The 112005-nt window shown below is 60.7% G+C and carries 122 protein-coding genes, 1 tRNA gene and 1 pseudogene (1 of these 124 only partly in view); 63 read left to right on the forward strand and 61 right to left on the reverse strand.

Going from position 1 to position 112005, the window contains the following annotated elements:
• The 12 genes and pseudogenes from tuf to rplA all read left to right on the forward strand — a co-directional run.
• Window positions 1-273: pseudogene (gene tuf / locus KUV51_RS12380) on the forward strand (elongation factor Tu); the annotation flags it as partial.
• 226 nt (window positions 274-499) lie between these two features.
• Window positions 500-1174 (forward strand): tetratricopeptide repeat protein, encoded by a 675-nt coding sequence (locus KUV51_RS12385; protein ID WP_222521965.1) that lies wholly within the window; start codon window positions 500-502, stop codon window positions 1172-1174.
• Window positions 1175-1263: 89 nt separating this feature from the next.
• On the forward strand, window positions 1264-1812 hold the full coding sequence (locus KUV51_RS12390) for a hypothetical protein (RefSeq protein ID WP_222521966.1): 549 nt from the start codon (window positions 1264-1266) through the stop codon (window positions 1810-1812).
• A gap of 282 nt (window positions 1813-2094) precedes the next feature.
• Complete coding sequence (locus tag KUV51_RS12395) at window positions 2095-2934, forward strand: MaoC family dehydratase N-terminal domain-containing protein (RefSeq protein WP_261385834.1); 840 nt, start codon at window positions 2095-2097, stop codon at window positions 2932-2934.
• Window positions 2931-4169 (forward strand): CoA transferase, encoded by a 1239-nt coding sequence (locus KUV51_RS12400; RefSeq protein ID WP_261385835.1) that lies wholly within the window; start codon window positions 2931-2933, stop codon window positions 4167-4169. The genes KUV51_RS12395 and KUV51_RS12400 overlap by 4 nt, the downstream gene beginning before the upstream one ends.
• Window positions 4170-4218: 49 nt before the next feature.
• A tRNA-Trp gene (locus KUV51_RS12405) sits at window positions 4219-4294 on the forward strand.
• Between the two features lie 712 nt (window positions 4295-5006).
• The gene (locus tag KUV51_RS12410) at window positions 5007-5690 is read left to right on the forward strand and encodes a hypothetical protein (protein WP_222521967.1); all 684 of its coding nucleotides are present in this window, start codon (window positions 5007-5009) and stop codon (window positions 5688-5690) included.
• 100 nt (window positions 5691-5790) lie between these two features.
• Window positions 5791-5988 (forward strand): preprotein translocase subunit SecE, encoded by a 198-nt coding sequence (secE, locus tag KUV51_RS12415; RefSeq protein ID WP_039689783.1) that lies wholly within the window; start codon window positions 5791-5793, stop codon window positions 5986-5988.
• 171 nt (window positions 5989-6159) lie between these two features.
• Window positions 6160-6693: a transcription termination/antitermination protein NusG gene (gene nusG, locus KUV51_RS12420; protein ID WP_039689781.1), complete on the forward strand. Its 534-nt coding sequence runs from the start codon at window positions 6160-6162 to the stop codon at window positions 6691-6693.
• A 1021-nt stretch (window positions 6694-7714) separates the two neighbouring features.
• A complete protein-coding gene (locus KUV51_RS12425; RefSeq protein ID WP_222521968.1) occupies window positions 7715-8893 on the forward strand; it encodes an OmpA family protein in 1179 nt (392 codons plus the stop codon).
• 180 nt (window positions 8894-9073) lie between these two features.
• Complete coding sequence (gene rplK, locus KUV51_RS12430) at window positions 9074-9499, forward strand: 50S ribosomal protein L11 (protein ID WP_039689777.1); 426 nt, start codon at window positions 9074-9076, stop codon at window positions 9497-9499.
• A gap of 1 nt (window position 9500) precedes the next feature.
• The gene (gene rplA, locus KUV51_RS12435) at window positions 9501-10199 is read left to right on the forward strand and encodes a 50S ribosomal protein L1 (RefSeq protein WP_222521969.1); all 699 of its coding nucleotides are present in this window, start codon (window positions 9501-9503) and stop codon (window positions 10197-10199) included.
• 333 nt (window positions 10200-10532) lie between these two features.
• Here the strand turns inward: rplA and KUV51_RS12440 are convergent, their stop codons facing one another.
• The 11 genes from KUV51_RS12440 to KUV51_RS12490 all read right to left on the reverse strand — a co-directional run bounded on the left by KUV51_RS12440 (window position 10533) and on the right by KUV51_RS12490 (window position 19737).
• On the reverse strand, window positions 10533-11315 hold the full coding sequence (locus tag KUV51_RS12440; protein ID WP_222521970.1) for a creatininase family protein: 783 nt from the start codon (window positions 11313-11315) through the stop codon (window positions 10533-10535).
• Complete coding sequence (locus tag KUV51_RS12445) at window positions 11312-12232, reverse strand: isopenicillin N synthase family dioxygenase (protein WP_222521971.1); 921 nt, start codon at window positions 12230-12232, stop codon at window positions 11312-11314. The genes KUV51_RS12440 and KUV51_RS12445 overlap by 4 nt, the downstream gene beginning before the upstream one ends.
• Window positions 12229-12825: an NAD(P)H-dependent oxidoreductase gene (locus tag KUV51_RS12450; RefSeq protein WP_222521972.1), complete on the reverse strand. Its 597-nt coding sequence runs from the start codon at window positions 12823-12825 to the stop codon at window positions 12229-12231. Before KUV51_RS12450 ends, KUV51_RS12445 begins: the two co-directional genes overlap by 4 nt.
• Complete coding sequence (locus tag KUV51_RS12455) at window positions 12825-13436, reverse strand: NAD(P)H-dependent oxidoreductase (RefSeq protein WP_222521973.1); 612 nt, start codon at window positions 13434-13436, stop codon at window positions 12825-12827. The genes KUV51_RS12450 and KUV51_RS12455 overlap by 1 nt, the downstream gene beginning before the upstream one ends.
• Window positions 13433-14827: an FAD-binding oxidoreductase gene (locus KUV51_RS12460; RefSeq protein ID WP_222521974.1), complete on the reverse strand. Its 1395-nt coding sequence runs from the start codon at window positions 14825-14827 to the stop codon at window positions 13433-13435. The genes KUV51_RS12455 and KUV51_RS12460 overlap by 4 nt, the downstream gene beginning before the upstream one ends.
• Window positions 14824-16095 carry a cytosine deaminase gene (locus KUV51_RS12465; RefSeq protein WP_222521975.1) on the reverse strand — a complete coding sequence of 424 codons (1272 nt, stop codon included), beginning with the start codon at window positions 16093-16095 and terminating at the stop codon, window positions 14824-14826. Before KUV51_RS12465 ends, KUV51_RS12460 begins: the two co-directional genes overlap by 4 nt.
• Window positions 16095-16955 carry an ABC transporter permease gene (locus KUV51_RS12470; protein ID WP_222521976.1) on the reverse strand — a complete coding sequence of 287 codons (861 nt, stop codon included), beginning with the start codon at window positions 16953-16955 and terminating at the stop codon, window positions 16095-16097. Before KUV51_RS12470 ends, KUV51_RS12465 begins: the two co-directional genes overlap by 1 nt.
• A complete protein-coding gene (locus tag KUV51_RS12475) occupies window positions 16952-17734 on the reverse strand; it encodes an ABC transporter ATP-binding protein (protein WP_222521977.1) in 783 nt (260 codons plus the stop codon). The genes KUV51_RS12470 and KUV51_RS12475 overlap by 4 nt, the downstream gene beginning before the upstream one ends.
• 61 nt (window positions 17735-17795) lie before the next feature.
• Entirely contained in the window at window positions 17796-18782 is a 987-nt protein-coding gene (locus tag KUV51_RS12480; RefSeq protein ID WP_222521978.1) for an ABC transporter substrate-binding protein, read from the reverse strand.
• A 179-nt stretch (window positions 18783-18961) separates the two neighbouring features.
• A complete protein-coding gene (locus KUV51_RS12485) occupies window positions 18962-19441 on the reverse strand; it encodes a protein tyrosine phosphatase family protein (RefSeq protein ID WP_222521979.1) in 480 nt (159 codons plus the stop codon).
• Window positions 19438-19737, reverse strand: coding sequence for a DUF1272 domain-containing protein (locus KUV51_RS12490; protein WP_315898828.1), 300 nt, complete (start codon window positions 19735-19737; stop codon window positions 19438-19440). Before KUV51_RS12490 ends, KUV51_RS12485 begins: the two co-directional genes overlap by 4 nt.
• A 35-nt stretch (window positions 19738-19772) precedes the next feature.
• Here KUV51_RS12490 and KUV51_RS12495 point away from each other — a divergent pair, with 35 nt between their 5' ends.
• From KUV51_RS12495 to KUV51_RS12505, 3 genes are all read left to right on the forward strand, one after another.
• Window positions 19773-20777, forward strand: a complete 1005-nt coding sequence (locus KUV51_RS12495) for a GlxA family transcriptional regulator (protein WP_261385836.1) — start codon at window positions 19773-19775, stop codon at window positions 20775-20777.
• 144 nt (window positions 20778-20921) lie between these two features.
• Window positions 20922-21839 (forward strand): lipid A-modifier LpxR family protein, encoded by a 918-nt coding sequence (locus KUV51_RS12500; RefSeq protein WP_222521980.1) that lies wholly within the window; start codon window positions 20922-20924, stop codon window positions 21837-21839.
• A gap of 154 nt (window positions 21840-21993) precedes the next feature.
• Complete coding sequence (locus KUV51_RS12505) at window positions 21994-23058, forward strand: Hint domain-containing protein (RefSeq protein ID WP_222521981.1); 1065 nt, start codon at window positions 21994-21996, stop codon at window positions 23056-23058.
• Window positions 23059-23162: 104 nt separating this feature from the next.
• Here KUV51_RS12505 and KUV51_RS12510 read toward each other — a convergent pair whose 3' ends face one another.
• Window positions 23163-23729, reverse strand: coding sequence for a TlpA disulfide reductase family protein (locus KUV51_RS12510; protein ID WP_222521982.1), 567 nt, complete (start codon window positions 23727-23729; stop codon window positions 23163-23165).
• A 24-nt stretch (window positions 23730-23753) separates the two neighbouring features.
• Between KUV51_RS12510 and argH the strand changes: the two genes are divergently transcribed.
• The 6 genes from argH (at window position 23754) to KUV51_RS12540 (ending at window position 30910) form a co-directional block, all read left to right on the forward strand.
• The gene (gene argH, locus KUV51_RS12515; RefSeq protein ID WP_222521983.1) at window positions 23754-25145 is read left to right on the forward strand and encodes an argininosuccinate lyase; all 1392 of its coding nucleotides are present in this window, start codon (window positions 23754-23756) and stop codon (window positions 25143-25145) included.
• Window positions 25142-25318 (forward strand): hypothetical protein, encoded by a 177-nt coding sequence (locus tag KUV51_RS12520; protein ID WP_222521984.1) that lies wholly within the window; start codon window positions 25142-25144, stop codon window positions 25316-25318. The genes argH and KUV51_RS12520 overlap by 4 nt, the downstream gene beginning before the upstream one ends.
• A gap of 3 nt (window positions 25319-25321) precedes the next feature.
• Window positions 25322-25639, forward strand: coding sequence for a DUF2834 domain-containing protein (locus tag KUV51_RS12525; RefSeq protein WP_222521985.1), 318 nt, complete (start codon window positions 25322-25324; stop codon window positions 25637-25639).
• A 90-nt stretch (window positions 25640-25729) separates the two neighbouring features.
• Window positions 25730-26917, forward strand: a complete 1188-nt coding sequence (locus KUV51_RS12530; RefSeq protein WP_222521986.1) for a sugar-transfer associated ATP-grasp domain-containing protein — start codon at window positions 25730-25732, stop codon at window positions 26915-26917.
• A gap of 40 nt (window positions 26918-26957) precedes the next feature.
• Entirely contained in the window at window positions 26958-28223 is a 1266-nt protein-coding gene (gene lysA, locus KUV51_RS12535) for a diaminopimelate decarboxylase (RefSeq protein ID WP_222521987.1), read from the forward strand.
• 71 nt (window positions 28224-28294) lie between these two features.
• Entirely contained in the window at window positions 28295-30910 is a 2616-nt protein-coding gene (locus tag KUV51_RS12540) for a TIGR02302 family protein (protein WP_222521988.1), read from the forward strand.
• A 3-nt stretch (window positions 30911-30913) separates the two neighbouring features.
• Here KUV51_RS12540 and KUV51_RS12545 read toward each other — a convergent pair whose 3' ends face one another.
• Window positions 30914-31723: a zinc-ribbon domain-containing protein gene (locus KUV51_RS12545; RefSeq protein WP_222521989.1), complete on the reverse strand. Its 810-nt coding sequence runs from the start codon at window positions 31721-31723 to the stop codon at window positions 30914-30916.
• Between the two features lie 146 nt (window positions 31724-31869).
• Between KUV51_RS12545 and KUV51_RS12550 the strand changes: the two genes are divergently transcribed.
• From KUV51_RS12550 to KUV51_RS12565, 4 genes are read left to right on the forward strand one after another with little or no spacing between them, the layout of a single operon-like run.
• Window positions 31870-32547, forward strand: a complete 678-nt coding sequence (locus tag KUV51_RS12550) for a cell division ATP-binding protein FtsE (protein ID WP_222521990.1) — start codon at window positions 31870-31872, stop codon at window positions 32545-32547.
• The gene (locus KUV51_RS12555) at window positions 32544-33449 is read left to right on the forward strand and encodes a cell division protein FtsX (RefSeq protein WP_222521991.1); all 906 of its coding nucleotides are present in this window, start codon (window positions 32544-32546) and stop codon (window positions 33447-33449) included. The genes KUV51_RS12550 and KUV51_RS12555 overlap by 4 nt, the downstream gene beginning before the upstream one ends.
• Complete coding sequence (locus KUV51_RS12560) at window positions 33449-34177, forward strand: lysophospholipid acyltransferase family protein (protein ID WP_222521992.1); 729 nt, start codon at window positions 33449-33451, stop codon at window positions 34175-34177. Before KUV51_RS12555 ends, KUV51_RS12560 begins: the two co-directional genes overlap by 1 nt.
• Entirely contained in the window at window positions 34164-34766 is a 603-nt protein-coding gene (locus tag KUV51_RS12565; RefSeq protein ID WP_222521993.1) for a pyridoxamine 5'-phosphate oxidase family protein, read from the forward strand. Before KUV51_RS12560 ends, KUV51_RS12565 begins: the two co-directional genes overlap by 14 nt.
• A 39-nt stretch (window positions 34767-34805) precedes the next feature.
• Here the strand turns inward: KUV51_RS12565 and KUV51_RS12570 are convergent, their stop codons facing one another.
• The 12 genes from KUV51_RS12570 to sucC all read right to left on the reverse strand — a co-directional run bounded on the left by KUV51_RS12570 (window position 34806) and on the right by sucC (window position 47384).
• On the reverse strand, window positions 34806-35306 hold the full coding sequence (locus tag KUV51_RS12570) for a fasciclin domain-containing protein (RefSeq protein ID WP_222521994.1): 501 nt from the start codon (window positions 35304-35306) through the stop codon (window positions 34806-34808).
• A 406-nt stretch (window positions 35307-35712) separates the two neighbouring features.
• Entirely contained in the window at window positions 35713-37101 is a 1389-nt protein-coding gene (gene lpdA, locus KUV51_RS12575) for a dihydrolipoyl dehydrogenase (protein WP_222521995.1), read from the reverse strand.
• A 75-nt stretch (window positions 37102-37176) separates the two neighbouring features.
• Window positions 37177-37587, reverse strand: coding sequence for an MAPEG family protein (locus tag KUV51_RS12580; protein WP_222521996.1), 411 nt, complete (start codon window positions 37585-37587; stop codon window positions 37177-37179).
• Window positions 37584-38129: a hypothetical protein gene (locus KUV51_RS12585; RefSeq protein ID WP_222521997.1), complete on the reverse strand. Its 546-nt coding sequence runs from the start codon at window positions 38127-38129 to the stop codon at window positions 37584-37586. The genes KUV51_RS12580 and KUV51_RS12585 overlap by 4 nt, the downstream gene beginning before the upstream one ends.
• The gene (locus tag KUV51_RS12590) at window positions 38126-38554 is read right to left on the reverse strand and encodes an MAPEG family protein (protein ID WP_222521998.1); all 429 of its coding nucleotides are present in this window, start codon (window positions 38552-38554) and stop codon (window positions 38126-38128) included. The genes KUV51_RS12585 and KUV51_RS12590 overlap by 4 nt, the downstream gene beginning before the upstream one ends.
• Window positions 38555-38642: 88 nt before the next feature.
• Window positions 38643-40205 (reverse strand): 2-oxoglutarate dehydrogenase complex dihydrolipoyllysine-residue succinyltransferase, encoded by a 1563-nt coding sequence (gene odhB / locus KUV51_RS12595; protein ID WP_222521999.1) that lies wholly within the window; start codon window positions 40203-40205, stop codon window positions 38643-38645.
• 4 nt (window positions 40206-40209) lie between these two features.
• Window positions 40210-43167 carry a 2-oxoglutarate dehydrogenase E1 component gene (locus tag KUV51_RS12600; protein ID WP_222522000.1) on the reverse strand — a complete coding sequence of 986 codons (2958 nt, stop codon included), beginning with the start codon at window positions 43165-43167 and terminating at the stop codon, window positions 40210-40212.
• Window positions 43168-43230: 63 nt separating this feature from the next.
• Window positions 43231-44115, reverse strand: a complete 885-nt coding sequence (sucD, locus tag KUV51_RS12605) for a succinate--CoA ligase subunit alpha (RefSeq protein ID WP_222522001.1) — start codon at window positions 44113-44115, stop codon at window positions 43231-43233.
• A 43-nt stretch (window positions 44116-44158) separates the two neighbouring features.
• The gene (locus KUV51_RS12610) at window positions 44159-44953 is read right to left on the reverse strand and encodes a class I SAM-dependent methyltransferase (RefSeq protein ID WP_222522002.1); all 795 of its coding nucleotides are present in this window, start codon (window positions 44951-44953) and stop codon (window positions 44159-44161) included.
• A complete protein-coding gene (locus KUV51_RS12615; RefSeq protein ID WP_222522003.1) occupies window positions 44950-45435 on the reverse strand; it encodes a hypothetical protein in 486 nt (161 codons plus the stop codon). The genes KUV51_RS12610 and KUV51_RS12615 overlap by 4 nt, the downstream gene beginning before the upstream one ends.
• Entirely contained in the window at window positions 45435-45680 is a 246-nt protein-coding gene (locus tag KUV51_RS12620; RefSeq protein WP_222522004.1) for a hypothetical protein, read from the reverse strand. The genes KUV51_RS12615 and KUV51_RS12620 overlap by 1 nt, the downstream gene beginning before the upstream one ends.
• A gap of 510 nt (window positions 45681-46190) precedes the next feature.
• Window positions 46191-47384, reverse strand: coding sequence for an ADP-forming succinate--CoA ligase subunit beta (sucC, locus tag KUV51_RS12625; protein ID WP_147107900.1), 1194 nt, complete (start codon window positions 47382-47384; stop codon window positions 46191-46193).
• Between the two features lie 177 nt (window positions 47385-47561).
• On the opposite strand from sucC, the gene KUV51_RS12630 reads away from it, so the two are divergent.
• Window positions 47562-48596: a glycosyltransferase family 2 protein gene (locus KUV51_RS12630; protein WP_222522005.1), complete on the forward strand. Its 1035-nt coding sequence runs from the start codon at window positions 47562-47564 to the stop codon at window positions 48594-48596.
• Here the strand turns inward: KUV51_RS12630 and KUV51_RS12635 are convergent.
• Window positions 48593-49408: an adenylate/guanylate cyclase domain-containing protein gene (locus KUV51_RS12635; RefSeq protein WP_222522006.1), complete on the reverse strand. Its 816-nt coding sequence runs from the start codon at window positions 49406-49408 to the stop codon at window positions 48593-48595. The genes KUV51_RS12630 and KUV51_RS12635 overlap by 4 nt on opposite strands.
• Before the next feature lie 72 nt (window positions 49409-49480).
• Window positions 49481-50443, reverse strand: a complete 963-nt coding sequence (gene mdh / locus KUV51_RS12640) for a malate dehydrogenase (RefSeq protein ID WP_222522007.1) — start codon at window positions 50441-50443, stop codon at window positions 49481-49483.
• A gap of 168 nt (window positions 50444-50611) precedes the next feature.
• Here mdh and KUV51_RS12645 point away from each other — a divergent pair, with 168 nt between their 5' ends.
• Both KUV51_RS12645 and KUV51_RS12650 read left to right on the forward strand, forming a co-directional pair.
• On the forward strand, window positions 50612-51364 hold the full coding sequence (locus KUV51_RS12645) for a sulfite exporter TauE/SafE family protein (protein ID WP_315898829.1): 753 nt from the start codon (window positions 50612-50614) through the stop codon (window positions 51362-51364).
• Window positions 51361-51798, forward strand: coding sequence for a GNAT family N-acetyltransferase (locus KUV51_RS12650; RefSeq protein ID WP_222522009.1), 438 nt, complete (start codon window positions 51361-51363; stop codon window positions 51796-51798). Before KUV51_RS12645 ends, KUV51_RS12650 begins: the two co-directional genes overlap by 4 nt.
• Before the next feature lie 120 nt (window positions 51799-51918).
• On the opposite strand, the gene KUV51_RS12655 is transcribed toward KUV51_RS12650, so the two are convergent.
• Window positions 51919-52239 (reverse strand): hypothetical protein, encoded by a 321-nt coding sequence (locus KUV51_RS12655; protein WP_410001076.1) that lies wholly within the window; start codon window positions 52237-52239, stop codon window positions 51919-51921.
• Between the two features lie 353 nt (window positions 52240-52592).
• On the opposite strand from KUV51_RS12655, the gene KUV51_RS12660 reads away from it, so the two are divergent.
• The 15 genes from KUV51_RS12660 (at window position 52593) to KUV51_RS12730 (ending at window position 63835) form a co-directional block, all read left to right on the forward strand.
• The gene (locus tag KUV51_RS12660; protein WP_222522010.1) at window positions 52593-53447 is read left to right on the forward strand and encodes an HpcH/HpaI aldolase/citrate lyase family protein; all 855 of its coding nucleotides are present in this window, start codon (window positions 52593-52595) and stop codon (window positions 53445-53447) included.
• A gap of 3 nt (window positions 53448-53450) precedes the next feature.
• Window positions 53451-54005, forward strand: coding sequence for an NnrU family protein (locus KUV51_RS12665; RefSeq protein ID WP_222522011.1), 555 nt, complete (start codon window positions 53451-53453; stop codon window positions 54003-54005).
• Between the two features lie 4 nt (window positions 54006-54009).
• Window positions 54010-54213, forward strand: a complete 204-nt coding sequence (locus tag KUV51_RS12670) for a DUF1737 domain-containing protein (RefSeq protein WP_222522012.1) — start codon at window positions 54010-54012, stop codon at window positions 54211-54213.
• On the forward strand, window positions 54213-55244 hold the full coding sequence (locus tag KUV51_RS12675) for a MaoC family dehydratase (protein WP_222522013.1): 1032 nt from the start codon (window positions 54213-54215) through the stop codon (window positions 55242-55244). The genes KUV51_RS12670 and KUV51_RS12675 overlap by 1 nt, the downstream gene beginning before the upstream one ends.
• A 70-nt stretch (window positions 55245-55314) precedes the next feature.
• Entirely contained in the window at window positions 55315-56025 is a 711-nt protein-coding gene (locus KUV51_RS12680; protein WP_222522014.1) for a DUF4344 domain-containing metallopeptidase, read from the forward strand.
• A gap of 80 nt (window positions 56026-56105) precedes the next feature.
• Complete coding sequence (locus KUV51_RS12685) at window positions 56106-56735, forward strand: DUF1194 domain-containing protein (RefSeq protein ID WP_261385837.1); 630 nt, start codon at window positions 56106-56108, stop codon at window positions 56733-56735.
• Between the two features lie 151 nt (window positions 56736-56886).
• A complete protein-coding gene (gene sdhC, locus KUV51_RS12690; protein WP_222522016.1) occupies window positions 56887-57270 on the forward strand; it encodes a succinate dehydrogenase, cytochrome b556 subunit in 384 nt (127 codons plus the stop codon).
• A gap of 12 nt (window positions 57271-57282) precedes the next feature.
• Window positions 57283-57654: a succinate dehydrogenase, hydrophobic membrane anchor protein gene (sdhD, locus tag KUV51_RS12695; protein ID WP_222522017.1), complete on the forward strand. Its 372-nt coding sequence runs from the start codon at window positions 57283-57285 to the stop codon at window positions 57652-57654.
• Window positions 57655-57696: 42 nt separating this feature from the next.
• Window positions 57697-59502 (forward strand): succinate dehydrogenase flavoprotein subunit, encoded by a 1806-nt coding sequence (gene sdhA, locus KUV51_RS12700; RefSeq protein WP_222522018.1) that lies wholly within the window; start codon window positions 57697-57699, stop codon window positions 59500-59502.
• Window positions 59503-59508: 6 nt separating this feature from the next.
• Window positions 59509-60339: a hypothetical protein gene (locus tag KUV51_RS12705; protein ID WP_222522019.1), complete on the forward strand. Its 831-nt coding sequence runs from the start codon at window positions 59509-59511 to the stop codon at window positions 60337-60339.
• A complete protein-coding gene (locus tag KUV51_RS12710) occupies window positions 60336-60665 on the forward strand; it encodes a hypothetical protein (protein WP_222522020.1) in 330 nt (109 codons plus the stop codon). The genes KUV51_RS12705 and KUV51_RS12710 overlap by 4 nt, the downstream gene beginning before the upstream one ends.
• A gap of 100 nt (window positions 60666-60765) precedes the next feature.
• Window positions 60766-61212 carry a hypothetical protein gene (locus KUV51_RS12715; protein ID WP_222522021.1) on the forward strand — a complete coding sequence of 149 codons (447 nt, stop codon included), beginning with the start codon at window positions 60766-60768 and terminating at the stop codon, window positions 61210-61212.
• A 145-nt stretch (window positions 61213-61357) separates the two neighbouring features.
• Window positions 61358-62137 carry a succinate dehydrogenase iron-sulfur subunit gene (locus tag KUV51_RS12720; protein ID WP_222522022.1) on the forward strand — a complete coding sequence of 260 codons (780 nt, stop codon included), beginning with the start codon at window positions 61358-61360 and terminating at the stop codon, window positions 62135-62137.
• Window positions 62138-62198: 61 nt separating this feature from the next.
• Complete coding sequence (locus tag KUV51_RS12725; protein ID WP_222522023.1) at window positions 62199-62915, forward strand: hypothetical protein; 717 nt, start codon at window positions 62199-62201, stop codon at window positions 62913-62915.
• A 74-nt stretch (window positions 62916-62989) separates the two neighbouring features.
• Window positions 62990-63835 carry an urea carboxylase-associated family protein gene (locus KUV51_RS12730; RefSeq protein ID WP_222522024.1) on the forward strand — a complete coding sequence of 282 codons (846 nt, stop codon included), beginning with the start codon at window positions 62990-62992 and terminating at the stop codon, window positions 63833-63835.
• A 164-nt stretch (window positions 63836-63999) separates the two neighbouring features.
• On the opposite strand, the gene deoD is transcribed toward KUV51_RS12730, so the two are convergent.
• The 4 genes from deoD to KUV51_RS12750 form a co-directional block, all read right to left on the reverse strand.
• A complete protein-coding gene (deoD, locus tag KUV51_RS12735; RefSeq protein WP_222522025.1) occupies window positions 64000-64704 on the reverse strand; it encodes a purine-nucleoside phosphorylase in 705 nt (234 codons plus the stop codon).
• Window positions 64705-65075: 371 nt separating this feature from the next.
• Window positions 65076-65399, reverse strand: a complete 324-nt coding sequence (locus tag KUV51_RS12740) for an H-NS family nucleoid-associated regulatory protein (protein WP_222522026.1) — start codon at window positions 65397-65399, stop codon at window positions 65076-65078.
• 299 nt (window positions 65400-65698) lie between these two features.
• Window positions 65699-67669 carry a protein meaA gene (locus KUV51_RS12745; RefSeq protein ID WP_222522027.1) on the reverse strand — a complete coding sequence of 657 codons (1971 nt, stop codon included), beginning with the start codon at window positions 67667-67669 and terminating at the stop codon, window positions 65699-65701.
• Window positions 67670-67742: 73 nt separating this feature from the next.
• On the reverse strand, window positions 67743-68162 hold the full coding sequence (locus KUV51_RS12750; RefSeq protein ID WP_222522028.1) for a hypothetical protein: 420 nt from the start codon (window positions 68160-68162) through the stop codon (window positions 67743-67745).
• 58 nt (window positions 68163-68220) lie between these two features.
• Between KUV51_RS12750 and KUV51_RS12755 the strand changes: the two genes are divergently transcribed.
• From KUV51_RS12755 to KUV51_RS12780, 6 genes are all read left to right on the forward strand, one after another.
• Complete coding sequence (locus KUV51_RS12755; protein WP_222522029.1) at window positions 68221-69609, forward strand: 1-acyl-sn-glycerol-3-phosphate acyltransferase; 1389 nt, start codon at window positions 68221-68223, stop codon at window positions 69607-69609.
• Between the two features lie 111 nt (window positions 69610-69720).
• Window positions 69721-71001, forward strand: coding sequence for a crotonyl-CoA carboxylase/reductase (ccrA, locus tag KUV51_RS12760; protein WP_222522030.1), 1281 nt, complete (start codon window positions 69721-69723; stop codon window positions 70999-71001).
• A gap of 215 nt (window positions 71002-71216) precedes the next feature.
• Window positions 71217-71423, forward strand: coding sequence for a hypothetical protein (locus KUV51_RS12765; RefSeq protein WP_222522031.1), 207 nt, complete (start codon window positions 71217-71219; stop codon window positions 71421-71423).
• The gene (locus tag KUV51_RS12770) at window positions 71359-72090 is read left to right on the forward strand and encodes a helix-turn-helix transcriptional regulator (protein ID WP_222522032.1); all 732 of its coding nucleotides are present in this window, start codon (window positions 71359-71361) and stop codon (window positions 72088-72090) included. Before KUV51_RS12765 ends, KUV51_RS12770 begins: the two co-directional genes overlap by 65 nt.
• A gap of 115 nt (window positions 72091-72205) precedes the next feature.
• A complete protein-coding gene (locus KUV51_RS12775; RefSeq protein WP_222522033.1) occupies window positions 72206-72841 on the forward strand; it encodes an acyl-homoserine-lactone synthase in 636 nt (211 codons plus the stop codon).
• A 41-nt stretch (window positions 72842-72882) separates the two neighbouring features.
• Window positions 72883-74412 (forward strand): ATP-dependent RecD-like DNA helicase, encoded by a 1530-nt coding sequence (locus tag KUV51_RS12780; protein ID WP_222522034.1) that lies wholly within the window; start codon window positions 72883-72885, stop codon window positions 74410-74412.
• A 26-nt stretch (window positions 74413-74438) separates the two neighbouring features.
• Here the strand turns inward: KUV51_RS12780 and KUV51_RS12785 are convergent, their stop codons facing one another.
• From KUV51_RS12785 to KUV51_RS12830, 10 genes are all read right to left on the reverse strand, one after another.
• Window positions 74439-75191 (reverse strand): TIGR02186 family protein, encoded by a 753-nt coding sequence (locus KUV51_RS12785; RefSeq protein WP_222522035.1) that lies wholly within the window; start codon window positions 75189-75191, stop codon window positions 74439-74441.
• Window positions 75191-76108 (reverse strand): sulfite exporter TauE/SafE family protein, encoded by a 918-nt coding sequence (locus KUV51_RS12790; protein ID WP_222522036.1) that lies wholly within the window; start codon window positions 76106-76108, stop codon window positions 75191-75193. Before KUV51_RS12790 ends, KUV51_RS12785 begins: the two co-directional genes overlap by 1 nt.
• A gap of 124 nt (window positions 76109-76232) precedes the next feature.
• Window positions 76233-77207 carry an ABC transporter permease gene (locus tag KUV51_RS12795; RefSeq protein ID WP_222522037.1) on the reverse strand — a complete coding sequence of 325 codons (975 nt, stop codon included), beginning with the start codon at window positions 77205-77207 and terminating at the stop codon, window positions 76233-76235.
• A gap of 5 nt (window positions 77208-77212) precedes the next feature.
• Window positions 77213-78331, reverse strand: a complete 1119-nt coding sequence (locus KUV51_RS12800; protein WP_222522038.1) for an ABC transporter permease — start codon at window positions 78329-78331, stop codon at window positions 77213-77215.
• Between the two features lie 3 nt (window positions 78332-78334).
• On the reverse strand, window positions 78335-79930 hold the full coding sequence (locus KUV51_RS12805) for an ABC transporter ATP-binding protein (protein WP_222522039.1): 1596 nt from the start codon (window positions 79928-79930) through the stop codon (window positions 78335-78337).
• Between the two features lie 74 nt (window positions 79931-80004).
• Entirely contained in the window at window positions 80005-81000 is a 996-nt protein-coding gene (locus KUV51_RS12810) for a BMP family protein (RefSeq protein ID WP_222522040.1), read from the reverse strand.
• A gap of 199 nt (window positions 81001-81199) precedes the next feature.
• Complete coding sequence (locus KUV51_RS12815; protein ID WP_222522041.1) at window positions 81200-81646, reverse strand: GNAT family N-acetyltransferase; 447 nt, start codon at window positions 81644-81646, stop codon at window positions 81200-81202.
• Window positions 81643-82215 (reverse strand): tRNA (adenosine(37)-N6)-threonylcarbamoyltransferase complex dimerization subunit type 1 TsaB, encoded by a 573-nt coding sequence (gene tsaB / locus KUV51_RS12820; protein ID WP_222522042.1) that lies wholly within the window; start codon window positions 82213-82215, stop codon window positions 81643-81645. The genes KUV51_RS12815 and tsaB overlap by 4 nt, the downstream gene beginning before the upstream one ends.
• Window positions 82212-82580 (reverse strand): GFA family protein, encoded by a 369-nt coding sequence (locus KUV51_RS12825; protein ID WP_261385839.1) that lies wholly within the window; start codon window positions 82578-82580, stop codon window positions 82212-82214. Before KUV51_RS12825 ends, tsaB begins: the two co-directional genes overlap by 4 nt.
• Before the next feature lie 43 nt (window positions 82581-82623).
• Window positions 82624-83187: a NifU family protein gene (locus KUV51_RS12830; protein WP_222522044.1), complete on the reverse strand. Its 564-nt coding sequence runs from the start codon at window positions 83185-83187 to the stop codon at window positions 82624-82626.
• Between the two features lie 186 nt (window positions 83188-83373).
• Here KUV51_RS12830 and KUV51_RS12835 point away from each other — a divergent pair, with 186 nt between their 5' ends.
• Entirely contained in the window at window positions 83374-85200 is a 1827-nt protein-coding gene (locus tag KUV51_RS12835) for a Hint domain-containing protein (protein WP_222522045.1), read from the forward strand.
• Here the strand turns inward: KUV51_RS12835 and KUV51_RS12840 are convergent.
• The 4 genes from KUV51_RS12840 to KUV51_RS12855 all read right to left on the reverse strand — a co-directional run bounded on the left by KUV51_RS12840 (window position 85197) and on the right by KUV51_RS12855 (window position 87469).
• Window positions 85197-85652 (reverse strand): universal stress protein, encoded by a 456-nt coding sequence (locus KUV51_RS12840; protein WP_222522046.1) that lies wholly within the window; start codon window positions 85650-85652, stop codon window positions 85197-85199. The genes KUV51_RS12835 and KUV51_RS12840 overlap by 4 nt on opposite strands.
• Before the next feature lie 64 nt (window positions 85653-85716).
• Window positions 85717-86313 (reverse strand): 2-hydroxychromene-2-carboxylate isomerase, encoded by a 597-nt coding sequence (locus KUV51_RS12845; protein ID WP_222522047.1) that lies wholly within the window; start codon window positions 86311-86313, stop codon window positions 85717-85719.
• Window positions 86306-87169 (reverse strand): branched-chain amino acid aminotransferase, encoded by an 864-nt coding sequence (locus tag KUV51_RS12850; protein WP_222522048.1) that lies wholly within the window; start codon window positions 87167-87169, stop codon window positions 86306-86308. Before KUV51_RS12850 ends, KUV51_RS12845 begins: the two co-directional genes overlap by 8 nt.
• Window positions 87170-87229: 60 nt before the next feature.
• Entirely contained in the window at window positions 87230-87469 is a 240-nt protein-coding gene (locus KUV51_RS12855; protein ID WP_222522049.1) for a hypothetical protein, read from the reverse strand.
• A 120-nt stretch (window positions 87470-87589) separates the two neighbouring features.
• Here KUV51_RS12855 and KUV51_RS12860 point away from each other — a divergent pair, with 120 nt between their 5' ends.
• Entirely contained in the window at window positions 87590-88315 is a 726-nt protein-coding gene (locus KUV51_RS12860; RefSeq protein WP_261385840.1) for a M48 family metallopeptidase, read from the forward strand.
• On the opposite strand, the gene KUV51_RS12865 is transcribed toward KUV51_RS12860, so the two are convergent.
• Complete coding sequence (locus KUV51_RS12865; protein WP_222522050.1) at window positions 88312-88593, reverse strand: CBU_0592 family membrane protein; 282 nt, start codon at window positions 88591-88593, stop codon at window positions 88312-88314. The genes KUV51_RS12860 and KUV51_RS12865 overlap by 4 nt on opposite strands.
• A gap of 56 nt (window positions 88594-88649) precedes the next feature.
• Between KUV51_RS12865 and KUV51_RS12870 the strand changes: the two genes are divergently transcribed.
• A complete protein-coding gene (locus tag KUV51_RS12870; RefSeq protein WP_222522051.1) occupies window positions 88650-89036 on the forward strand; it encodes a YigZ family protein in 387 nt (128 codons plus the stop codon).
• Window positions 89037-89110: 74 nt separating this feature from the next.
• Window positions 89111-89371: a DUF6455 family protein gene (locus tag KUV51_RS12875; protein ID WP_222522052.1), complete on the forward strand. Its 261-nt coding sequence runs from the start codon at window positions 89111-89113 to the stop codon at window positions 89369-89371.
• Here the strand turns inward: KUV51_RS12875 and trhA are convergent.
• From trhA to rimO, 4 genes are all read right to left on the reverse strand, one after another.
• On the reverse strand, window positions 89363-89995 hold the full coding sequence (gene trhA, locus KUV51_RS12880) for a PAQR family membrane homeostasis protein TrhA (RefSeq protein WP_222522053.1): 633 nt from the start codon (window positions 89993-89995) through the stop codon (window positions 89363-89365). The genes KUV51_RS12875 and trhA overlap by 9 nt on opposite strands.
• Before the next feature lie 46 nt (window positions 89996-90041).
• A complete protein-coding gene (locus KUV51_RS12885; RefSeq protein WP_222522054.1) occupies window positions 90042-90425 on the reverse strand; it encodes a thiol-disulfide oxidoreductase DCC family protein in 384 nt (127 codons plus the stop codon).
• 52 nt (window positions 90426-90477) lie between these two features.
• Window positions 90478-90825: a hypothetical protein gene (locus KUV51_RS12890; RefSeq protein WP_261385841.1), complete on the reverse strand. Its 348-nt coding sequence runs from the start codon at window positions 90823-90825 to the stop codon at window positions 90478-90480.
• A 121-nt stretch (window positions 90826-90946) separates the two neighbouring features.
• Window positions 90947-92338: a 30S ribosomal protein S12 methylthiotransferase RimO gene (rimO, locus tag KUV51_RS12895; protein WP_222522055.1), complete on the reverse strand. Its 1392-nt coding sequence runs from the start codon at window positions 92336-92338 to the stop codon at window positions 90947-90949.
• A 104-nt stretch (window positions 92339-92442) separates the two neighbouring features.
• Between rimO and KUV51_RS12900 the strand changes: the two genes are divergently transcribed.
• Window positions 92443-94419, forward strand: a complete 1977-nt coding sequence (locus KUV51_RS12900) for an AsmA family protein (RefSeq protein WP_222522056.1) — start codon at window positions 92443-92445, stop codon at window positions 94417-94419.
• 107 nt (window positions 94420-94526) lie between these two features.
• Here KUV51_RS12900 and KUV51_RS12905 read toward each other — a convergent pair whose 3' ends face one another.
• From KUV51_RS12905 to KUV51_RS12920, 4 genes are all read right to left on the reverse strand, one after another.
• The gene (locus KUV51_RS12905) at window positions 94527-95441 is read right to left on the reverse strand and encodes a GntR family transcriptional regulator (protein WP_222522057.1); all 915 of its coding nucleotides are present in this window, start codon (window positions 95439-95441) and stop codon (window positions 94527-94529) included.
• Window positions 95442-95583: 142 nt separating this feature from the next.
• Window positions 95584-97113 (reverse strand): tripartite tricarboxylate transporter permease, encoded by a 1530-nt coding sequence (locus KUV51_RS12910; protein ID WP_222522058.1) that lies wholly within the window; start codon window positions 97111-97113, stop codon window positions 95584-95586.
• Window positions 97114-97147: 34 nt separating this feature from the next.
• Entirely contained in the window at window positions 97148-97675 is a 528-nt protein-coding gene (locus KUV51_RS12915) for a tripartite tricarboxylate transporter TctB family protein (protein ID WP_222522059.1), read from the reverse strand.
• 63 nt (window positions 97676-97738) lie between these two features.
• Entirely contained in the window at window positions 97739-98704 is a 966-nt protein-coding gene (locus KUV51_RS12920) for a Bug family tripartite tricarboxylate transporter substrate binding protein (protein ID WP_222522060.1), read from the reverse strand.
• A gap of 267 nt (window positions 98705-98971) precedes the next feature.
• Here KUV51_RS12920 and KUV51_RS12925 point away from each other — a divergent pair, with 267 nt between their 5' ends.
• The 5 genes from KUV51_RS12925 to rraA all read left to right on the forward strand — a co-directional run bounded on the left by KUV51_RS12925 (window position 98972) and on the right by rraA (window position 103207).
• Window positions 98972-100057, forward strand: coding sequence for an isocitrate/isopropylmalate dehydrogenase family protein (locus KUV51_RS12925; RefSeq protein ID WP_222522061.1), 1086 nt, complete (start codon window positions 98972-98974; stop codon window positions 100055-100057).
• Window positions 100058-100142: 85 nt separating this feature from the next.
• Window positions 100143-100817 carry an aspartate/glutamate racemase family protein gene (locus tag KUV51_RS12930; RefSeq protein ID WP_222522062.1) on the forward strand — a complete coding sequence of 225 codons (675 nt, stop codon included), beginning with the start codon at window positions 100143-100145 and terminating at the stop codon, window positions 100815-100817.
• Window positions 100811-102088, forward strand: a complete 1278-nt coding sequence (otnK, locus tag KUV51_RS12935; protein WP_222522063.1) for a 3-oxo-tetronate kinase — start codon at window positions 100811-100813, stop codon at window positions 102086-102088. The genes KUV51_RS12930 and otnK overlap by 7 nt, the downstream gene beginning before the upstream one ends.
• Entirely contained in the window at window positions 102085-102726 is a 642-nt protein-coding gene (gene otnC, locus KUV51_RS12940) for a 3-oxo-tetronate 4-phosphate decarboxylase (RefSeq protein ID WP_222522064.1), read from the forward strand. The genes otnK and otnC overlap by 4 nt, the downstream gene beginning before the upstream one ends.
• Window positions 102727-102730: 4 nt before the next feature.
• Window positions 102731-103207, forward strand: a complete 477-nt coding sequence (gene rraA, locus KUV51_RS12945) for a ribonuclease E activity regulator RraA (RefSeq protein WP_222522065.1) — start codon at window positions 102731-102733, stop codon at window positions 103205-103207.
• Window positions 103208-103235: 28 nt separating this feature from the next.
• Here the strand turns inward: rraA and KUV51_RS12950 are convergent, their stop codons facing one another.
• The 6 genes from KUV51_RS12950 to KUV51_RS12975 form a co-directional block, all read right to left on the reverse strand.
• Window positions 103236-104732, reverse strand: a complete 1497-nt coding sequence (locus tag KUV51_RS12950) for a phosphomannomutase/phosphoglucomutase (protein WP_222522066.1) — start codon at window positions 104730-104732, stop codon at window positions 103236-103238.
• Between the two features lie 8 nt (window positions 104733-104740).
• Entirely contained in the window at window positions 104741-105574 is an 834-nt protein-coding gene (gene kdsA / locus KUV51_RS12955; RefSeq protein ID WP_222522067.1) for a 3-deoxy-8-phosphooctulonate synthase, read from the reverse strand.
• Window position 105575: 1 nt separating this feature from the next.
• Window positions 105576-107261, reverse strand: a complete 1686-nt coding sequence (locus KUV51_RS12960) for a capsule biosynthesis protein (RefSeq protein ID WP_222522068.1) — start codon at window positions 107259-107261, stop codon at window positions 105576-105578.
• Window positions 107239-107898, reverse strand: a complete 660-nt coding sequence (locus KUV51_RS12965) for an ABC transporter ATP-binding protein (protein WP_222522069.1) — start codon at window positions 107896-107898, stop codon at window positions 107239-107241. The genes KUV51_RS12960 and KUV51_RS12965 overlap by 23 nt, the downstream gene beginning before the upstream one ends.
• Before the next feature lie 496 nt (window positions 107899-108394).
• Window positions 108395-109423: a permease gene (locus KUV51_RS12970; RefSeq protein WP_222522070.1), complete on the reverse strand. Its 1029-nt coding sequence runs from the start codon at window positions 109421-109423 to the stop codon at window positions 108395-108397.
• Window positions 109416-109754 (reverse strand): ArsR/SmtB family transcription factor, encoded by a 339-nt coding sequence (locus KUV51_RS12975; RefSeq protein WP_222522071.1) that lies wholly within the window; start codon window positions 109752-109754, stop codon window positions 109416-109418. Before KUV51_RS12975 ends, KUV51_RS12970 begins: the two co-directional genes overlap by 8 nt.
• 97 nt (window positions 109755-109851) lie before the next feature.
• On the opposite strand from KUV51_RS12975, the gene KUV51_RS12980 reads away from it, so the two are divergent.
• From KUV51_RS12980 to KUV51_RS12995, 4 genes are all read left to right on the forward strand, one after another.
• Window positions 109852-110433 (forward strand): uracil-DNA glycosylase family protein, encoded by a 582-nt coding sequence (locus tag KUV51_RS12980; RefSeq protein WP_222522072.1) that lies wholly within the window; start codon window positions 109852-109854, stop codon window positions 110431-110433.
• A complete protein-coding gene (locus KUV51_RS12985; protein ID WP_222522073.1) occupies window positions 110430-111218 on the forward strand; it encodes an SseB family protein in 789 nt (262 codons plus the stop codon). Before KUV51_RS12980 ends, KUV51_RS12985 begins: the two co-directional genes overlap by 4 nt.
• A gap of 143 nt (window positions 111219-111361) precedes the next feature.
• Window positions 111362-111886, forward strand: a complete 525-nt coding sequence (locus KUV51_RS12990; RefSeq protein ID WP_222522407.1) for a YHS domain-containing (seleno)protein — start codon at window positions 111362-111364, stop codon at window positions 111884-111886.
• A gap of 52 nt (window positions 111887-111938) precedes the next feature.
• Window positions 111939-112005, forward strand: the 5' portion of a protein-coding gene (locus KUV51_RS12995; protein WP_315898830.1) for a rhodanese-like domain-containing protein. It continues 401 nt past the right edge of the window; the window shows 67 of its 468 coding nt (coding positions 1-67); it begins with the start codon at window positions 111939-111941; the stop codon falls past the right edge of the window.

Below are 112005 nucleotides of genomic sequence, written 5' to 3' on the forward strand. Positions count from 1 at the left end.
TTCGAGGCCGAAGCCTACATCCTGACCAAGGAAGAGGGTGGCCGTCACACGCCGTTCTTCGCGAACTACCGTCCGCAGTTCTACTTCCGTACGACGGACGTGACGGGCACGGTTCAGCTGAACGAAGGCACCGAGATGGTGATGCCGGGCGACAACGTGTCGTTTGGCGTCGAGCTGATCGCGCCGATCGCGATGGAAAACGGCCTGCGGTTTGCGATCCGTGAGGGTGGCCGGACCGTTGGTGCCGGCGTGGTGTCCAAGATCACTGAGTAACAGTTCGCGCTTACCGCGACCTGTGGACGGCATCTGTGGCAGTGCCTTTGCGCAGCAAAGGACACGAGATCAGAGCCGCAGCACCACGGTCGCAGATTGAGCACCCATCGTAAGACGGATCTCGATCCGAAACACGTTTCATTTAAAAGGCCGCGCCAATTGCGCGGCCTTTTTATTTGTTTGCGGATCTATCCTTGTTAGAATGAACCAAACCGGAGCGCAAAATTTGAAATCTCTTTTTCTTGGGACATTACTGGCCAATTTATTTCTGTTTCAAACGGCACTTGCGCGTCCAATTCTGTCGGACAGCCAAAAAAGTTACGCGGCCGTCTGCCTCGAGGAAGACGAATCCCCCGACCGTCTGATTGCGATCTGTGAAACGGCGCTTGCACGCGCGTCTGTGCTGAACGCGGATACGCGGGACATGCAGGTGTCGCTCGCGCGGGCCTATGACAATGACGGACAGCCGCAAACCGCGATCACCATCGTGGCGGATGTTCTTGAACATGATCCGAACCATGGCGCTGCGCTTAATGTGCTTGGTTGGGCACATTGGGGTTTGTCCGACTACGACGCGGCAATTGATGCGTTTGAACGTGCTCTGAACACGGGCGCGTCAGCGCAATCTTTTGCCGGTCTCGCCTCGTCCGGACGTTACATGGGCACGATTGAGGAAGACGAGTATGTCACTCTAATTGACACCGCGCTCGCAATATCACCCGATTACCTGTGGGCCCATCGTGAGAAAGCGTGGTTTTATATCGAAAGTGGTCGTCCGAATGAGGGCGAACAGATCCTGAAAGCGGCCCTGCAATACGATGATAAAGACCCCTGGACGCTCTATGCCCTTGGCGTGGCCTGTACGATCAGGGTGAATCAGGTGCTGCTCTTGCCCGGCTGAACCGAGCCATCGAAAGCGGGTATGCCCCGACCGAGGCTTATCTTTACCGGGCCAAGGCCAATCTCGACCTTGAAAACTATCGCCGCGCAATGGTCGATGCCGAACGCGTCGTGCAAGACTGGCCGGACACGTCTCACGGGTACGTCTGGAAAGCGCGCGCGCTGTCTGCGCTTGGATTGCGCTATGCGGGCCAGACCGTCTTGCGTGAGTTTCTGGCCAAGGGTCATGATGACGTTGCTGTCTACTGGCTGGCGGATTTGTTGTTTTATGGCGACGAGGACGAGGAAGCGGTTCGCGTTCTGCAGGCGAATTTCGAAAATGGGGACGCTGACTACTACGATCATGAATTCATGGCGATGATGATGTTGGACGCCGATGATTTTGCCACTGCACACACACATATCGACGCAGCACTGGCACTGGATCCCGAAGCCGTTTACCCGATATTCTACCGGTCGCTGATACTCGTGGCCGAGGGGGAATACGACACTGCGGAGGGCAAGTTTCTTGACGCGCTTCGCGGTGGCTTGCCCAGACATCGTATCGCCTTTTTCATCGGGGCGCTCACTGAACAGCGACAGATGGAACGCGCTGTTGAATTCCGAACCAAAGCCAACCTGGTCTCTGCCGGAGACTAACCCGACTGTGGAAGCGCTTTTGCGTTGCGCTGTGTCGTCGTAGGCCAGTCGACAGCAACGAAGTTGCGCCAAATGGCACGCGCGGCGAAACTTTTTCGCTTTTTCTTTCTCTCTTTCTGCATCTGCAAAGCCATCGCCAAAGTGGCTGAATTCCAAGGCTTCTCTTGGTGCTGCAGCTGCGAAATGGGCCGCAATGTATACGACGGTATTCAGCTAAGTTATTAAAATATATTGATTTTTTCTCGCGCTTGCGCACCTTAGGTTGCAGCGGGAGGACACGCGATGGATCAGATCAACACAGCGGCTTGGGTTGGAAAAAGCGCGTCAGACGTGGGTGGCATCGACATCTCAATGGCGGCCAAGCTTCACGCCACCATCGGTCGCTCGGACGAGACAGCGCCGCGCGGACGGGCACTGCTGCCACCTCTCTGGCACTGGGCGGCCTTCCCTCCGATCAGCCATGTCGATCATCTTGGCGTCGACGGTCATCCTGCGCCGGGCGCGCTTTTGCCGCCGCTTGGCTTGCCTCGCCGCATGTGGGCCGGCGGCGCGCTCAGCTTTCACGCGCCAATCCGCGTGGGTGACACACTCCATCGCCACACCGCCGTTCGGTCGGTTGAAACCAAGACCACTGGCACAGGACCCATGGCACTTGTGACGCTGGATCATACCGTGATCGGACCCCAGGGGCTCGCCATCGAGGAACGCCAGGACATTGTGTACCTGCCAATGCCCGAGCAATTCACGCCGCCCAAGAAACGCGCAATGCCGGCCGACACAGGCGAGCGCGTAGATGTATCTGCGGCAATGCTGTTCCGCTACTCATCCGTGACCTTCAATGCCCACCGCATCCATTACGATCTCGATTATGCGCGAAAGGTCGAGAAATATCCGGGCCTTGTCGTTCATGGTCCGCTCCAAGCCGCGCTGCTCATGCGTCACGCGGCAGAGCAAACCGGCCAAACCCCGATCTTTTTCGATTTCCGCGCGGTCCACCCGCTCTTTGCCGGAACACCAATCGACATCTGCACAACGGAAGATGACGGCGTGCTGTCGCTCTTTACCGGCCAGGATGGCTACCAGGGCATGCAGGCCACAGCAATGTTCGGAGGAACCCAATGACCGTACTCTCAGGAATGCGCGTGATCGAACACGCCGCCTTTGTCGCTGTCCCCCTTGCGGGCATGACCTTGGCTCAAATGGGTGCCACCGTTATCCGCGTCGACCGGTTGGGCGGCGGGCTGGATGCAGGGCGCTGGCCGCTCGCGCCGTCGGGCCAAAGTCTGTTTTGGGCGGGCATGAACAAGGGCAAGAAGTCAGTCGCGGTCGACACCCGCCATCCCGAAGGCCAGGCACTTGTGCAGCATCTGGTGGCTGCGCCCGGCGACGATGCGGGGCTGTTCCTGACAAACCTGCCTGCACGCGGCTGGCTCGACCATGAAACACTGCGTATCCTGCGCGACGATGTGGTCAGCGTTACCCTTATGGGCGACCGCCACGGGCGTCCGCAGGTGGATTACACCGTGAACCCTGCCCTCGGTATGCCGCATATGACAGGCCCCGAAGGATTCCGCGAGCCGGTTGCCCACGCGTTGCCCGCCTGGGATCTTATCGCGGGCAATATGTGCGTCTCCGCCCTGCTGGCCGCCGAGCGGCACAGGCTGCGCACAGGGCAAGGGCAAAACGTGCAACTGGCGCTCAAGGATGTCGCGGCAGCCACCATGGGTCACCTTGGGATGCTGGGCGACGCGACCTTGAACACTACGGACAGGACAAAGGCGGGCAACGCGCTCTACGGTGCGTACGGGCAGGACTTTGTTTGCGCCGACGGGCGGCGCATCATGGTTATCGGCCTGACTGACCGGCAGTGGCGGGGCCTGATCAAAGCAACCAGAACCGAAGATGCGATGCGCGCGATGGAACGCCGTTACGGTATCTCACTCGCGGATGAGGGCGAGCGTTGGCGCCGCCGGACCGAGATCACAGACATTCTGCGCCCATGGTTTGCCGCGCGCCGTGTGTCGGAATTCAGGACCGAATTTGATGCGGTGGGGCTGACTTGGTCCGAATTTCGCACTGTGCGCGAAGCGCTGGCCGACGACGCGGACCTAAGCAGCGACAACCCGATGTTCGATGTCCTGCACCAACCGGGGCTGGGCACATATCCGACGCCACGCCATCCTGCAACCTTCGGTGCGGTGGACCGGACCGCAGCGCAGGTGGCGCCGTCGCTGGGTGCTCATACCGAAGAGGTGCTAGGCGACGTCGCACGCCTGACAGACACTGAAATCGCGCATCTGTTTGATACGGGCATTGTGCAATCGGACACCTACAGCGCGACCCGCAGTGCAGCCTGATTTCGCCCTTGCAAAGCGTGGGGCTGGCGCGTAATTCATTCCGGCGTGAAGGGGTATAGCTCAGCTGGTAGAGCGACGGTCTCCAAAACCGTAGGTCGCGGGTTCGAACCCTGCTGCCCCTGCCACGCAGATCCTTGCAAACGCTTTGAATGTGAAACCCCAGAGGGATTGCAACGGGTGTTCCTGGTTCGAGGGCGGTTCCGTTTTCAGCACACTTTCCGCGTATCGTTGGCCCACTTCTGCAATTGCTTGCCTCATCCTTCCGCGTCAGTGCGGCTCATGCCGACTCGCTGAAACGCCGATTTGCCAAAGTGTTCATAGTGGTTCGAAGATACGTTCAGTCCTAATTCTGCGGGTCAGGCGATGTGCGCCGGTCCGCTCAGGATGTCGAACGCGCCTTGCGTGATGCGCGACACAAGAGCGGCCTTCGTCTACGCCAAGGCCCAGTGTATTATTGCAGCCATTGACCTCTGGCTGCGTCTCAATGGCGTCACGGCGTTCGCCTATCAGTAAAGCCGATGGAAAAGCATAAGCGACACTGTTCATTTGGTCAGATCTGATCATCTGTAGTGATTCATCAGATATTGCCGGTCGAGGCTGTACTTGGGAAATTCTCTTCGGCCAAGGTTCCGCATTGGGAAACAGTCCCACATTGCGATCGGTGACTGTCGTCTGATCTTACACAGTGCCATGTTTTCGCCACATCTCTGACACGGGTCGCTCTCATTCCGGCCGTAGCTTTGCCTCATCCGCATAGTGCGACCCGTATCAAACGCCCGATCTGCCCGGGCCCGGTAAAGACAGCCTCGAATTGTGACGGGGCAAGGAAGCTGCCAGATGAACTATACATTGATCCCCGGTCAGTCTCATGCCGCAAGTGAGGAAGAGACGATGTCGATGATCCGCTCGGTCTTGGCCGACGACGTCGATACGCCGGTCAAGCAACCCAGACCAGCGCCCGTCGTTCCAGCCCAAGCCTTTGTCGAAAGGACAAACGAAGCTGCCCCGCGCCGCCGCGCTGAGGATCTGCCGGAACTCGCGGACGCAGAGGATGTGCCCGCCGCCCCTCGCGCTCGCCTGATATCCCGCATGTCACTGCCCCGTCTGCGATCCGTGTCGACTCTTGCCGCACGCATCCGCAACTTCCAACCGACAACCCGCCATGTTGCCCTTGCTCTTTCGGCTCTGCTGATCGTTCTGCGCCCGCATTGGTTTGTCATCGGCGCGGTGCTCGGCCTTGTGATCGTGGCCGGGGCATTCCTTATGCTTGGATCCGACCGTATCTGGCGCGGCATACTTGCCTGGCTTGACCGGGTAGAGACACGCGATTCCGCCCGCGCCGCCGAACTGCGCGGCAAACTCGACAGATTTGCCTGTCTCTGGGACGGTGTGCTCGACATCTTTCCCGACGGGATGGTCGATAGCCTCTACATGCCCGATTTCCAGGCCATGCAGCAGGCGGACATCGACCACGAGCGGGTGGTCAACGATCGGCTGGACCGCATGGTGCAGGAAAGCTGAACACCATCCCCGACACGTGAACAAGGCGGGTGCAATCCCGCCTTGAATTCGTCCCGGCCTGCCGTTAAATGCGGTCCATCCGCAGTAAAGGACATGATCCATGGCCACCACCAACCCACTTCAGTTCATCCAGCAGGTCCGCTCGGAAGTCTCAAAAGTGGTGTGGCCAACCCGGCGCGAGGTTTTCCTGACCACGGTCATGGTGTTTATCCTGTCGGCGCTGACAGCTGTGTTCTTCGCCTTGGTCGACATCATCATCCGCTGGGGGCTTGAGACGGTTCTGACCACTTTCGGCTAAGGCTGGGCAGTGGGCCGGCCCCCTTGCACTTTGAAATGGTGCAGAGTATTTCACACACCTGATCTGACACAGGCGCGCGGCGATTCGAGCCCCGCGCCACTTTTTATTCCGGGCAGCGATTCACGCGGGTCGCGCCCAGACGAACCAAACGGGCGAGGGGCCAGAAAAGACATGGCAAAACGGTGGTATTCGGTCAGCGTTCTTTCGAACTTCGAAAAGAAAATCGCAGAGCAGATCCGCACCTCGGTCGAGGAAAACGGGCTTGAGGACCAGATCGACGAAGTGCTGGTCCCGACCGAAGAAGTGATCGAAGTCCGTCGCGGCAAGAAGGTCACGACCGAACGCCGTTTCATGCCGGGCTACGTACTGGTGCACATGGAAATGTCCGACCAGGGCTACCACCTGATCAACTCGATCAACCGCGTCACCGGTTTCCTGGGCCCGCAAGGACGCCCCATGCCCATGCGCGACGCCGAAGTGAACCAGATCCTGAACCGCGTTCAGGAAGGCGAAGAAGCACCCAAGCTGATGATCAGCTTCGAGGTCGGCGAAAAGGTCAAAGTCAACGACGGCCCTTTCGAAGACTTCGACGGCATGGTCGAGGAAGTCGACGAAGACAACCAGCGCCTCAAGGTGACCGTGTCCATCTTCGGCCGCGAAACGCCGGTCGAGCTGGAATACACACAGGTCACGAAACAGATCTGATATGGGTCAGGTTTCTTGACGAGAAAGGCGCACATTGGTGCGCTTTTTTGTTGCGCAATGCGGATCAGCTCTGTCGCGGCGTGATACAGCCACCATCTACACTCATCACTCAATTCGACTTTAGATTGAAAAAACCTGGCATCGGCTGTGGCATGGAAAACCTGCAAATCGGATCTGTCGCCGACCCTAGAGTGCGCGGCATCGGCGGCAGCCCTGAGCTGAAACCTCGATCCGGCGGAAATCGACCGATACGACTCTGGGTTGTTGAGCGCGGCCCATCTGGCTGCTATCCATCGAAATTGGAAACCCCAATCCAGGACGTGTCAACTATGATCACATGCCAGACCCCAATGCTTCACGCCTCAGGCGCAGTAGCCCGTTAAAGCGGTCTGACAGGTTTCCAATCTGAAGGCCGCCTCGTGAGCGGCCTTTTTTGTGTTTTCCTCATGCGGCGGCTTTCCATTTTCAATGGAGAGAACAATGCCAACCTTATCCCTTTACATCCCCCTCAGCCGGTCGCGTGGCGTAGTGCTGCGGCTTGCGGCCATCTTGGCTTCGCGCCCCGACCCAGCGCGTCCCGTTCCGCGCGGGCACGTGGATCTGCCCGCTTATCTGAAAAAGGACGTTGGTCTCCCGGCAGAGGTTGAACGCCCACCGCCTTTTCACCACGGGCTGTATTTTTAACTGCTCCGCGCCAGCGGGTCTGCTACCATTTTAAGAAATGGTGTTCCTTCTGTTTCGGGTGGGCACGGCAATGCTCACCCGAAATCCGTGAACGATCACCGGTCGCGGAGGCAAGTTTGATGCGGTAACGGTAAAATCCGCGCGAAGTGCAGCATGCGGTACTGTGGCGGGACCGGTCATGCCGCGCATCCCACTCGCCAAGCAAATCCCCAACTTATCCACAGAAACATCCACAACACCTGTTGACGAATGTGGCGGATTATCGCCTACTGGTTGATACAAGCACACCATGTAGATGTGCGCGCATAGGCCGAGCAGCGTATCTGGGGGATATTCTATGGCATTGAAGTATTTGAGGGACAGCCTTCCATGGCTGGTTCCATCCGCAGCAATTGTGTTCGCAGCATCCGGTTTTCTCGAGCTCGGAGGCACCGAAGAGGCGGCGGAACCGCAGCCTGTCGCCGCCGCCGTGCCGCAACCCGCACCTGTTGCGCCGCAGCCTGTATCGGCGCAGATCGTGGATACTGCTCTGCCAGCTGATCAAGAGGTCGTCGCCCGCCAGGTCTCGCCCGAAACATCCCTGACCGCCGTCGCACCGGTCGCGCCGCAAGCGCAGCCCGTAACAGCCGCAGCGCCGGCACCTGCGCCAAAGCCAGTGGCAACGCCTGCGCCACAGCGCACGGCGTCGCTCGCCGCCACACCCGTCGCGCCGTTCTTTGATACCAACACGTTTGGAGCAGGCGCGCAGCAGCAGTGCATCGACGATCTGCGCACCATGGCCGATCAGGCGCGCGTCTACTTTCCCAGTGGCGGTTTGACCGCGGACCAGGGCGGTATCGAACAGGGCCGCCTGCTGGGTCTGATTGCGCAGAACTGCCAGGGCGTTCAGATCCGGGTCGAGGGGCATTCGGACCCGTCGGGTGATCCGGCTGCCAACCTGCGTCTCAGCCAGGCCCGGGCCGAAGAGGTCATCAAACGCATCGGCGCCTCGGGCATCGACACGCGCATGTTCGTTGCGCAAGGCATGGGCGACCGGCAGCCGTCGGGCATCGTGGGCCCGGAACCTGCATCTTACTATGATCGCCGTGTCGAGTTCTCACTTGTGGAAGAGGTGACACGCGTCGCCGTCCGCGTTCCCACTGCGACACCCAAGCCATGGGCCAACGCCACATGCGTGACAGCGCTTCAGCAGGCCGTCGACAGTACCATGCTGTTCTATGCGCCGCGCTCGGTCTCTCTCGGCTCCAGCGACGTCGATACGGCGATGACCCTTGCCATGATGGCGATGGAATGCCCCCACGCGCGTCTGCGCGTGATCGGCCACCATGCCGGTGACGTCGGTTCGGGCGAGGGCGTGTCGACCGGGCTCCTGCGGGCCAAGGCGTTGATGGCGATGCTGGTGGGTAGAGGGGTAAATGCTGAAGAAATCATTATCGCAGCGCCCTCTCGTCCCCTGAACGACGCAGGCCTGCCAGGCAGCCGCGTCCGCTTCGACGTGATCCTCGAAGAGGGCTGACGATACGTCCCCGCGGGGACATTCCCCCTTGTGTTTTTGGCAGGAGCGCTGTAACCGGCGCTCCTGTTGCTTTTGCAACATTCCCCGTGGGAGGCGAGGGCATCGCGATGCCCAGACCACGACCACGTCAACATAGGCTTTGGAACGCGTTCCAAAGCTGTTTGAAAAGGAGATTGGCACATGGCCAAGAAACTTGCCGGCACCATGAAATTGCAGGTGCCCGCCGGTCAAGCAAACCCATCCCCGCCGGTTGGTCCGGCTCTGGGTCAGCGCGGCATCAATATCATGGAATTCTGCAAGGCGTTCAACGCCAAGACCGCAGACATGGAGCCCGGCGCGCCGTGCCCGACCGTGATCACCTACTACCAGGACAAATCCTTCGCCATGGATATCAAGACGCCGCCTGCGTCTTACTATCTGAAGAAAGCGGCCAAGGTGAAATCCGGCGCCAACAACCCCTCGCGTGAGACGGTTGGTACGGTGACGGCCGCGCAGGTGCGCGAGATTGCCGAAGCGAAGATGAAGGATCTGAACGCCAACGACATCGACGGCGCGATGCAGATCATCCTGGGCTCTGCCCGCTCCATGGGCATCGAGGTGAAGTAAGATGGCAAAGCTTGGAAAACGCACAAAAGCAGCCCGCGAAGCCTTCGCCGGGAAAGAGAACCTGACCGTCGAAGACGCGGTGAGCCTGATCAAGGCGAACGCCTCGGCCAAGTTCGACGAGACGGTTGAAATCTCGATGAACCTGGGCGTTGACCCTCGCCACGCGGACCAGATGGTGCGCGGCGTGGTTGGCCTGCCCAACGGCACCGGCAAGGACGTGCGCGTCGCCGTGTTTGCCCGCGGCCCCAAGGCCGAGGAAGCGCAAGCGGCGGGTGCGGACATCGTGGGCGCCGAGGACCTGATGGAAACCGTCCAGGGCGGCACCATCGAGTTCGACCGCTGCATCGCCACCCCCGACATGATGCCCATCGTGGGCCGTCTGGGTAAGGTGCTGGGCCCCCGCAACCTGATGCCGAACCCCAAGGTCGGCACCGTGACCATGGACGTCGCTGACGCCGTGAAAGCGGCCAAGGGCGGTGAAGTTCAGTTCAAGGCGGAGAAGGCCGGTGTGGTCCACGCAGGCGTGGGCAAGGCATCGTTCGACGAGGCCAAGCTGGTCGAAAACATCCGTGCATTCGTGGGTGCCGTGGCCAAGGCCAAGCCCGCAGGCGCGAAAGGCACCTATATGAAAAAGGTGTCGCTGAGCTCGACCATGGGTCCGGGCGTGAGCGTCGATGTGGAGAACGCCGTCACCGAATAATCAGGAACAAGTTCGAGAGAGTTTGGATGGCGCGTGCCCGAAGGGGTGCGCGCCATTTTCTGTTCCCGCGTAGACAGACCGTTTGGCACCGTCATCGTCTGGCCGAACGTCATCTGACAGCCAGTCAATGTAAGGTGCACTTTTGCGTTCGGATATCTGCGTTTCGCGCAGCGTCGAAACTCCGGCAACTTTGCATTCGCTTATCGCATCTCCGCAGGAGAAAAGCCTACGGCGAGGCTTAATTGGTGTGGGACGCGGACAACCGAGCTTGCGAGTTACTCCAACTCCGTCATCGGTGCTCCCGATGCGAGAGCGTTTGGGTCCGAGGCATCACTAGCGCATCGACGGCGCGTCGGGCACATGGGTATCCACCATACGGCGTGCGAGTTCGAGGCAGCCCCCTGCCTGATGCACCGCCAATGCGCGTCCTTTCTCGGCAGTCGCAAGATGCGCTTCGCCTACCACGCCGGTTTCGGACAGATCCGATGCGATCCAGCCATAGGATATGGGACCGATTGGCGGGATAGCCGACGTTTCCGCGCTGGATCGAAAGTCACGGGCGGCTGCCATATCAACTGTCTCGGGTCTGAAAGCCAGCATAAGCGACGTTTCCCTATCGCCGCCGTGAATCCCAAACATGTCCTCTTGTTCGCTGAATAGCCCCTCGGGTGCGCCGAACGATCCCCATTGGGCCTTGACCGCAAGCATCCCTGCCTGCACCCGCAACTCGCGGCTGAGAATCGAGATGAGGTCGAGGTTGCCGCCATGAGAATTGACGATCATCAGCTTTGTCAGACCGGCTCGCGCTACGGATAGGCCGATCTCGGTCCAGGCGCGCAGTGCCGTTTCTGCGGTCAACGTACAGGTTCCTGCGGCCCATAGGTGTTCGTTGGACTTGCCAACCGCTTGCACCGGTAGGATCAGCAGATCGAGGTCATCGGGGCAAGCTGCGCGAACGGCATCCAGCATCCCTTCGGCGATCAGGGTGTCCGTGCCGACGGGCAGGTGGGGGCCATGTTGTTCGATGGCTGCGGTGGGCAGAAGAACAATGGTTCGATCAGGGTTCCGCGCCTCGAATTCCGGCATTCGCAGGTCCGCCCAGTTGCGCGCGCTCATGCTTCTTCCTTCGGGGCGTAGGTTGCCGCAAGACGCGAGGCCAGATAGTCCGCCGCGCGGATCGGCGGGTACTTGGCTTCGCCCGTGCCTGGCAGCGCTTCGACCAGCGCATCGGGGTTGGCTTCGCAGAAGAATGCGACCGACCGACGTTGACGTTTTGGGGGCAGTACGCGATGCGGGGTAGAGACATAGATGTCGTTGGTCCAGCGCATCAGACAATCGCCGATATTGACGACATAAGCTCCCGGCACATGCGGCACATCCGTCCAGTCGCCCCCGCGCGGCTGCACCTGCAATCCGGGCTCGCCATCCGTCATCAACAGCGTGATTGCGCCATAATCCGTGTGCGCGCCCGCGCCAATCTCGTTGGCGGCACCACTGGCAGGCGGGTAGTGGAGCAGCCGCATGGCCGAAAGTGGCTCCGTGAACAGATCAGCAAAGTGGGTGGAGGGGAGCGCCAGATCCTCGGCCATGACACTCAGCAGCGCCGATGCCTGGACCTGACAGGCATCGTAGTAGGCCAGCATGGTGTCTGCGAAACCGGGAATATCGGGCCAGCGATTGACACCACGAAACGGCTCGTTCGCAAGCACGCGGGGATCATCAGGTGCCAGGTCATAGCCGATATTGAAGGTTTCCTTGCTGTCGACTTCGGGCCGGGTTTCGTCCAGCGACTCGTCCCCCGGCTTGGCCCAGCCGCGAAAGTGCGGGGTGTCGAGGATCGACAGCTTCGCCTTTTCCGCCCGTGGCTGGTTGAAGAACATGTCCGCCAGTCGGAAAACCTCGTCCCGCAGGTCTTGCGGCACTTGCGGGTTGGAGAGAAGAAAGAAACCGCTTTCGCGCACTGCTTGGCCCAGTTGTGCGGCAAAAGCAGCGCGATCGCTTTGCGCCTCCGACCAGTCGAGAACGGGGATCATGCTGTCAGCCTTTCCATACGTTCCGCCACCTTCCTCAGATAGCTTGCCCGCGATGTGTCTGTCGAGCTGTCCATCAGATAGTGCGCGGCAAAGACCGTGCGGCACCGTTTGGCGCAGATTGCGCGGAGGCCGCGCGTCAGCATCTTGCGTCCGGGTGCGCCGATCAGGGTGGTAAGCCACCATGATGCGCCGCAGGTCGTAAAGACACCCAACCGTTTGATATGCGTGAGGCCCGGCTGGATGTTGTCACCTTCGCCCTTGGGCATGATGAACGCGACACCGGGCAACAGCACCCGGTCAAGCCAGCCCTTGAGCATCGCTGGCAGACCGTACCACCATGTCGGATAGACGAAGATGAGCGCATCGGCCCATTGCACATCTGCCACGTCCTGCGCCACGGGGGCCGCGTTACAGGTTTCATCAAGGTAGCAGTCCAGCTCATGAGCCGTCAGCACGGGCATGAAATTCGACCGATATAGATCGCGGACCCGGTATTCGATTCCGACCTTGTCTAAATGGGTTGTCACCGTCTCCAGCACGGCGGCGTTGAAACTGTCCTCCTTGGGGTGGCAAAAAATGATGAGCGCACGCATCAGAATGTCCTTAACTGTTCTCCGACATGCTCCAGAAAACTGCGCCTTTTCGCATCCGTTGCCCGGTTCATGTCGTAAAGGGCAAGGTATTTGGTCGTCCTCGGCCTGCACACATGCCAGACCGCTCTGGTCACGCATTTGCGCGGCGGGTCACCGCACAGCATGGCCCTGACCCGCGTGCCGCCATAGGTGGTGACAGCCGCCAGCCGCCGGATGCGTGTCAGGTTCGGGACGACCTTGCCATCGTCCAACCGGAAAGACACGCCCGGTAAAAACACCCGGTCGAGAAAGCCCTTGAGCATCGCCGGGTAGCCAAAATTCCACACCGGAAAGACCATGATCAGCGCGTCCGCCGCACGCAGGCGGTCCACGTAGTCTTTCACGGGTTCGATGTTTTCCGGCACGTCGTGATAACCGCGCCGGTCCGCCTCCGACATGATCGGGTCAAAGCCTTCGGCATAAAGATCGCAATCATCCACGTCCCACCCGCGTCCCGTCAGTGTCTCGACCACTTGGTGATGCAGGGCAGCGTTGAAGCTGTCCGGCACCGGGTGGGCTGCCAACACCAGCGCGCGCTGCGGTTCGGCCGGGACTGTGGGTGCCGGTGTCATTCCGCCGCCTGTATCTTGGGGTAACTGTACATGCGGCTGAAATCCCACTCGGGATCGTCCCACGCGATCATCTTGCCGGGGTTCAAGAGGCCCTTGGGGTCCGCCTCCTGCTTGAACTTGAGTTGTCGGTCGTCGACCGTCTGTCGCCCGCCTTCCTCCAGCGTGTAGCGGTGCGGGTTGAAGACCATGGCGCCTGCGTCTTCGTGGATCTGTATGATCTCATCCAGCCGTTCCTCGGTCGTAAATTTGACAAGGGACAGCCCCGCAAACATCACCTTGCCGCCCTCTTTCAACACTTCAAGGTGGTGCAAAACCTCGGGCGACAGCGCATCGCGCATCTTTTCGATCAGGTGCAGTTGGTCAGGATAGCCAAAACGCACCTGCAAGTAGGTGATGGACGGGTCGACCTTGAGCGCGCGCAGCGTGGTGTGGTTCCAGCCGTATTCAAAGACTGTACCGGGCGCGCGGTCCCAGTCGTGGTCATCGCTGCGATAGATCAGGGTCAGGTCTGGGTTGCGGCCCAAAAGTGTCTGGAACCCGTCCATCGAATGTGGCGCGACCATCAGCCCGATCAGGGTATCGTCGGCCTCCACATGCGGGGCCACGCGCTGGAAATAGTCCTTGGCCACGGGCGCTTCGAACACGGTGGCAAGCTTGATCAGGATGCCGTCCTCGTTTGCAAGATCCTGGGCAAAGCGGGTGGCCGCCATGAAGTCCTTGGATGTCACGAACATCTCGACCCAGTCATAGGCCGGGGCGAGAGGCATCTCGATCTCGGTAATGATGCCGTTGGTGCCATAGGCGTGGCTGACGCGGGCCAGTTCCTCGCCCCTAAACTCAAGTATGCGCGGCTCTTCTTCCATCGTGACCACCCGCAGGCGGATGATGTTGCCCAGATCGCGCAAGCTGCCCCAGGTGCATGAGCCGACACCACCCGACCCACCAGCGATGAACCCACCAATGGTGGCCGTGGCCCACGTGGATGAGAACATGCGGATTTCCTGGCCTGAATGCTCTTTGCAGGCAGCGTCCAGGTCCTTGAGTAGACATCCTGGTTCGACAATCACGCGCCCCGGATGCACTTCCTTGACCTTGTCCATCCAGCGCAAGTGCATGACGCAGCCGCCCTCAAGCGGCATGGCCTGTCCATAGTTGCCGGTGCCAGCGCCTCGCGTGGTGACAGGGACATCGTGCTGATAGCAGACCTTCAGCACTTCAATCACTTCGGCCTCGTTCCGGGGGCGCACGACAAAATCGGCAACGACGTGATCCAGCCGCTCCTTCAGCACAGGAGAGTACCAAAAGAAATCACGCGAGGATGCGCGGATGCTTGTCTCTTTTTCTTCAATGTCGAGATGGGCCAGAGCGGCCTTGGCAGCGTCGAGGTTCATGATGTCTCCCACAGATGATCGAGGGTGGCGTAGTCGGGCTGGGTGCGGTCGATGGCGATACCGTTCCGCAGCACGATGCGGTCGGATTGGGGGCGGGCGTAAAGCTCGGTCCACTCCCGTGCATTGTAGATAACAAGGTCAGCAGGGTCGCCCGCATTCATCCCTTGTGCGGCAAAGCCGCAGGTGGCAACGGGCTGAGAGGTGAAGGACGTCACCCAGTCGGTTTCAGAATGGTCCAGATGTGCGATGCGCGTCGCCTGCCGCATCACCTCAAGCATATCCAGATCGCCATAGGCATAGAACGGATCCCGCGTGTTGTCCGAGGCGAAGCTGACAGGGATGCCGCGTGCCTTCATCTCATGCACCAACGTCACACCACGCCCGCGCGGGGTGCGGGCCGTGCCAGCGGGCGTGCGGTCCTGAAGGTAAAGGTTGCACATCGGCAGGCTGACCACATGCAACCCGGCCTTCGCGACCAGATCCAGCGTGTCCATCGCGCGTGTTTCGTTCTGTGTGGACAGCGAACAGCAATGGCCGACAACGATGCGCCCTTCGAAGCCGACCTCCAGCGCGACCTCGGCGATCAGGCGCAAGGTTTCCGACGACGCATCCATAGTCTCGTCCACATGGAAATCCGCATCCAGCCCGCGCGCTGTGGCGAGGCGAAAGAAGCCCTCCAACCGCGCGCGCAGGTCCGGTACGGGATAAGTCACCATGCCAAGCGTCCCACCATGTTCCGCCACCAGATCTGCAGTCACCTTGAAATCGCCGTCTTCTGAAAACCCGTCGCAGCCGATCAGGCAGACACCCTGTAAATCAATCCTGCCAGCCCACGTCTCACGCAACTCGGAAAACACGGGCCACGTGATCTGTGGCTGCGGAGGGATACTGTCGAGATGGGTGCGTACTGCCCGCGTGCCGTGGGCGTAGGCGCATTTCAGGCCGAACTCCATCCGCGCGCGTAAATCATCAGCGGTCCAGTGGGCATGATCCTCGCGCACCATGGTCAGCGCGCCCATGAACGAGCCGTCAGGGTTCGACGCCCGCGGCCAGATGTGCCCCTTGTCCAGATGCGCGTGCATGTCGGTGAAACAGGGAAGAACCATCGCCCGCGCCATATCCACGCGCTGGCCTGGGGCATCGGCAATCTTTCCGTCCGCAATGTGCAGTTCAGTGGTGGTGAGGTCTCCGTCCTGCCCGACGAGGCAGGCCGGAACAGTGACATTGGCAAGGGTTATGTGTCCGCTGGGCAGAGCGCGAAAGTCCATCAAGTCTCCCGTTTGATGGCGCTTTCGTGCCACTTGCGCAGCAACATATGCGACAGAAGCGACAGGGCCGCAAAGATGAAAACCCCCATGGCCGCAACGATGGCAAGGGCCGCAAACATCCGCGCGATGTTCAGTCGGTAGCCTGCCTCCTGAATGCGGAAGGCCAAACCGGTGCCCACGCCACCCGTTCCGGCAACCAGTTCGGCGACCACCGCCCCGATCAGCGACAGCCCACCGGCAATCTTGAGACCGCCAAGGAAGTAAGGCAGGGCGGAGGGCAATTGCAGCATCCACAGGCGCTGCCAACGGGTGGCGCCATAGATGCGGAACAGATCGCGCAGGTTGTGGTCGACAGAGTTGAGACCAAGGGTCGTAGAGCTTAGCACCGGAAAGAACGCGACGATCCAGGCACACATCAGCATGCCCACTGTTTTGCTTTCCACATAGATGAAGATCAGCGGCGCAATGGCCACGACCGGGGTTACCTGCAGGATCACCGCATAGGGGTACAGTGACAGCTCAACCATCCGGTTCTGATTAAACAGGATGGCGAGGCCCGCACCGCCGACAACAGCAATGGCAAGCGCCATCAAGGTGATGCGCCCGGTGAGCAGGGCACTGTCCCACAGGATCTCCCAGTCTCCTGTCAGGCTGCCCCAGACGCGCGCCGGGCTAGGTAGGATGAAATGGGGGATGTCGTTCCACACGACGATGCGATCCCAGATCCAGATCATCAGTGCCATGACCAGAAGCGGCAGCAGCCAGCGCGCGGTCTTTTCGATCCGCCGCGCACGGGCACGGCGCGCTTCCTCGGCATCAACGGTTGGGGCTGCGGGTTGGTTCAGTTCGGTCACGCTCATGCCGCGGCCTCCATCGCCTGTTCAAGCGCTTGAGACGCGGCGCGGCAGTGCGCGACATATTCGGAGGAGGTTCGGAACACCTCTCCACGCGGATAGGGCTCGTCGACGTGCAATTCCTCGATCACACGGCCGGGGCGGGCGGCCATAACGACAATGCGGTCCGACAGGAACACGCTTTCAAAAACAGAGTGCGTCACAAAGATCACGGTGCAGCCGATGCGGGCCTGCATATCCAGCAGATCGTTGTTCAGCTTGAAGCGCGTGATCTCGTCCAGCGCCGCAAAGGGTTCGTCCATCAGGATGAGCTTGGGCTGCGTGACCATGGCGCGGGCAATCGACACGCGCATCTTCATGCCGCCAGATAATTCACGGGGGTAGGCGCTCTGAAACTTCTCCAGCCCCACCAGCTTCAACGCCTCCAGGATCTCATCTTTGACGGAGGCGTATGTTTTGCTTTCCAGCCGGAAGGGCAAGTACACGTTCTGCGCAACAGTCGCCCATGGCATGAGGGTCGGTTCCTGAAACACCACTCCCAGATCCCCTTGCGCGCGAGGCTGGGACCATTCGATGCGGCCCGAGGTCGGCTCAGACAAGCCCGCAATCAAGCGCAGAGCCGTGGACTTGCCGCAGCCGGACGGGCCCAGAAGTGAAATGAAATCACCCTCGCGCACGGTCAGTGACATGGCGCGCAACGCCTGCACGTTGCCTGGAAACACCTTGTCCACGGTGTCCACGCGCATCAATTCCGGCCGCATGTCAAAAGGGGCGATCAGTGCCATCCGCTACTCCTGCCAAAAACCGGGCGGAACCGCCCGGCTTTCCCTCATACTGTCAGCCAGTTCAGGGCTTGATGTCGATACCGACCTTCTTGTTGGTAAAGTCGAGCGTATAGGCCGCCTTCCAATCCAGATCGTCGGAGATCACGCCAGCATCGACCATTTTCTGGTAGAAATCACCAATCACCTCGTCCGACATGGCACCGATGCCCAGCTCAAGCGTCTTGCCGCTGTCCACGATACCCTCGTCGCGCATCATGTTCTTGGCAAATTCGATCTTGTCCTGGGTCATGTCGGCATTGGCCTCAAGGATCAGCGCATCGGCAGCCGCGCTGTCGCCGTAGAGGTAGTTGTACCAGCCGGTCAGGGACGCATCGACAAAGCATTCCACCTGGTCCGGGTTCTCGTCGATCGTCGCCTGCATCACTTCGATGGTCGTGGCGTAAGAGGAATAGCCGTTGTCGGCGATCAGGAAGACGTTGGGTTTGAAGCCTGCCTCTTTCTCAACCAGGTAGGGCTCGGACGAGAGATACCCCTGCATGGCCGTGTCCGTGTTGGCGATGAAGGGCGCCGGGTTAAAGGTGTAGGGTTGGCGCTGATCTGCGGTGAAACCATGCTCGGCAATCATCCACTGGTAATAGCTGGTGTAGCCATTGTCCCCGATCAGCAGGGTCTTGTCCTTCAGGTCCTCCCAGCTTTCGACATCTGGGTGTGCCACGATCACCTGCGGGTGTTTCTGGAAGATGGCGGCCACTGCAACGACCGGAATGTCTTCGGCCACGGCGTTGAACGCCTGCAGCATGTCACCACCCATGTGGTACTGGATGCGATCCGCCAGCAGCAGGGCGCGGTTGTTCACTTGCGGGCCGCCTGACACGATGGTCACGTCCAAACCACATGCGGCATATGTGCCGTCGGCTACCGATTGATAAAACCCGCCATGCTCTGCCTGAGCTAGCCAGTTCGTTCCGAACGTGACGGGTGTCAGCTCCTGTGCCATCCCGGACATCGGTGTCGCGGCAAGCGTTGCGGCAATTGCAAATCTGTACATCAAAGACATCTCCCCTGTGTTTTTTAACATCACATGACGCTGGAGAATGACTTTCGATTGTTCGAAAGAAAGCCGTGATCGCAAAAGTCGGGCCATGCTGCTGCGCAATCGGTGGGATATCGCCTAAAAATGTGGCAAATCTGCTCGAAGGCGGTCAATTTGGGCTTCGTTCGTTCCCGTCAGTAGTCTTCGCCCGCGTAGCGATTGGGTTGTCCACATGCCGCAGGGTCGTCGATAAATGCCGCCCAATCACTGCCTGGACGCCAGATGCTCTCCATATTCTTAAATGCGGCTTCCCTGGACAGCCCGGACTCCGCGGCCGCGTAGCGATAAAAGAACGCGCTGACCCGTGCATTGTAGATGCAGTGCACATGCATCAATGTGTTTCTGTTGGCATCAATGGCGTGGCGGAAGGCTTCGAAGTCAGCGTCAGTCGGGGCATCGAACTCTACGGGGATATAGATGTACTTCATGCCCAAGCCGCCCACTGTGCCCGCCTCGTCTTCCAGTGCGCCAGCATTATGGTGCGGGCCCAGATTGACAATGTGGGTGACGCCAAGTGCTCGGATGTCGGCAAGTTGCCCTTCGGTTGGTTGTCCGGAGGTTGTCAGGCGCGCATTCAGACGACGCCAATTCAGGATATGGGTCAGCTCGCTCATTGGTTTCTATGTCCGTGACCGGTGGTGGGCGCGCACGCCGTGTGAGATTTGATCACGCGCTCAGTCGATGCGGGATGCTTTGCGAGGCAGGCCATGGGCCGGATGGGGCGCGGTACGAAATTGCCGCCGCAATTGGGGCAGATGCCGTTCAATCTGGTCTCGACGCAATTGGCGCAAAACGTACATTCATAACTGCATATCCGTGCCTCCGAGGTATCAGGCGGAAGGTCCTTGTTGCAGCACTCACAATTCGGTTTCAGGGCCAACATCGGGGTCGTCTCCATGTTCGTAGGCATAGACTACCTCATCTGCGGGTGGCAGAAATGACAATATGACCTCAAAATCTGCCAAGTCCTGTATTACATCCGAAATGCCACGTGTCGTTGTTTTTGTCGTTTATGATGGCATTGTTCTGCTGGATCTTGCGGGCCCCTTGCAGGTTTTTTCCCGCGCGGTCGACCCGTCGACCGGCGCGTTTGGCTATGAATGCCTTGTGGCTTCGGTCACCGGTGAGTCAATCGAAACGAATACGGTTCTCTCGATACCGACTGTAACAATAGCAAGCCTCGAAGAACACAATATAGACACGTTGATCATTGTCGGCGGAGACGGTGCAATTCGCGGTATGCGCGATGCTGAATTGGTCGGCGCGTTTGGAAGGCTGGCCAGCCGGGCGCGGCGCGTTTGTTCCGTTTGCTCGGGCGCGTTGATCCTCGCGGCGACCGGCCTTCTGGATGGGCGGCGTGCTGTCACGCATTGGGACGACTGTGCAATGCTGGCGGCTGAGTTTCCGGCTGTGAACGTAGAAATGGATCCGATTTTCATCAAGGACGGTCACATATGGACATCCGCAGGGATCACGGCTGGCATCGATATGTCGCTTGCCATCGCTGCCGAAGACTTTGGACGGGCAGCCGCCTTTTCCGTCGCGCGCGCGATGGTCGCTCAAATGGTGCGCTCGGGAGGGCAATCGCAGTTCAGTCCCGCCCTCAGCCGTCAGTTGCGAGACGGGGCAGGGCAGTTCGAAAAACTGCATGATTGGATTGCCAACAATTTGCGCCGGGACCTGACCGTCGAAGTGCTTGCCGCCCAAGCGAACATGAGCGCGCGCAACTTTGCCCGTGTTTATGCCAAGGTCATGGGTGTAACGCCAGCCAGAGCCGTTGCAGCGATGCGGGTCGAAAAGGCGCAAGGTCTACTGGAATCCAGCCAACAAAGCGTCAAACAGATCGCTGTTTCCTGCGGGTTTGGGGATGAGGATCGGATGCGACGTGCGTTCGTTGGGACATTGGGTGTGTCACCATCCGCGTATCGCGCGAATTTCAACGTACCCTGACGCCAGGGCAGTTGCGACGTCCGCAGAAAGTTGGCTCAGTAGCGTGTCAAGTTTCTCGACTGTGGCGGATCAGCACTAGGCAAATCACCGCCGATTAGGGTATTCGAAATTTGCCCGGGGGGGCACTTTTGTCGGGATGCCCTGATGATCAAATATTTGACCGCCGCGCTTTGCGCGACGATCGTCCTCTCGGGTGTTGCGGATGCGCAGGACCGTAAGCGCCTCGGCTACGGTCGTCTGATCACCAACGACTTCTTTGGCGATGGTGAAGATCGTTGGCGCACGGGCGGTTTCCAATCCTCTCGCATTTGGGGTCCCACCTGGCAGGGAAGAGCACCGGAAGGATTTGGCCAACTGCTTGAACTCCGCCTGGCGGCTGAAATCCTTGCGCCAGATGATATTCGTACCCCCGCACCAGGCGATCGCCCCTATGCAGGTGCCTTGTCTGCCGGGTTGCACACGCATTTCGTGCGTGGACTGATGGAATACTCGGTTGGCGGCGATATTGTCTTTCTCGGGCCTCAGACCAAGCTGGACGAATTTCAGGACGCTTTTCACGACACGTTCAACATCGTGCGCCCCTCGGATGCCGTGCGCAATGCACAGATTGGCAACGATATTGTCCCGAATGTCGTATTGGAAGCCGGGCGCAGCATTGCCGTAGGTGGAGCCTCGACGTTGCGGCCGTTTGTCGAAGCCCGCGCGGGGGTCGAGACAATGGTACGCGCAGGTGTTGATTTCACCTATGGCAGTCTCGGCCACGGTGACCTGTTGATCCGGGACAGTGTGAGCGGTCAGCGGTACCGTGCGGTTGAAGGCGAGTGGAGCGGCTACAGCTTTGTTCTTGGCGCCGATATCGCGCGCGTCTCGGACAGCAAACTACTGCCATCCGATCGCGGCGTGACGGCCGAAGACGTTCGTGAACGTGTACGCGCTGGTGTTATGTGGCGGAGCGAGACAGGGATAACCGGTTTCTACGGGCTGACCTACTTGGGCGAAGAGTTCGAAGGCCAGGACGAGGGACAAATCGTAGGCGCAGTCCGTTGGCGTGTGCCGTTCTAGCTTACGTTGAGTGTGTCTACGTCAAGTGGATATTTGACTTACCTGATGTTCAGCACGCAACACACTGGAATCTGACACAAAACCGGGCTTCACAGACGGAAATTCCGCTGTTAACGTACGGTTAATAAAAAAAGACAAGGCAGGCATACAGGCAATGGAAACGGGCTTTCGTGGCACGTTTGTCATCTCCTGGTCGCAAACAGAAGTGGACGGTCTCGAGGCCGCACCATTGCCGTCATTGGCGGTTGGGGCAGCATGGGCATGGCGTGGGGACGCTGTGCGTGTGGATGGTCCGCAAGATGTATTGCGCTTGGACAGGGCGAACGGAGAAGACGTCATCCGGCGGCGTGCGGCACGGATGGTGCACAGGCTGGTTGGAGCGGCACTGGACAATACCCCACTCAAATCCGAGGCTGCGGAGCCGGACGCGTTGATGTCCGATAGCAATTTCGTCGTGACCGATGGGGCCAAAAGCTACACTGTGACGGTTATCGAAGTTGGGCGCGGCGCCCCGCCGCTTTTGATGTTTTTGGATGACATTCCGCCACGCAAGACGGACTTGTGGGTGGTCCATCATACCATCAACACAGCGCAGGGTGATCCCTCTCCGGACGGATCGGGCGGTGTGATCTGCTTTACCCCTGGGACGTGGATAGATACGCCGGACGGGCCGCGGCTCATTGAGGAGCTGCGCGAGGGTGACAAAGTCCAGACACAGGATAACGGAGCACAGGAAATTCTGTGGGTAGGCAGCCGTCGTATGACGGGCGCGCGGCTCTTTGCCCTGCCACGTTTGCGGCCTATTCGGATCGCAACCGGTGCGTTGGGCGTGGAGCGGCCGGATCAAGAATTGCTCGTCTCACCCGAGCACCGGATGTTGGTGAAGGGTGACATCGCTCGCGATCTGTTCAATACGCCAGAGGTACTGGTGGCCGCCAAGGATCTGGTCAATGGCTCCACCATTTCCGTCGATCTCAAGGCCCGTTCCGTAACATATGTGCATCTGCTGTTACCACGCCATGAGGTCTTGCGGGCCAACGGTGTCGAGACGGAGAGCTTCCATCCTGCAAACACGGCGCTGTCGATGCTGAATGACGGTGATCGGGCGCGGTTGGTGTCGGCGATGCCAAATCTTGAATATGATCCGCATACCTATGGCAGCTATGCGCGACGAAACCTGAGCGCAAGCGAGGCCGCGATCCTGAATCACGCAGCCTGAGCGAACGAACACGTTGTCCGGCACCATCTTCCATGGAGGTGGCTCCGGGTGCGGTGTCTCCCAAACTGGTCGAATGAACTTGGGTTAAGTGAGCCGGGCTCTCTTCAGCTACTTTCCGCCCCGATCAGGGTCGCAATGATGGCTTTCGCGCTGTCCGAGGACCAGTCTGCATCGCCACGCAGGCGGGCAATCTCGCGGCCTTCCGGATCGATGATTACGGTGATGGGTAGGCCGAACACGCCCATTTGCGCTGCCAGCTTCTGTTTCGGATCTTGATGGCGCGGCAGGTTTGTGGCGTTGATCTCGTTCAGGAACTTCACGATGGCCGCAGGGTTGTTGCGGCCAGTCGCAATTGTCACCACTTCAAAGTCATCGCCACCAAACTCGGTCTGCAATTCGGACAGCATCGGCATCTCGTGCCGACACGGCGCGCACCAAGTGGCCCAGAAGTTCACGAGGATGTGCTTGCCTTCGTAGTCGGCCAGCGACCCCTGACCTGCACCATCGGCCAGATCGAAGGATTGGTTCGAAACAGCCTCGGGCGTGCTGTGGAAGATCAATTTCTTCATGTCGCCCTCGCGCAGCGCCTCTGCCGCCGATGTGTCGGCCAGGGCGGGAATTGCGCCCACGCTCAGGGCCATGTAGAGGGCTGCGGTAACAAGCTTTTTCATCATCTTCCTCAAGGTGGCACGTTCATGTCCGACAAGACCGCAAATCAGATGTGGGGGGGCCGTTTTGCAGCAGGTCCCGATGCGATCATGGAGGCAATTAATGCCTCGATCGGGTTTGACCAGCGCATGGCGTCCCAGGACATCGCGGGCTCGCGGGCCCATGCCGCCATGTTGGGCGCCACCGGCATTCTGAGTGATAAGGATGTCGAAGCGATCCGGGAAGGGCTGCTCACGGTCTTGTCAGAAATCGACGCAGGCACGTTCCAGTTTTCGACAGCACTTGAAGACATCCACATGAATGTGGAGGCGCGGCTGAAAGAGGTCATTGGCGAGCCTGCGGGGCGGCTGCACACAGGTCGATCCCGGAACGACCAGGTGGCGACCGATTTCAAGCTGTGGGTGCGTGACCAATTTGATGCCGCCGAAGGTGCCCTGTTGTCGCTGATCGCTGCCCTGCTGGATCAGGCAGAGGCGGGGGCCGATTGGGTCATGCCAGGCTTTACCCATTTGCAGACCGCGCAACCGGTGACATGGGGCCATCACATGATGGCCTATGTTGAGATGTTCGGGCGCGATTTGTCCCGAGTGCGCGATGCGCGGGCACGGATGAACGAAAGCCCGCTTGGGGCGGCCGCACTGGCGGGCACGTCCTTCCCGATTGATCGGCAGATGACGGCAGAGGCGTTGGGCTTTGATCGGCCTGCCGCCAATTCGCTGGATGCGGTGAGCGACCGCGACTTTGCACTGGAGTTTCTGAGCACGGCGAGCATATGTGCCATGCACCTCAGCCGCTTTGCAGAAGAGCTGGTGATCTGGTCTTCAGCGCAGTTCCGTTTTGTCACGCTGTCCGACCGCTTCTCGACCGGCTCGTCCATCATGCCGCAGAAAAAGAACCCCGATGCGGCGGAACTGATCCGGGCCAAGGTCGGCCGCATCTTTGGCGCGAACGCGGGCCTGATGATGGTGATGAAGGGGCTGCCGCTGACTTATTCCAAGGATATGCAGGAAGACAAAGAACAGGTCTTTGATGCGGCCGACAACTGGATGTTGGCGCTGGCTGCGATGGACGGGATGGTGCGGGACATGACCGCTAACCGTGAAAGCCTCGCTGCAGCGGCAGGGTCTGGGTTCTCGACCGCGACGGATCTCGCCGACTGGCTGGTGCGGGTGTTGGGCTTGCCGTTCCGCGACGCTCATCATATCACCGGTAGCCTCGTTGCGCTTGCCGAAGCCGAGGGCTGCGACTTGCCCGACCTGACGCTGGATCAGATGAAAACCGCCCACAAGGGCATCACCGAAGATGTCTTTACCGTTTTGTCCGTGGAAAATTCCGTCGCATCGCGTACAAGTTACGGGGGCACCGCGCCCACACAGGTGCGTGCGCAGGTGACCCGGTGGAGAGAGGTGATCGCATGATCCGCATCCTTTGTGTGCTGTCATTGCTGTTTGTTGCCGCCTGTGGGGCGGACGGAGAGCCCGTGCAACCACATGGCGGTGTGAGCATTGGGGTCGGTTCAAACGGCTTGAGCGCTGGCGGCACAGTGGGCGTGCGGCGCGGGCCACTGTCCGTCGGCGTGAGCCTGTTCTGATCCATGGCCCCGGTGCGAATGATCTATCTCGCCTTGGCCATATGGGGTGCGGTGCACCCAATGTACTATTTCATTGCGTGGTTCCAAGCGAACACCTGGGACATCATGGCCATGGTCGATGCATGGCACGTCAATGCCGCCACAAGTGGCCTGGTCTGGGATCTGACCATTGCGGCTCTTGCCCTGACTGTCTGGATCGTTTCCGAGGTCGCGGTGCGGCGCAATTGGTTGGCGTTGATCGCCATTCCAGCCACTTTTTGCATTGGCGTCAGTTGCGGATTGCCACTCTACCTGTTTCTGCGATCCCGGCCCGTTCGATAAAATCTGATCTTTTCCGGCCCTAATTTCGCCCAAATCCTCGGTATTGTTTCGTTTGCAGGTACAATGCGTTCGAGCAGAGGAACAGATTTTATGGAGCAGACAGCCCCCAAGGCCCTTTTGGCGGCCCCGGCGAACCCCATTCCACCCGCCCCACAGATGATTGTTGATGTGGCCCGCACCCACGGTGTCAGCCCGTTCCGTCAAATGCGTGAAATGTGGACGCTGCGCCGCGGCCAAAGCCGGATGCGCGCGGATGAATATCACACGTCAGGCGTATATGATCCTGAGCTGTCGATGGACGAAAAGAAGGCATTCGTAGGCGAGTTGGGCAGCTTCAATTTGAACAACCGCCTGTCGCCGCTGGACCTGACGCCGATGCGCGCGTTCATCCGCGACAAGGCAATGTATGCTGCACTTCTGGAACGGCTTGGAGCGCGAACCACGCATACTCAGGCTGTCGTGCATCCAAATCGGGCGTGCGGCAATATCCCCGTGTTGCGTGACCCTCAGTCGGTCGTGGCCTTCTTGCAGAACGATGCGAACTACCCGCTTTTTGGTAAGCCATGCGAAGGCTCAAAAAGTGTAGGTTCCGCTCTGATCACGGGGCTTGAAGGTGACATGCTGCGCCTGGGCAACGGCCGTGAGGTTGATCTGGAAGGCTTCGCGCATGAGCTGGTCGAGGACTATCCCGAAGGATTCATCCTGCAATCCGCCGTGCAGCAGCATCCCGATATGACGGCTATTACTGGCCCTGCGGTCGGTACCTTGCGCGTGGTCACGCTGCGCGATGAAAACGGACCAAAAGTGCTGTATTCGCTCTGGAAGCTGCCCTCGCCCTCGGCCATGTCCGACAATTTCTGGCAAGCGGGGTCCATGGTGGCTCAGGTCGGCGACGACGGCATTGTCAGCCGCTGCAAACGCGGCACTGGTCTGGCCGCCGAATGGATCGACACGCACCCGGTCAGCGGGCAACCCATCGTCGGCGCGCAGATCCCGCACTGGGACGCCGTGCAGAAGCTGGCCATGGACAACCACATGCTGTTCCCGGATTTCGGCGTGTTCGGTTGGGACATCGCAATCGATGCGGATGGCCCGCTGGTCATTGAGTGCAACGCCAACCCGTTCCACATGCTTTATCAGCTGGCGACGGGCGAAGGCGTATTGAACGCACGCCATATGCCGGAGTTCGATGCTGCCATCGCATGTTCCGAAGCGATCAAATCCAAGCGCATCGAAACGGAAAAAGCGCGCAAAAAGGCGGGCGATCTGCCGCGCTAAGCAATTGAAGCCGGGCGCCTGCTGAATTAGGCAGGCGCTCATGGATCATTTTCTTTACCAGAATGGCGTTTTGCACGCCGAGGATGTGCCCGTGGCCGAGATTGCCGCCGCGGTAGGCACGCCGTTCTATGTGTACTCGACAGCGACGTTGCTGCGCCACTTTACCCTGTTCGACGACGCACTTGATGGCATGGACCACCTGGTCTGCTATGCGATGAAGGCGGCCAGCAACCAGGCGATCCTCAAGACGCTGGCCCAAGCCGGCGCAGGCATGGACGTGGTGTCGGGCGGCGAGTACGCGCGCGCCAAGGCTGCGGGCGTGCCGGGTGAGAAGATCGTGTTTTCAGGCGTCGGCAAGACCGCCGACGAAATCCGCATGGCGCTGACTGGAGGCATCCGCCAGTTCAACGTGGAATCCGAGCCCGAGATGGAGGTCCTCAACCGCGTCGCGGGCGAGGTGGGCGCCATTGCCCCGATCACCATACGTGTGAATCCGGACGTAGATGCCAAAACCCACGCCAAGATCGCGACTGGCAAATCCGAAAATAAGTTCGGCATTCCCATTGCGCGGGCGCGTGAGGTTTATGCAATGGCCGGTGCGATGGAAAACCTCGATGTCATAGGCATCGACGTCCACATTGGCTCTCAACTTACCGAGTTGGCACCGTTTGAGCTCGCCTACCAAAAGGTCGCTGAACTCACGGTCCAATTGCGTGAAGACGGTCACAACATCCGCCGCCTCGATCTGGGGGGCGGTCTTGGCATTCCCTACGCCCGCTCGAACGAAGCACCGCCGTTGCCCACCGACTATGGCGCGCTGATCAAGCGGACCGTCGGGCACCTGGGCTGCGAGGTCGAGATCGAGCCGGGCCGCCTGATTTCGGGCAATGCCGGGCTGATGGTGTCCGAGGTCATCTATGTCAAATCGGGGGAAGGGCGCGACTTCCTGATCCTTGATGGGGCGATGAACGACCTGATCCGGCCCGCGATGTACGAAGCCTATCACGACATCGTGCCGGTCATCGAACCGAAACCGGGAACGGAACAGGCGCCCTATGACATCGTCGGTCCAGTCTGCGAATCCGGGGATACCTTCGCCAAGCAGCGCATGATGCCGCCGCTATCTGCCGGTGACCTCGTCGCCTTCAGATCCGCGGGTGCATATGGCGCGGTAATGAGCAGCGAGTACAATACGCGACCACTTATCCCGGAAGTTCTGGTTCATGGCGATCAATACGCGGTGATCCGCGCACGCCCGACCTTTGACGAAATGATAAATCGCGATACCATCCCTGGGTGGCTCTGACCTGATCAGTGCCTATATCGAGGCTTAGGGCGCTATAACGTGGCCCGCGCCACCGACAAGGGACGCGACGCATGGCCAGTTTTTCCAAACACGACGCGCGGCGTGGGCTGAAAGCCCTGCGCTGGCCGCTTGCGTTCACACGCGCGGGCATGTTTGCGGAAGCGTTCTGGCAAGCGACATGGCCGCTTGCGACCGTGGTGCTGGCGGTCTTGGCTGTTCTGATGCTGGGCCTGCAAGACACCGTGATGGTGGAACTCGTTTGGTTCTTTGCCGTTGTCGCGACCGTTGCGGCCATTGGGGCGCTGATCTATGCGCTGCGCAAGTTCCGTATCCCCACCCGCGAAGCGGCGCTTGTCCGTTTGGACGAAACGCTACCGGGCCGTCCCATTCAAGCGCTGCTCGATGAGCAAGCGGTTGGTGATGGTGATGCGGCATCGACCGCGGTGTGGCGCGCGCACCAGGCCCGCATGGCTGAACGGGCGGCGCGCGCGCAGCCCGTACCGGCCGATCTGCGCATCGCACGCCGGGATCCCTATGCCCTGCGATATGTCGCCGTCCTGATCTTTGCCGTTGCGCTGATTTTTGGCTCCATCTGGCGCGTGGGGTCCGTGGCGGACATGACGCCCGGCGCGGGCGATGGTCTGGCCACAGGACCGGTGTGGGAAGGCTGGGCCGAAAGCCCGCGCTACACCGGACGGCCAACGATCTACCTCAACGATATTCCCGAAGGCGTCCTGGAAGTGCCTGCAGGGTCGCTCATCACCTTGCGCCTCTACGGCGAGGTCGGTGCGCTCACCTTGGCCGAAACAGTATCGGGCCGGTCCGGAGAGGTCCCGCCGGCCTCTGCTCCCGAGCAGGATTTCATCGTCAACCAGTCGGGTGAGATTGCAATCAACGGTCCAGGCGGTCGCACATGGTCCGTTGCGGTGCTGCCGGACGAGGCGCCGAACATCGAAGTGCTCGATGGGCCGGAAACCACTGCGCTGGGCGAGATGACACTGCCCTTCGCCGCCTCTGACGATTACGGAGTAGAAGCGGGCGAGGCGCGCTTTGCTCTCGATCTGCCCGAGGTGGACCGCAGGCATGGACTGGCCATCGCACCCGAACAACGCCCCGAAATCACCGCATCCTTGCCTATGCCGTTCACCGGTGATCGCACAGGCTTCCAAGAGGCGCTGGTCGAGGACTTTTCGGAACACCCATGGGCCAATCTTCCTGTCACCGTGGTGATGACGGCGCTTGATGCCGCCGAACAGCAGTCCGAGACAGAGCCATTCCAGATGATCCTGCCGGGTCGCCGGTTCTTCGACCCGGTCGCGGCTTCCATCATCGAACAACGGCGTGACCTGCTCTGGTCCAGGGACAACAGCACCCGCGTGGCACAGATCCTGCGCGCGGTCGCCCACCGCCCCGACGACGTGTTCCGCCGCGAAGTGGATCAGTTGCGCCTGCGCCGGGTCATCACCAAGCTGGAAACCTTTGCCAGCTATGGTCTGACAGACGAAAAGCAGGAAGAGATTTCACGCGATATGTGGGACCTCGCCCTTGGGATCGAAGAGGGTGATCTCGCCGACGCGCTGGAGCGGCTGCGCCGCGCACGTGAGCGGCTGGAGCAGGCCATGCGCGACGGTGCCAGCCCGGCCGAGATCGAAGAGCTGATGCGCGAGCTGCGCCGTGCGACCGACGACTACATGCAGCAGCTGTCACGGCAGGCAGAGCTGGATCGCCAGAACAACGAAGAAAACCCGCGCAACCAGCAAAACCAGAACCAGATGCAAATGACGCAGGATGACATCCAGCGCATGATGGATCGCATCCAGGAATTGATGGAACAGGGCCGCATGGCCGAAGCCGAACAGGCCCTACGCGAGTTGCAGGAAATGCTCGAAAACATGCAGGTCACCCAAGGGCAGGGCGGCGAGGGCCAAAGCCCCGGTGAACAGGCGATGGAAGGGCTGGCGGAAACGCTGCGCGAACAACAGGGTCTGAGCGACCAAGCCTTCCGTGATCTGCAAGAGCAGTTCAACCCTAATGCGCAAGCCGGCGAAAGCCAGGGCAATGAAGGGCGCGACGGCGGCGCGGGCCGCGGTCAGGAGCATACCGAGGGCGGCCAAGGCGAGGGCCAACAGGGCGATCAACAGCAAGGCGGCCAAGGCAACCAGCAGGCGGAGGACGGCCAGAGCCAGGGTCAGGAAGGCTCTCTCGCCGACCGCCAGCAGGCACTGCGCGACGAGTTGCGCCGCCAGCAGGGCAGCCTGCCCGGCAGCGGGACCCCCGAAGGCGATGCTGCCCGCGACGCGCTGGATCGGGCGGGGCGCGCCATGGACAATGCCGAGGATGCGCTACGCCAACGCGACTTTGCCGATGCCATCGACAACCAGAGCCAGGCCATGGAGGCACTGCGCGAAGGAATGCGTGCGCTGGGCGAAGCGATGCAGCAGGAACAACAAGACGCACAGCAGGGTCAGGGCACGTCCGAGAGCGACCGGCGCGCCGAAGCGCGTGATCCCTTGGGCCGCGAGCCGGGCTCAAACGGGTCCGTTGGCACCGAAGAGGGTCTGCTGCAGGGAGAAGACGTTTATCGCCGGGCCCGCGACCTGCTTGACGAAATCCGCCGCCGCTCCGGTGAAGGAGAGCGTCCGGATGTCGAGCTGGACTATCTCAAGCGTCTCCTGGACAGGTTCTAGCGCCTATTCGCCTTCACTGGCTGTTAAGTTGTCCAGCCATGTCAGACCTGAGGAGACTTGTCCGTCCAACCACAGGCGCGCACCATCAACCTGGGCAACGTATGAACTGAGGAACGGATCGACCCCGGGCACCGCCTGGGCAATGTCTGGTGCGAAGACATATATCAGCAAAAGAACGACCGCGAGCAGGATCATCAACATGAACCCGCGCCGGAATCCGGATCGGGCTTGTTCCATTTCCGCCGGATCGGGGGCCATTTCTGCCGCGGGCGGCGACTGGCGGTCGCCTGTCGACCTCAGCGTCGAGTTTATTTCCTCGATATCTGGCAACAAGTCTCGCCGAGAGCCTATGGCGGCGGCTGTGGCAGCAGCCTCAGACACCTGCTCTGGCGTCGGGTCTTCTCCGCGCATCCGGGCCATGCGCTCGCGCGCTTCGCGGGCACGACGGTCTGCATCGGTTTCTGCATTGCTAAGACCAAGCTCGGGCTGGCTTTCCAACGCTTCGGCTTCGGAGGCGCGAGCCTGGCTTTCGATCTCGGCCTCTTCCCGCAGGATGTCCGCGACCTCGGGATCCAGTTCACGCCGTTTCGGTTCCGGGGCTGCCGCGCGCTCTTCATCCTCGGTCGGGCTGTCATCGGGTGCTGCCAGATCAGCCGGAGCGTCCTCGGCCTCTGGCTCCTCAGGCATGTGATCGGGATGATGTTGAAACCACGTCTGTCCGCAGTTCGAACACTGCACATCGCGCCCTTCGGCGGGGATCACGTCATCCACCACCTCGTATTGCGCATCGCAATTGGGACATATCAGCCGCATTTCGGATCCTGCCTCGTTTTTACGGGTTACCATATGTTGTAGGCCGTGTTCAGAAAAGACATAACTGCGCGGCCCGCACGCATGCATTCACATTGAATCCGGCATGGTGCTGAGGCACAACAGGTCTCAAAGGGGCGGGGACGCACGTGATCGAGCTGGAAAATGTTGCCTACAGCTATGGCGGGGGTGAGCTTTTGTCCGATATTTCGGTCAAGCTGGCGCCCGGTTCGTTTCATTTTCTGACGGGTCCGTCTGGGGCTGGCAAGACCACGCTTCTCAAGCTTTGCTACGGCGCGCTGTTGCCGACAGCAGGCCATGTGCGTCTGTTCGACCGCGATGTGCGCAGCCTCCAGCGCGATGACATTGCCAAGGTGCGGCGGCGGGTCGGTGTCGTGCATCAGGATGTTCAGTTCCTCGACCACCTGCCAGTCTCCGACAATGTTGCCCTGCCGCTGACCGTCTCGGGGCGTCAGGCGGAAACGGCGAACGGTGATCTGACCGAGCTGCTGGCATGGGTGGGTCTCACCAACCGCTCCGACGCCATGCCACCCGAACTGTCCGGCGGTGAGCGGCAACGCGCGGCGCTTGCGCGTGCCGTCATCATGTCACCGGATGTGGTGCTGGCCGACGAACCGACCGGCAACGTCGATTGGGACATGTCGCAGCGTCTTCTGACCTTGTTGGTCGAGCTGAACAAGATGGGCAAGACGGTGCTGATCGCCACCCACGACCTGTCCCTGATCCGGGCGGCCAAAGCGCAGGTGCAGGCGCGAGTTCTGCGCATCTCGAACCGGCGCGTGCAGCTTGCGGGGGCGGACCTGTGAAATTCGACCTCAAGACCCTGCGCGCCCTTGTGGCCGGTGATCGCTATGCCGACCGTGTCGTTCCGCCCACGGGCTTTACCGCGCAGCTGACCCTCTTTGTGTCGGGCGCGATGGCGTTTCTGGCTGTCTTTGCTCTAGCGCTCTCGCTTGCCTCTGGCCGCTTGGCCGACCGCTGGGGGGATGAGTTGGCGCGCACGGCCACCATCCGCATCGTGGCACCCGAAGACCAGCGCGCGATCCAGACCAACGCCGCATTGCAGGTGCTGTCGACAACTCCTGGTATCGCCGACGCCCGCGCGCTGACGGATGAAGAGCAACAGGCCCTGCTGGCACCCTGGTTCGGTCAGGACCTGCCGCTGGATACACTCCCCGTGCCCCGGCTGATCGAGATCGAGGCGACCGACCAGGGCTTTGACGTCACGGGTCTGCGCCTGCGTCTGGCCGCCGAAGTGCCGGGTGCCGTGCTGGACGACCACGGGCGCTGGCGCGCGCCGCTCGTGTCTGCCGCCCAACGCCTGCGTCTGCTGGGCTGGACGGTGGCGTTGCTCATCGTCGGTGCCGTTGCGGCCATGGTCACCCTAGCCGCCAACGCGGCACTTGCGGCCAACGCGCAGGTCATCGCCGTTCTGCGCCTTGTCGGTGCGACCGACAGCTACATCGCCAATGCTTTTGTGCGCCGCTTCACCCTGCGCGCGCTTGTGGGATCGGCGGTAGGTGTCGTCGTTGGAGTGCTGGCCGTGTGGCTCATGCCGTCTGGCGGGGATACGCCCGGCTTTCTGACCGGCCTTGGTTTTCAGGGCGTGGGCTGGTTGGTGCCCCTGCTCTTGCCGCCCGTCTGCGGCGGTGTTGCCCTCTTTGCCACAGCCTATGCTGCCAGCCGCGCCCTAAGGACCCTCACGTAATGCAAATGATCCGTTCCGCCCTGTTTGTGGGCCAGATTTACGTCGCCATGCTGGTGCTCGGCATCGTCTTTGCCCCCTATGCCATCGTCAGCCGCAACGGCGCCTATGCGGCCTGCAAGACCTATTGCAAATGGGTGTTCTGGACCATGGGCTGGATGGTCGGGATCAAGGGCGAGGTGCGGGGTGACGTACCGCAGGGCGAGGTACTGATCGCCTCCAAGCACCAGTCCTTCCTCGACATCATGCTGATCTTTCATGCGTTGCCTGCAGCCAAGTTCATCATGAAACGCGAGCTGCTCTATGCGCCGATCATCGGAATCTACGCCAAGCGGTTGGGCTGTGTGCCGGTCGCGCGTGGCAAGCGCGGTGCGGCCATTGCCAAGATGGTGGCGGATGTTGAAGCCGGGCGGGCGCATCCCGGCCAATTGATCATTTATTCCCAGGGCACGCGCGTGGCCCCAGGGGCCAAGGTGCCTTACAAGGTGGGCACGGCGGTTCTGTACCAACAGCTTGGTCAGCCCTGCGTGCCCGTGGCCACCAATGTGGGCCTGTTCTGGCCGCGCAAGGGGATCTCTCGTCGCCCCGGCACAGCCGTGGTCGAGTTCCTGCCAGAAATGCTGGAAGGCATGTCCAAAGACGAATTCATGGCGCAGCTGGAAAGCACGGTGGAGGCGCGGTCGGATGCGCTGATGCGCGAAGGAGGGTTTGAACCCAATGGAGTTCATTGAAGACATTCCGTCGCTCGAGGCGCTCTACGGGACACCCGGTCAGCCGTCGCTCCGCAAGGTCGCGGACCATCTGACACCGCTCTACGCCAAATGGATCGCGGCCTCGCGCTTCGTGGTGCTGACAACGGTCGGTCCGGGCGGGACCGACGGCAGCCCGCGCGGGGACGATGGCCCTGTTGTGCTGCAACTTGATCCGAAAACGCTCGCGCTGCCCGATTGGCGCGGCAACCAGCGCCTCGACAGTCTGCGCAACATCGTGGCGGACGGGCGTGTGTCGCTGATGTTCATGGTGCCGGGATCAAACACGGTTGTACGGGTCAATGGTGAGGCCAGGTTGACGGCGGATCAGGATCTGCGTCAGCGGTTCGAGCAAAAGGGCCGTCACCCGGCAACAGTCATCGTGATCAAGGTTGGCGAGGTCTATACCCAATGCGCACGTGCCTTGATCCGGGCTGGGCTGTGGTCGCGCAACGATGCGGAAGGTTTGCCAACTCCCGGTGAGATTCTGGCGGAGGTGTCGCAAGGCGAAGAGGGCGGCCAGCCCTATGACGAAGCATGGCCCGAGCGGGCGGCCCGGACCATGTGGTAATTTAACATAATCTGTCCCCGCGGGGACAAATTATGTGAATTACGGCAACAGCACCTGATCAATGGCGTGAATCACGCCATTCGATGCAAAGATGTCAGGCTGGATGACATTGGCGCCATTCACGGTCACACCCGAGCCGAACTTGCCCACGATCCCGTTCACGTCGAGCGTGCCACCTTGCACGGTTGTGACGTTCTGCCGTGTGCCGAGCACATCGCCTGCGGTGATCTGGCCGGGCACCACATGATAGGTCAGGATGTTGACCAGTTGGTCGCGGTTTTCAGGCAGAAGCAGACTGTCGACCGTTCCGGCGGGCAGGGCAGCAAATGCGTCGTTCGTTGGTGCGAAGACGGTGAAGGGGCCAGGACCCTTGAGCGTATCCACCAGACCGGCGGCCGACACTGCGGCGACCAGGGTCGAGAAATTCGGATCGCCCGAGGCGACGTCCACGATATCGGGGTCTTGCGGCTGTGCACAGGCGGCCAGGGTGACAAGGGCGGCGCCGCCCCCGATCAGTTTCAAAGTGCTGCGACGGTCCATGGTCATGTCCTTTTGTTCTTCAGAATTGGTCAATCGCGCCCAACGGGCTGCAATATGAAGGGGGGCACGGACGTGAAAAGGAAATGTCGCACACCCCGCCATATGGGCGTGAACGTGCCACGTGGCGGATTTGTTCCGAGCAGGGCAACGTGCGGCGGCGGATGGCTGCCTGTTTTTTAGTGCGCGCGGCTTATGATGGACAGGCGACCCGTCGATGCGCCGCCGATTCCGCTCAGAACTCGAAAACGCCAGCCCGTAAGCGACGGGCCAGATTCGATGTTACACTGCGTTTTTGACCCAGCTGTGGGTGGGTCCTAAGGCACATGTCAGGGAGCGCGCGGCTGGCTGTAGCCGATGAAAGGCTCGGCGGGCTCTCACTCAGTGCAAGTGGAGAGCCCCACCTGACTTAACTGTGTATCGGCCCCAATCCGCAGGCCAGCGCCGCTTCGCGAACGGCCTCGGAATAGGTCGGGTGCGCATGACAGGTCAGTGCCAGATCCTCGGCGGACGCACCGAATTCCATCGCGACGCAAACCTCGTGGATCAGATCGCCCGCGCTTGGCCCGATGATATGGGCGCCAAGGATGCGGTCGGTTTCCGCATCCGCGAGGATCTTGACGAAGCCGTCAGCGGCAAAGTTCGCCTTGGCGCGCCCATTGCCCATGAAGCTGAACTTGCCCGCCTTGTACTTGTGGCCCGCGTCCTTCAGCTCTTCCTCGGTCTTGCCGACATTGGCCACCTCGGGGTGGGTGTAGATCACGCCCGGGATCACGCCGTAATTCACATGCCCATGCTTGCCCGCAACCTGTTCGGCGGCGGCCATGCCCTCATCTTCGGCCTTGTGCGCGAGCATCGGCCCTTCGATCACATCGCCGATGGCGTAGATGCCGGGGATATTGGTCTGCCAATGCGCGTCCACCGCAATCTGCCCGCGCTCTGTCATCTTGATGCCAAGCGCGTCGAGGCCAAGCCCCTCGGTATAGGGCTTGCGGCCCGTGGCGACGAGCACGACATCGGCGTCGACCTCATGCGCGCTGTCGTCCTTGCGCAGTTTGTAGTGCACCTTGGCCTTGTTCTTGGAGGTTTCGACCGACTGCACGGCCGCACCCATGGTGAAGCTGAGGCCCTGTTTGGTCATGATCTTCTGGAACTGGCGCTGCACTTCGGCGTCCATGCCCGGCGTCACGGCGTCAAGGAATTCGATCACCTGCACCTCGGTTCCGAGACGGCTATAGACTGACCCCAGCTCCAGCCCGATGACGCCCGCGCCGATCACCACCATCTTTTTGGGGATCTTGCCCAGTTCCAGCGCGCCAGTGGAGGAGACAACGATCTTCTCATCGATCTCGACGCCCGGGAGGGTAGCGACGTCCGAGCCGGAGGCGATGATGATGTTCTTGGCCTCATGGACTTCGTCACCGACCTTGACCTTGCCCGCTTCGGGGATGGAGCCCCAGCCCTTGAGCCAGTCGATCTTGTTCTTCTTGAACAGAAACTCGACGCCCTTGGTGTTCTGGCCGATCGTGTCGGTCTTGTATTGCAGCATCTGCTTCCAGTCGACCGACGGGCTTTTGCCCTTGAGCCCCATGGCGGCGAAGTTGTGCTCGGCCTCGTGCAGCATGTGGCTGGCGTGCAGTAGTGCTTTCGAGGGGATGCAGCCCACGTTCAGGCAGGTGCCACCGAGGGTTTCTCGCCCTTCGACACAGGCGACCTTCAGGCCCAGCTGTGCGCAGCGGATGGCGCAGACATAGCCGCCGGGGCCGGAGCCGATGATGATTACGTCATAAGAAGCCATTTGTGCGGTCCTTTTGTTTTGCGGTCGGACCGGGGCGCTGCCCCGGACCCCGTGGTATTTTGGGTCAGAAGAAGATCAGGTGAGCGTTGCGATGAGCATGAGAGGGGCGGCGAGAAAGCCCACGAACCAGATCAGCGACCGCCATGGGGTCAGGCCGAAGTAGTAGGCGGGGATGTAGAGGACGCGCGCGATCAGGTAGGTCCAGGCGCAGGTGGCGGTGAAGCCAGTGTTCGCGTCGGCGAGTGACACGACCACGACTGCGATGGTGAAGAGTGCGAGGCTTTCGAAGTGGTTCTCCCAGGCGCGGATCAGGCGGGCGGTTTTTTCCGATACCTGGTCCTGGATGTCGCCGCCCAGGCGTTTGCGGTCGCGGGGTGAGAGTGTCTTGCCCGGGGGGAGTTCGACATTCGTGGGGACCGCCATCAGCAGGAACTGCACGAATTGCAGCAGGGCGGCGAGCGCGAGGGCGGTGAGTTCGGGGGTCATGCGGCCTGCACCGCCTGTGCGATCTGTTCGGCGCGCATGTCGTAGCTGCCTATGCGGGCGGAGGGGTGGGGGGCTGTGACGTGGGCGATGCCGAAATGTGCGAGCACTTGCGCGCTGTCAGTGCCGAGTGCAACGGGGCGGCGGCCCATCAACTCGTGTCTGCCGATAGCGTCGAAGCTGGCGCGGGCGTGGGCGACCGGGATTGTGCTCGACCGTTTGGGGGTGAGCAGGTGGAATATCGGCGTGATGTAAATGTCGGCACGGGTGAGGTTCAGGAGATTGAGCACCCGATCGATCACCTTGTTGTAGGGGATGTTAGGCAGGTAGCCGGTACGCTTGAGTTGCGCCTTGTGGGTCTGGGCCGAGGGGGCGTCGAGCCAGTCCTTGGACATCAGAAGCGGGCCGGTGAGGTTGCCGGAGGTCATCTGGATGGGCGAGACGTAGTCACCATCGAACCCGGCCTCGGCCAGTGTCGGGTAGCCCGGCAGGCGGAACGCGCGGCGTGCAGCGATGGCGCGGTGATATGCGGCTGTCAGGTTCATCCGTCGGCGGGTTGGAGAAGGATGGGATCGGGCGGTGTACCGAACATGCCGAGGACCATCATCACGAGGCCGACCATCGACACGATCCATGCGACGGAGCGGACCAGTGGGATGCCGGAGGCGTAGGTCGGGACGTATGCCACACGGGCCCAGAACCAGATTGCGGCGCCGAGGGCGGTGGTTTCTGTGTTCAGGTTGGTGATCGTCAGGGCGAGGGCCATGGCGGCGAAGGCCGGGAAGTAGGTGACATAATTCCAGAGCGCCCGTTCGACGCGGGCGGCGACGACATTGGGTTCGCGCTTTTCATCCTGAGGGCCGAGAGCCCAGCCGATGCCTTTGGACAGGTCCGAGAGGGTGGCCTGGATCAGGACGTGGGCGATCAAGAGGATCACGGCGTAGGTGAGGTAGAGGAGTTCTGGGGTCATGGGCTTGCACCTTGGTCAGTTGGTGGGCTGAAGCTCACCCTACACATTACTTGGTCAAATGTAGGGTTGGCTTCGGCCTGCTGCACCGTCACAAATCCATCAACAACCGCCGCGGATCCTCCAGCGCTTCCTTGACCCGCACAAGGAACGTCACCGCGCCTTTGCCGTCCACGATGCGGTGGTCGTAGCTGAGGGCGAGGTACATCATCGGGCGGATCTTGATCTCGCCTTTGATCACCATGGGCCGGTCCTGGATCTTGTGCATGCCCAAAATCCCCGATTGCGGGGGGTTCAGGATGGGCGAGGACATCAGCGAGCCGTAGACGCCGCCGTTCGAGATCGTGAACGTGCCGCCCTGCATTTCGGCCATCGACAGTTTGCCGTCGCGGGCGCGGGCACCCTTTTCGGCGATCTGCTTTTCGATGTCGGCGAAGGACAGGCTGTCGGCTTCGCGGATCACCGGCACGACAAGACCCGTGGGCGTGCCTGCGGCGATGCCCATGTGGACGAAGTTCTTGTAGACGATGTCGGTGCCGTCGATCTCGGCATTGACCTCGGGCACTTCCTTCAGCGCGTGGCAACACGCCTTGGTGAAGAAGGACATGAAGCCCAGCTTGACCCCGTGTTTCTTCAGGAACAGGTCCTTGTATTCGTTGCGCAGTGCCATAACCTCGGTCATGTCCACCTCGTTATAGGTGGTGAGCATGGCAGCGGTGTTTTGGCTGTCCTTGAGCCGCTTGGCGATGGTCTGGCGCAGGCGTGTCATCTTGACCCGTTCTTCGCGTGCGGCATCGTCAGCAGCGACAGGGGCGCGGGGTGCCGCTGCAGGGGCAGACGGAGCAGGGGCGCTCGCGGCGGCGACGACGGCCTTGGCGACGTCCTCTTTCATCACGCGGCCATCGCGGCCCGTACCGGTGACCTGATCGGCGCTGATCCCCGCCTCGGCCATGGCCTTTTGCGCCGAGGGGGCGTTTTCCACATCCGAACGGCCCGCGCCGTCACCGGCGGCTGGAGTCTGGTAATTGCTGGTGGGTTCGGGGCTACCTTCGGTCGCGGCAGGCACTGCACCGGAGGCGGAGATGACGGCCAATTTCGCCGACGCATCGACGGTTGTGCCTTCTGGCGCCGTGATCTCGGCCAGCACACCGGCCGCCGGTGCCGGCACTTCCACGCTCACCTTGTCGGTTTCCAGCTCGCAGAGCATTTCGTCTTGCGCCACGCTGTCGCCCACGGCCTTGAACCAGGTTGATACGGTGGCTTCGGTCACGCTTTCACCCAAGGTCGGGACCATGACATCGACGCTGTCGCCGCCACCGCTGGCGGGGGTATCTTCGGACGCAGTGCGCGCGGCGGCAGAGGGTGCGTCGTCCTGCGCGGCTTCCTTTGCCTTGGGGGCCGCATCCGACCCGGAATCGCCTTCGGAGATGTTGGCCAGCAGGGCGTCAACGCCCACGGTTTCGCCTTCGGCAGCGACGATGTCGGCAAGGGTGCCTGCGGCGGGGCTGGGCACCTCGACCGTTACTTTATCGGTTTCCAATTCGCACAGCATTTCGTCCACCGCGACCGTATCGCCGGGTTTTTTGAACCAGGTTGCGACAGTCGCTTCGGTGACGCTTTCGCCCAGTGTGGGCACGCGGACTTCTGTGGTCATGGTCTTATCCTTCGATGGTCAGCGCTTCGTTCACGAGGGCTGCTTGTTGTGCTTTGTGCTGGCTGGCGAGCCCCGTGGCGGGGCTGGCAGAGGTGGCGCGGCCCACATAGAGGGGCCGTGTGTGCTTGGCCTTGATCCGGCTCAGGACCCATTCGATGTTGGGCTCGATAAAGGTCCATGCGCCCTGGTTCTTGGGCTCTTCCTGGCACCAGACCATTTCCGCCCCTTTGAACCGCTCCAGTTCCTTGACCAGAGAGATCGCCGGGAACGGATAGAACTGTTCGATCCGCATCAGGTAGATGTCGTCGATGCCGCGGGCGTCACGCTCTTCGAGCAGGTCGTAATAGACCTTGCCCGAGCACATGACGACGCGCTTGATCTTGTCATCCTTGGCCAGCTTGGCGTCCGAATTGCCCTGCTCGGCATCGTCCCACAGCACGCGGTGGAAGGACGAACCGGTGGTGAATTCCTCGGCCTTGGACACGGCCAGCTTGTGGCGGAGGAGCGACTTGGGCGTCATCAGGATCAACGGTTTGCGGAAGTCACGGTGGATCTGGCGGCGCAGGATGTGGAAGTAGTTCGCTGGCGTTGTGCAGTTGGCGACGATCCAGTTGTCCTGTCCGCACATCTGCAGGAAACGTTCGAGGCGGGCCGAGGAGTGCTCAGGCCCCTGGCCCTCAAAGCCATGGGGCAGGAGGACGACGAGGCCGGACATGCGCAGCCATTTGGATTCGCCCGACGAGATGAACTGGTCGAACATGATCTGCGCGCCGTTGGCGAAGTCGCCGAACTGCGCTTCCCAAAGCGTAAGCGCATTGGGTTCGGCCATGGAGTAGCCATACTCAAAGCCCAACACCGCGTATTCCGACAGCATCGAGTCGATGACTTCGTAATGGGCCTGGCCCGCGCGGATGTTGTTGAGGGGGTAGAACCGTTCCTCGGTCTCCTGGTTCACGAAGCCGGAGTGCCGTTGGCTGAACGTGCCGCGGGTCGAATCCTGACCCGCCAGACGCACCGGGAACCCCTCGGTCAGAAGCGAGCCGAAGGCCAGCGCCTCACCCGTTGCCCAATCGAACCCTTCGCCGCTGTCGAACATCTTTTTCTTGGCGTCGATCAGGCGGCCGACGGTCTTGTGCATGGGAAAGCCATCCGGGGCAAAGGTCAGCGCCTTGCCCACATCGGTCAGGGTTTCGGGCGCGATGGCCGTCTTGCCGCGCTGGTAATCCTCCTTGTTCTTGTCGAGATGGGACCACTTGCCGTCAAGCCAATCGGCCTTGTTCGGTTTGTAATCCTTGCCGGCTTCGAACTCATCATTCATGCGCGCCTGGAAGGCGGCCTTCATGTCCTCGATTTCGCCCTCGGGGATCAGGCCGTCTTTCACCAGCCGTTCGGTGTAAAGCGTGAGCGTTGTTTTGTGCTTCTTGATCCGCTTGTACATCACCGGGTTGGTGAACATGGGCTCGTCGCCCTCGTTGTGCCCGAACCGGCGGTAGCAGAAGATGTCGATGACAACGTCCTTGCGGAACTTTTGGCGGAACTCGGTGGCGACCTTGGCGGCGTGGACCACGGCCTCCGGGTCGTCACCGTTCACGTGAAAGATCGGCGCCTCGACCACCAGTGCGTTGTCGGTGGGATAGGGGGAGGAGCGAGAGAAGTGCGGCGCGGTGGTGAAGCCGATCTGGTTGTTCACCACAATGTGCATGGTGCCGCCGGTGCGGTGACCGCGCAGGCCCGACAAGGCGAAGCATTCGGCCACGACGCCCTGACCGGCAAAGGCCGCGTCGCCGTGCAGAAGGATGGGCATGACGGCGGTGCGGTCGTGGTCGTTCAGTTGGTCCTGTTTCGCCCGCGCCTTGCCCAGCACCACCGGGTTCACGGCTTCGAGGTGCGAGGGGTTTGCGGTGAGCGAAAGGTGGACTTCATTGCCGTCAAACTCGCGATCGGAGGACGCGCCGAGGTGGTATTTCACGTCGCCAGAGCCATCGACATCCTCGGGTTTGAAGCTGCCGCCCTGGAATTCGTTGAAGATCGCCTTGTAGGGTTTCGCCATCACGTTGGCGAGGACCGACAGACGCCCCCGGTGGGGCATGCCGATGACAATCTCTTTCACACCCAGCGCGCCGCCGCGCTTGATGATCTGCTCCATCGCCGGGATTAGGCTTTCACCACCATCGAGGCCGAAGCGTTTTGTACCCATGTATTTGACGTGCAGGAATTTTTCGAACCCCTCGGCCTCGACCATCTTGTTCAGGATGGCCTTGCGCCCCTCGCGGGTGAACTGGATTTCCTTGCCGAAGCCTTCGATCCTTTCCTTGAGCCAGCCGGCTTCTTCGGGGTTCGAGATGTGCATGTATTGCAGCGCAAACGTGCCGCAATAGGTGCGCTTCACGATGGCCACGATCTCGCGCATCGTGGCGACCTGCAGGCCCAGCACATTGTCGATAAAGATCGGGCGGTCCATGTCGGCCTCGGTGAAGCCGTAGGATTTCGGATCTAGCTCGGGGTGCGGGGTCTGATCGCGCATGCCCAGCGGGTCGAGGTCGGCCACAAGGTGTCCCCGGATGCGGTAGGCGCGGATGATCATCAGGGCACGGATACTGTCGAGCACGGCGCGCTTGATCTGGTCATCGCTGACCTCCACGCCCTTCTCGGCGGCCTTCGCCTTGATCTTGTCGCCCGCGCCCTTGACCTCTGCCGGGGCGACCCATTCGCCGGTCAGCGCCTGGGTCAGGTCATCGCCCGGCTGGGGCGGCCAGTCGGTGCGCGCCCAGGACGGCCCCTCGGCCTCGCGTTTGACGCTGACCTCGTCATCGCCCATCGCCTTGAAGAACGCTTGCCAGCTTTCATCGACCGCCGCGGGGTCGTTGGCGTAGCGGGCATACATCTGTTCGAGGTATTCCGCGTTGTGCCCCTGCATGAAGGACGAGGCATGGAACTGGTCGTTGGGGGATTGTTCGGTCATGTTGGCACCTATCTGGCAGGCGGTTTGAAGTAAGGTGCGCAGTGAATGCGCACCCTACGGGCGTTATCCTTTGATGGCTTCCATCACGGCCTCGCCCAGCGTCGCGGGGCTGTCGGCCACCACGATGCCAGCCGAGCGCATGGCTTCGATCTTGTCCTCGGCGCCGCCCTTGCCACCGGCGACAATCGCGCCCGCGTGGCCCATGCGGCGGCCCGGAGGGGCGGTGCGGCCTGCGATGAAACCGGCGGTGGGTTTCCAGCGGCCTTTTTTCTTCTCGTCGGCGAGGAACTGGGCGGCGTCTTCTTCGGCAGAACCGCCGATCTCACCGATCATGATGATGCTTTCGGTCTCGTCATCGGCCAGGAACATCTCGAGCACGTCGATATGCTCGGTCCCCTTGATCGGGTCGCCGCCGATGCCAACGGCCGACGACTGGCCCAGGCCCATATCCGTTGTCTGTTTCACGGCCTCGTAGGTCAGCGTGCCTGAGCGGCTCACGACACCCACGCTGCCGCGCTTGTGAATGTGGCCGGGCATGATGCCGATCTTGCAGGCGTCGGGGGTGATGACACCGGGGCAGTTGGGGCCGATCAGGCGGCTGGACGAGTTTTCCAGCGCTCGCTGTACCTTCATCATGTCGAGAACCGGGATCCCTTCGGTGATGCAGACAATCAAAGGCATTTCGGCGTCGATGGCTTCAAGGATCGAATCCGCCGCGAATGGCGGGGGAACGTAGATGACGGAGGCGTTGGCTTCGGTCTTTTCCATGGCCTCGTGCACCGAGTTGAACACGGGCAGGTCCAGGTGTGTCTGGCCGCCTTTGCCGGGGGTCACACCGCCCACCATCTTGGTGCCGTATGCAATGGCCTGTTCAGTGTGGAACGTGCCCTGCGAGCCGGTCAGGCCCTGGCAGATCACCTTGGTGTTTTCGTCAATCAATACGGCCATTGTGGTCGTCTCCTTCGGGGGTGTCTTGGGTGTACGGGGCGTGTCATGCGGGGGCGGGGCCCTTGCGTAGCAACGCTTTGATATTGTCGTCGACCGGCAGGCCGACACGGTTGATCAGCTCGACGGTAAAGCCTGCGCGGCGGGCGACATCGCGCAAGCTGTCGAGGGTGAAATAGGTGACGTGATCGGGGTAGCGGAAGCCGCACCATTTGGGCCCAACCACGCGGCGGTTGACCGAGCCGAAATTGGGCACGCGGACGTAGGCAGCGCCGCCCGGCTTCAACGCGCGCCAGACGCCCTTGAGCACGCCCATCAGGTCGACCTCGTGTTCGAGATAGCTGTGCATGACCACGCCATCGAACATCTCGGGCTTGAAATCCCAGATCGCCTCGGCACCAGCGCCATGGACGCAATAGCCACCACGCTTGCGCATCCAGTCGTCGGCATAGGCGTGCAACGCCTTGCTAAGCTCGATGCCATAGGGCGTCATCGGTTCCGGCACGTTCATCAGGTTGCCGCAGCCGATGTCGAGCACCTTGCCGTTGTTGAACCACTCCCCCATGCGGTGCTGGTTCGACTTGTGGGTCAGCTTCAGCTTCTTGCGGAGCGACCGTATGGCCGGGCTGAGAGAGGTCGACCCCTTGGTCGCAACCTTCTTCTCTTCATAGGTCTTTTCCCAGGCGAAGTCCTCTTCCAGCGCGGCGTAGTCGACGGGGTTGCGCAGGTAGGTCAGGTCACACGTGCCGCAGCGTGCCACGACATAGGGATCGGGGGAGTATGCTGGCCAGGGCGTCGCCTCAGTCGCGTCGCAGCTTGGGCAAGGGCGCATGGAGGTCATTCGGACACCCCCATGCCTGCGGGCAAGCGGTCAACGCCGATAAAGGTTTGCGCGCCGCGGATGCCGATATGAACAACCGCCACGCGACCGCGCAGCAACTTGCGACCCTCGATAAAGGCGGTACCGGGTTCTGCTGCATATGGGGCGGGCAGAGGAATGGGCGTGCCGAAGACAGGGGGCATTGCCATTTTCGCCTGCACTGCTGTGACGGCTGCGTCCGCATGATCACCCGAAAAGGCAACCTCGCACCGGCGTTCGGCATGTGCGGGTGCTTGCGGCGTCGGCTCAAGCGACGTGTCCCAGAAGGTCAGCGCGAAAAGCAGCGGCGCGCCGGCCGTGCCTTCCATGTTGGACCTTGCGCGCTCCTGTGTCTGCCCGGCCTTGAAGCACCAGGCATTGAACGCCTCGATTGCGGGATGAGCATGTGCCATCCCGCTGCCAAGCGCCACTGCAAGGGCCGATATGCGCGCCGTGCGTTTCACTATTGCGCGGCGCTCGCGAAAGACAGGCAGTCATCGACGATGTCGCACAAGTCCTCGGTCGGGATGTCTGCGGCGCGGGGGCGTTGCGCCACGGTGACCTGACGGTTGTCCAGCCAGGCGGCGCTGGCCGCCAGACCAACGGGCGGGAAGTTCTCCTGCGACGGGATGTCTGGGCGACGTTCGCTGCTGCAGGAGGCGATGACGACCGATGCCAAGGCAATTAAAGACGCGTTGCGGAAAGTCACTTTAGCACCCTGAACTTGATAACGAATGGACTGTTCGAAAAGGTGTATCCCAAAGACAGCGTGATCCCACCCTTTTGAAGCACTGTTGTCGATAGGATGCCGTTCGATTGCGGAATTTGTCCCTTTCGGTAGCCCGCCTTTGCCATGACGGACAATGCGTGCTCAGCGTGGCTGCGCGCTTTGGCTTGCTTTTCTATCGACTTTCGCGGGAATGGTTCGATGCCATAGACCGAGACCGAACATTCATCACGCTTTGCGCTGGCGACTACATTCGCGCGGCGCCCGGTGTTCGGGTTTTGGACTCGGATCCGATACTCCCTACCACGCTTTTGAAACCCCTGGGTCTCCAATTCGGCCAAACCGCTTTCCGAGCTGAAATAGGCCGCGCATGCGCGAAGCGCAGCATCTGACGCTTGGCCGACCGCACCCGGAAAGTTCGCCGCGTACGCCACAGTGCTTGTGCATACTACGGCCGCGGCAAGCGCCATTCTTCGAACGCAGCTCACAATTTTACCCCTTGACCGCCTTCACGATCTTCTGCGCACCATCCTTCAGGTCGTCGGCAGCAATCACGTCGAGGCCGGAGTTGTTGATGATGTCCTTGCCCTGCTGCACATTCGTGCCTTCCAGACGCACCACCAGCGGCACTTGCAGGCCGACCTCTTTCACAGCAGCGACCACACCTTCTGCGATCACGTCGCAACGCATGATGCCGCCGAAGATATTCACCAGGATGCCTTTGACATTGGGATCAGAGGTGATGATCTTGAACGCTTCGGTCACCTTCTCCTTGGTCGCACCGCCGCCCACGTCGAGGAAGTTGGCAGGCTCGGCGCCGTAGAGCTTGATGATGTCCATCGTCGCCATGGCGAGGCCCGCGCCGTTCACCATGCAGCCGATTTCACCATCCAAGGCGATATAGTTCAGGTCGTATTTCGATGCAGCGAGTTCCTTGGGGTCTTCCTCGGTCTCGTCGCGCAGCTCGTTGATGTCGGCGTGCCGGTAGATGGCGTTGCCATCGAACGACACCTTGGCGTCGAGCACTTTCAGATCGCCGCTGTCGGTCACGATCAGCGGGTTGATCTCGAGCATCTCCATGTCTTTTTCCATGAAGGCTTTGTAGAGCAGACCCATCAGGCCCACGCACTGCTTTACCTGTTTGCCTTCCAGACCCAGCATGAATGCGATGCGGCGGCCGTGGTAGGCTTGGTAGCCGGTGGCGGGATCAACGCTGAAGCTCAGGATTTTTTCCGGAGTCTCGGCGGCCACCTCTTCGATGTCCATGCCACCCTCGGTCGAGCAGACAAAGGAGACGCGGCTGGTGACGCGATCAACGAGCAGGGCGAGATACATCTCGGTTTCGATGCCCGAGCCGTCTTCGATATAGATGCGGTTGACCTGCTTGCCCGCCGGGCCGGTCTGGTGGGTCACAAGCGTGCGGCCCAGCATCTTCTTGGCTTCTTCGGCGGCTTCCTCGACCGATTTGGTCAGGCGTACGCCGCCCTTGTCGCCCGCATCCGCTTCTTTGAAGCTGCCCTTGCCGCGACCACCCGCGTGGATCTGTGCCTTGACCACCCACATCGGGCCATCCAATGCGCCTGCGGCAGTCTTCGCGTCTTCGGCCCGCAGGACGACGCGCCCGTCCGAGACCGGAGCCCCGTAGCTGCGCAGAAGGGCTTTGGCCTGGTATTCATGGATGTTCATGGCGGTTTGATCCCGTATAGATACGTCAACGTTGGGCCTATTCGACCAACACTGAACGGTGCGTAAACGGAAAATATGTCGCACCGGCGGTTTTGAGGGGTGAAAACGTGATTTTGTGATCACTGCGCGAAAACGTGTGATCACAAATTACAATTTGTAAAGGAATCACGAGGGCGCATGTCGCAATTTCCTATAAAATCAAAGGAAAACGGCCTGCGCTGGGGAACGGTACTGACAGCGAACGAACCGGCGGCGTTGGTCGAGACGAATGTGCGCTGGCATTTGGCCACCGGCGCGGCTGCCGTTTACGTCTTCCTGGACGACCCCGATGACCCGGCCGCAGAGGTGCTATCGGCAATCGACGGTTGCACCATGCAGTGCTGCGATGATGCCTATTGGCGCGCGCGCCGCCCGAACAAGGGACGGCCCCCGTCCCAGATGCGTCGCCAGACCATCAATGCCAACCGGGCGCAGAACCGATGCGATCTGGATTGGCTGTTTCACATCGATGCGGACGAGTTCATCTGGCAGGACGGCGATCTGAGCGCCGAATTGTCTGCCCATGCCGATCCGCTGACGGAACTGAACCTGCCGGTCCTCGAACGCATCTTTCCTGCGGGCGCGCAATCGACGCTGTTTGACGGCGCCTACCGCGCCAGTTCGGACCTGTCCGAAGACGATGCGGAAGCGGCTTTTGCCCCCTTCGCCCGCTTTATGAAGCGCGGCCAGTATTCCCACGGCGCAGGCAAAAGCGGTGTGCAGGTCGGGGCGGGTTTGCGCCTTGGCGTGCATAACGCGACACGCACCGGGTCCGAGGGGCGCCAGCGTCGCGCCGCCAAGCGGGTGTCGACAACGGCGCGCTTGCTTCATTTCGACGGCATGACACCGCTGCACTGGGTGATGAAAGTGCTACGCTATCGTCAGACGCCGCCGGAGGTGCAGGCCACGATCCTGCAACCACATCGTGCGGAACAGATCGCGTGGATGCTTGAGAAATCGCAGAACCGGCAAGAGGCTATGGCTGCCCATCACGCACTCTTTGCCATGACCGACGCCCGGCACGCGCAACTCAACCGTTTCGATCTGCTGCGCGACATATCCTTTGACCCGGCCCGCGTGCTCGGGCCCGCATGCCCGGACCTCAGCGTTGCAGCCTTCGATGCTGAACTGATGCGCCGTAACCCTGAACTGGCAGATGTGATAAACGCCTAAGATGGCGTCGCGGGTGGTGTCGCGCCTTTGTACGCCTTCCACTTTGTGTAAAGCAGGTAAAGCAGCGCAACCTCGGGAATGGCTGTCACCAAAAAAGGCAGGCCAGCCGTGATGTCGACAATCACAACCGCGCCAAGGGCACCGAGAATGCGATTGCGATCCTTCTTGAACTTTGCGCGGACCGGGGTGTCTGCGACAGCTGGGACCGACGCAAACGCATCTTCGTCGGGGATTGAAAAGCTGTCGGCGGACCCGACCTTCGGTCCCAGATTGTCAAGCAAATGCGGTGCGGTCACCCCTTCAGCGATCACCGCGTAAACGCCGATCTCATCTGCCAGATGCTTCGGCGTTGTCGGACCGAGCGGTCGCATCTCGACAGTGCCCAGATTGTTGCGCGCTGTGTCAAAGACGTGTTGCGACACCAGAATACCGCCCACTTCGGCCATCTCCTGCAGACGTGCCGCCAGGTTCACGCCGTCTCCCAGCAGATCCTGCCCCTCGACGATCACGTCGCCCAGATGGATGCCTAAGCGGAACGGCAGCAAGTCGGGACGGCCGTTGATCGTGCGCTGGATGTCGATGGCACAGCGGACCGCGCCGACAACCGAGGGGATGTCTGCAATCAACCCGTCGCCCGATGTGTTCGCAATGCGCCCGCCGCAATTGGCAATAGCGGCATCGATAACAGCGCGCGTGCCGCGCAACGCGCGCACGGTGCCTTCTTCATCCACGCTCATCCGTCCGGAATAGTTCGCGGCATCCGCGGCCAGAACCGTGGTCAGCTTGCGTTCTATGGGGCGCATCTCGGGCATGTGAACCATATAAACATGAAAAGGGCCGGATGCGATGACATCCGGCCCTCAAATTTCAAGCCTGTGGCTATATTACGCGAGGCTGTCGTCGATGCCCTTGCAGGCTTCCATCAGACCTTGCACGGCTTTGACGGAGGTATCGAACATCTCCTGCTCTTCCTTGTTGAGCTTGATGTTCACGATACGCTCGATGCCACCCGCACCGATCACGGTGGGCACACCCACATACATGCCTTTCAGGCCGAACTCGCCGTCGCAATGTGCAGCACAGGGCAGAACGCGCTTCTGGTCCTTGAGATAGGCTTCGGCCATCTCGATGCCCGCGGTCGCAGGGGCGTAGAAGGCAGAACCGGTTTTCAGCAGGCCGACGATCTCGGCACCACCATCACGGGTGCGCTGTACGATCGCGTCCATCTTTTCCTGCGAGGTCCAGCCCATGTCGATCAGATCGGGCAGGGGGATACCGGCAACAGTCGAATAGCGCACCGACGGCACCATCGTGTCGCCGTGACCGCCCAAAACGAACGCTGTGACGTCTTTCATCGAGACGTCGAACTCTTCGGCCAGGAAGTGGCGGAAGCGGGCGCTGTCCAGAACGCCGGCCATGCCGCAAACCTTGTTTGCAGGCAGGCCCGAGAATTTCTGCAGCGCCCAAACCATCGCGTCGAGCGGGTTGGTGATGCAGATGACAAAAGCGTCGGGCGCGTTGGCGGCGATGCCTTCGCCCACGGACTTCATGACTTTCAGGTTGATGCCCAGAAGGTCATCGCGGCTCATGCCCGGCTTGCGCGGCACACCGGCGGTCACGATGCAGACGTCCGCGCCTGCGATGTCGGCATAGGACTGCGTGCCCTTCAGCTTGGCGTCGAACCCTTCGGAGGGGCCGGATTCCGCGATGTCGAGGGCTTTGCCCTCGGGGGTGCCTTCGGCGATGTCGAACAGGATCACGTCGCCCAGCTCTTTCAAAGCTGCAAGGTGGGCAAGCGTGCCGCCGATCTGACCGGCGCCGATCAGGGCAATCTTGGGTCTGGCCATGGGTGAAAGTCTCCGCACTTGGGGTTTAGTTGGCGCGGTGCCTAGCGTGTGACGGGGCGTCGCGCAAGGGCGCCGCACTGCAGCAGAGTGACGCTACGGCGCTGGTCTATGGGTGGTTTGCGCGCTAAGGGGGCGGAAAGAGGCTGTTTTTCGAAGGGCAACACACCCGTGACGCTAGATCTTTGGTTTTTCGCCGTTGCTGCGCCAGCCGTGATCTTTGCCGGGGTGTCCAAGGGCGGTTTCGGATCGGGGGCCGCCTTTGCCGCCGCATCGATTCTGGCGCTCGTGGTGGAGCCGGGACTGGCGCTGGGCGTAATGTTGCCGCTTCTCATGCTAATCGATCTGGCTACCCTGCGCCCCTACTGGGGTAAATGGAACGCGCGCGCCTCTTTGCTTCTGATCCTCGGCGGTTTGCCGGGCGTGGCGCTGGGCGCGCTCTTGTTTGCGCGCGCGGATGCAGACGTGTTCCGTGTTTTGATCGGCGCGATTTCAATCGGGTTCGTCGCCTGGCAACTGGCGCAGTCACGAGGCTGGATCCGGGCATCTCGGGTTGCCTTGTCCAAAGCCGCAGGTGCGCTGGCGGGGGTGGTCGCGGGCTTCACCAGCTTCGTCAGCCACGCAGGTGGCCCGCCCGCTGCTGTTTACCTGTTGTCTCTGAACCTGACCAAGACGGAGTATCAGGCCAGCACGGTACTCACCTTCTGGGCCATCAACATCGCCAAGTTCATTCCCTATGCTTTTCTGGGGATGTTCACGACACAAACCACAATGGCAAACCTTGCGCTCGCCCCATTCGCCCTGCTCGGCGCGTGGTTGGGGGTCAAGGCGCATCATATGGTCCCGGAAAAGCTGTTCTTCCGCCTGACCTATGTACTGCTCACGGTGACAGGGACCAAGCTGATCTGGGACGGGCTGACATGACGGTGCGCGCGCTTACCGCCGGTGATACGAAGCAGGCATTGGATCTCTATCGGGATCTGGTCGGTGACGCTCCGCTTGGGACCGACGATGCATTTGCTGCTGTGGTGACCCATACCGGTACTACCGTTCTTGGCGTGTTTTCGGATACTACCCTGGTTGCCATGGCTACGCTGCACATACTGCCAAACGTCACGCAGGGTGGACGACCGTATGCGCTTGTCGAAAACGTGGTCACGCAAAGGGATCATCGCGGCACGGGGCAGGGACGGCGGGTCATGCAGGCGGTGATCGACGCGGCGTGGGCTGCGGATTGCTACAAGATCATGCTGCTCACCGGGCGCACGGCCGACGCACGCGGCTTCTATGAGAAGCTCGGCTTCGGCGCGGATGAAAAGTGGGGCATGACCATCCGGCGCGCACCTGTTCGAAACTGATCCAGGCGGATCGGGATCCGCCTTACGATCTTGACCCGCCCGCAGACCAAAAAAGGACGCTCTGAAGAGCGTCCTTTTCAATCTGTTGCAACCGTAAGGCGGACGTGTCGTCCGCCCGTTTCAGGCGTCTTTGCCCTTGGCCGGCAATGCCTCGGCCAGCGCTTCAAAGGCCTGACCGCTTGCCACAAGGCATGTCATGCCGTTTGGCGTTGTCACCGTAATGGTCCACGTCCCGCTCTCTTCCGAGGCGAACACCTCGATCACCGAATTGTTGGCGCCCAGACCCATGGACTGCCGCGTCTCGCCATAGCCCTCGGCCAACCGGCTCACCACAATATCGCGGGGACCGCAATTTCGCGCCTGCTGCTGCGCCTGTGCCGCGTTAACCATCGCTGCGAGCGCCAGAACACCCGCTGTCATCACATTCATCATCCGTGTCATCACGTTCAGCCTTTCACAAAGGAAGGCGTCACCTCTGGTCATCTGGCCCAGCCGGAACCCCGGCGATGACCGGGCAGCCCCGGTTCATACCCGACCCTTTGCACGTTCCGTGAAGTGTTCGGCGGCCCTGCCGAAACGGCCCTCCCCGCGCAGTCGGATTGGGACAAATGTGCGGATCTAGCCTTGAATAATGGTTAACGCTGCGTGCGCAGGTCGTTAAAACTCGATGAAAGGCTTCTGAATTGACAGGAAGCCGGGACGTGATTTCTGCAATGCAGAAAAATAGCGCTTGAACTATCTGGCAAAAAATGGCCCTTTCCGCGCAACTTTATGACTCGCAAGGATCGCACGCCATGGCCCTCGACCGTCCCCTCCGCTCCGTTCTTTACATCCCGGGTTCCAAGCCGCGCGCGTTGGACAAGGCACGCGGTCTGCCGGTCGACGCGATCATCTTCGACCTGGAAGACGCCGTGTCGCTCGAGGAAAAGGAAAGCGCGCGCGCGACACTGGCAGAGGCGCTGGCGCAGGGCGGCTATGGCGCACGCCTCAAGATCGTGCGCATCAACGGCTTCGACACCGCATGGGGTCGCGATGACGCACAGGCGGCCAAGGACATGGGTGCAGACGCAATCCTTCTGCCAAAGGTCAACAGCCCCGATGATCTGGATGCATTGGCCGACATTACGGGCGACACCCCGCTCTGGGCCATGATGGAAACGCCTCTGGGCATGATCAACGCACCGGCCATCGGCGCACACCCCAAGCTGCAAGGCATGGTCATGGGCACAAACGATCTGGCGAAAGAGCTGCAAACCCGCTTCCGCCCCGACCGCCTGCCGCTGCAAACCGGTCTGGGCCTCTGCCTACTGGCGGCCAAGGCGCATGGCTGTGCTATCGTCGATGGCGTCTACAACGCGTTCAAGGACGAGGACGGCCTGAAAATCGAATGCGACCAAGGCCGCGACATGGGGTTCGACGGCAAGACACTGATCCACCCCGCGCAGGTGGACATCGCCAACGCCGCCTTCTCCCCATCGGAGGCCGAGATTGACCTCGCCCGCCGCCAGATCACCGCCTTTGAAGAGGTCGAGGCCAGTGGGCAAGGCGTTGCCGTAGTTGATGGACGTATCGTCGAGAATCTGCACATCGTCACGGCGCGCGAGACATTGGCCAAGGCCGATGCCATCGCAGCCATGGCAAAAGGATAGACGATGTATTGGATCATTCTGATTGCGGGTGTCGCCCTGTGGTGGACGGCGCATCTGTTCAAACGTGTCGCACCCGAACGCCGCGCGGCGATGGGTGATCCCGGCAAGGGCGCCGTTGCAATAGCTGTGGTGCTCTCCATCGTCCTGATGGTGATCGGCTATCGCGGCACGGACTTCATCAACGTCTGGTTCCCGCCCAGTTTCACGATCCATATCAACAATCTGCTCATGCTGATCGCCATCTACCTGCTCAGCCCCGCGCCCAAGCGCGGCAAGCTGGTGTCAGGGATGCGCCACCCCATGCTGACGGGCTTTTCCCTCTGGGCCATCGCGCACCTCTTGGTGAATGGCGATCTGGCCTCAATCGTCCTGTTTGGCGGCCTCCTGATCTGGGCCATCGCGGCTGCACGCATCATCAATTCCAACGAGCCAAACTGGCAACGCGGACCCGAGGGGACACTCGCCAAGGACGCCATGTTCTTCGTGGGCTCCATCATCCTGCTGGGCGTCATCGGCTGGATCCACAACTGGCTGGGTGTCTGGCCATTCCCGGGATAAGCCCATGAAACTCTATCGTTTCCTGTCCGAAGAGGACACATCCGCCTTTTGCCACAAGGTCACTGCCGCGCTCAATGCGGGTTGGGAGCTGTATGGCCCGCCTACCCAGACCTGGGACCACGCAGCGGGTGTCATGCGCTGCGGGCAAGCGGTCACAAAGGACGTGCCGGGGGACTACACCCCGGACATCAAACTAGGGGAACAGTAATGGCCAAAACCAATTCGGGCCGGTTTTTCGAAGACTACAGCGTCGGCGATGTGCTGACGCACGCGGTGCCACGCACTGTCGGGGCAGGGGAACGGGCGCTCTACCACGCGCTTTATCCGGCGCGGCACGCGCTTTATTCGTCCGACACGTTCGCGCAGGCGTCTGGTTTGGCGGCCTCTCCGCTCGATGACATGATCGCGTTTCACACCGTCTTTGGCAAAACCGTGCCGGACGTGTCGCTGAACGCGGTGGCAAACCTGGGCTATGCCGAAGGGCGCTGGCTCAAGCCGGTCTGGCCGGGCGACACGCTGACATCGGAATCCGAAGTGATCGGGGTCAAGCAGAACTCGAACGGCAAGTCGGGTGTGGTTTATGTGCGCACGACAGGCCGGAACCAGCATGGCGAAGCGGTGCTGGAATACGTCCGCTGGGTCATGGTGCGCAAAGGGAACCTGGACGCACCCGCGCCCGAGACCGTGATTCCGGAGCTGAACAAGGTTGTCCCCGCGGGGACACTTACCGTGCCGGAAGGTCTGACGTTCGAAAACTACGACTTCGACCTCGCGGGTGAGCCGCATCGTTGGGGCGACTACGAGGTCGGCGAACAGATTGACCATGTGGACGGTGTTACCATCGAGGAAGCCGAGCATATGATTGCGACGCGGCTGTGGCAGAACACGGCAAAAGTGCATTTCGACACCTCCGCCCGCCCCGACGGTACGCGCCTGATTTACGGCGGCCATGTGATCTCCATGGCCCGAGCGCTGTCCTTCAACGGGCTCGCAAACGCGCAAATGGTCGTAGGGCTGAACGCGGGCGCCCACGCCAATCCATGTCTCGCTGGCGATACCGTACGCGCGTGGTCCGAGGTGCTGGACAAGGCGGAAACCGCAGCGCCTGGCGTCGGTGCGATCCGTTTGCGGCTGGTCGCGACCAAGGGCGGAGCGCCATTCCAGTTGCGCGGCGAGGACGGCAAATATCTGCCGGAGGTCTTGCTTGACTTGGATTACTGGGCCTTGATGCCAATGTAGGATGCCGGGGTGACGCGCGTCTGACGACGACGCCCCACCCGCCATCCCGCATGGCGCAAGGAGTGAGCCCATGTTGCGTTACATTCTGCCCTGCCTGATGCTCGCCAGCCCTGCTGCCGCGAATGAAGAGCGCGAAGCCTTTGTTGAGGCGAACCTCTTGGGCATTTTCTACCACGAACTGGGCCACGCCCTGATCGACATCCTCGCCCTGCCGGTCTTTGGTCAGGAAGAGGACGCCGCCGACGTCGCCTCGGTCCTGCTGATCGATGGCTTCTACGAAGAAGAGGCGGCCCAAGCGCTCGCCTATGACACCGCGTTCGGCTTTCTGGCAGAGGCCGACTTTGCGGGCGACGTAACATACTGGGACACGCACGGCCCGGACGAACAACGCTTCTACAACACGGTTTGCCTGTTCTACGGGGCCAACCCCGATGCACGCGAGGGTTTCGCCATCGACCTCGGCCTGCCCGAAGAGCGAGCGGAAACCTGTCCCGAAGAGTTCCAGCTCGCGCTCGACAGTTGGGGCCCTGCCTTTGACGAGATCACGGGTCGTGGCGACTCCATCCTCTTTGCCGATGGGGGACACAAACTGCTGACAACCGACGTGATGGCTGCGGAAGTCGCTGCGCTGAATGAGGATTTCGATCTACCGACGCCGCTTATCGTGCGCGTAGAGTCCTGCGGCGAGGCCAACGCATTCTACGACCTCGGCACCACGGAAATCATCATGTGCACCGAGTTCGAAGACCATTTGCGCGCCCTCTACGACCAGTTCGAGTGACGGCACATTTGTGAAGTGCGTTTGCGCATGGCGCAGGCTAGGCTTTGCCAATGTGGCGCGGAATTTTCATATCGCTTTTTATGGGTGTTCCGGCTCAGGCGTGCCAGTTCGCACTGCTGCTGGCGGTGGATGTGTCGGGCTCCGTGGATCGGGACGAATACCGCATCCAGATGGATGGTTTGGCCCATGCGCTGCGCGACGGCATCGTCGCGGATGCGCTGGTGGAGCAAGAAGCACATGTCGCACTGGTTCAATGGACGGGCGCCACGCGCCAGAAACAGACGATCCCTTGGACCCGCATCGCATCCTATGGTGACGTGCTTGCCCTCGCCGAAGAGATCGAAAACGATCCCCGGATCTGGCGCAATTACTCGACGGCCATAGGCGAAGCACTCGCCGTCTCGCGCAAGGCATTCGCAACTGTCGCGCACTGCACCCGCAAGGTCGTCGACGTGTCGGGCGATGGTGTGTCGAACGAAGGTCTGGAACCGGCGGGGCAACGCGGCCCTCTGAACGAGGCCGGCATCACCGTAAACGCCATCGCGATTGAAACGGATGACACCGACCTGACGGCCTATTTTTTCGAAAATGTGATCACCGGGCCCGGCGCCTTCGTGGTCACAGCGCAGGGATTCGAGGACTATCCCGAACAAATCAAGCGCAAGTTGCAGCGCGAGACGATCCGGCAGGTGACTTATTATGCAGAGTGAGTGCGCTTGTGATCACACGTATTTCTGCCGTGATCACATTTGGGCAAAATCCTGCAAATGCGCCAAAAAACCGCGCCATTTCTAGGGTCGACGCGCGTGACTCGCGCGTAAAAAGGAGTATCAAAGGGCAGCCGAGAATAAAGGAAGCAACATGGCCGACGTCAATCGGGGCAATCGCCCGCTCTCGCCACACCTGCAAATCTACCGCCCGCAATGGACATCGATCTCGTCCATCATGGTGCGGATCACCGGCATCGGCTGCCTGATCGCCTCGGTCCTCGTCGTAAGCTGGCTGCTGGCGGCAGCAACGTCGGAAGCCGCCTTTGCGGCCATCGACGGACTTCTGCGCAGCATCCTGGGCACGGTAATCCTGACGCTCGCGATGTGGGGTATCTTCTACCACATGCTGGGCCGCCTGCGGCACGTGCTGTGGGATTTCGGCTATTTTGTGCAGGTCCCCGTATCCGAAGACATGGCCAAGGGCATGTTCATCGGGGCCACGCTGCTCACCATCTTTGTTCTCGTTGTGGCCTGAGGAGGGTTCGACATGCGTTTTATGACAGACCGCAAACGCGCCACCGGCCTCGGCTCCGGTCGTGAAGGGACCCACCACCACTGGCAGATGATGGTCAGCTCCATCCTGCTCGTGCCGCTGGTGCCGATCCTTGTCCTGCTCTTTGCGTCGGCACTGGGCGGCAACCATGCCGAGGTTCTGGCCTTCTTCAGCCGTCCGATCCCGGCCATCCTGATGGCTCTGGCCCTGATCGTGATCATCCAGCACCTGATGCGCGAAGCTCACGCGGCGATCGAAGATTACATTCATGGCACTGCAGGAAAGTTGACGCTGATCGCAACCACCGCATTTGCCTATACCATGATCGCAGCAGGGCTGTTCGCGATCGCGCGCATCGCGCTCTGACACTTCCCGGGCGGCAAGGCCCGAACCGAATAGGAGGCCGACATGGCTGCATATGATTACGAGACGCATGAATATGACGTCGTGGTCGTTGGCGCGGGTGGCGCCGGGCTGCGGGCGACATTGGGTATGGCGGAACAAGGGCTGCGCACCGCGTGCGTAACCAAGGTGTTCCCGACCCGCTCGCACACGGTGGCGGCACAGGGCGGCATTGCAGCGTCGCTGTCCAACATGGGGCCCGACAACTGGCAGTGGCACATGTACGACACGGTCAAGGGCTCCGACTGGCTGGGTGATACCGATGCCATGGAATACCTCGCCCGCGAAGCGCCCAAAGCCGTTTACGAGCTTGAACACTACGGCGTGCCCTTCTCGCGCACGGAAGAGGGCAAGATCTACCAGCGCCCCTTCGGCGGTCACACCACCGAATTTGGCGAAGGCCCCCCTGTGCAGCGCACCTGCGCCGCCGCCGACCGGACCGGCCACGCGATCCTGCACACGCTCTATGGCCAGTCGCTGAAGAACAACGCCGAATTCTACATCGAATACTTCGCCGTCGACCTGATCATGTCCGAAGACGGCGTGTGCCAGGGTGTGCTGTGCTGGAAACTCGATGACGGCACAATGCACCTGTTTGCGGCCAAGATGGTTGTGCTGGCGACCGGCGGCTATGGCCGCGCCTACTTCTCGGCCACATCGGCCCACACCTGCACCGGCGACGGCGGCGGCATGACGGCCCGCGCCGGTCTGCCCCTGCAGGACATGGAGTTCGTACAGTTCCACCCGACCGGCATTTACGGCTCGGGCTGCCTGATCACCGAAGGCGCGCGGGGCGAGGGCGGCTACCTCACCAACTCAGAAGGTGAGCGGTTCATGGAACGCTACGCGCCGACCTACAAGGACCTCGCGTCCCGTGACGTGGTCAGCCGCTGTATGACCATGGAAATCCGCGAAGGCCGCGGCGTGGGCGCCGATGGCGACCACATCCACCTGCACCTCAACCACTTGCCGCCAGAAACACTGGCCGAACGCCTGCCGGGCATCAGCGAGTCGGCACGCATCTTTGCAGGCGTCGACCTGACCAAAGAACCGATCCCGGTCCTGCCCACCGTCCACTACAACATGGGTGGCATACCCACGAACTACTGGGGTGAGGTGCTGGCACCGACCAAGGACAACCCCGACAACGTCTCGCCCGGCCTGATGGCCGTGGGTGAAGCGGGCTGCGCCTCGGTCCACGGTGCGAACCGTCTTGGCTCCAACTCGCTGATCGACCTCGTGGTCTTCGGCCGCGCCGCCGCCATCCGCGCCAAGGATGTGGTGGACGCGGCAGCCCCCGTGCCGACGCCCAACAAACGCTCGGTCGAGGCTGCGTTCAGCCGCTTCGATGGCCTGCGTTATGCCAAGGGCCATGTGCCCACGGCGGAACTGCGTCTGGAAATGCAGCGCACCATGCAGCAGGACGCCGCCGTCTTCCGCACCGACAAGACGCTGGCCGAGGGCGAAGAGAAGATGAAGGCCGTGGCCGAAAAGCAGAGCGATCTGCAGGTCACCGACACGTCGCTCGTCTGGAACTCCGACCTGATGGAAACGCTGGAGTTGACGAACCTCATGCCCAACGCGGTCGCCACGATCACGGCCGCCGCCGCGCGCAAAGAAAGCCGCGGCGCCCACGCGCACGAGGACTATCCGGATCGCGATGATGAGAACTGGCGCAAGCACAGCCTCGTCTGGTTCAAGGGCAACGCAGCCAGCCTTGGCTATCGCGGCGTGCACCTGCAACCGCTGACCAGCCACAACGATGGCGGCATCGACCTCAAGAAAATCGCGCCCAAGGCGCGGGTCTACTAAACCCGCATGTCCCAAGCGCTGCGCACCAAAGAGAACGTGGCATTTGCCCCCGGGCAGGTGCTGCGCGTCTATGGAATGCGGCGCTCGGGCAATCATGCGCTGATCAACTGGATCATGCGCAACGCCCCCAACGGTCATGGCGTGTTTCTGAACGACTGCCGCCCCAAAACCGATCCGGTGGTGTCGTGCAGTGGTGTTTCCGTGTTTGAAGACGGCGTTGACGTCGACATGCAGGTGGGACGCCAACAAAAGCTGCAACGGGCGGGCGCCTTGCCGTTCACCGTCGTCTCCTACGAAGACAGGGTGCCGCCCACGGCGCCCAAGCCGCTATATGCTGCACCAGAAACGCTGATCATCATCTACCGCAGCTTCCTGCACTGGACCGCATCGCTCCTGCGCAAGGTCCAGGGCAACGAGGGCTACGGCCCGCTGGACCGCAACCGGATCATGGGCCGCGCCCTCGGCACCTATTCCGAGATGCTGACCCGTGTGCAGGAGGATGACGTCGTGCCCCTTTGCTACGACGACTGGACCGCCGACGCGCACTACCGGGAAGAGGCCCTGTCCCGCCTGAAGCTGCCCGGCCGTGACCTGTCTCTGGGCACCGTCCAACGCTATGGCGGCGGATCGTCCTTTCAGGATGCAACCGCAGCTTCGGACCTCACAACAGACAAGCGCAGCGCACAGATGGCCGATGATCACGAATACCAGATGCTGCTCTGGACCGCTGCACGGGACGAAGGGTTCATGACCAAACTGACCAAAGTGTTTCCCGCCGATGCAAACCGGCTCGACACCTTGCGCAGCACGGCGAGTGCACAGGTGGTGCTGCCATGATCCGCGCCACAGCCCTCATCGCCGCGCTCACCCTCACCGCCTGCGCCGAAACCACGCAAGCCGTCGACAACGTCGCCCGCCGCAGTGCCAAGGCGGCGGTGGCCGAAACCCTCGTCACCCGCTTCCCGGCCGTGCCGCAACAGGCCGTGACCCCCTTCACCGACTGCGTGATCGACAATGCTTCGGCCCGCGAGATCGGGGAATTTGCCAAGGACGCCGTGATCGGCGTTTCAGAAACAACAGTCGCTTTGGTGCGCTCCGTCCTTGAGCGGCAAGAGACAGTGCAATGCTTGCTCGCACAGGGCTTAAGAAATGTTCCAACATGAGATGCTATTCAGAAACGCCAAAGAGACAGGTTGCCGATCTGTCGGCACCGCTGATGCGCAATCCCACGGACGCGGCCACGTAATAGGAACGAAAGACCGAATGAAAAACCTACTCTCGCTGATCATCTTTGCACTGACCTTTTTGTCTGCCAACGGCGCTGCCGCGAACGAAAACGCTGGTCCGACCCAAACATGCATTGCGCAGACCGGCGCGCCCGGTACGTATCTTTTGGCCGCAGATGCCCGCGGGCTTCCACGTGTTACGCCCGGACAGGGTGCAACAGCAGCAGGCGCCCGCAACGTGAACGATTGTTTGGCCGATGTGTTTCAAATCCAATATGGTGCGCGGCAAAGGGCGGTTGCGACGACATCGGGCCAAAGCGGCTTTGCATCGAACCGCGGAGACAGATGCGCGCGTATCCTCAACCGAAGTGCGGCCACAGCAGGGACATATGCATTCGGCGCTGCTCTGGCCGCTGGCGCTGTTGGCGCAGCAGCGCAGGCCAGCGTGTATCAGCGCAACCTGAACCGATGTCTTTCCCGATAGCTCTGGGCGAGATGAGATGTTCAGCGGCACGAGTATGAACAGGGACACGTTGATGGCCCAGAACGACACGGGCGCAAGCCCGAAACGGAATGTAGATACCGCAACGCGGACAGCGTCGCGGTCTCGCAAATAGAAGGAACTGACCATGGTCCAACTGACGCTTCCGAAGAACTCCCGCATGATGACGGGCAAGACATGGCCCAAGCCCGAGGGCGCAACCAATCTGCGCAAGTTCAGCATCTACCGCTGGAACCCCGATGACGGCAAAAACCCGCAGGTCGACACCTATTTCGTCGATCTCGACGATTGCGGCCCGATGATCCTGGACGCGCTGATCTACATCAAGAACAAGATTGACCCGACGCTCACCTTCCGCCGCTCCTGCCGCGAGGGGATCTGTGGCTCCTGCGCCATGAACATCGATGGCATCAACACGCTCGCCTGCATCTACGGCATGGACGAGGTGAAGGGCGACGTCAAAATCTATCCCCTGCCGCACATGCCGGTGGTCAAGGACCTGATCCCAGACCTCACCCACTTCTACGCCCAACACGCCAGCATCATGCCGTGGCTGGAAACCAAGACAAACCGCCCTGCCAAGGAGTGGAAGCAGAGCATTGAGGACCGCAAGAAGCTCGACGGCCTCTATGAATGCGTCATGTGCGCCTCCTGCTCCACGGCCTGCCCAAGCTACTGGTGGAACGGCGACCGCTACTTGGGGCCAGCGGCACTCCTGCACGCTTACCGCTGGATCATCGACAGCCGGGACGAGGCGACAGGCGAACGGCTCGACGATCTCGAGGATCCGTTCAAGCTCTACCGCTGTCACACGATCATGAACTGCGCCAAGACATGCCCCAAGGGCCTGAACCCGGCCGAGGCAATTGCCAACATCAAGAAGATGATGGTCGAACGCACCGTCTGATCCGACTTGCACGCTTCCCGGCCTGACGGCACAGTGCCGAAACGACGACCGGGAGGGGGCCTTGGCTGACATTGAATTTCTCTGCCCGCCAGACCTGGCGGGCAAGATCCCAGAACCCGCGCCGGCCTCAAGGTTCCTGCCGGACTGGTTCCGCAATCTCGACCGTGAAATGGGGATGAAGGACGCCCATGGCCTGCCGGGTTTGACCGTACGCGCCTGTCTGCCCGTGGCGGACGTCATGGCGCAGGGCTGGATCATCCCGACACCCTACGACATCTGGACCTCTGCCGATCCGGCGACGGGTGCCATCCAATTCCACTGGGATGCTTCGGCGGCCTTTGCGCCGATAGACATGCACCACCCCGGTCAGATCGGCGCCCCGAACCCGCCCTTTGAAAACGCGATGCCGCTCAAGCTGCTGAACCCGTGGCGGGTCAAACTGCCTCCGGGTTGGTCGGCCACGTTTCTGCACCCGGTGAACCACTTCGAACTGCCCTTCATGGCCTTTGCCGGCACAGTGGATTGCGACGCGCTGGATGTGCCTGTGAATGTGCCGTTCTTCTGGACCGGGCGCAGCCCGGACATCCGTCTGCCCGCGGGATCACCCATGGTGCAGGTCATTCCGTTCGAACGCCGTGCCCAGATGCGCGCTGCCACAGTGCGCGCCGAAACCGTGGAAGAGGCCGAGGTGCGGGCGCGGGATCTGAACCGCAAACATACCGAAGAATCCGTCTATGCCCGCGAGTGGCGCCGCCGTCACGACCGAACGCCCGGCTGACCTGCAACGCTCTTTCATCAGGATCTGGCGGCCCGCATCTTGCGCCCCTGTGCCCGCCCGCTAGGGTGCAGGGCATGACCGATCTTCCCGACCACGCCGCCGCCCACCGCGCCTTGCCGCCGGTGATCTGCTACCCGCCCGACACCCTTCCGCAACCTGATATGGCGGCCTACGCCTTGGCTCGCGAGGGCATGACCAAGCTGTCAGAAGTCATTGCACCGCCACGCGAGGCCGCAACATTCGAGATCCCCGCCGGTCACATCTTTCGGATCTCGTCCATCGAAGGGCCACAGGTCGGTGACCTGAACCTCTGGAACAGGAACGATCTGAGCGAGCGCTTCTACTCGGGCAAAACCCGCGCCCTGCACGGCACGCATGTGAACACAGGCGACCGGCTCTGGACCAGTTTTCCCACCCTGCGCCCGATGGCCACCATCATCCACGATACGCTCGACTGGTACGGGATCGACGACTTCGGCGGTGGCGTGCATGACGTGATCGGCACGCGGTGTGACCCCTATACAGGCAATCTGCTTCAAGGCGGGCACTACCACCATTGCTGTCACTCCAACCTGACCCGCGCGCTCGCAGATCACACTGGCCTCTCGTTGCCCGAGGCCGAGCTGCATGTCCACGATGTGCTGAACGTCTTCATGTGCACCGGCTTTACCCGCGACACCGGGCAATATTTCATGAAAGCGTCGCCTGTCCGCCCTGGTGATCACATCGACTTTCTGGCCGAGATCGACCTGCTCGGCGCGCTCAGCGCGTGCCCTGGCGGCGATTGCGGATCAGAGCACAGCTCCGATGTCGCGCCCTGCCATCCCTTGAAGATCGAGGTGTTCGCCCCAACACCCGGAGCTCTGGAAAATTGGCAAAGCCCCCCTCCCAACGGCTACGATCGCAGCCACGGCCGGTGATGGTACGACTACGGTTTGTTAACCGCTCAAGGGTAGGATCCTAACAAATCCCTACCCGACCGTGACGGTGGGGGTGCACAGGGGGGTGTACGGATGGTGCACAGGGGGTGACACCCCGTCGCAGCGTTCAACTCCTTGTAATCATGTCGAAAAATATGGACCGGCTATGCAAACGCCGCTTCCAGCGCGATTTCCACCATATCCCCGAACGTCCGCTCGCGGTCTTCTGACGGAAGCGCTTCGCCGGTTTGCAAGTGATCGCTGACGGTCAGAACGGCAAGCGCCCGGCGCCCGTGTCGTGCCGCGAGGGTGTACAGCTCCGCCGCCTCCATCTCGACGCCCAGAATACCGTGCCGCGTCATCTGTTCATCGAGGTCGGGTCGCTCGGCATAGAACACATCCGACGAGTAGATTCCGCCGACATGAGTCTTGGTCCCCCTCGCCTCAGCGGCCTTCACCGCCGCTGCCAGCAACCCGTAGTCGGCGCAGGGGGCATAGTTGATTTCCTTGAAGAACCCCGCAGATGGCGACGTGATCGTGCTGGCCGTCATCGCGATGATGACGTCCCGGATACCGACATGCGGCTGCATTCCCCCGCATGATCCAATGCGGATCAGTGTCTGCGCGCCATAGGTGGAGATCAGTTCGTTCGCATAGATCGACAGGGACGGCATTCCCATGCCGGAGCCCTGGATCGTCACCCGATTGCCCTTCCACATGCCGGTAAAGCCAAGCATGCCCCGCACTTCGTTCACCAGTTCGGCCCCATCCAGAAAGGTTTCGGCCGCCCACTTCGCGCGGTAGGGATCACCGGGCATCAAAACGGTTTCTGCGATCTGGCCTTCGGCGGCACCGATGTGGACGGTCATAATCAACTCCTTGGTCTGAAACAGTGAGTTCGATTAACCATTTTTGATCCGAAGGAGAACAGTCTGTTCTACAAATCACGCGATCAAATCGTGGATGGCTATTGGCAACGATGGATATGTCACCGTCAGAGCCGACAGTCGCAGGCTTCCAACGTTAGGGAGATGACAAACAACAAGGAAGATCGAGACAGCAGCCGAAACAAAGCGTGCAAGTGATGGTGATGTTTCGGAAACGGATTGGGCCGCACAGCCACACAATTGCTTGGGCCGGACCCTACGTTGTTCGAGAGCTCTTTGCGCTCAAGGGCGGTGATTGGATCGTGCCCCGTACAGATCCGGGGACACGATCCAATAAAGCCAAACGGCTTAGTCTAGATTTCCAGGCTTTCGGGCGATTTGCCCGCTTCGACCGCTGCCTTGAACCAGTTTGGCTGACGGCCCTTGCCGGTCCAGGTCTGTGTCGGATTTTCGGGGTTCATGTATTTTGGTTCGGCACTCGATGCTTTCGCACCACCGCGTGCGCCCTTTTTCCCGGTCAACTCATCAAGGGAAAAACCGAATTCCGCCGCTGCTTTTTGTGCGGCTGCCAAAGCCTCTTGTCTTTCAGTCTTTCGCCTTTGCACAATTGCTTCGTCGACATCGGCGCGCAAAGCTTCCAGTTCTTTCCGGCTCATTTTGTCGAGTTTTACTGCCATTAAATTTGTCCCAGTTTTGTTTGGATGATTCCCCTATTCTCAAAAATCTGTCGATAATCAATAGCATGGCTGACCGACTTTGTGTCAGTGGCGATAATTTGCTCGCTATGCGCGTTTCTTTCCACTGCCAGTCGAAAGAAGAATCTTTTCTTCCGTGTGCGTGCGCTGTGGCGATATCTATATCGGGCTCTATCTACTGGTTCTTTTTGCGATCCCAAGACCATCAATTCGAAAACAAAAAACCGGAGCGATCGTGCAGACCTCTCCGGTTCAGTGGGTTTGCCAATCGATTGGCTATGCTACTCGGCTGCGACTGCCTGCGGATCGGCCAGAGTCACAATATCCAGCATGATGGTGTTCAGTTCGAAATCCTTCGGCGTATAGACGCGGGCCACGCCCATGGCACGCAGACGGTCAGCGTCATCATCGGGAATGATACCGCCCACGATAACCGGCACATGGCTCAGACCGGCGGCCTGCATCCGATGCATCAGGTCCTCGACCAGTGGGATATGGCTGCCCGACAGGATCGACAGTCCGACGACATGGGCCTCGTCCTCACGCGCGGCAGCCACGATCTCCTCGGGTGTGAGGCGGATGCCCTCATATGCAATGTCCATGCCGCAATCCCGTGCGCGCACCGCAATCTGTTCGGCGCCGTTCGAGTGACCGTCGAGCCCGGGCTTCCCGACAAGGAATTTCAGGCGACGGCCCAATCGGTCGCTGACCGCATCCACCGCATCGCGCAGATCATCGAGCCCCTCGGTCATGTTCGACCGGCCCGAGGACACACCCGTGGGTCCACGGTATTCCCCATGCACGGCGCGCATCTGTGCAGCCCACTCGCCAGTGGTCACACCCGCTTTCGCGCAGATGATCGAAGCGGGCATCACATTCTTGCCCGCTTGCGCTGCGGCCCTGAGATCCGCCAGCGCTGATGTCACGGCGGCCTCGTCCCGCTCTGCACGCCAGGTGTTCAGCCGATCAATCTGGTCCTGCTCGACCGCAGGGTCGACAACCATGATACCGCCGTCACCGGTCATCAGCGGCGATTGCTCGCCCGCCTGATATTTGTTCACACCAACCACGACCGTCTCGCCTTTTTCGATGCGGTTCAGACGTTCGGCATTCGATTGTACCAATTGCGCTTTCATATAGTCGATGGCCGCGATGGCCCCGCCCATGGCATCCAGGTTTTCCAACTCATGCCGGGCACCGGCCTTCAATTCCTCGACCTTGGCATCCACGGCGGGATTGCCATCAAACAGATCGTCATACTCCAGCAGGTCCGTTTCAAAGGCCATGATCTGCTGCATCCGCATCGACCACTGCTGGTCCCAGGGGCGGGGCAGGCCAAGCGCCTCGTTCCAAGCGGGCAATTGCACCGCGCGGGCACGCGCCTTTTTCGACAGCGTCACTGCGAGCATTTCAATCAGAATGCGGTAGACATTGTTCTCGGGCTGTTGCTCGGTCAAACCCAGCGAATTGACCTGCACCCCATACCGGAAGCGACGGAACTTCGGATCGGTCACGCCATAACGCGTCTCGCAAATCTCATCCCACAAATCGACAAAGGCGCGCATTTTGCACATCTCGGTGACAAACCGAATGCCCGCATTCACGAAAAAGGAAATACGTCCCACGACGGCCGGGAAATCGGCCGGATCAATGCGCGGCTTCAATTCGTCCAGAACGGCAGTGGCCGTCGCAAGGGCAAAAGCCAATTCCTGTTCCGGCGTCGCGCCCGCCTCTTGCAGGTGATAGGAACACACGTTCATCGGGTTCCATTTCGGCACGTTCGTGTAACAATACTCTGCCACATCCGCGATCATCTTCAGTGATGGCTTCGGCGGGCAGATGTAAGTGCCCCGGCTCAGGTATTCCTTGATCAGATCGTTCTGTACGGTGCCCTGCAGCTTGGAAACATCCGCACCCTGTTCCTCGGCCACGGCGATATAGAGCGACAGAAGCCAGGGGGCCGTAGCGTTGATCGTCATCGACGTGTTCATCTGTTCCAGCGGGATTTGGTCGAACAGGGTCCGCATATCGCCCAGATGCGCCACAGGCACGCCAACCTTGCCCACTTCGCCGCGCGCCAGCACGTGATCGCTGTCATAGCCTGTCTGCGTCGGCAGATCGAAGGCGACCGACAGACCGGTCTGCCCTTTGGCCAGGTTCGAGCGATACAAAGCATTGGAAGCGGCAGCGGTCGAGTGCCCGGCATAGGTGCGGATCAACCAGGGGCGGTCTTTCTGTGCAGGCTGCGACATGAGCGATCTCCTGTGAATCGGGCGCGTAACAAAATTTCGTCTGATTGGAGGTATAGGTAATTATGTGGCGCAGTCAATCCGCTGCGTTGCGGCATTTTCGGCGCTGCGGCCAGACTGCGACCACGAACATCAACCAGCCCAGCACGCCAATACTGTGGGCCGACAAACTCGCAGGCCCGGTGAAAGTGAGCAGGGCGACAACCTCCTCCGGTGGCGGAGGGGCCTTGATCACGGATTGCGCGGGCAAGCCGTCAAAGATCATGCGGTAGTAGGTATAGTATCCTTGGGGAGAGGCCCAAACGAAGGTGATGAAGGCAACGATCCAGACCGGCACACGGATGATCAGGGGGCGCCGTTGCACCAGAACCCAGGTGAACCCCAGCGCCAGCACCGCAAACAGCAGTGACACGGCAACAAGGCCGATCTGACCCAATGTGGTCAGCGTGTGGAATGAATCCCCTTCATACATGTCGCCATTTTCGAGTGAGGGCATGGGAAAGGCCAGCCCATTTCCCTTGCCCCCACCCCCTACGCCTGCGAGGGTTTGCGCAATGATGACGACCGTTGAACTCCCCCTTTGGCTATTTATGCTGATCCTCCTGTTCGCGGCCGTGACCTTTGCCTCGCATTTCCTGTTCCCATCAGTGCGCTGGTTCTTTCGCCGCAGGCTGGAACGGGCCGTCGCGCAGTTGAACGAACGTCTGACGCGACCGATCGAGCCGTTCAAGCTGGCGCGGCGGCACGATATGATCCAGCGCCTGATCTATGACCCCGAGGTGTCGGAAGCGATCGTCAGGTATGCGGATGAACATGATGTGCCAGAGAACGTCGCCTTCGAGCAGGCGCGCCGCTACGCGCGCGAGATCGTGCCCAGCTTCTCTGCCTTCGCCTATTTCAGCTTTGGCGCGCGGGCCGCTCGGTGGCTTGCAACTGCGCTCTATAATGTGCGCACCGGGCTGAACAACGACCAGCAGATCCAAAGCGCGGACCCTAACGCCACGGTCGTCTTCGTGATGAACCATCGCAGCAACATGGACTACGTGCTGGTGACGTATCTTGCCGCGCAGGCGTCCGCGCTTAGCTACGCGGTGGGTGAATGGGCGCGGGTTTGGCCGCTGTCGCGGCTGATCAAATCCATGGGGGCCTATTTCATCCGACGCAAGTCGCGCGGCGTACTCTACCGCGCGGTGCTGGCGCGCTACGTGCGCATGGCAACCGAGGGCGGCGTGACCCAGGCCATCTTTCCCGAAGGCGGGTTGAGCGTGAATGGCAAACTCATGCCCCTCAAGAAGGGGCTCTTGTCCTATGTCGTGGACGGCTATGACCCCGACAAGCGCGACGTCGTCTTTGTCCCCGTTGCGATCAACTACGACCGCGTGCTCGAGGATCGCGTGTTGATCGCGGCCGATGCACGCGGCGACCGGCGGTTTGGTGTCAGCATCACTGTGGTCATGGCCGCGATCCTGCGCCTGCTTTGGCAATGGATCACCCGCCGGTACCGCAAGTTTGGCACTGCGTCCGTTGTCTTTGGCCCACCTGTGTCATTGGCTGCTCTCGGCGACGATGTCGAACTTGATCATCTGGCCGAAACATTGCGCGACCGCATCCAGGACGTGATGCCGGTGCCCTTCGTGCCGTTGCTGTGCCGCTTGCTGCTGATGTCGCCGGACCCGCTCCCAGATCTGGATCTGGTGCATGAGGTCAAGGCCGCCATGCCACCAAAGCGCGGCACACGTCCCCCGTTGCTCGATCAGGATCTGAGAGACCGTGTGCTGCGTGCTCTTACCGATATGGAGGTGCGTGGGATGGTGAAACAGGTATCGGACGCATGGGTCATGCAACCCGAAGAAGAGCCTTTGGTCCGCTTCTACGCGAATTCCATCGACGATCTGTATCCTGACAGCATCACCATCGGCAATGCTGCGCGCGCAAAGTCATAAAATTACAAAAATACCAAAGCGCGGGTTGCTTTATTTCGTGACGAGCCATATTCAGCCGTAACGCAGTCGATTCTGCGCTGCGGCACAGAATTTCTAACCCCGGAGGCTGACATGGCACTCGACACTGGTATCGCGTCCTACGACGCACCTGAAAAAGACCTTTACGAAATGGGTGAAATTCCACCCATGGGCTATGTCCCGAAGCAGATGTATGCATGGGCGATCCGCCGCGAGCGTCATGGTGAGCCGGACACAGCCATGCAGCTCGAAGTGGTCGACGTGCCAACGCTCGACAGTCACGAGGTGCTGGTTCTAGTGATGGCTGCCGGCGTGAACTACAACGGCGTCTGGGCGTCGCTGGGCAAGCCGATTTCACCGTTTGATGGTCACGGCCAGCCCTTCCACATCGCTGGCTCCGATGCGTCTGGCATCGTCTGGGCCGTTGGCGACAAGGTGAAGCGCTGGAAGGTCGGCGACGAGGTTGTGATTCACTGCAACCAGGACGATGGCGATGACCAGCACTGCAACGGTGGTGATCCGATGTATTCGGACAGCCAGCGCATCTGGGGCTATGAAACCCCCGATGGCTCCTTTGCCCAGTTCACCAATGTGCAGGCCCAGCAGCTTATGCCGCGCCCCAAGCACCTGACCTGGGAAGAAAGCGCCTGCTACACGCTGACGCTCGCCACTGCTTACCGGATGCTCTTCGGTCATGAGCCACATGACCTGAAGCCTGGCCAGAATGTTCTGGTCTGGGGCGCGTCGGGCGGTCTTGGTTCTTACGCCATCCAGCTGATCAACACTGCGGGGGCAAATGCGATTGGCGTGATCTCGGACGAGACCAAGCGCGACTTCGTGATGGATCTGGGCGCCAAGGGTGTCATCAACCGCAAGGACTTCAACTGCTGGGGCCAGCTGCCCACGGTCAACACGCCGGAATATGCCACGTGGCTGAAAGAGGCGCGCAAGTTCGGCAAGGCGATCTGGGACATCACCGGCAAGGGCGTGAATGTCGACATGGTGTTCGAGCACCCGGGCGAAAGCACGTTCCCCGTGTCTTCGCTGGTGTGCAAGAAGGGTGGCATGGTCGTGATCTGCGCGGGTACCACCGGCTTCAACTGCACCTTCGATGTCCGCTACATGTGGATGCACCAGAAGCGTCTGCAGGGCAGCCACTTTGCGCACCTGAAGCAGGCCGCCGCTGCGAACCATCTGATGGTCGAGCGTCGTCTTGATCCTTGCATGTCCGAAGTGTTCGCCTGGGACGACCTGCGCGAAGCGCATATGAAAATGCTGCGCAACGAGCACAAGCCCGGCAACATGTCCGTGCTGGTGCAAGCGCCCAAGACCGGTCTGCGCACGCTTGAGGATGCCCTGGAGGCCCGGCGTTAACGTCTTACACGTTTAAGAAGAGTATAAATGCCCGCGAATCATGTCATGGTTTCGCGGGCATTTTTGCGTTTTGAGCCGACTTGAAGGGGATCAATGGCTTAGAAAATGCCGCCTCACTATTTCTGGGGAGTAGAAATACGTGAATTTTCAGGCTGAGTTAACACATGCTATAGTTGTGTTAACCATTCATTAACCACTCGAGAGTGAGTCTGACCATGAAAAGTGACTGGATACTGGACGTTCTTACGGACCTTAAGACATTTGCCCGCGCCAACGACATGCCCGCCCTTGCCGAGCAGTTGGACGACACCGCAATCGTCGCAATGGCCGAGATCGCCGCGATGAAGGAAACAAGAGATGGTCAGCGTCACGACGGCGAGGCAGCCGTTGGAATCTATTTTGGAGGATTTGGAGCAAGCTGAGGGGCTCGCCGCCCTACAGTCAGCATCCGAGGAAATACGCGACCACTATGGGGTCGATCACGTGGTGTATCACTGGGTCGATTCCGCCGGGGATCAATACGGTTGCGGAACCTATTCGGACGTATGGCGAGACCGGTATCTCGAGCAAAACTACCTGCGTGTCGATCCGGTTATTCTTGGGTGTTTTCAACGCTTTCACCCGGTCGATTGGAAACGGCTGGACTGGAGCAGCAAGCCCGCCCGCACGTTTCAGGCCGAAGCCATCGCTCACGGGGTCGGAAACCAGGGATTTTCTGTTCCAATACGGGGGCCGAACGGGCAGTTCGCACTCTTTACCGTCAGCCACTCATGCGACGATGACATGTGGGCCACATGGACAGACGCGCACCGCCGCGATCTGATCCTGATCGCACACACGTTCAACGAAAAGGCGCTCGAATTCGAACCGGATCGTGCGCCCGAACAATCCCAGGCGCTCAGCCCGCGCGAGGTTGATGCGATGACCTTTCTGGCAATGGGATACAGCCGCGCACAGGTGGCCGACACGTTGTCGATCTCTGAGCACACCTTGCGCGTCTACATCGAAAGCGCCCGGTTCAAGCTGGGCGCGATGAACACGACGCACGCCGTTGCTCGGGCCATGAGCAGGGGATTGATCGTGGTATGACGGGGTGTGTTGCCGGTCACGGCAACTCTCCGTACGATTGTATTTCTGGACGTTAACGCACGCATCGGTAGTCTTTTGGTCATGCCTGCCCCGGTCTGACAAGGAGTACCCAATAATGCTGCGTTACGTGTATGCTGCCGATCTGAGCGATCACCCCAAACTTGCCCGCACCATGTTCCGCGATCGTGCGGACCAGTTTAAAACCCGGCTGGGCTGGGACGTGCACGTCGACAAGGACGGCTATGAACGTGACGAGTACGACGATCTGAACCCGCTCTACGTCATCTGGGAAGAGCCGGATGGCTCGCACGGCGGCTCGATGCGGTTCCTGCCCACGACAGGCCGCACCATGGTCAACGAACACTTTGGCGATCTGATCTCCGGACCCATCACCAGCCCGGTTATCTGGGAGTGCACCCGCTTCTGCCTGACCCGCGGCGCGGGTAGCCATGTGGCTGCGGCGCTAATGCTGGGCGGCGGCGAAATCATGCAGAATTTCGGTATCGAACACTTCGTGGGCGTGTTCGACGCGCGCATGGTGCGCATTTACCGTATGATCGGCTCATCCCCCGAAGTGTTGGGGAGTGCTGGCGAGGGCCGGGATCAGATCAGTGTGGGCCTGTGGCACTTCGACCAGCAGGCGGCGGCCGCTGTCGCTGACCGGGCAGGTGTTCCCATGGAGCGTTCACGCCACTGGTTCGACCTCGCCTTTGGCACGACATCACGCCGGGAACTCGCGCGCAGCGCCTGATCCCGCTGGCACCTGCCGCGCCCCGGATATAGGGTCGCGGCATGTCCACCGCCCTTGCCCTTTCCGACGATCAGGCGTCCGCCTTCGACACCGTGACCGAGATGTTGCGCGGCGCTGGCATTGACCTGGACGACTCTCTGCTCACGCCGCCGAAATCCTCGGCCACCTCCGTTATGGCGATCACGGGCAAAGCAGGCTCGGGCAAAACACTGCTTCTCTCCGAGCTCTACAAAGCGCTTGAAGCGGCAGGGGTCGAGGTTGTGTCGGGGGACTACGAGTCCCGCAGACGCAAGGACCGCCGGACACTTGCCATCCTCGCCCCCACGAACAAGGCGGCCAGCGTTTTGCGCTTCCGCGGCGTGCCCGCCACCACGATCCACCGCATCCTTTACACCCCTGTTTACGACCCCGAATACGAACGCATCGCCGAATGGCTTGCAGGCAACGGCGACCGGCCCAAGGTCGAGGGGCTGACGGACGAGGCGCTCGACCGCGCGCATGCCTTTTACCAGACCAACAAGTCGATTCCCGGAGCCCTCGCTGCGGCTGGTCTGCGCGGCAGCGACTTCATCACCGGCTGGAAACGGCGCGAGGAGCCGCTGGATATCGGTTTCATCGACGAAGCCTCCATGCTCGACGACAAGCAGTTCGAAGACCTCAAGGACATCTTTCCGACCTTGCTTCTGTTTGGCGATCCTGCGCAGCTTGCACCGGTCAATCAGTCCGGCGCGATGGTCTTCGACAAGCTGCCGGAAAAACGGGTGATGAATCTGGGCCGCATCCACCGGCAGGCGGCGGACAACCCGATCCTCGACCTCGCCCACGCGCTTGCCGACCCGCAAGTCGATTTCTACCGCTTCGAGAAGATGGTTGAGGAGGCGGCCAGCAAAGACGACCGCGTTGTCTGGGGGCAGCGGGTCGAAGTGGACCTGATGGCCCGTAGCCCTGTTCTTGTTTGGCGCAACGCCACGCGCATCAGGCTGATCAATGCGTTCCGCGCCGTCTACGACGCCCCCGAAGATCGCCTGATCGAAGGCGAGCCGCTGATCTGCGACGGCCTGGAATTACCGTTGAAACACCGCAAGAAGCGGCTCGATCTTGAAGCGCGCGGACTGATCAAGGGCGCGCAGGTCGTCTATCTGGGCGAGGGGCGCAAGCCGGGTTTCTCCCGTTTGCATGTCATCGGCGCCGAGGACCCGCAGGTGTCAGCGGCGTCCATCGTGAAGATAGAAAAACCCGACGAAGAAGAGCCCTTTATCCCCTACGCGGCCCGTATGGGGGCAACATTTCTCCATGGTGCGGCGGTAACGATCCACAAGGCGCAGGGGTCGCAGTGGGAAACGGTCCAGGTCTTCGCCCCCGACCTCTACGCCGCGGCGCGGATGAACCGGACCGAGGCGGGGCAACCCTTGTGGAAGCGTCTGGCCTATGTCGCGATCACACGCGCGCAGGATCGGTTGATCTGGGTTGTGCGCAACAGACTGTCAAAGCCGACAGGACCTTTGCGGGTCGATGACCTGCGCAGCGTACCTGCGGCCAAGCTGACGCTCGCATCCGAAGATCCGGCGTAGGGTGCGCGTTCACTGCGCACCGGTCTCTAGTTGCGCAGCAATGAAAAGGCGGCGGAGGCGGTCCAGCCCGCCGCAATGGCGATGGCGAGCGACATGATCCCATACCAGAACGGGTTCTCTCGGCTCAGAGTGAACAACCACCGCTCCAAACCCACTTTGCGCACGTCGATGGCAGTCTCGTAGCTGGCCACAACCTGTCCGTCGCGTGTCAGGAAGATCCGGGTTTCATAAGCCCCTTCGGTCAGTGCCGCAGGCAGCCGGATGCGCGTGCGAAACAGCGTATCCTCGTCAACAACGACGGTATCCTCGAGCAATTGGTAGGCGCCAGCATCCGTATTGATGCGGATCAGGGCCGTGACATAGGCGCTTGCATCCAGCACCGTGTTCGGCGTCTCAACCCCCCGCAACATGCTAGGGACAGAGACCTTGTGCTCCAGGTTGTCCCGAACACCCAGTACGTCGTCCAGAGGAGAGCTTGTGGCCACGGCGTAGAAGCTGGGGGCGCCATCGATCTCAACCGCATCCGTATTGACCCAGATCCCAAACCGGCGCTCCTTGCGGCGGACGGTGATGGGCTCTGGTGGGCCGGCAATGGTCACAATGACACCCAGTTCGCCCTCGGGGATCGGGGTTTCTCGTTTCACCGCGCCAAAGATCAGGATTTCCGAACCGTCAAAGCTGGTGGTGATTGCCACTTCGTCCTGGCTTAGCCCCAGTACAACCTCTTCGGCCCGCACGGGCAGGGCGAAGAGCAGAGCGATGAGCAGCCAGCGCAGCATCAGTGCCCCTCCACCGCGCCGACGGAATACAGTTCGGATGGCATCAGCAGCAGATCAAGGGCGAGCTTGCCGCAGACGGCCAGCACCATCAGCGCCAGCAGAATACGCAATTGCTCCGCCTTCATCCGCACACCGATCCGCGTGCCGATTTGCGCGCCGATCACGCCTCCGACCAAAAGCAGAACCGCCAGCACCACATCCACAGTGTAGTTCGTGGTGGCGTGCAACATGGTGGTGAAGGCGGTGACAAAGATGATCTGGAACAGGGATGTGCCCACAACCACCTTGGTCGGCATGCCCAGCAGGTAGATCATCGCAGGCACCATGATGAACCCGCCACCAACGCCCATGATGGCGGCCAGCACACCCACACTCAGCCCAACCAGCAGCGGTGGGATGACCGAGATGTAAAGCCCTGAGACCCGGAACCGCATCTTGAAGGGTAGCTTGTGGATCAACCCATGCTTCTTGCGCGTGGGGATCGCCGTGCCCTTGGCCGTCTTGCGGATCGCATTCAGGCTTTCCACGAACATCAGCGCGCCGATCACGCCAAGGAAAACCACGTAACACAAGCGCACGAGCAGATCGACCTGACCGAGCGACTTGAGATAGTTGAACAAGAGCACGCCCAGTGCTGCCCCTATGAGGCCACCTATCAGCAGCACCGTTCCCATCCTCAGATCGACCGTCTTGCGCCTGAGATGCGCCAATACGCCCGAGAAAGAGGAGGCCACGATCTGGTTGGCTTCGGTCGCAACGGCCACGGCGGGCGGGATGCCGATGAAGAACAACAGCGGGGTCATCAGGAACCCGCCACCGACGCCAAACATACCCGAAAGAATGCCCACCATACCGCCCAAGCCCAAAAGCAGGAACGCGTTGACCGATACCTCGGCGATGGGCAGGTAGATTTGCATGAGCACTGTTAGGACGGGGGCGGATGGGAAATCAAGATGTCATGCCGCCCCGCAGCGAACTGGGGCTAAGTTTGTGGGCAAACTGGATATATTGTGTGGCGCACAATATGCGTGCACCACACAGTTACCGCTCTTTTACATAAGGCTCGCCGCCGGCGCGCGGCGGGATCGCCTTGCCCACGAACCCAGCCAGAATCACCACGGTCAGGATGTAGGGAAGCGCATCCAGCAATTGGACCTGCACGCGGAATCCCAGGGCGCCTTCGATGATGTCGGGCCGCAGCGCTATCGCTTGCAGGTAGCCGAACAGCAGCGTCGCCCAAAGCGCGTGCCAGGGGCGCCACTTGGCGAAGATCAACGCCGCCAGCGCGATGAACCCGCGACCGGCCGTCATGTCCTTGACGAAACCCGCTTGCAGGCCGGTCGCAAGGTATGCCCCTGCGATACCGCACAGCATACCGCAAATACCCACCGCCACGAACCGCAGTCCAACGACAGATACACCCGCCGTGTCCACGGCGGCGGGGTTCTCACCTACCGCGCGCAGGCGCAGGCCAAAGCGGGTGCGGAACAGCAGCCACCAAGTGCCGGGCACGGCCAGCAGCGCCACGTAAACAAGGATCGAATGACCCGAGATCAGCTCGGCATAGATCGGTCCGATGAATGGCACACTGCGCGCCGCCTCGGCAAAGGGCAGGATGATCGGCTCGAACCGCCCGCCGCCAATCAGCGACGGGGTGCGCCCGCCTTGCTGGAACCAGTCCTGCGCAATCAGAACGGTCAGACCCGCCGCAAGAAAGTTGATGGCAACGCCAGAGATCAGTTGGTTGCCGCGAAAGGTGATTGAGGCAAGGCCGTGGATACCGGACAGTGCCATCGAAGCCGCAATGCCCGCCAGCAGACCCAACCAGACCGATCCAGACATCGCAGCGACCGCCGCCGAGAAGAAGGCGGCAAACAGCATCTTGCCTTCTAGGCCAATGTCAAAGATGCCAGCTCGTTCGGAGAAGAGCCCCGCCAGACAGGCCAACAAAAGTGGCGTAGCCAGACGCACGGTCGAGTCGAGGACAGAAAGGTCGAACAGGGCGAGAAAATCCATCGTGCTTACTCCGCCGGTTCAACCGATTTGGACGTACGCGCGGTGCGCGCCGCAAGGAACATCCGTTCAAGCGGCATCCGCACCATGTTGTCGAGCGCGCCGGTAAACAGGATCACCAGCGCCTGGATCACCACGATCAACTCCCGTGGGATCGATGTCCAAAGCGCCAGTTCCGCCCCGCCTTGATACAGGAAGCCAAACAGGATCGCTGCCAGGAACACCCCGAACGGGTGGCTGCGACCCATCAGCGCCACGGCGATGCCGATGAAGCCGGCACCTTCAACCGCGTTCAGGACCAGTCGCTCCGCCTCGCCCATCACGTTGTTGATGGCCATCATCCCCGCCAGCGCACCCGAGATCAGCATCGCGACCATGGTGATCCGCACGGCACCGATACCCGCATATTTCGCAGCCCGGCCAGACTTGCCATAAGACCGGATTTCAAGGCCCAGTGGCGTGCGCCAGATCAACAGCCAAACAAGGACACAGGCGACAATGGCGATCAGCAGTGACACATTGGCCGGTGCCGCTTTCGAGAAGTTGATCCCGATGGGGGCCAGCACCTCATGCAGGTTGGGCAAATGCACCGCTTCGGGAAAGCGAGCCGTGGCCGGGTCCATCGCACCTTGTGGGCGCAGCTGGTTCACCAGCATGTAATTCAGGACAGCCGCCGCGATGAAGTTGAACATGATAGTGGTGATCACGATATGGCTGCCGCGCTTGGCTTGCAGGTAGGCCGGAATGGCGGCCCAAAGTGCCCCGAACACAGCCGCCCCAAGGGCCGCAGCCAGCAAGGCAACGGTCCAATGCGGCCAAGGGATGAACAGCAATACCAGCGCCACGCCAAGCCCGCCCAACATGGCCTGCCCCTCGCCGCCGATGTTGAACAGTCCGGCGTGAAAGGCCACGGATACGGCCAGCCCCGTGAACATGAAATTCGTGGCGTAATACAGGGTATAGCCCCAGCCATAGCTGGACCCGAGCGCGCCTGTGACCATCAGGTTCACGGCGGCCACAGGGTCTTCGCCAATGGCAAGGATCACAAGTGCCGATAGGATCGCGGCCAGGATCAGGGAAATCAGCGGAACAAGGATCACCTCGGCCCATTTTGGCATCACATCCATGTCTCAGGCCCCCTTCGACGCATCGCCATGTGCATGGGCGAGGTTCGCTTCAATCTCGGCGAAGTCATGCGGCTTGTCGGTGTCGGTGATACCCGCCATGAGCAGCCCCAGTTCTTTTTCATCGGTCGCGTCGGTCTGGCGTTCGCCCATGATCTGACCGTCGAACATGACCGCGACACGGTCGGCAAGGCCGAGGATTTCCTCAAGCTCAACCGATACCAGCAGGATCGCCTTGCCCTGATCGCGCAGGGCGACGATCTGTTGGTGGATGAACTCGATGGCGCCAATGTCCACGCCCCGTGTGGGTTGGCCAATCAGAAGCAGATCAGGGTTTCGCTCAATCTCGCGCGCCAGCACTATCTTTTGCTGGTTCCCGCCGGAAAAGTTCTTGGCCGCCAGATGCGGATGCGGTGGGCGGACATCGAAGCGCTCCATCTTCTCCGCCGTGTCTGCCTTGATGGCCGCGTTGTTGGACAGAAGGCCAGAGGTGTAGGCCTCATCACGGTGATAGCCAAATGCAGTGTTTTCCCACGCGGCAAAGTCCATGATCAGCCCTTCGCGCTGCCGGTCCTCCGGCACATGCGCAATGCCCCGGTCCCGGCGCGAGCGTCCGTCGGAATGCTTGCCGGTCAGGTCAATGGGGGTGCCATTCAGCGTTACTGTGCCCGTGGCATCGGCATAGCCGCCCAGCACCTCCAGCAATTCGGATTGTCCGTTGCCCGCAACTCCAGCGATGCCAACAATCTCGCCCGCACGGACCTGTAGGTTGATGCCTTTGACGCGCTCAACGCCTTGTTCATCCACAACTTTCAGGTTCTGCACATCCAGGACCACATCGCCCGGCGTCGCCGGTTTTTTGTCCACGCGCAAAAGCACCTTGCGGCCCACCATCAGCTCCGCCAGTTCTTCGGGGCTGGTCTCGGCCGTCTTGACGGTGGCGGTCATTTCGCCCCGCCGCATCACGCTGACGGTGTCGGTGATGTCCATGATCTCGCGCAGCTTGTGTGTGATCAGGATGATCGTCTTTCCCTCTTCCTTGAGACGGCCAAGGATGCGGAACAGCTGGTCGGCCTCTGCGGGCGTCAGCACGCCTGTCGGCTCGTCCAGGATCAGGATATTGGCCTGACGGTACAGCGCCTTGAGGATCTCGACCCGCTGCTGCATGCCGACGCCGATCTCTTCAATGACGGCGTCCGGATTGACCTTCAGGTCATACTCTTTCTCGAGGTCCAGCAGGGTCTTGCGGGCTTTCGACAAGGACGGCTTCAAAAGCCCACCATCCTCGGCGCCCAGAATGATGTTTTCCAGCACAGTGAAGTTCTCGACCAGCTTGAAGTGCTGGAACACCATGCCAATGCCAGCGGCGATGGCCGCTTGGCTGTCGGGTATCTCGGTCTTGTTGCCCGAGATGAAAATCTCACCGGCATCGGCCTTGTAGAACCCGTAAAGGATCGACATCAGCGTCGACTTTCCTGCGCCGTTCTCTCCGATGATCCCGTGGATGGTGCCGGACATCACCCTGATCGAGATATCCTTGTTGGCCTGCACGGGGCCAAAGGCCTTGGAAATGCCTTTGAGTTCAATGGCGGGGGCGGTCATGGGCAGGGGGCCTTCGGTTGGAAAAGGGGCCGCGCCACGGCGATGTGGCACGGCCCCAAAGTCAAAAGCGCAGCTTAGAAGCTCAGCGCCGGGCAGCTGTCGTCGGACATGTAGTCATGCACGGTCAACTCGCCGCTCGCGATCTGGGTCGCCGCTTCGTCCACGGCATTTTTCATGGAATCGCTGACCAGTTCGGCGTTGTGCTCGTCCATCGCATAGCCGACACCGCCATTGGCGAGGCCCATGACGTTGAACCCAGTTTCCATGTCGGGGCCGTCCTGGAATGCCTGGTACACTGCATTGTCCACGCGCTTCATCATGGATGTCAGAACCTTGCCCGAGTGCAGGTAGTTCTGGTTGCTGTCCACGCCGATCGACAGGATGTCTTCGTCGGCTGCGGTCTGCAGCACGCCCACACCGGTGCCGCCGGCAGCGGCATAAACCACGTCAGCACCCTGGCTGATCTGCGCCTTGGTCAGTTCCGAGCCCTTCACCGGGTCGTTCCACGCCGCAGGTGTCGTGCCGGTCATGTTCGCGATGACGGTGGCATCGGGGTTCACCGCTTTCACGCCTTGCGCGTAACCACAGGCGAACTTGCGGATCAGCGGGATGTCCATGCCGCCGATGAAGCCGACGGTCCCGCTTTCGGAGGCTTTGGCCGCCATCATGCCGACCAGATACGACCCTTCATGCTCATTGAACACGACAGAACGCACGTTCGGTGCATCCACGACCATGTCGATGATGGTAAACTTGGTGTCTGGATAGTCAGCCGCGACCTGACCCAATGCGTCAGCGAATGCAAAGCCTGCCATGACGATGGGGTTGGCGCCGGATTCGGCAAAGCGGCGCAGGGCCTGCTCGCGCTGCGCCTCGGACTGCAGCTCGATCTCGCGGAAGCTGTTGCCCGTCTCGTCGGCCCAACGCTTGGCGCCGTTAAAGGCTGCTTCGTTAAAGGATTTGTCGAACTTGCCGCCCAGATCGAAGATCAGCGCGGGTTCAGCCAGCGCAGCACCCGCGGACAGGGCCAGGGCCGCAGTCGCGCCAAGGAATTTCTGCATCATGGTCATTATCAGGTCTCCCAGTTTTTCGTGGTTGGGGCGGTGGCAGCGGAGCACCGAACGCCCGGGATCAAAAGATCATGGGGAATTAGGCCGCAGGGCAGAGGGAGCGTCAACCGCTTTTTGACCGATTGGGCAAGTGTGAACGGACCTGACCTTGCGCAATGCTGCATGGGTGGGCAGGGGGGCTGTCTGCCCCCACTTCGCCCTAGGGGCGAAGCTCCCCCGAGGATTTTTTGGAACCAGAGAAGGGCAGGCGCGCGCGCATGATCAGTGCATCGACTGTGCCATCCGGACGCCGGTAGTAATCATTCCGTTTCGCTGCAGTTTCAAAGCCATAGCGTCGGTATAGGTGGATCGCTGCCACGTTGTCCGCTGCCACATCCAGAACCGCGTCCGTGCAGGTCTGTGCAGCCTGACACATCCACGCTTGCATCAGCCGTGCACCCATCCCGCGCCCTTGCGCGGCGGGGTCGACGGCAAGTGTAAGCAGTTCCGCGTCACCGGCGATTCCGCGCCAGAGGGCAAAGCCATGCGGCGCCGTTTCCAGATGGGTGAGGGGATTCGCGAGCAGATCGCTGAACTCCTCAGCCGCCCAAGGCCGCTCCTGCGTGAAGGCGGCCGCGTGAATGGTGGCAAGTGCCTCGGGGCTCATGGCAGGATGGCGGGTGGCGCATCGCGCGCCGGGGCCGCGTCCGGCGCCCGTATGTAGAACGGAGCAGGGGCGGTCGGCCTGTCGGGCCAGTGCCGCACGGCGCACCGTGCGATCGCCACGGCGAGTTCGGCGGGCGCAGGATGGGGGGCGGGATCGGTTACATCGGCTGCTGGCACCAGTTCGGGTCCGGTGTGGTGCATAACATAGACCATCTCGCGCGGCGCAGGGATGGCCACGGTCATACCGGAAGGCGCCAGCATGTCCCTTGCATCAAACCCTGTTACGCCATAGGCCGGGCATTCCAGACCCAACGCCAGCCCGCGCGCTGCCGACACGCCTATGCGGATCCCTGTGAAATTGCCCGGCCCTGTTCCGACCGCCAGGGCATCCAGGTCGGCCCATGTCACGCCCTGATCTTTCAGCACCTCTTCCAAAAGGCTCATCAACCGCTCTGCCTGTCCGCGCGCCATTTCTTCGCCAACGGACGCCAGAATGTCGTCGCCGCGCACAAGGGCAGCGGCGCAATGGGCCGCAGAGGTGTCAAAGCCAAGGATGAGAGGGGACGTCATTTCGAGGCCGTGTTCAGTGCTTTGCGCGCCGACGCATTAGCGCGTGGCAGATCGTCGTCGATATGCAGCCACGGAAGGGCACTGCCCGCATGGCTGTGCATTTCGGGGAGAAGGGTGTCCGCTTGGTCGACTATGCCAATGGGGACGTAAATCTGGTCCGGTAGATAGTCGAAGGCCGCAGCCAACGGGGCATGACATGTGGGGCAGGTCCAACGTTCGACCCCTGGCGCACCACTGAAGGCATTGGGCAATTGCGAAATCACGTCTGCCCGATCAAACGCGGCAAAGGCCGCCACGGGCGCGCCGGTCCACCGGCGGCAGTCCTCACAATGGCAATAAGCCACCGTCAGCGGTGGCTTATCCAATGTCAGCCGCGATGTGCCGCAATAGCATCTGGCCGTTAGTGCCTCAGACGGCAACCGGGCGTACCTCGGTCACTTCGGGGATGTAGTGACGCAGCAGGTTCTCGATCCCCATCTTCAACGTCAGAGTCGAAGACGGGCAGCCTGCACAGGCCCCCTGCATGTGCAGGTAGACCACGCCGCGGTCAAAGCCGTGGAACGTAATGTCTCCGCCATCCTGCGCCACAGCGGGACGGACCCGGCTGTCGAGCAGTTCCTTGATCTGGCCGACGACGGCGGCATCTTCGCCATCATGCTCGGCATGGCCCGAGGCCGGGGCGTGCCCATCGCTCATCACCGGCTGGCCGGACTGGAAATGCTCCATGATGGCACCCAGCAATGCGGGCTTGATATGGTCCCAATCGACCGCATCGGCCTTGGTAACCGTGACAAAGTCAGTGCCAAAGAATACGCCAGTGACCCCCTCAACCGCGAAGATGCGTTGCGCCAGCGGTGATTTCTCGGCCGCGTCTGCCGTCGGGAAGTCGGCGGTTCCCATCTCAAGCACGGTCTGTCCGGGCAGGAATTTCAGCGTGGCGGGGTTGGGCGTGGATTCGGTCTGAATGAACATGATGCGCTCCTGCAGCTTGTCTTTGCATATGCGGGTCGCGCGGCGCGGTGTCAAGGATTGGAACGATTCTAAACTGATGGGCGCGGCACTTCTGTAGAGTTCTAAATTCTAAAATTCGCCTTTTAACCGCGCTTTGTGGACTTGCGCGGAAAAGGAGGTGTCGCGCAGTCAAGACGAGTAAGAAACGTGTCCTCTTCCTATTACACCGTGGGTGCTTACGCCCAAGACGCCTTTTTTGTCACGCCGGACGGCAAGCTGATGCTCGACCCGGACTTCGATGCGAGCGAGGACGCGTACAGCTACGAAATCGAGGAATATGACGGCGGCGTTCTGTTCAATGGCGACAACGCCAATGACGAAGTGGGCGACGGCGATCAATACGCCAAGAAATACGACGCCAACGGCAACCAGCTGACCGAGGGCGAGGTCTATCTCGAAGAGAGCTGGACCCTGACCGATGGTGAGGGCAACACCATCACGCTCTACAAGGTCGAGAGCAACGGGATGCATTCCGGCTGGGTCGCCGACGGGCCGATCACGCCTGGAACGGCCTATGCGTATTCCGGTCCGAACGATGTCACCGCAGGCAACGCACCGCGCTATGACAGCTTGGTCGGTCCGACGGACGATCCCGATGAAAGCAACGAATACACCGGGGGCGCATATAACGACGACTACCGGACCGGGGCGGACCATGACACTGTGGATGCGGGCGATGGCAACGATACGGTGCAGGCCGGGGCGGGGGATGACAGCGTCAAGGGCGGCTATGGCAACGACTCTCTGTCGGGCGGCGACGGCAATGACACGCTCAACGGCGAAGATGGCGATGACACGATCGACGGCGGTGCGGGCAACGACAGCATTCAAGGCGGCTATGGCGACGATTCCATCTCGGGCGAGTCGGGCGACGACTTCATCGACGGGGACAAGGGGTCTGACCATATCGATGGCGGCGACGGCCACGACAGCCTGCGGGGCGAACAGGGCGACGACACGATCTACGGCGGCGCTGGAAATGACAGCATCGACGGGGGCAAGGACAATGACAGCCTCGACGGCGGTTCTGGCGATGACACGATTCTGGGCGGGGATGGCGACGACACCATAGACGGGGGCACCGGCAGCAACACGGTCACCGGCGGCGGGGGTGACGACACCTTTGTCCAGTCGCAGGACGGGCACACATTTGTCACCGATTTCGACATCGGCGATGCGGACGGGGATGGGGCCTACAACGATCAGCTCGATGTCTCGGACCTGCGCACGCCAGAGGGGCGGCCCGTCAATGCCTTTGACGTGGTGGTCACGGATGACGGCAACGGCAATGCGCGCCTGACCTTTCCCGAGGGCGAAACCATCGTGCTCGAGGGGGTGAGCCCCGCGCAGATGTCGTCCATCCAGCAACTGAACGCGGCGGGCATTCCCTGTTTCACGACCGGCACCGCCATCGCCACTGCGGGCGGACCCCGCCCGGTCGAGGCGTTGAGCCCTGGTGACCTGGTCCAGACACGCGACAACGGTCTGCGCCCTATCCGCTGGATCGGCACGCGTGCTGTCGACCGGCACGACCTCGCGGTCAATCCGATGCTGCGGCCTGTCCACATCGCCGCCGGCACCTTCGGCAACGCCATGCCGCTGCGGCTCTCGGCCCAGCATGCGCTGGCGCTGAACACCGGCAGGGCGCAAACACAGCTTGTGCGCGCGGGCCACCTGGCCCGGCTCAACGGCGGCGCCGTGCGGGTCGCACACGGGGTTCGGGCGGTGACCTATCACCACCTGCTGCTCGACAGCCATGACCTGATCCTCGCCGAAGGGGTGGCGTGCGAAAGCTTCTATCCGGGCCCCTGGGGTCTCGCCTCGATCGGCGCGCGGGCCACCCGCGACCTTGTCCGGCTGATGCCCGACCTGCGCAACAGATCGGTGGAGCAGTGCTATGGCCCCACAGCACACCCGGTTGCCCGCTTCGGGCGGTTGCCCCCGGACCTGCGGGACCTCGCGGTGGCGTCCTAGGTGATCGCTTCGAGCTTTTCCTTGCTCAAATCGCCCGGCACGATGGTGATGGGAATGGGCAGGGCACCTGCGTTGCGGCTGAGCTGTGTGACCAGCGGGCCGGGGCCCTTCTTGTCTGTGCCCGCACCCAGAACCAGCACGCCAATCTCTGCGTCTTCAAGGACCTGCGCCATGATCTCATCCACGGGCTGGCCCTCGCGGATGACCAGTTCGGGGTCGATCCCCTGCTTGTCGCGCATCCACTTTGCAAAAACCTCGAAATGGGCGTGGATGCGCTCGCGGGCCTCCTCGCGCATGACGTTGCCAACACCGATCCAGTGATTGAATTCATCGGGCGGGATCACGGACAGGATGGCAACGCCACCGCCCGTGTGGCTGGCGCGCATCGCGGCAAAGCGCATCGCGTTCAGGCACTCTCGGCTGTCATCCAGCACCACCAGGAATTTGCGCATCGGATCCTCCGGCTCAGTTCGCGCACAATGGCCCAAGCCCCGTCCCTACGCAATCCCGACCATGTCAAGCCGTCCGCGCATGGCGCAACGCCTGTTCCAGCCGGTCGTTGCCCCAGAAAACCGCGCCGTCCACGATGAAACTGGGCGCGCCAAACAGGCCGCGTTCCATCGCCTCTTCTGTTGCGGCGCGCAGTCTCGCCTTGCCCTCAGTCGCGGTGGCGGCGGCCAGAACTGCCGCACGGTCCTGCCCGATCTCGCCGAGGATATCTGCGATCACACCATCGTCCGCTATGTTTCGGTCATCGGCGAAGTTGGCGTGATACACGGCACGAACAAAGGTCCCGACCCACGGAGCGTCGCAATGCGCGGCTGCAATCCGCGCCGCCAGCAAACTGCCCCTAGGAAAAGACGACGGTTTGACAAAGGGCAAGCCCAGATCGGCGCAACAGCGCGCCATGTCGACCCACATATACGCCCCCTTCACCGGAAACATGTTGAAGGGCGAGTCGGTCATGCCCTGCGCGCCAAAGACGGGACCCAGCAGGAATGACCGCCAGACCAGTGGAACACCGGCCTCGGCACAGGCGTCTTCAACACGGGCAGCGGCCAAATAGCTGTATGTGCTGGCAAATTCGAACCAGAATTCGACGGGCTTAACCATTGCTGGCCGCCCAATCCCAATACATCTCGCGCACCCGCCGGGTGATCGGGCCCACCTGATACGATGTGTCCTCAAAGGCTGACACCGGCGTGACCTTCATCATGTTGCCCGACATGAATACCTCGTCCGCGTCTTCGAAGTCGGCAAAGGACAGCACCTTTTCCACCACTTCGATCCCGTCGGCGCGCATGTTTTCCATATGCCGTGCGCGGGTGATCCCGGCCAGAAACGTGCCGTTGGGGATGGGCGTGAATGCAACACCGTCCTTGACCATGAACACGTTCGCGGTCGCAGTTTCCGCCACATTGCCCATCGCGTCAGCCACGAGCGCATTGCCGAAGCCGCGGGCGCGCACCTCGGCCAGCATTCGGGCGTTGTTGGGATACAGGCACCCGGCCTTTGCGTTGACCACGTTGTCTTCCAGCACCGGACGACGAAACCGCGTGCGCGCCAGCGTGGTCGAGGCACTTTCCGGGGCCATCGGGATCTCTTCAAGGCTGATGGCAAAGCCGGTCGCACCCTCCTTTGGCACGATCCCCAATTCACCGCCATCCAGCGCCCAGTACATCGGCCGGATATACACCGCCTGATCGGGGCCATAGGCTGCCAGCCCCTCACGAACCATCGCCACCATCTCCCCGGTGCTGACCGTCGGGGTGATCATCAACGCCTCGGCGGACCGGTTCACGCGGGCGCAATGCGCCTCAAGATCGGGCGCCAATCCGTTCACATAACGGGCACCATCGAACACGGTCGTGCCCAGCCAACTGCCGTGATCCGCGGCCCGCATGACGGCCACATCGGCATCGTGCCATGCACCCTCATAATAGGTGCGCACGTTTGTTCCGGTTGCCATTGCTGTCCTCCCCTGACGTTCGGGCAGGCTAGCAGAGACAGGTCAAGGGTCCAGACCCTTTTACTTTGGCTCTTTGCGCAACTGGTAAACACCTTCGGGCAGGTCCAGGGCCGCGGCCAGATCACGGGCCTGTTCCGGCGACAATGTGATCTTGACCACGCTGTCGCTGCGGGGGTCGTACTGCTCGACCGTGATCACCTCGGCAAAGGCGTTTATGACCACGTCTTCCTGCAAGGGGGCCGCGCCATCGTCCACAAGCGCGATCACCGAGGCGTCGAATTCATGCTCGATTGTAAACATGCTGGAAACTTATTCCATACGCCAACCGTTGCATAGAGCACACGGCTGCGTGAACAGGGCTGGAAGCTGCCCTTGCGCATGATACAGTCTGGTGCGTCGTGACATGGAAAGGACGATGATTTGATTTCTCGCCTCTTGGCCGCGCTGACGGCTCTGGCCTTTGTAGCTGCCTGTGATGATGTTGCTGTCACGTCTGCGCCAACGGATACGTCTGCGCCCACCGCAACGGTCGTGCCCGCCGACGTTCCTGATGAATTGCGGACCCGCCAGCAATCGGCCCGCGCCTTTGCGCAGGTTGTTCAAAGGGTTGAGCCGGTGGCCGAGCGTGAGTGCCGCGCGCGAAACCGCAACGTGAACTGCGATTTCAAGATCCTCGTGGATGACCGGGCTGGCGCGCCGTCGAATGCGTTCCAAACCCTTGATGACGAGGGGCGACCGATTATCGTGTTTACCCAAGCCTTGATTGACGACGCGCGCAATGCGGACGAACTGGCCTTTGTGATGGGTCACGAGGCCGCTCACCATGTGCGCGGCCATATTGCCCGCCAGCGCGAGAATGCGGCTGCCGGGGCTGTGATTTTCGGCGGTCTGGCCTCTGCCATCGGTGGTGATCCGCAGGCGGCGCAGCGGATCGGCGCTCAGGTCGGTGCGCGCACCTATTCCAAGGATTTTGAGCTCGAGGCGGATGCGCTGGGCACCATTCTGACCGCGCGGGCGGGGTATGATCCTGTACGTGGATCCCAGTTCTTCAACCGTATCCCTGATCCAGGCGACCGCTTCCTTGGCACCCACCCGCCCAATGCGCAACGGCTTGAAATCGTGCGGCGGACGGCAGCGGGGCTTTAGGCCACGTTCCGGTCCGCGCGGCCCCGCAGCCGCACGACAATCCCGACGATGGACATGGCGACCCAGAAGATCTGGATGAGGGCCGAGGCCAGGTTGAAGCTCGACATCAGCCCCATCAGCACGCAGCTTGCTGCCAGCAGATTGATGCTGAAGTAAGTCAGGCAATCCCCGCTCAGGCACCGGGTGGTCAGCAGACCGTAATTGGTCACATATAGGCCGAAGCCCAGCATACCGATGAGCTCGTACAAGTGCAGCGTGTCCAGAAATGAATAGGTCATGGGAAATACCCCAGAGTGAATGCATTTGCTTTAAATCAATGGACGAGATCTAGCACATGCGGCCCCGTCTGTCGGGTCTGGGAAACCCGACCTTGAACCGGTTGGGCCACATTCTGTCGGACCGCGGCTCGAAATACGCCGTCTCGGGTTGTGCGGTCACATTGCGTGCCCAGATCGACGCTGCCCTCAAAACGCTCAAGCGGGACCGCGCCTATGCCAAGGCCACTCACAACACCTGGGGCGCGGTGCTGTCGCAGGGCGGCGCGATCAAGGGCGACGATGGTGAGGCCGGCGCGGGCATGGTCATCCTGCGGATGCTCGAACGCGAAGGGTTATCCGACCACCTGGTCATCGTGACCCGTTGGTATGGCGGCAAACACCTGGGCGGGGACCGTTTTCGCCACGTCCAGACCTGCGTGCGCGCCTATCTCGACCAGATTTGACCTGGATCAATGTTGGGCAGCGGCCCGGTCCGGCACAGTCACGTCATCCTTACTCACTCGAAAGGACGACCCAAATGACCGATGCCCGCCTCAAGACCCACGCCGATCTTGTCGACCGCATGGCCACCGCCCGCGGGGTCGACCTCGAAGAAGCCGCCTTGCGCGCCCATCTCACGCCCTCCGACATTTCGGATATTGTCCTGAACTGCGTGGGCTGCACCAAGCCCGATGCCTGTGAAAAGTGGCTCCGGACGCAGCAGGGGACCGTTTCGGAAACCCCCGGCTACTGCCGCAACGCCGATGTGTTTGCCGACCTGGCCAAACGCTCAAACTGACACGCCCAACGCCACCGCAGCAAAGAAACAGGCCGACGCGGCCAGCACGAAACTGTGCCAGATGGCATTCTGGAACCGCAGCGCCTTGGCCGCATAAAAAACTGTGCCGAGGGAATAGAGGCCCCCGCCCGCAACGATCAGCGCGGTGGACGCACCAGGCAATGCCTGCCACATCGGCCAGATCAGCAACACGCTCGCCCAGCCCATCGCCAGGTACAGCGCCAGCGATCCCCGCGCATCCGTTGCCCAAAAGCTCAACTTCGCCACAGCGCCGATCAGCGCAACAACCCAGACGGCTGCCAACACCACATAAGCAAAGGCGGAGCCGATCAGCACCACCAGTGGCGTGTAAGTGCCCGCAATCTTGAGGTAAATCGCCGCGTGATCAATCCGGTGAAAGACGGGGCGTGACGCCTCCCACGGCAGCAGGTGATAGAGCGCCGAAGCCAGCAATGCAAACACGGCAAGTGCCGCATAAACACTGGTCGCAGCGATCTGCGCGGCGCCTTGCGTCTGCGCCACATGCACGATCAGCATGGCGGCACCGGTGACCCCGGCGCCCAGGCCCAGCATATGCACCGACGCATCGGCAAGGGTTTCACGAACAGAATACGGATAAGGCATGGACACACCCTGACGGCCGGTACGCCGTCAGTCTACGCACAAATCCTCACGAAGAGGTTGACGTAACTGCCCTTTGGCGGCGCAGGTGCCAGCGATAGATGGACGGTGCAAGCACGTGATCATAGGTCTTGGACGCCAGCCAATGCAGCCCCGGCAGCGCCACGATGCGCGCCAGCCAGCGATAGCGCGGCATATCCTGCCATAACACGATGAAGGCGGGGATGCCGGAATACATCTGCCCGTCCTTCAGGACATACAGCCGCCGCGCGGCCTCGTCCCGGCTCAACCCCCAATCGGCCATCTCGGCCCGGTTCAAGTCCTCAAAACGAATGGGCAGCGCGCGATCGCCGCTATACTTGGCATAGTGGCTGATCTCGAAATTGCAGATCGGGCAGTCGGCATTGTACAGAACGCGGGTGTCTTCAGTCATACCCTAAAGATAAGGGGACAAAGCCCGGTGCCCACGGACAAACCGCCGCATCTCAGCGCGGTTTGTTTCCATCAATCCAGCGGGACATCATCACCTTGTCCTTGAAACACTCTGCTGGAATCTGGCGACGCTTCAGGCGCGCAATACGTTCTGCAAACTGCACCTGTTTGGCACTGGGATAGGCGGCAAATCGGCCCCCGGGGCCTTTTGTCTTCGCCTGATCAATCCACGCCGACAGTCCGGCCTTATCAGCAAACAGCGCCGTGGGCACGTCACGCCCGGTTTTCATCGCCAACGTGCGTGCGTAGGCAATCTGCTTCTCGGTCGCAGGTTGCGTATCGAGGGGCAGGGCGGTCTGCACCGGTTCGAACAAACCGGGAAGCGTGGGATGGATCGACATGGCTGTTCTCCTATCGCGGAGAACAAATATAGAACATTTGAGTCAAATTGCAACCATGGCGCACAATCAGGTGCGCCCTAAGCGTGCCAAGTCATTGTAAAGTATGAGTAGGTGCAGACAGTCAGGCGGCTCCTGCTCCGCCTTGCACCAGCTTGCCCCACAAGTCGTAATCGCTCGCCTCGTCCACCTCGACTGTGACGATGTCACCGGGGGTCAACGCTTCAAACCCTTCATCAATGAACAGATTGCCATCGATTTCCGGCGCATCCGCTTTGGTTCGGCAGGTTGCTGCCTCGTCATCGACCTCGTCTACGATCACGTCTATCCGCTGACCCACCTTGGCGGCCAGCTTCGCCTCGGAAATAGCGGCCGCTTTCTCCATGAACCGCTCCCATCGCTCCTGTTTGATCTCGGGCGCCACGTGATCGGGCAGCGCATTTGACCGCGCGCCATCCACATTCTCGTATTGGAAGCACCCAACCCGATCCAGCTGCGCCTCGTCCATCCAGTCGAGCAGGGTCTGGAACTCGTCCTCCGTCTCGCCGGGGTATCCAACGATAAAGGTCGATCGCAGCGTGATCTCCGGGCAGATCGACCGCCATTCCGCGATCCGGTCCAGCGTCCGTTCTGCCGCGGCGGGCCGCGCCATGCGGCGCAGCGTGTCGGTGTGGGCATGTTGGAAGGGAATGTCGAGATAGGGCAAGACCAGTCCCTCCGCCATCAACGGAATAAGCTCCCGCACATGTGGATAAGGGTAGACATAGTGCAGCCTTGTCCAAGCCCCCAATGACCCAAGATCGCGCGCGAGGTCAGTGATGTGCGCCCGGTGCCCGCGGTCTTCGGCATGTTTGATGTCCACGCCATAGGCCGAGGTGTCCTGAGAAATCACCAAAAGCTCTTTGACGCCTGCCTCAACCAGCTTTTCGGCCTCGCGCACGACCGCGTGGGCCGGACGCGACACAAGCCGCCCGCGCATATCCGGGATGATGCAGAACTTGCACTTGTGATTGCAGCCCTCTGAAATCTTGAGGTAACTGAAATGCCGGGGCGTCAGGCTGACGCCGCTGGCAGGCAGCAGGTCGACAAACGGGTCCGGGTCCGGGGGCACCGCGGCATGTACCGCATCCAGCACCTGCTCGTATTGATGCGGCCCGGTCACCGCCAGCACCTTGGGATGCGCACCGGTGATGTATTCCGGTTCCGCCCCCAGGCAGCCCGTGACAATCACCCGGCCATTTTCGTCCAACGCCTCGCCAATCGCCTCAAGGCTTTCGGCCTTGGCGCTGTCCAGAAACCCACATGTGTTCACGATCACCGCGTCGGCGCCAGCGTAATCCGGAGATACCCCGTAACCTTCGGCGCGCAACCGGGTCAGGATGCGTTCGCTGTCGACCAGCGCTTTGGGGCAGCCGAGGGATACCATGCCGATAGTCGGCTGGCCCGGACGGCGGGTGCCGTCCAGCGAGGCTTTGGGGGCGAGATCGGGGCGCAGGTCGGGCGGGTTCTGGCTCATGCTTCGCCTCATATGTGAAGTAGGAGGGCGGGAAAAGGGTTGGGATGGGATGACACGCTGCGTTAGGCTGACACCAACACGTCATCAGAACGGGAGCAGTCAAAATGAAATGGATCATCCGCCTGATCGGGTTCGTCCTCGTCCTTGTGATCGTTGCGGTGGGCTCGCTGTTCCTGTTGCCCGCCGACCGCATCGGCGCTATCGCCGCGGATCAGATTCGCAAGGCGACGGGCCGCGATGTGACAATCACCGGTGTGTCCATGACCCTTTGGCCGGTGTTGGGTGTGCGGGCCGACGCGCTTGAGGTGGGCAACGCGGAGTGGTCGGAACAAGGGCCAATGTTGACGGCCGAGAATGCCGCCATCGGCGTGGATTTGATGGCCTATATCCGCGACCGCGAAATCCGGATCACCAATGTCGAGGCAACGCGACCCACGATCCGCTTGGAAAGCCGCGCAGATGGCCGGGCAAGCTGGGTTTTCACCGATGCAAGCGGCGAAGCGCAGATCGAGGCCGAAACGCCTGCACCAGCGGCCGCCAGTACATCACAGGCGCTGTCTATCCAGAAGGTTGAGGTTACGGATGCAACGCTGATCTACGACGCCGAAGGATCGGATCTCGTCTCTTACTCCGGGGTAGATCTGAGCCTCGACTGGCCCGAGCGCTTGGGTCCTGCAACGATAGAGGCAACGCTCCGCCCCGCAGGGACAGAGGTGGAGATCGATGCCTCAATAGGTGGGTTTGCCGGTTTCATTACAGGTCAGGTACAGCCGATCAACGTCACGGTCGACGCGGGCGGCGGGCGTGTCACGTTAGATGGCCGCGCGAGCACCACGGGAGATGTCGCCGGTGCTCTCATGTTGAACTTGCCGAACACCGACGCATTCATGTCGGCCCTTGGTCTGCCCGCTCCTGGCCTGCCACCTAAGCTGGGGCAGGCTGTCGATATGTCGACGCAGTTGACGCTCACCGCTGACCGCCGTCTGTCATTGCGCGAGTTGCGCGCGGATCTTGGTGGGAACGCATTGAGCGGAGCGGCGGATATCAGTCTGAACGGAACACCCGTCGTGAACGCGCAGTTCAACGCCGGTGCGCTTGATTTGCGCAGCGCCACCGGAGCTGCACCTTCGGGCGGCGCTGCGACAGGTGCGGGGGGCGCAACACCGGCTCCGGCCGGTAACGGTTGGCCGAAAGAGACGATTGATGCAAGCGGCCTCGCTGCGTTCAACGGAGAGATTGCCCTCACCGCGTCTTCCATCGACCTTGGCCAGTTCAAGCTGGGCCAGACCCGGACGCTTTTGCGCAATGACAACAGCAGGATGGTATTTGAACTGCGCGAAGTAGCCGCCTATGGCGGGACGCTTGTTGGCCAATTTGTCGTCAACAATCGCTCGGGTCTGAGTGTTGGGGGCAACATGAATATGCAGGGGCTGTCTCTTCAGCCCTTCCTGCGCGATGCAGCAGACCTGCAGATGCTGACAGGCAAGGCCAACATGGACCTCAAATTCCTTGGTGTCGGTCAGAGTGTCGACGCCATCATGAAGTCACTGTCGGGCAATGGTTCTTTTGCAGTGGCGCAAGGCACCATAGAAGGGATTGACCTGGATGGTCTGCTCAAGTTCGGGCGAGGCAATGGTCGCACGACTGTCTTCGATGCGATGAGCGCAAGTTACCGCATGGAAGGTGGCAACCTTTTCAATGATGACCTTCTGGTGGTGCTGCGCAGTTTCGAAGCCCGCGGGAACGGCCGCATCGGGCTGGGAGCGCAGGACATCGACTATCTGTTCACACCGACCGCGATCAAGGGGGATGATGGCCCCGACCTGGCGATCCCGGTCCGCATTCGTGGACCCTGGTCTGACCCGAAAATCCTGCCAGACCTGGATGCTGCGATTGACCTGCGATTGGATGAGAAGCTGGAAGCAGAGAAGGAGGCGCTAAAGGCGAAGGCCGAGCAGCGGGTGCGAGAAAAGGTAACCAAGGAATTGGGCGTGACAGACGAAGGTCAGAACCTGGAAGATGCAGCCAAGCAGAAGCTGGAGGACGAGGTGAAGAAAGGTTTGCGGAGCTTGTTCGACTGAGGCCCAGGCTTTCAAACCAAAGCTATGCGCACTTGAGCGAATTGTTGGACGTCTTGGGTTCGGATTGCTGAAACGAAGGCGTCAAGCGGACCTGCAGGTGCAATCAGCTAAACTCTGGACTTTTTGGCATCAGCGGCCCAGTTTGATGCCAAGGGCGATTTGCGTTTGAGCGCGCCGCTCAGATGTTTTCGCATCTTGTGCGACGCATCTAGGTTTTCCCCCGCTTCGACCAGGTCAAGAATCTCAAGGTGCTCCGTGCACTGTTCCACAAGTCGGTCATGGTTCACCTCGGCTCTATATTCCATGAGGCGCCGCATCCGGTTCACCCTTTGCAGGGCCATGAGAAAGAATGGATTCCCGGACAGCTTGATCAGCTCTTCGTGAAAGATCGCCCCGTTTGCGAGCAAGGATTCGGCCGGTACGGTGTTGAAGTCCATGTCCAGCATCCCTTCTTGGATGCGCCGTTGTTCGGTCAGGATTCCGCGGTCCAGTTCGAAGGATGGTTCCAGCATGGCGGCTGGCTCAATCGCCATACGGAAGCGGTAAATTTCGTCGAATGCTTCTGGCGTGTTTGCGACCGGCAGGAAACGCCAGCCGTATCCTTCTTTCCGTTCGACCCATCCCTCACGGGCAGCGCGCACGAGTACCTCGCTGAGCCTCGCCTTGGTCCAGCCGTAGTGCTGACGCAAGAAATGCTCGGTGACTTCTTCCGGCAGATGGTTGATCAGCCAGTCTTCGGCCAGGCGGTGATAATCATCTTCGGCCGAGTCCGGCTGGGCATCGAGCGCTTCACTCATCGCTTCAGCATCCGTTTCCGCAACGAAAAAGCCGCGGTTCTCCTGTCGGATCAGGAAGCCACCTTCCTCCAGAAGCCCCATTGCTTCGCGGATCGGAGTACGGGACACGCCATAGCGATCCGCCAATTGCTGCGCGCCAAGGTGCTGCCCCGCTGAAATGCTGCCGGCCGCTATGTCCTGCAGCAGGCGTTTCGAGATCCGTTGGGCCAGATCACTTGTGCGCATGTTGAGGTGCCTTCTCTACCTATCACTCGATGGGCGGCCTTGCGCCCGCCAAGATCAAGATTGCACCCGGAGTGCAAAACTTTAAGCCTTTTTCGGCATATTCAAGCATTTAGATGCAATACGCGTCCTTGGCACGGATCTATCAGCTTTCGGTCGTCTTCCTGATGCGTCGGGTCCGAGCAAGCAGACCGACGGAAAATGGCACAAGTATCACCGCGCACAGGATGATTGACAGGACCAGCGAGACCGGGCGCTCCCAGAACAGGCTCATCGTGCCTCGAGAGATGATGTAGGTCTGCAGGAACGTCTCTTCGGCCATGGAGCCCAGTACGAGAGCAAGCACTGTTGCGGCAGGGGAGTAGCCATACTTCTTCATGGCAAAACCGACCAGGCCACTGCCAACCAGTATCCACGTTTCAATGATGCTCGCATTGATCGCAAAGGCGCCGATGACGCACAGCAAGACGATGACTGGCACCACGTTGACATATGGAATGTCGAGGAATTTGACGAACAGCGGGATCGCAAAAATGCTCATCGCGATAAGGATCATATTGCCCAGGTACATGCTGGCGATCAGACCCCAAACAAAGCCGGGATCGTTCACGATCAGCAAAGGCCCCGGCTGCAGTCCCCACATCAAAAACGCACCAAGCAGAACGGCCGTCGCGCCGGAGCCGGGGATGCCAAGGGACAAGAGCGGCACCATTGCACCTGCAGAAGCTGCGTTGTTGGCCGCTTCCGGTGCGACGAGCCCGCGCATTTCACCTTTGCCGAACTTTTCCGGATCCTTGGCGATTTTCTTTTCAACCGAGTAGCCGATGATCGATCCCAGTGTGGCGCCGGAGCCGGGTAGCACCCCCGCGATGAAGCCGATGGTGGAACCGCGCCAGAACGTCCAACGGCTTTCCGAATAGTCCTTTCTGGACGGCCAGAAGGCTTTGTCACGGAAACTGATACGCAATCGTTTCGGAGCCTCGCGGTGTTGGCCGTTGAAAATGCAGTGCAGCAACTCGCCGATCCCAAAAAGGCCGATGGCCACCGCAACGAAGTAGACGCCACCGATCAGTTCGGGCGACCCGAACGTGTAGCGTTGCTGACCACTCATCACATCGACGCCGACAGTTCCGACGGCAAAACCGATAAGCGCCGAGATGAAGCCCTTGAACTTGTTGTCGCCCATCATTGTCGTCAGCATCAGCAGACCGACAGCGATGATCAGGAAGTATTCGGACGGTCCAAAGGACGCGGCGAAGTTTGCGAGTGACGGTGCAAGGGCAGTGATAAGGATGACGCCAACAGTGCCGCCGAAGAAGGACGCAATGGCCTGCATCACAAGCGCCGGTCCGGCGCGTCCCTTTTGTGCAAGCGGGTATCCGTCAATGGTTGAGGCGACCGTTGCCGACTCGCCCGGAGTATTGATCAGGATGGAGGTGATCGTCCCACCATACATCGACCCGTAGTAGATACCCGCAAGCATGATTATTGCGATCGTGGGCTGAAGGCCGAATGTCATCGGGATCAACACGGCGATCCCCGCCGCTGGTCCGAAGCCCGGGAAAAGCCCCACGATCATCCCGAGGAAGGCGCCAATAACCAGGAACATGAAGCCCTCGGGCGAGGCAGCAATGCTCAGGCCGAGAGAGAGATTTGAAACGATATCAGCAAGCATGGACGCACGTCCTTTCGCGCAACAGGGTGGCGGATCAGAAGCCTAACGGGCCGGTGGGGAGGGATGCGTTCAGCAGGATCTTGAACAATCCGTACAGAAACCCGGGCAGTGCTATGCTGTAGACGACGTTGCTCAGCATATGCTTGCGGTTGAACGTGGTCAGGAATGCAAGCATGAACAAGATCATCGCCAGAAATGCGCCCAGTGTCGGCATGATCGCAACAAAGACACAGAGGTAGCAAAAGACGATGGCGACATCGGCCCCGAACTCCGGACCTCCATCAATAGCGTGCGCGTCGACGCCCAGAGCGTCAGCCTTCGCTTCGGCTTCGGGGTCTGCTTGATGCACTGGGCGTTGACCGGACAGTCGCTCGGCCCGCCATTCGTGGAAGTCACCCCAAAAGTTGATCGCGCTGGAGATGATCAGGAGTATTCCAATCACCAGAGGGAAGAAACCCGCAGCTGGACGGCCTGACGACGTCACGAGGGTGAGTGTGTTCAAGCCGTAAACGGTGTAGCCAATCGCCAGTAGCAGCAAAGCTGCGGCAAACCACTTTTTCATCGGACCTCCCCCTCCGAGTAGACAGGTATCACGGGCGAGCATGGTCGCCCGTGACGGTTTCGATCAGTTCTGGATTGCGCCGATTTCGATCAGGGTCGCGCGGTATTGTGCGCTGGTCTCTTCAAGATAGGTGGCAAACTCGTCGCCCCAGATCGGATTGCCAGACATGCCGTTCTTGGCCAGATATTCCTGCCATTCCGGCGTCTCGATGACCTTTTTGAGGGTCGTGACCCACCAGTCCCGAACGTCAGGATCGACCCCGCCGGGCATCACGACGCCGCGTGGCAGTGAAAAGCTGAAGTCATAACCCAATTCGATGAAGGTTGGCACGTCCGGGTTGTTTGTGCTGCGCTCTGTGTCTGAGAATGCGAGTGCTGCAAGCGTTCCTGCTTCCAATTGGCCCGCGACCTCTGAAGGGTTGGCGACGACAGCATCAACGCTGCCGGAGGTGAGCGCCGTCACCAGTTCCCCGCCGGATCCAATCGGAACATACTCGAAGTTGATGTCGGCAACTTGTGCAAAAAGTTCAGCGGTGACGCGCTCAGGTCCCGCCGAACCGCTGCCCGCGATAGTGACCCGACCGGCATTGGCTGCCTCCACAAAGGCATCGACAGACGTCAAACCTGAATCAGACCGCACCACCAGCAGCATGGCATCGCTGGCAAGCAGGCCCACCGGAGTGAAGTCGGCGTAGGTCCAGTCGGTATCCGCGACGAGCGGAGTGCCGATGAAGTTGCCGCTGGTGGACGTCAGGCGCTGCGGATCGCCGGCGTTGCGTGCCACATAGCTGAAACCGACAGCGCCGCTTCCGCCTTCTCGGTTCTCGACGACAATGTTTCCGGCATACAGGTCATAGTCGCGCAAGATGTCGACGACTGTACGGGACATCCGGTCGTTCCCGCCGCCGGGCCCAAAGGCAATTGTGTAGGTCAGCCGTTCCGCCCCGTAATCCTCCGCGAGCGCGGGTCCGGCAAGAGCTGAAGCAGCCGCGCAGGTCGCGGCCGCCATAAAGGTTCTACGCAAGATCATGGTTTCCTCCCTGGATCATTTGCATTTTTATCACTTTTGATGCAATAAAAGTTAAGATTGCATGTTGTCAACTGAAAATACAGAAGACGTGTGGGTCGGGTCTGCTAGGCGTTTTTACTCGTTGTATTACTTAGATGTGCGAGGATTTTAGTGCTGAAGGGATATTTTGATCGATGGGGACTGAATTTTAATTTGCTTTTTATAATTTAAATATGTAGATCGCAAAAAAGCCCTGATGTGGGCGATGCCAACTGGGAGGATAATGTGATGAAACTAATGGTTTTGCCCTGTGACGGCATTGGTCCTGAGATCATGGCGGCGACGCTGGATGTCTTGAATGTCGCCAATGATCGTTTCGATCTTGATCTCAGCTTTCACGAGGAAGAATCTGGCTTCACGAGCCTGAAGAACCACGGGATCACCCTTCGAGAAGAGGTTCTTGATCGGGCACGAACACAATTTGACGGCGTGATCTTGGGTACCCAATCCCACATGGACTATCCCCCAGTCGCAGAGGGCGGTCGGAATGTGTCTGCGGGTTTTCGGATCGGTCTCGACCTTTATGCCAACGTAAGGCCAGCGCGGAGCCGCAGTTTTCTGGAAAACAAGGCCAACGGTATGGATCTGGTGATCATGCGGGAGGCCACCGAAGGCTTCTACCCAGATCGCAACATGTTCAAGGGCGTGGGAGAGATGATGCCCGATCCCGATATGGCGCTGTCCGTTCGAAAGATCACACGACACGGATCCATGCGCATCTGTCGCGAGGCATTCAAGCTGGCCATGCAGCGCGGCAGGAGGGTGGCCGCCATTCACAAGGCAAACTCGTTTCTCATGACGGATGGTCTGTTTCTCGAGTGTTTCCGCGAGGTATCGAAGGATTTTCCCGACGTCGAAACCGAAGAACTGATCGTTGATGCCTTTGCTGCACTGTTGGTGCGTCAACCGGAGAAGTATGACGTGGTCGTTGCCACGAATTTCTATGGCGACATCCTTTCAGATCTCGCCTCCGAACTGTCCGGTTCGCTTGGTTTGGCCGGTTCAATCAACGCGAATGCAGAAACGGGTCTTTGTTGCGCGCAGGCACAGCACGGGTCTGCACCCGATATTGCAGGCCAGAACGTTGCAAATCCGACGTCCTTGATCCTGTCGGCCGCGATGATGTTGACCTGGTTGGGGGAGCAGCGTGGTATTGAGAAGCTGATGGATGCAGGTGGTGCCATCACCGACGCGGTTGATGCCGTGATTGATGATCCAGCCAAGCGCACTCGTGATCTTGGAGGAACTGTAAACACTGACAGTTTTGGCAGTTTGGTTGCGGACGCCATTTCGAAACAGGCCGTCGCGGCCTGAGGCTCATCAATCGTCTGATCTGTTGATCCGATCCTTGGCGGTGATCCCCCGTTGGCGCCACTGCCCAAATTCAGGAGTAATGCATATGTCGCGGATTGCGTTGATCCATGCCACGCGGGTGGCGATCGATCCGATTGAGGTCGCCGTGCGCCGTCATTGGCCCGAGGTTGAGGCGGTCTCCATCATGGATGAAGGGCTGTCGGTGGATCGCCAGGCTTCGGCAGGTTTGTCGCCTGCACTGCACGGTCGGATTGCCGATCTGACCAGTTACGCGGAGCGCATGGGAGCAGATGGTATTCTGTTCACGTGTTCGGCCTTCGGTTGCGCAATTGATGCGGCGGCCCAAAACAGCAGGGTGCCGGTTCTGAAGCCGAACGAGGCGATGTTCGATGCAGCCTTTGTTTACGGCAATCGCGTCGCGATGATCTACACATTTCAACCTGCCCGGCAAACCATGGAAGCTGAATTCGCGGACGCTGCGCGGACGCGGGGCAGTGCTGCGAGGCTGAGCAGCTATTTCTGCGAAGCCGCGCTGGATGCCAAACGCGCGGGCGATGACGCATCACATGATCGCATCGTGGCCGAGACGGCGCGAGGGATCAGGTGCGCGGATGTCATTTTGTTGGCTCAGTTTTCCATGTCAGGGGCCGCAGACATGGTTTGTGCCGTCGGATCCACTCCTGTTCTGACAGCACCCGATGCGGCAATCGTTGCGCTACGTCGCCGTGTGGAAGCCGGTGCGAGGCAGCAAGCATGTTGATCGGGGTGATCGCCGATGATTTCACCGGCGCGAGTGATATCGCCAATACTTTGGCCAAGGGACTTGCGCCGGAGGGCGGTCTTCGGACCGCGCAGTTCTCTGGTGTTCCTTCGGGGTCTGCTCCGGCGGAAATCGAGGCCGGCGTGATCTCTTTCAAGAGCCGCACGGCGCCAATCCACGAAGCAGTGGAAGACAGTTTGGCAGCCTTGGAATGGTTGCGTGCACAGGGTTGTAGTCAGATCGTGTTCAAATACTGCTCGACCTTCGACTCGACCGAGGAAGGAAACATCGGACCTGTCGCCGACGCCCTCGCAGATGCACTGGGCGCTGATCCGGTGGTTTTCTGCCCGGCATTTCCGACAACCGGGCGCACCGTATACCAAGGGCATCTCTTTGTCGCTGACAGGCTTCTGAGCGCGTCGGGGATGGAACGCCATCCTCTCACGCCAATGACTGACGCGGATTTGCGGCGATGGTTGTCGCATCAGACGCGCTCGCTAGTGGGGCATATTCCGTATTCGGTTGTACTGCGCGGTAGAAAGGCGGTCCAAGCTGCCCTGCGAACTGCTGACACCCGCTTTGTGATTGCAGATGCAATCGCTGACCAGGATTTGTTAACATTGGGACAGGCGCTGTCGGATGCCCCGTTGATCACGGGCGGTTCTGGCATCGCGCTGGGTTTGCCCGGCAATTTCATTCGTGCGGGGATTGCTGACGGGCATGTCCCAACGCCTGTGTGCGTTTCTGGGCCCGAAGCCATCTTGGCGGGGTCTTGTTCCGGTGCCACACGCACCCAGATAGACATGCACGCCGCCAATCATCCCGTTTTCGCCATTGATGTACCCGGTGTTATGAATGGCGCCGTCGTCGCTGACATGCTGGTCGCGTTTTGCAAAGAAAACATGGGTTGTGCGCCGCTGGTCTATTCGTCGGCGACACCGGAAGAGGTTGCCGCACTGCAAAGGCAGTTTGGACGCGAGGCCGTGGCGGAGAAGTTGGATGCGCTCTTTGCCGAGACCGCGACACGCCTCGTCGCTCATGGCTATAGGAGGATCGTTGTGGCAGGTGGCGAAACCTCAGGAGCCGTTGCACAGGCCCTGTCGCGCGCCTTGTCCGAACCCGCCATGACCATCGGCCCGGAGATTGACCCGGGTGTGCCAGTGCTTACGCTTGGCGAAGAAGACAGGATCGCCTTGGCCTTGAAGTCGGGCAACTTTGGCGCACCAGACTTCTTCTCAAAAGCACTGAAAACCATGGAGCAAGGGGCATGAACCCGAACGAAACGATGCTGCGGGAGCAGATATCGACCCTGTGTGCATCGTTGTTTGCGCGTGGCTTTTCCGTTGGAACCGCCGGGAATGTGTCCGCACGGCTGCCGGACGGACTCCTCATGACGCCAACAAATGCGACACTAGGTGACGTCCACCCGGACCGGATTGCGAAGATTGACCTGTCGGGGCACCACGTGTCCGGCGAAAGGCCGACCAAGGAAATCTTTCTGCACCAGGCCTTCTATGACACACGTCCTGACGCGGGAGCCGTAGTGCATCTTCACTCTACGTGGGCGACGGCATTGTCATGCCTGCAAGATACGGACCAAGAGGACTGCGTGCCGCCGCTCACGCCTTATGTGGTGATGCGCGTGGGAACAGTTAAGTTGATACCCTATACGAGACCGGGTGACCCCGGCGCCGGGGATCTCATTCGTGGTTTGAACGGGTCCTGTGCAGCCGTTCTGCTTGCCAATCACGGTCCTGTCGTAACGGGACGCGACCTGTTCTCTGCTGTCTGTGCAGCAGAAGAATTGGAAGAGACAGCGAAGTTACTGGTTGCGCTACGGGGGATGCCCATGCGGTTTTTGACGTCCGATCAGGTAGGTATCCTGCAATCCACGTTTGGGAGAATATAGAGCAATGAAGACCGCTGATCTGATCGATCAATATGCCGCCGATCTCAAGCTGGTGCACCTGCCATTTCGTACATTTGGGATGAAACCGGGTTTTTCTGGTCAGGCGCAGACGGTGAAATGCCTTGAGGACAACACGTTCATCCGGGCGCAATTGGAAACGCCGGGGGCAGGGCGCGTTCTAGTTGTTGATGCAGGAGGTTCGACCAGGATCGCCGTGATGGGCGACATGCTTGCAGAGTTGGCCATCAAGAATGATTGGACCGGTGTCGTCCTTGCTGGCGCGATCCGTGACAGTGTTGAGATTGCGCAGATGAACACGCTTGTCTTTGCCCTGGGAACGTCTCCGGTGAAAAGCGCAAAGGACGGGCTTGGAAACGTGGGGGGCACCATCACGATCGGTGGTGCTGACATTTCGCCCGGCATATGGATCTATGCTGATGCAGACGGCGTTCTGGTGAGCCATCGCGAATTGAAACAGTGACCGTGCTGGCTCGTGCAGGCAAGGCACATCAGAATGTCTGGTCGTAGTCACCTACTCCTTCTTCGGTTCGGATCACTGCGTCGATACCGTTGAAAATTGCGCGCAGCTCTTCCTCGCTCTCGGGGCTTTCGCATACGACGACGAGGTTTGGCGTGTTCGAAGATGCCCGCACCAGGCCCCAGCCGCCATTGTCGAGTATAACGCGAGCACCATTCACCGTTATCAATTCTGCTATTGCGCGGCCTGCGATCTTACCACCCTCGTCGGCCAATGCCGCCAGCTTGTCGACGATGCGCGCCAGAATGTCATACTTGTCTGCATCTGCGGCGTAAGGAGACATGGTGGGGGTCGACCATGTCTTTGGCAGCGCGTCGCGCAAGTCGGACATCTTCATGTCCGGATTGCGATCCATCAGCTTGCAGATCTCAACGGCGACCCGCATTCCGCAGTCATAGCCTCGCCCCACCGGTTCGGCAAAAAAGTAGTGCCCGGACTTTTCGAAACCGGCGAGTGCGCCAATTTCCCTGACCCGCCGTTTCATGTGGCTGTGTCCGGTTTTCCAATAGTCCACGGTGACACCGTTCGCACGCAGCTCCGGGTCCGACGCGAATAGGCCGGTTGATTTGACGTCCGCCACGAAGACGGCGTTTTGATGCAGCCTGGACAGGTCTCGGGCCATTATGATGCCGACCTTGTCGGCAAAGATCTCTTTCCCCTGATTGTCCACCACGCCGCACCGATCCCCATCGCCGTCAAAGCCAAGTGCCAAGTCTGCGCCGGACGCTCGTACGCTGTCCGACATGTCGTGGAGCATTTCCATGGCTTCGGGATTGGGGTTGTAGTGCGGAAAAGCGTAGTCGAGCGTTGTGTGACGTTCGACCACGTCGACCCCGATGCTGCGAAGAAGGTCCGGGGCGAACGCAGCGGCGGTTCCGTTGCCAGTGGCACAAACCACCTTGAGCTTGCGCGTCATCTTGAAGTCGCGGGCGAGGTCGTCGAGGTAGGCGTCACGTATTCCGGCGACATATTCACACCCTCCACCCGCGCGGCGCTCTCCGTCGCCGTTCAAAACGATGTCCCGCAGTTCCGCCATCTCGGCAGGTCCGTGAGTGAGGGGGCGTTCAAAACCCATCTTCACTCCCGTCCAGCCATTGGGATTGTGCGATGCAGTGATCATGGCGACTGCGGGAACGTCGAGATGGAATTGCGCGAAATATGCCATGGGCGACAATGCCGTGCCGATATCATGCACCCGTATGCCGGCTTGGATCAGTCCGAGGATCAGTGCGTTTTTGATTGCCAGTGAGTAGTCGCGGTAGTCGTTTGCAACCACGATATCGGGTCTGATCCGGTGCCGATGAATTTGGGTACCAAGGCCTAGTCCAAGCGCAGTCATGCCTGGCAGGTTGATCTGTTCCGGATACTGCCACCGGGCGTCGTATTCTCGGAAGCCGGTGGGCGCGATCATGGGATCACGAAGAAAAGCCCAAGTGTTTGGTGTGATTGTGGTCAGCGGTTTGACCATGCCGGGTCTCAGAATGTCATCGGCCGTGCCTTGGCCAGCGCGTCAAATTGCATGAGCGTGTCGATGAGTGCGGGCATCTGGTCGAGGTAGATCATGTTTGGCCCATCTGACGGAGCAGTGTCTGGATCCGGGTGCGTTTCAATGAAAACCGCACCAACGCCAATGGCAACCGCGGCACGTGCCATGACCGGTGCGAACTCGCGCTGGCCCCCGGATGAGCCGCCCTTACCCCCGGGTTGCTGGACAGAGTGGGTGGCATCCATGACGACCGGGTAGCCTGTTTGGGCCATCTGGGGCAGGGACCGCATATCGGCGACCAGGGTGTTGTACCCAAAAGACGTGCCCCGTTCGGTCAGCAGGATGCGCGTGTTGCCGGTGCTTTCGATTTTGGTGACGATGTTGGGCATTTCCCAAGGGGCAAGGAACTGTCCCTTCTTCACATTCACAACGGCGCCGGTATTGCCCGCGGCGAGCAGCATATCGGTTTGGCGGCAGAGAAAGGCGGGGATTTGCAGGATGTCGGCCACCTCGGCCACCGGGGCGCATTGCGCTTCGGTATGCACGTCCGTCAGGACCGGCACGCCAATGGCGTCCTTGACCGCCTGCAGGGCCTTGAGCCCTTCATCGAGGCCGAGACCGCGCCCGCCCGTGAGCGACGTGCGGTTCGCCTTGTCGTAGCTGGCCTTGAAGACGTATTGCGCGCCTGCCGCTTCGCAGATCTCCTTCATGCGACCCGCGACCTGTTGGCCAAGATCGACGCTCTCAAGGGCGCACGGCCCTGCAATCACGGTCAGGGGCCGGTCATTGCCAATGGTCAGACCGGCGACGTCAACGTGTTTCATATCAGCTTGTCACCTGTTCTCTGAGGATCGACGCGGTGAGCGAGATCATCAGATAGATGCCTGCAAAGACAAGAAATGCCAAGATCGTGTTTTCGAAGGCGCGGGGATAGGTTGGCTCTTCGGGTGCAATCGGTTCGACCGCGACGGTCAGGTATCGCACCTGGCGCGTTGCCTCCACCCGCGATTGTTCCATCTGTTGCAGGGCCGATTGCAGCATCATGTCGCGTGAGGCGAGGTCGGCCTGGGCGATCTGGATGCGGGCGGCGAGTTCGGCCAGTGAGTTTTCACCTTGGCTGACATCGGTCATCTTGTTGTTGAGCGCGGCGAGTTGATCCTTGAGGATGTCAAGCGTGCCACGCGCGCCGTCCACCCGGCTTTGGTTGGGACGCGCGTTGTTGAGCAGGCTGGCGAGCTCAATCTCTTTTTCGATGATCTGGGTTTCAACGGTGCTGATCTGGGTGCGCAGGGATGCGATCACGCCTTCTGGGTCGAGGGTGGAGCCCTCGATCTGCAGGCGAACGAGGTTTTCCTGAGCGGCGCGGCGTTCCGCCTCGGCCCGTTCAAACCCTTCGCGCGCATCGCGCATCTGGTCGTCACGTTTCTGGGCCGACAGGTTGTTCACGCGCTGTTCGGCGTAGTCGATCAGTTGGCTCGAGAACTCTGCCGACACCTGTGGATTGGCGGCGGCCACCTCCATTCGGATCATGCCCTCGGTTGGGTCGTAACCGATTTTGACGTTCTTTTTGTAGGTTTTGTACGCCTCTTCGTTGGTCGGATTGTCGCTCAGACGTTGGATCGGGTCGATCCAGTCCTGAGTGAAATGAGTCTTGAAACCCACGTCGCGATCGAGGCGCAGCATCGCATCCTTGGATTGCAGGAAGCCCTGCACGGCGATGCTGTCGGCATTGGTGGCAAATTGCGTGGGCAGGAGACCACCCAGAGGGCCAGCGCCGCCCGAGCCTTCGTTCTGGATGATCAGGAACTCGGACTTGGTCGCGTACATCGGTGTCGCGATGCTGTAGAAATAATAACCGGCCAGGAAAGTCGGCAAGATCACGAAAAATGCCAGCCGGACCAGGAGAAGGCCCATTTTCTTGCGGCGGCGGCGCGTGATGTCGCGCTGGATGTTCTGAATTTCCTGTGTGCGCCGCTCGGCAGGGCTCAGCTCGGTCGAGGGGAGTTGCTGCTTGGCCACCTGCACCGTCTGGGGCAGTTGCGCGCGGCCCGACCCCGCGCCGCCCGTGGTCGCAGGCAGATTCGCGAAGGCGTCGGGTGCGCCGCCTTCGTGCTGTTCAGCCCCTGCTTGCGGCACGACAAGTTCCAGCATGTTCGAGCGCTGGAAGGGGTCTATTCCTTTGGCGCGCAAGAGCCGCACGGCATCGAAGTCCGAAGTTGGCGCAAGCCCGTGTTTTTGCGCCACGCGACGCGCCATGCGCAGCTGACGGCCTGTCAGACCCTCTTGCCGGATCGTATCAATCGTGTTCTCGCTTTGCACCTGCCTGTTCGATGCAACCTCTCCGCTTTTGGCAGCGGGTGGTTGAGGCTGCTCGGTCACTTGCGGTTTCTCGACCGTCTGCTCCTCCGCTTCCGTGCTCTCGGCCCGTGCAGCCGCCGCCGCAGCTTGCGACCCAAGAGCGGGCGCCGTCCGCTTGATGCGGAATTTTCTAGCTTTGGGTTTCGTAGTCATAGAGCCGTTTCGCCTCTTCGAGCGTGTCGAACATGTGCAGTTTGCCGTCTAGCAGGACCGCGGCAGAGCGCGCGAATTTCTCGAGCGTTTGGGCCTGGTGCGACACGATGATGATTGTGGTGGTGCGCAGCCGTTCCTGCAGCACTTCACCGGCTTTGCGGTTAAATTCCACGTCGGTGGACGAGGGCATTCCCTCGTCGATCAAGTAGATGTCGAAGTCAAGCGCGAGCATGAGTGCAAATGAAAAGCGCGCCCGCATTCCCGAGGAATAGGTTCCAAGCGGTTGGTCAAAGTACTCGCCGAGATTACAGAGCCAGCGGCAGAAGCTTTCGACATAGTCGGGGTCGAGCCCGTAGAGCCGTGCAATGTAGCGGGAGTTTTCCAGGGCGGAAATCTTGGGCAGAACGCCCCCCATGAAACCCAGCGGGAACGAGATGTTGCAGCCACGCCGGATCTCACCCTCGTCCGGTTTCTCAAGGCCCGCCATCATGTTGATCAGGGTCGTCTTCCCGGTGCCGTTGGGGGCGAGTACGCCGAACGAATTGCCCAATTCCACCCGGAAAGACACACGGTCAAGGATCACCTTGCGCTGTGTGCCCGTCCAGAAGGACTTGGATACGTTTTCGAACTCCAGCATCCTTGGTTGCTCCGCGGCGTCTGCTCTGTCTCCGCCCCCTCAGGTGGGCGGCCCGTGTCCCCAATACCAGAGGTGCCTTAACGGTCTAATCACCGACTTTGGCGATATTATGTCCAAAGTGCTGTCAAATGTATAGGATTTACAGGGTACTGTCGCCGCATCAGCGACAGTTTTGCACCGATGCCACGCAGCTGTGACGGGGGCGTTACCCGCTCGGTGTGCTGCACTTTACCCGCACTTGGGGCGTCAATGGCAAACAGAGCGACACGACAAAGCCAAAGACTTTACGAAACGCTGGTGGGCGTCCGGGCAACACTTTCCCAAATCGCGGCTTTGAGTGCGCCAATGATCAGCAATGGGGCAAAGCTGATAGGAAAGCTTCCGATGCAACACATGTTCGCTCGCCCCTTGTTTTTGTCCGAGGCGGCGTGATGCGATTGGCATCAATGCCGCTTAGCCAGTGCCTAGCATCCATGTTCTATGTCAACTGTGGCGACTACGCGATCATGTTCCACGCAAGCCCCGCGATGACAGATCCAACCAAAGCGAGGCAGAGATAAGCTGCAAAGACACGCGGCTTGACCAATGCCCAGACCGCAATTGCCGCAGGGATGCAGCTCACACCACCGGCTAGCATAAAGGACATGGCCGCCCCATTTGCCATGCCTTGATCCAGCAGTTCGGCAACCAATGGGGCCGCTGCATACCCGTTCAGATAGGCGGGCATCCCAACCAGTGCGCCCAGCAGGACGGTTCCCACACCGTTTCCGCCAAGGACCGATGCGACCAGGTCGGCCGGGATGTAGCGAACCATCACCGCTTCGATCACATAGGCCAAGGCAAGCCACTTCAGGAGAAAAGCCGCATTGGTCAAAACCGTACCGCGAAACGTGTCGCGACGTGCGGCATCCGTCCAGAACAGCCAGACGGGTCGGGCTGAAAAGGGCTGTTTCACGCCGCAGCATCCGCCGACGCTGGGTTTCTCACGCAACGGGTCGTTGAAAACTGGGGAGCCTGACATCAGTAATGTGCCGAACCCGCCCACCATACCCAGCAAAACGGCAGCTGCGGTCTTGGCCAGGGCGAATTCCAGGCTGATGGCACCGGTCGTTATTGCAAACATGGCCGGATCCATAAGCGGGGAAGCCAGCCAGAACGCCATAACTGCACCAAGCGGCGCGCCGACAGCCAGCAGCGCCGCGATAAAGGGGATCACCTCGCATGAACAGAAGGGTGAAAGACCTCCAAGCAGTGCCGCCATCACGATCATGCGCGCGGGCTTGCCCTCAAACGCGCGAGCCAGCAGGTTTTCCGCGCCCGTCGCCTTGAGGTAAGCAACGGCCAGTACAGCGAAGGCAATGAACGGCGCTGTGTGGAGAAGTGCATTCGCTGCAAAGGTAATGGATGGCCACAACTGCGGCAGGTCGAACAGAGCAATCAGACCGAGAACAATCACCGTTGCGCACCAAGCGCCATCCAGAGACTTGTGCCAGCGTGCCGGCGTAGGATTGGTTGTGTCAGTCATGATCGTGATCCGAGTTGGGGCTGTCGGCGCAGCATTCGGTCAGAAGGAAATCTGCAAGGTCTTGGACCTCGCCAAAAGCGACAGCGGCGCAAATGATCGAACGGCCGTGCCGCGCTTGGGTGACAAGGCCCGCACTGGCAAGGATTTTGACATGATGCGTGAGTGTCGACCCTGTGACGCCGGTGCGCTGGCCCAATGCGCCGATACTTAACCCATCCGGGCCTGCGCGAACGAGGGTGCGCAAAACTGACAGGCGCTGTTCGGAGCCCAGAGCTGCGAAAGCTGCGGCAGCGCGGGTGATGTCGAGCGGGGACGGGCTTTCAATTTTCATAATTCTAGGATTATCGAAATGAAGAGTGATCGCAAGAGTTATTTCGATAAGTGTCGAAGTAATTGCCCAAATGTCGGAAACGGCATAGGTCGATGGAATGACTTTGATCAGCGACATCCGCTCCTGCACCTTGTGCGCAGACCGTTTTGCAGCAACCGAGACAGGCCATGCGCCTCGTCCGATCGTTTGGTTCAAGCCGGGTGCGCGGATTCTTGTTGCGGGGCAAGCACCTGGTGCCCGCGTACACGAAAGCGGGAAACCCTTTACTGATCCCTCGGGTGATCGGCTGCGCGAATGGCTCGGGATGGATGATGCGACCTTCTATGATCGTGATCAGGTCGCCATCGTCCCGATGGCCTTTTGCTTTCCTGGCTATGATGCAAAGGGCTCCGACCGGCCGCCACCCAAGATCTGTGCAAAGACATGGCGGAACGATGTGTTGAACCATGTCGGAGACGTTCCACTCGTTCTGTTGATTGGCGGATATGCACAGTCTTGGCACTTGGGGACGAAGGCGTCAGTTCGCGAGACTGTTGCTGCTTGGAAAGACTTTGCACCACGGGCCTTTCCCTTGCCTCACCCGTCCTGGCGCAATACCGCGTGGTTAAAAAAGAACTCCTGGTTCGAAGACGAAGTTCTGCCCGCGCTGCGCGCGCGGGTTAGGGAGGTTTTGGCGTGACGGAAACGGTTTTGGATCAAGCCCATGCAGCGATGCAGGCGGCGCAGGACGATGATACGGTGCGTCTGCGCTTTTTCGAGCGGTTGGGCGATGCCGAGTTGTTCCTTCTGCTTGAGGGAGAAGTCGAGGGCGATCAGGTAAGCCCGCAGGTGTTCGACCCTGGCACAGGCCCGATGGTACTTGTGTTTGATCGGGAAGAGCGACTTTCATCGTTCGTCGGTGCGCAAGCCCCCTATGCCGCTCTGTCCGGACGCGTGATCGTCCGCCTTTTGGCGGAGCAGAAGCTGGGGCTTGGACTGAACCTTGATGTGGCTCCGTCGTCTTTCCTGCTGGATGCAGACGGTGTGCAATGGTTGGCTCAAGTCCTGGACCATGCCCCGGACGAGGTCGAAGCGCGACTTGCAGAGTTGTCTGCCCCGACGGGCTTGCCCGATGCACTGATCACCGCGTTGGATACCAAGCTGGCGACAGCCACGGGCCTGGCGCAGGCAGCATATTTGGTGGGCACGACGGACGCCGAAGGCATGCGCGGTCACATGCTGGCCTTTGTCGGTGCCGCCCCCGGTGCCGAGGATGCACTCGCCCAGGCGGCGTCCGAAGCGTTAACGTTCTCCGGGATCGAAGCAGGGGCGATGGATGTAGGTTTTTTCGATGGTCGCGATCCGGTTACGGAACGCCTCGCTCGGGCCGGTTTGCGTTTTGACCTGCCGCAACCCGCGCCAGCTCGGGCACCCGAGCCAGCCGCTCCGGGTACGGATCCGAACCGCCCGCCGCGTTTGCGCTGATCTTTGCCATACGATCACGCATTCCCGCGCCTGCTCACATCGCCGCGAGGCGGGCTGAAATTCTGGACCAATCGGTCATAGTATCGCATCATGCGCAGCAGACAGCTGCGGCGTATCCCGTTTCACAGAGGAATTCTCAAATGATGAACCGTTTCACAATGGCCGTTGCTGCAGCGGCAAGTGCCCTGACCCTTGGCACATCGGCCATGGCTGGTGACCAATATGTTGACGAAACCGGCTTTGCCGTCTCAGGTTATGACGTGGTTGCCTATTTCGATCTTGAAATGAAGCCGGTGGGTCAAAAACAGACCGCGCCAGTCGCTGGCAATGCGGACATCACGGCTGACTATAACGGTGCGACCTTTGCGTTCTCGACAGAAGAGAACCGCGACAAGTTTGTCTCCGACCCGGCGCGCTATGCACCCCAATATGATGGCCATTGCGCCTATGGTGTGGCCAAAGGTGGCAAGGTGCCGGCCAACCCGTATTTGTGGCGCATCGTGGATGACAAGCTGTACCTGAACATCACCGAGACTGTCGTGGGTTTCTGGGAAGAAGACATTCCGGGCAACATCACCCTGTCTGAGACCAATTGGGTGAGCATCGAGGAGGATCCGGCATCTGACCGTACAATCCCCAAATTCACGAGCGCGGCCCCAAAGTCGTAAAGTGAATCGACTGCCTGAGAAGGATCGAACCGATTTTCGGGCAAAGGCCCCGGTGCGGATAACGCGCCGGGGCTTCGGCCTTTTGGCCGGAGGGGTCATCATCGGGGGCGCCGTTTTTG

Source organism: Tateyamaria omphalii, assembly GCF_019802125.1.
Classification (GTDB): domain Bacteria; phylum Pseudomonadota; class Alphaproteobacteria; order Rhodobacterales; family Rhodobacteraceae; genus Tateyamaria; species Tateyamaria omphalii_B.

Coding starts and splice junctions, on each gene's coding strand:
- KUV51_RS12390 (WP_222521966.1), top strand. CDS start 1,264: ATGGTCGATGCCGAACGCGTCGTGCAAGACTGGCCGGACACGTCTCAC.
- KUV51_RS12395 (WP_261385834.1), top strand. CDS start 2,095: ATGGATCAGATCAACACAGCGGCTTGGGTTGGAAAAAGCGCGTCAGAC.
- KUV51_RS12400 (WP_261385835.1), top strand. CDS start 2,931: ATGACCGTACTCTCAGGAATGCGCGTGATCGAACACGCCGCCTTTGTC.
- KUV51_RS12410 (WP_222521967.1), top strand. CDS start 5,007: ATGAACTATACATTGATCCCCGGTCAGTCTCATGCCGCAAGTGAGGAA.
- secE (WP_039689783.1), top strand. CDS start 5,791: ATGGCCACCACCAACCCACTTCAGTTCATCCAGCAGGTCCGCTCGGAA.
- nusG (WP_039689781.1), top strand. CDS start 6,160: ATGGCAAAACGGTGGTATTCGGTCAGCGTTCTTTCGAACTTCGAAAAG.
- KUV51_RS12425 (WP_222521968.1), top strand. CDS start 7,715: ATGGCATTGAAGTATTTGAGGGACAGCCTTCCATGGCTGGTTCCATCC.
- rplK (WP_039689777.1), top strand. CDS start 9,074: ATGGCCAAGAAACTTGCCGGCACCATGAAATTGCAGGTGCCCGCCGGT.
- rplA (WP_222521969.1), top strand. CDS start 9,501: ATGGCAAAGCTTGGAAAACGCACAAAAGCAGCCCGCGAAGCCTTCGCC.
- KUV51_RS12440 (WP_222521970.1), bottom strand. CDS start 11,315: ATGAGCGCGCGCAACTGGGCGGACCTGCGAATGCCGGAATTCGAGGCG.
- KUV51_RS12445 (WP_222521971.1), bottom strand. CDS start 12,232: ATGATCCCCGTTCTCGACTGGTCGGAGGCGCAAAGCGATCGCGCTGCT.
- KUV51_RS12450 (WP_222521972.1), bottom strand. CDS start 12,825: ATGCGTGCGCTCATCATTTTTTGCCACCCCAAGGAGGACAGTTTCAAC.
- KUV51_RS12455 (WP_222521973.1), bottom strand. CDS start 13,436: ATGACACCGGCACCCACAGTCCCGGCCGAACCGCAGCGCGCGCTGGTG.
- KUV51_RS12460 (WP_222521974.1), bottom strand. CDS start 14,827: ATGAACCTCGACGCTGCCAAGGCCGCTCTGGCCCATCTCGACATTGAA.
- KUV51_RS12465 (WP_222521975.1), bottom strand. CDS start 16,095: ATGGACTTTCGCGCTCTGCCCAGCGGACACATAACCCTTGCCAATGTC.
- KUV51_RS12470 (WP_222521976.1), bottom strand. CDS start 16,955: ATGAGCGTGACCGAACTGAACCAACCCGCAGCCCCAACCGTTGATGCC.
- KUV51_RS12475 (WP_222521977.1), bottom strand. CDS start 17,734: ATGGCACTGATCGCCCCTTTTGACATGCGGCCGGAATTGATGCGCGTG.
- KUV51_RS12480 (WP_222521978.1), bottom strand. CDS start 18,782: ATGTACAGATTTGCAATTGCCGCAACGCTTGCCGCGACACCGATGTCC.
- KUV51_RS12485 (WP_222521979.1), bottom strand. CDS start 19,441: ATGAGCGAGCTGACCCATATCCTGAATTGGCGTCGTCTGAATGCGCGC.
- KUV51_RS12490 (WP_315898828.1), bottom strand. CDS start 19,737: ATGCCTACGAACATGGAGACGACCCCGATGTTGGCCCTGAAACCGAAT.
- KUV51_RS12495 (WP_261385836.1), top strand. CDS start 19,773: ATGACCTCAAAATCTGCCAAGTCCTGTATTACATCCGAAATGCCACGT.
- KUV51_RS12500 (WP_222521980.1), top strand. CDS start 20,922: ATGATCAAATATTTGACCGCCGCGCTTTGCGCGACGATCGTCCTCTCG.
- KUV51_RS12505 (WP_222521981.1), top strand. CDS start 21,994: ATGGAAACGGGCTTTCGTGGCACGTTTGTCATCTCCTGGTCGCAAACA.
- KUV51_RS12510 (WP_222521982.1), bottom strand. CDS start 23,729: ATGAAAAAGCTTGTTACCGCAGCCCTCTACATGGCCCTGAGCGTGGGC.
- argH (WP_222521983.1), top strand. CDS start 23,754: ATGTCCGACAAGACCGCAAATCAGATGTGGGGGGGCCGTTTTGCAGCA.
- KUV51_RS12520 (WP_222521984.1), top strand. CDS start 25,142: ATGATCCGCATCCTTTGTGTGCTGTCATTGCTGTTTGTTGCCGCCTGT.
- KUV51_RS12525 (WP_222521985.1), top strand. CDS start 25,322: ATGGCCCCGGTGCGAATGATCTATCTCGCCTTGGCCATATGGGGTGCG.
- KUV51_RS12530 (WP_222521986.1), top strand. CDS start 25,730: ATGGAGCAGACAGCCCCCAAGGCCCTTTTGGCGGCCCCGGCGAACCCC.
- lysA (WP_222521987.1), top strand. CDS start 26,958: ATGGATCATTTTCTTTACCAGAATGGCGTTTTGCACGCCGAGGATGTG.
- KUV51_RS12540 (WP_222521988.1), top strand. CDS start 28,295: ATGGCCAGTTTTTCCAAACACGACGCGCGGCGTGGGCTGAAAGCCCTG.
- KUV51_RS12545 (WP_222521989.1), bottom strand. CDS start 31,723: ATGCGGCTGATATGTCCCAATTGCGATGCGCAATACGAGGTGGTGGAT.
- KUV51_RS12560 (WP_222521992.1), top strand. CDS start 33,449: ATGCAAATGATCCGTTCCGCCCTGTTTGTGGGCCAGATTTACGTCGCC.
- KUV51_RS12565 (WP_222521993.1), top strand. CDS start 34,164: ATGGAGTTCATTGAAGACATTCCGTCGCTCGAGGCGCTCTACGGGACA.
- KUV51_RS12570 (WP_222521994.1), bottom strand. CDS start 35,306: ATGGACCGTCGCAGCACTTTGAAACTGATCGGGGGCGGCGCCGCCCTT.
- lpdA (WP_222521995.1), bottom strand. CDS start 37,101: ATGGCTTCTTATGACGTAATCATCATCGGCTCCGGCCCCGGCGGCTAT.
- KUV51_RS12580 (WP_222521996.1), bottom strand. CDS start 37,587: ATGACCCCCGAACTCACCGCCCTCGCGCTCGCCGCCCTGCTGCAATTC.
- KUV51_RS12585 (WP_222521997.1), bottom strand. CDS start 38,129: ATGAACCTGACAGCCGCATATCACCGCGCCATCGCTGCACGCCGCGCG.
- KUV51_RS12590 (WP_222521998.1), bottom strand. CDS start 38,554: ATGACCCCAGAACTCCTCTACCTCACCTACGCCGTGATCCTCTTGATC.
- odhB (WP_222521999.1), bottom strand. CDS start 40,205: ATGACCACAGAAGTCCGCGTGCCCACACTGGGCGAAAGCGTCACCGAA.
- KUV51_RS12600 (WP_222522000.1), bottom strand. CDS start 43,167: ATGACCGAACAATCCCCCAACGACCAGTTCCATGCCTCGTCCTTCATG.
- sucD (WP_222522001.1), bottom strand. CDS start 44,115: ATGGCCGTATTGATTGACGAAAACACCAAGGTGATCTGCCAGGGCCTG.
- KUV51_RS12610 (WP_222522002.1), bottom strand. CDS start 44,953: ATGACCTCCATGCGCCCTTGCCCAAGCTGCGACGCGACTGAGGCGACG.
- sucC (WP_147107900.1), bottom strand. CDS start 47,384: ATGAACATCCATGAATACCAGGCCAAAGCCCTTCTGCGCAGCTACGGG.
- KUV51_RS12630 (WP_222522005.1), top strand. CDS start 47,562: ATGTCGCAATTTCCTATAAAATCAAAGGAAAACGGCCTGCGCTGGGGA.
- KUV51_RS12635 (WP_222522006.1), bottom strand. CDS start 49,408: ATGCCCGAGATGCGCCCCATAGAACGCAAGCTGACCACGGTTCTGGCC.
- mdh (WP_222522007.1), bottom strand. CDS start 50,443: ATGGCCAGACCCAAGATTGCCCTGATCGGCGCCGGTCAGATCGGCGGC.
- KUV51_RS12650 (WP_222522009.1), top strand. CDS start 51,361: ATGACGGTGCGCGCGCTTACCGCCGGTGATACGAAGCAGGCATTGGAT.
- KUV51_RS12655 (WP_410001076.1), bottom strand. CDS start 52,239: ATGACACGGATGATGAATGTGATGACAGCGGGTGTTCTGGCGCTCGCA.
- KUV51_RS12660 (WP_222522010.1), top strand. CDS start 52,593: ATGGCCCTCGACCGTCCCCTCCGCTCCGTTCTTTACATCCCGGGTTCC.
- KUV51_RS12665 (WP_222522011.1), top strand. CDS start 53,451: ATGTATTGGATCATTCTGATTGCGGGTGTCGCCCTGTGGTGGACGGCG.
- KUV51_RS12670 (WP_222522012.1), top strand. CDS start 54,010: ATGAAACTCTATCGTTTCCTGTCCGAAGAGGACACATCCGCCTTTTGC.
- KUV51_RS12675 (WP_222522013.1), top strand. CDS start 54,213: ATGGCCAAAACCAATTCGGGCCGGTTTTTCGAAGACTACAGCGTCGGC.
- KUV51_RS12680 (WP_222522014.1), top strand. CDS start 55,315: ATGTTGCGTTACATTCTGCCCTGCCTGATGCTCGCCAGCCCTGCTGCC.
- KUV51_RS12685 (WP_261385837.1), top strand. CDS start 56,106: ATGGGTGTTCCGGCTCAGGCGTGCCAGTTCGCACTGCTGCTGGCGGTG.
- sdhC (WP_222522016.1), top strand. CDS start 56,887: ATGGCCGACGTCAATCGGGGCAATCGCCCGCTCTCGCCACACCTGCAA.
- sdhD (WP_222522017.1), top strand. CDS start 57,283: ATGCGTTTTATGACAGACCGCAAACGCGCCACCGGCCTCGGCTCCGGT.
- sdhA (WP_222522018.1), top strand. CDS start 57,697: ATGGCTGCATATGATTACGAGACGCATGAATATGACGTCGTGGTCGTT.
- KUV51_RS12705 (WP_222522019.1), top strand. CDS start 59,509: ATGTCCCAAGCGCTGCGCACCAAAGAGAACGTGGCATTTGCCCCCGGG.
- KUV51_RS12710 (WP_222522020.1), top strand. CDS start 60,336: ATGATCCGCGCCACAGCCCTCATCGCCGCGCTCACCCTCACCGCCTGC.
- KUV51_RS12715 (WP_222522021.1), top strand. CDS start 60,766: ATGAAAAACCTACTCTCGCTGATCATCTTTGCACTGACCTTTTTGTCT.
- KUV51_RS12720 (WP_222522022.1), top strand. CDS start 61,358: ATGGTCCAACTGACGCTTCCGAAGAACTCCCGCATGATGACGGGCAAG.
- KUV51_RS12730 (WP_222522024.1), top strand. CDS start 62,990: ATGACCGATCTTCCCGACCACGCCGCCGCCCACCGCGCCTTGCCGCCG.
- deoD (WP_222522025.1), bottom strand. CDS start 64,704: ATGACCGTCCACATCGGTGCCGCCGAAGGCCAGATCGCAGAAACCGTT.
- KUV51_RS12740 (WP_222522026.1), bottom strand. CDS start 65,399: ATGGCAGTAAAACTCGACAAAATGAGCCGGAAAGAACTGGAAGCTTTG.
- KUV51_RS12745 (WP_222522027.1), bottom strand. CDS start 67,669: ATGTCGCAGCCTGCACAGAAAGACCGCCCCTGGTTGATCCGCACCTAT.
- KUV51_RS12750 (WP_222522028.1), bottom strand. CDS start 68,162: ATGCCCTCACTCGAAAATGGCGACATGTATGAAGGGGATTCATTCCAC.
- KUV51_RS12755 (WP_222522029.1), top strand. CDS start 68,221: ATGATGACGACCGTTGAACTCCCCCTTTGGCTATTTATGCTGATCCTC.
- ccrA (WP_222522030.1), top strand. CDS start 69,721: ATGGCACTCGACACTGGTATCGCGTCCTACGACGCACCTGAAAAAGAC.
- KUV51_RS12765 (WP_222522031.1), top strand. CDS start 71,217: ATGAAAAGTGACTGGATACTGGACGTTCTTACGGACCTTAAGACATTT.
- KUV51_RS12770 (WP_222522032.1), top strand. CDS start 71,359: ATGGTCAGCGTCACGACGGCGAGGCAGCCGTTGGAATCTATTTTGGAG.
- KUV51_RS12775 (WP_222522033.1), top strand. CDS start 72,206: ATGCTGCGTTACGTGTATGCTGCCGATCTGAGCGATCACCCCAAACTT.
- KUV51_RS12780 (WP_222522034.1), top strand. CDS start 72,883: ATGTCCACCGCCCTTGCCCTTTCCGACGATCAGGCGTCCGCCTTCGAC.
- KUV51_RS12785 (WP_222522035.1), bottom strand. CDS start 75,191: ATGCTGCGCTGGCTGCTCATCGCTCTGCTCTTCGCCCTGCCCGTGCGG.
- KUV51_RS12790 (WP_222522036.1), bottom strand. CDS start 76,108: ATGCAAATCTACCTGCCCATCGCCGAGGTATCGGTCAACGCGTTCCTG.
- KUV51_RS12795 (WP_222522037.1), bottom strand. CDS start 77,207: ATGGATTTTCTCGCCCTGTTCGACCTTTCTGTCCTCGACTCGACCGTG.
- KUV51_RS12800 (WP_222522038.1), bottom strand. CDS start 78,331: ATGGATGTGATGCCAAAATGGGCCGAGGTGATCCTTGTTCCGCTGATT.
- KUV51_RS12805 (WP_222522039.1), bottom strand. CDS start 79,930: ATGACCGCCCCCGCCATTGAACTCAAAGGCATTTCCAAGGCCTTTGGC.
- KUV51_RS12810 (WP_222522040.1), bottom strand. CDS start 81,000: ATGACCATGATGCAGAAATTCCTTGGCGCGACTGCGGCCCTGGCCCTG.
- KUV51_RS12815 (WP_222522041.1), bottom strand. CDS start 81,646: ATGAGCCCCGAGGCACTTGCCACCATTCACGCGGCCGCCTTCACGCAG.
- tsaB (WP_222522042.1), bottom strand. CDS start 82,215: ATGACGTCCCCTCTCATCCTTGGCTTTGACACCTCTGCGGCCCATTGC.
- KUV51_RS12830 (WP_222522044.1), bottom strand. CDS start 83,187: ATGTTCATTCAGACCGAATCCACGCCCAACCCCGCCACGCTGAAATTC.
- KUV51_RS12840 (WP_222522046.1), bottom strand. CDS start 85,652: ATGCGCAAATTCCTGGTGGTGCTGGATGACAGCCGAGAGTGCCTGAAC.
- KUV51_RS12845 (WP_222522047.1), bottom strand. CDS start 86,313: ATGGTTAAGCCCGTCGAATTCTGGTTCGAATTTGCCAGCACATACAGC.
- KUV51_RS12850 (WP_222522048.1), bottom strand. CDS start 87,169: ATGGCAACCGGAACAAACGTGCGCACCTATTATGAGGGTGCATGGCAC.
- KUV51_RS12855 (WP_222522049.1), bottom strand. CDS start 87,469: ATGTTTACAATCGAGCATGAATTCGACGCCTCGGTGATCGCGCTTGTG.
- KUV51_RS12865 (WP_222522050.1), bottom strand. CDS start 88,593: ATGACCTATTCATTTCTGGACACGCTGCACTTGTACGAGCTCATCGGT.
- KUV51_RS12870 (WP_222522051.1), top strand. CDS start 88,650: ATGCGGCCCCGTCTGTCGGGTCTGGGAAACCCGACCTTGAACCGGTTG.
- KUV51_RS12875 (WP_222522052.1), top strand. CDS start 89,111: ATGACCGATGCCCGCCTCAAGACCCACGCCGATCTTGTCGACCGCATG.
- trhA (WP_222522053.1), bottom strand. CDS start 89,995: ATGCCTTATCCGTATTCTGTTCGTGAAACCCTTGCCGATGCGTCGGTG.
- KUV51_RS12885 (WP_222522054.1), bottom strand. CDS start 90,425: ATGACTGAAGACACCCGCGTTCTGTACAATGCCGACTGCCCGATCTGC.
- KUV51_RS12890 (WP_261385841.1), bottom strand. CDS start 90,825: ATGTCGATCCATCCCACGCTTCCCGGTTTGTTCGAACCGGTGCAGACC.
- rimO (WP_222522055.1), bottom strand. CDS start 92,338: ATGAGCCAGAACCCGCCCGACCTGCGCCCCGATCTCGCCCCCAAAGCC.
- KUV51_RS12900 (WP_222522056.1), top strand. CDS start 92,443: ATGAAATGGATCATCCGCCTGATCGGGTTCGTCCTCGTCCTTGTGATC.
- KUV51_RS12905 (WP_222522057.1), bottom strand. CDS start 95,441: ATGCGCACAAGTGATCTGGCCCAACGGATCTCGAAACGCCTGCTGCAG.
- KUV51_RS12910 (WP_222522058.1), bottom strand. CDS start 97,113: ATGCTTGCTGATATCGTTTCAAATCTCTCTCTCGGCCTGAGCATTGCT.
- KUV51_RS12915 (WP_222522059.1), bottom strand. CDS start 97,675: ATGAAAAAGTGGTTTGCCGCAGCTTTGCTGCTACTGGCGATTGGCTAC.
- KUV51_RS12920 (WP_222522060.1), bottom strand. CDS start 98,704: ATGATCTTGCGTAGAACCTTTATGGCGGCCGCGACCTGCGCGGCTGCT.
- KUV51_RS12925 (WP_222522061.1), top strand. CDS start 98,972: ATGAAACTAATGGTTTTGCCCTGTGACGGCATTGGTCCTGAGATCATG.
- KUV51_RS12930 (WP_222522062.1), top strand. CDS start 100,143: ATGTCGCGGATTGCGTTGATCCATGCCACGCGGGTGGCGATCGATCCG.
- otnK (WP_222522063.1), top strand. CDS start 100,811: ATGTTGATCGGGGTGATCGCCGATGATTTCACCGGCGCGAGTGATATC.
- otnC (WP_222522064.1), top strand. CDS start 102,085: ATGAACCCGAACGAAACGATGCTGCGGGAGCAGATATCGACCCTGTGT.
- rraA (WP_222522065.1), top strand. CDS start 102,731: ATGAAGACCGCTGATCTGATCGATCAATATGCCGCCGATCTCAAGCTG.
- KUV51_RS12950 (WP_222522066.1), bottom strand. CDS start 104,732: ATGGTCAAACCGCTGACCACAATCACACCAAACACTTGGGCTTTTCTT.
- kdsA (WP_222522067.1), bottom strand. CDS start 105,574: ATGAAACACGTTGACGTCGCCGGTCTGACCATTGGCAATGACCGGCCC.
- KUV51_RS12960 (WP_222522068.1), bottom strand. CDS start 107,261: ATGACTACGAAACCCAAAGCTAGAAAATTCCGCATCAAGCGGACGGCG.
- KUV51_RS12965 (WP_222522069.1), bottom strand. CDS start 107,898: ATGCTGGAGTTCGAAAACGTATCCAAGTCCTTCTGGACGGGCACACAG.
- KUV51_RS12970 (WP_222522070.1), bottom strand. CDS start 109,423: ATGACTGACACAACCAATCCTACGCCGGCACGCTGGCACAAGTCTCTG.
- KUV51_RS12975 (WP_222522071.1), bottom strand. CDS start 109,754: ATGAAAATTGAAAGCCCGTCCCCGCTCGACATCACCCGCGCTGCCGCA.
- KUV51_RS12980 (WP_222522072.1), top strand. CDS start 109,852: ATGACTTTGATCAGCGACATCCGCTCCTGCACCTTGTGCGCAGACCGT.
- KUV51_RS12990 (WP_222522407.1), top strand. CDS start 111,362: ATGAACCGTTTCACAATGGCCGTTGCTGCAGCGGCAAGTGCCCTGACC.